The 115,343-nt window shown below is 54.8% G+C and carries 100 protein-coding genes and 3 pseudogenes (2 of these 103 only partly in view); 39 read left to right on the top strand and 64 right to left on the bottom strand.

Annotated elements, in window-relative coordinates:
* On the top strand, positions 1-578 hold the 3' portion of the coding sequence (gene mddA / locus GOV38_RS12330) for a methanethiol S-methyltransferase (RefSeq protein WP_171210103.1). The gene continues 181 nt to the left of window position 1, outside the view; 578 of the gene's 759 nt are visible here — the last part of the coding sequence; its start codon lies beyond the left edge, outside the window; the stop codon is at positions 576-578.
* Between the two features lie 252 nt (positions 579-830).
* Here mddA and GOV38_RS12325 read toward each other — a convergent pair.
* The 6 genes and pseudogenes from GOV38_RS12325 to GOV38_RS12300 form a co-directional block, all read right to left on the bottom strand.
* Positions 831-1,535 (bottom strand): annotated as a pseudogene (locus GOV38_RS12325) (IS6 family transposase).
* 327 nt (positions 1,536-1,862) lie between these two features.
* The gene (locus GOV38_RS12320; RefSeq protein WP_371808544.1) at positions 1,863-2,867 is read right to left on the bottom strand and encodes a LacI family DNA-binding transcriptional regulator; all 1,005 of its coding nucleotides are present in this window, start codon (positions 2,865-2,867) and stop codon (positions 1,863-1,865) included.
* Positions 2,868-2,880: 13 nt separating this feature from the next.
* On the bottom strand, positions 2,881-3,213 hold the full coding sequence (locus tag GOV38_RS12315; RefSeq protein ID WP_171210105.1) for a hypothetical protein: 333 nt from the start codon (positions 3,211-3,213) through the stop codon (positions 2,881-2,883).
* Positions 3,210-4,097: an NAD(P)-dependent oxidoreductase gene (locus GOV38_RS12310; RefSeq protein ID WP_171210106.1), complete on the bottom strand. Its 888-nt coding sequence runs from the start codon at positions 4,095-4,097 to the stop codon at positions 3,210-3,212. The genes GOV38_RS12315 and GOV38_RS12310 overlap by 4 nt, the downstream gene beginning before the upstream one ends.
* Positions 4,094-4,594: a gluconokinase gene (locus GOV38_RS12305; protein ID WP_171210107.1), complete on the bottom strand. Its 501-nt coding sequence runs from the start codon at positions 4,592-4,594 to the stop codon at positions 4,094-4,096. Before GOV38_RS12305 ends, GOV38_RS12310 begins: the two co-directional genes overlap by 4 nt.
* Positions 4,594-5,376, bottom strand: coding sequence for an SDR family oxidoreductase (locus GOV38_RS12300; protein ID WP_171128416.1), 783 nt, complete (start codon positions 5,374-5,376; stop codon positions 4,594-4,596). The genes GOV38_RS12305 and GOV38_RS12300 overlap by 1 nt, the downstream gene beginning before the upstream one ends.
* A 79-nt stretch (positions 5,377-5,455) precedes the next feature.
* Between GOV38_RS12300 and GOV38_RS12295 the strand changes: the two genes are divergently transcribed.
* On the top strand, positions 5,456-6,403 hold the full coding sequence (locus GOV38_RS12295; protein WP_171210108.1) for a 2-hydroxyacid dehydrogenase: 948 nt from the start codon (positions 5,456-5,458) through the stop codon (positions 6,401-6,403).
* A 20-nt stretch (positions 6,404-6,423) separates the two neighbouring features.
* Complete coding sequence (locus GOV38_RS12290; protein WP_171210125.1) at positions 6,424-7,458, top strand: L-idonate 5-dehydrogenase; 1,035 nt, start codon at positions 6,424-6,426, stop codon at positions 7,456-7,458.
* A 15-nt stretch (positions 7,459-7,473) separates the two neighbouring features.
* Here the strand turns inward: GOV38_RS12290 and GOV38_RS12285 are convergent, their stop codons facing one another.
* Entirely contained in the window at positions 7,474-7,893 is a 420-nt protein-coding gene (locus tag GOV38_RS12285; protein WP_171097219.1) for a heme-binding protein, read from the bottom strand.
* A 68-nt stretch (positions 7,894-7,961) separates the two neighbouring features.
* Here GOV38_RS12285 and gndA point away from each other — a divergent pair, with 68 nt between their 5' ends.
* Positions 7,962-9,386 (top strand): NADP-dependent phosphogluconate dehydrogenase, encoded by a 1,425-nt coding sequence (gene gndA, locus GOV38_RS12280; protein WP_171210109.1) that lies wholly within the window; start codon positions 7,962-7,964, stop codon positions 9,384-9,386.
* 16 nt (positions 9,387-9,402) lie between these two features.
* Here the strand turns inward: gndA and GOV38_RS12275 are convergent, their stop codons facing one another.
* From GOV38_RS12275 to GOV38_RS12245, 8 genes are all read right to left on the bottom strand, one after another.
* The gene (locus GOV38_RS12275) at positions 9,403-10,326 is read right to left on the bottom strand and encodes an SMP-30/gluconolactonase/LRE family protein (RefSeq protein ID WP_171210110.1); all 924 of its coding nucleotides are present in this window, start codon (positions 10,324-10,326) and stop codon (positions 9,403-9,405) included.
* Positions 10,327-10,418: 92 nt separating this feature from the next.
* On the bottom strand, positions 10,419-10,541 hold the full coding sequence (locus GOV38_RS22475; protein ID WP_256368660.1) for a hypothetical protein: 123 nt from the start codon (positions 10,539-10,541) through the stop codon (positions 10,419-10,421).
* 116 nt (positions 10,542-10,657) lie between these two features.
* On the bottom strand, positions 10,658-11,803 hold the full coding sequence (locus GOV38_RS12270; RefSeq protein WP_171210111.1) for a substrate-binding domain-containing protein: 1,146 nt from the start codon (positions 11,801-11,803) through the stop codon (positions 10,658-10,660).
* An 84-nt stretch (positions 11,804-11,887) separates the two neighbouring features.
* A complete protein-coding gene (locus GOV38_RS12265; RefSeq protein ID WP_254430655.1) occupies positions 11,888-13,018 on the bottom strand; it encodes an ABC transporter permease in 1,131 nt (376 codons plus the stop codon).
* The gene (locus GOV38_RS12260; RefSeq protein WP_171128404.1) at positions 13,018-13,773 is read right to left on the bottom strand and encodes an ATP-binding cassette domain-containing protein; all 756 of its coding nucleotides are present in this window, start codon (positions 13,771-13,773) and stop codon (positions 13,018-13,020) included. The genes GOV38_RS12265 and GOV38_RS12260 overlap by 1 nt, the downstream gene beginning before the upstream one ends.
* A gap of 151 nt (positions 13,774-13,924) precedes the next feature.
* Positions 13,925-14,962 carry a substrate-binding domain-containing protein gene (locus GOV38_RS12255; RefSeq protein WP_171210112.1) on the bottom strand — a complete coding sequence of 346 codons (1,038 nt, stop codon included), beginning with the start codon at positions 14,960-14,962 and terminating at the stop codon, positions 13,925-13,927.
* A gap of 56 nt (positions 14,963-15,018) precedes the next feature.
* Entirely contained in the window at positions 15,019-16,041 is a 1,023-nt protein-coding gene (locus tag GOV38_RS12250; RefSeq protein ID WP_171210113.1) for an ABC transporter permease, read from the bottom strand.
* On the bottom strand, positions 16,028-17,557 hold the full coding sequence (locus tag GOV38_RS12245) for a sugar ABC transporter ATP-binding protein (protein ID WP_171210114.1): 1,530 nt from the start codon (positions 17,555-17,557) through the stop codon (positions 16,028-16,030). Before GOV38_RS12245 ends, GOV38_RS12250 begins: the two co-directional genes overlap by 14 nt.
* Positions 17,558-17,676: 119 nt before the next feature.
* Here GOV38_RS12245 and GOV38_RS12240 point away from each other — a divergent pair, with 119 nt between their 5' ends.
* Positions 17,677-18,702 (top strand): LacI family DNA-binding transcriptional regulator, encoded by a 1,026-nt coding sequence (locus GOV38_RS12240; protein ID WP_171210115.1) that lies wholly within the window; start codon positions 17,677-17,679, stop codon positions 18,700-18,702.
* 188 nt (positions 18,703-18,890) lie between these two features.
* On the opposite strand, the pseudogene GOV38_RS22320 reads toward GOV38_RS12240, so the two are convergent.
* Positions 18,891-19,040 (bottom strand): annotated as a pseudogene (locus tag GOV38_RS22320) (IS6 family transposase); the annotation flags it as partial.
* A 301-nt stretch (positions 19,041-19,341) separates the two neighbouring features.
* Between GOV38_RS22320 and GOV38_RS12235 the strand changes: the two are divergent.
* The 5 genes from GOV38_RS12235 (at position 19,342) to GOV38_RS12215 (ending at position 26,985) form a co-directional block, all read left to right on the top strand.
* Positions 19,342-19,860: an aggregation factor core gene (locus GOV38_RS12235; RefSeq protein ID WP_171210116.1), complete on the top strand. Its 519-nt coding sequence runs from the start codon at positions 19,342-19,344 to the stop codon at positions 19,858-19,860.
* Positions 19,861-20,222: 362 nt separating this feature from the next.
* Positions 20,223-20,990: a hypothetical protein gene (locus GOV38_RS12230; protein ID WP_371808543.1), complete on the top strand. Its 768-nt coding sequence runs from the start codon at positions 20,223-20,225 to the stop codon at positions 20,988-20,990.
* Positions 20,991-21,564: 574 nt separating this feature from the next.
* Entirely contained in the window at positions 21,565-22,266 is a 702-nt protein-coding gene (locus GOV38_RS12225) for a TetR/AcrR family transcriptional regulator (RefSeq protein WP_171210117.1), read from the top strand.
* Between the two features lie 233 nt (positions 22,267-22,499).
* On the top strand, positions 22,500-24,128 hold the full coding sequence (locus GOV38_RS12220) for a murein L,D-transpeptidase (RefSeq protein ID WP_254430656.1): 1,629 nt from the start codon (positions 22,500-22,502) through the stop codon (positions 24,126-24,128).
* A gap of 112 nt (positions 24,129-24,240) precedes the next feature.
* On the top strand, positions 24,241-26,985 hold the full coding sequence (locus GOV38_RS12215; RefSeq protein WP_171210118.1) for an AsmA family protein: 2,745 nt from the start codon (positions 24,241-24,243) through the stop codon (positions 26,983-26,985).
* 11 nt (positions 26,986-26,996) lie between these two features.
* Here the strand turns inward: GOV38_RS12215 and GOV38_RS12210 are convergent, their stop codons facing one another.
* Positions 26,997-27,341, bottom strand: a complete 345-nt coding sequence (locus GOV38_RS12210; protein WP_254430657.1) for a hypothetical protein — start codon at positions 27,339-27,341, stop codon at positions 26,997-26,999.
* Between the two features lie 833 nt (positions 27,342-28,174).
* Between GOV38_RS12210 and GOV38_RS12205 the strand changes: the two genes are divergently transcribed.
* The 5 genes from GOV38_RS12205 to GOV38_RS12180 all read left to right on the top strand — a co-directional run bounded on the left by GOV38_RS12205 (position 28,175) and on the right by GOV38_RS12180 (position 32,271).
* Positions 28,175-28,366 carry a hypothetical protein gene (locus GOV38_RS12205; RefSeq protein ID WP_171097190.1) on the top strand — a complete coding sequence of 64 codons (192 nt, stop codon included), beginning with the start codon at positions 28,175-28,177 and terminating at the stop codon, positions 28,364-28,366.
* A 24-nt stretch (positions 28,367-28,390) separates the two neighbouring features.
* Positions 28,391-29,536: a TRAP transporter substrate-binding protein gene (locus GOV38_RS12200; protein WP_171097188.1), complete on the top strand. Its 1,146-nt coding sequence runs from the start codon at positions 28,391-28,393 to the stop codon at positions 29,534-29,536.
* Between the two features lie 114 nt (positions 29,537-29,650).
* On the top strand, positions 29,651-30,166 hold the full coding sequence (locus GOV38_RS12195) for a TRAP transporter small permease (protein ID WP_171097186.1): 516 nt from the start codon (positions 29,651-29,653) through the stop codon (positions 30,164-30,166).
* Positions 30,167-30,179: 13 nt separating this feature from the next.
* Positions 30,180-31,511 (top strand): TRAP transporter large permease, encoded by a 1,332-nt coding sequence (locus tag GOV38_RS12190; protein WP_171097184.1) that lies wholly within the window; start codon positions 30,180-30,182, stop codon positions 31,509-31,511.
* A gap of 352 nt (positions 31,512-31,863) precedes the next feature.
* Positions 31,864-32,271 (top strand): universal stress protein, encoded by a 408-nt coding sequence (locus tag GOV38_RS12180; protein WP_171210121.1) that lies wholly within the window; start codon positions 31,864-31,866, stop codon positions 32,269-32,271.
* A 99-nt stretch (positions 32,272-32,370) separates the two neighbouring features.
* On the opposite strand, the gene GOV38_RS12175 is transcribed toward GOV38_RS12180, so the two are convergent.
* The 19 genes from GOV38_RS12175 to GOV38_RS12085 all read right to left on the bottom strand — a co-directional run bounded on the left by GOV38_RS12175 (position 32,371) and on the right by GOV38_RS12085 (position 52,632).
* On the bottom strand, positions 32,371-33,015 hold the full coding sequence (locus tag GOV38_RS12175; RefSeq protein ID WP_254453171.1) for an IS6 family transposase: 645 nt from the start codon (positions 33,013-33,015) through the stop codon (positions 32,371-32,373).
* Positions 33,016-33,176: 161 nt separating this feature from the next.
* Positions 33,177-34,184 (bottom strand): LacI family DNA-binding transcriptional regulator, encoded by a 1,008-nt coding sequence (locus GOV38_RS12170; protein WP_171209638.1) that lies wholly within the window; start codon positions 34,182-34,184, stop codon positions 33,177-33,179.
* A 5-nt stretch (positions 34,185-34,189) separates the two neighbouring features.
* Entirely contained in the window at positions 34,190-35,359 is a 1,170-nt protein-coding gene (locus GOV38_RS12165) for a dihydrodipicolinate synthase family protein (protein WP_371808533.1), read from the bottom strand.
* 4 nt (positions 35,360-35,363) lie between these two features.
* Complete coding sequence (locus tag GOV38_RS12160) at positions 35,364-35,672, bottom strand: Dabb family protein (RefSeq protein ID WP_171209639.1); 309 nt, start codon at positions 35,670-35,672, stop codon at positions 35,364-35,366.
* Between the two features lie 2 nt (positions 35,673-35,674).
* Positions 35,675-37,261 (bottom strand): GMC family oxidoreductase, encoded by a 1,587-nt coding sequence (locus GOV38_RS12155; protein WP_171209640.1) that lies wholly within the window; start codon positions 37,259-37,261, stop codon positions 35,675-35,677.
* Positions 37,262-37,277: 16 nt separating this feature from the next.
* Positions 37,278-38,036: a 3-ketoacyl-ACP reductase gene (locus tag GOV38_RS12150; RefSeq protein WP_171209641.1), complete on the bottom strand. Its 759-nt coding sequence runs from the start codon at positions 38,034-38,036 to the stop codon at positions 37,278-37,280.
* Positions 38,033-39,523, bottom strand: a complete 1,491-nt coding sequence (locus GOV38_RS12145) for a GMC oxidoreductase (RefSeq protein ID WP_171209642.1) — start codon at positions 39,521-39,523, stop codon at positions 38,033-38,035. Before GOV38_RS12145 ends, GOV38_RS12150 begins: the two co-directional genes overlap by 4 nt.
* The gene (locus GOV38_RS12140) at positions 39,520-40,632 is read right to left on the bottom strand and encodes an ABC transporter ATP-binding protein (RefSeq protein ID WP_171209643.1); all 1,113 of its coding nucleotides are present in this window, start codon (positions 40,630-40,632) and stop codon (positions 39,520-39,522) included. The genes GOV38_RS12145 and GOV38_RS12140 overlap by 4 nt, the downstream gene beginning before the upstream one ends.
* Before the next feature lie 6 nt (positions 40,633-40,638).
* Positions 40,639-41,520 (bottom strand): carbohydrate ABC transporter permease, encoded by an 882-nt coding sequence (locus GOV38_RS12135; RefSeq protein WP_068340098.1) that lies wholly within the window; start codon positions 41,518-41,520, stop codon positions 40,639-40,641.
* Complete coding sequence (locus tag GOV38_RS12130; RefSeq protein ID WP_170376146.1) at positions 41,520-42,413, bottom strand: carbohydrate ABC transporter permease; 894 nt, start codon at positions 42,411-42,413, stop codon at positions 41,520-41,522. Before GOV38_RS12130 ends, GOV38_RS12135 begins: the two co-directional genes overlap by 1 nt.
* A gap of 101 nt (positions 42,414-42,514) precedes the next feature.
* Positions 42,515-43,765, bottom strand: a complete 1,251-nt coding sequence (locus tag GOV38_RS12125; protein ID WP_171128354.1) for an ABC transporter substrate-binding protein — start codon at positions 43,763-43,765, stop codon at positions 42,515-42,517.
* Between the two features lie 56 nt (positions 43,766-43,821).
* Positions 43,822-45,345, bottom strand: a complete 1,524-nt coding sequence (locus GOV38_RS12120) for an aldehyde dehydrogenase family protein (RefSeq protein ID WP_171209644.1) — start codon at positions 45,343-45,345, stop codon at positions 43,822-43,824.
* A gap of 4 nt (positions 45,346-45,349) precedes the next feature.
* A complete protein-coding gene (locus GOV38_RS12115) occupies positions 45,350-46,117 on the bottom strand; it encodes an enoyl-CoA hydratase/isomerase family protein (RefSeq protein WP_171209645.1) in 768 nt (255 codons plus the stop codon).
* A complete protein-coding gene (locus GOV38_RS12110; RefSeq protein WP_171209646.1) occupies positions 46,114-47,685 on the bottom strand; it encodes an acyl CoA:acetate/3-ketoacid CoA transferase in 1,572 nt (523 codons plus the stop codon). The genes GOV38_RS12115 and GOV38_RS12110 overlap by 4 nt, the downstream gene beginning before the upstream one ends.
* Complete coding sequence (locus tag GOV38_RS12105; RefSeq protein WP_171209647.1) at positions 47,685-48,686, bottom strand: Gfo/Idh/MocA family protein; 1,002 nt, start codon at positions 48,684-48,686, stop codon at positions 47,685-47,687. Before GOV38_RS12105 ends, GOV38_RS12110 begins: the two co-directional genes overlap by 1 nt.
* Positions 48,687-48,899: 213 nt before the next feature.
* The gene (locus GOV38_RS12100; protein ID WP_171209648.1) at positions 48,900-49,724 is read right to left on the bottom strand and encodes a TauD/TfdA family dioxygenase; all 825 of its coding nucleotides are present in this window, start codon (positions 49,722-49,724) and stop codon (positions 48,900-48,902) included.
* A gap of 43 nt (positions 49,725-49,767) precedes the next feature.
* Positions 49,768-50,175, bottom strand: a complete 408-nt coding sequence (locus GOV38_RS12095) for a VOC family protein (RefSeq protein WP_371808534.1) — start codon at positions 50,173-50,175, stop codon at positions 49,768-49,770.
* A gap of 629 nt (positions 50,176-50,804) precedes the next feature.
* Positions 50,805-51,782: a serine hydrolase gene (locus GOV38_RS12090; protein WP_171209649.1), complete on the bottom strand. Its 978-nt coding sequence runs from the start codon at positions 51,780-51,782 to the stop codon at positions 50,805-50,807.
* Positions 51,783-52,404: 622 nt separating this feature from the next.
* Entirely contained in the window at positions 52,405-52,632 is a 228-nt protein-coding gene (locus GOV38_RS12085) for a hypothetical protein (RefSeq protein ID WP_171209650.1), read from the bottom strand.
* Positions 52,633-52,926: 294 nt separating this feature from the next.
* Between GOV38_RS12085 and GOV38_RS12080 the strand changes: the two genes are divergently transcribed.
* Positions 52,927-54,093 carry a phytanoyl-CoA dioxygenase family protein gene (locus GOV38_RS12080; RefSeq protein WP_171209651.1) on the top strand — a complete coding sequence of 389 codons (1,167 nt, stop codon included), beginning with the start codon at positions 52,927-52,929 and terminating at the stop codon, positions 54,091-54,093.
* 103 nt (positions 54,094-54,196) lie between these two features.
* Complete coding sequence (locus tag GOV38_RS12075; protein WP_171209652.1) at positions 54,197-55,027, top strand: class I SAM-dependent methyltransferase; 831 nt, start codon at positions 54,197-54,199, stop codon at positions 55,025-55,027.
* A gap of 65 nt (positions 55,028-55,092) precedes the next feature.
* Here GOV38_RS12075 and GOV38_RS12070 read toward each other — a convergent pair whose 3' ends face one another.
* The 11 genes from GOV38_RS12070 to GOV38_RS12020 all read right to left on the bottom strand — a co-directional run bounded on the left by GOV38_RS12070 (position 55,093) and on the right by GOV38_RS12020 (position 66,682).
* Positions 55,093-56,520, bottom strand: coding sequence for an adenylate/guanylate cyclase domain-containing protein (locus tag GOV38_RS12070; RefSeq protein ID WP_171209653.1), 1,428 nt, complete (start codon positions 56,518-56,520; stop codon positions 55,093-55,095).
* A 21-nt stretch (positions 56,521-56,541) separates the two neighbouring features.
* Positions 56,542-56,838 carry an antibiotic biosynthesis monooxygenase gene (locus GOV38_RS12065; protein WP_171209654.1) on the bottom strand — a complete coding sequence of 99 codons (297 nt, stop codon included), beginning with the start codon at positions 56,836-56,838 and terminating at the stop codon, positions 56,542-56,544.
* Positions 56,839-57,171: 333 nt separating this feature from the next.
* Positions 57,172-57,840: a hypothetical protein gene (locus GOV38_RS12060; protein WP_171209655.1), complete on the bottom strand. Its 669-nt coding sequence runs from the start codon at positions 57,838-57,840 to the stop codon at positions 57,172-57,174.
* 3 nt (positions 57,841-57,843) lie between these two features.
* Complete coding sequence (locus GOV38_RS12055) at positions 57,844-59,244, bottom strand: selenium-binding protein SBP56-related protein (protein ID WP_171097136.1); 1,401 nt, start codon at positions 59,242-59,244, stop codon at positions 57,844-57,846.
* 332 nt (positions 59,245-59,576) lie between these two features.
* Entirely contained in the window at positions 59,577-60,959 is a 1,383-nt protein-coding gene (locus GOV38_RS12050; protein ID WP_171209656.1) for an FGGY-family carbohydrate kinase, read from the bottom strand.
* Positions 60,956-61,270, bottom strand: coding sequence for an L-rhamnose mutarotase (gene rhaM / locus GOV38_RS12045; protein ID WP_174838841.1), 315 nt, complete (start codon positions 61,268-61,270; stop codon positions 60,956-60,958). Before rhaM ends, GOV38_RS12050 begins: the two co-directional genes overlap by 4 nt.
* Entirely contained in the window at positions 61,270-62,253 is a 984-nt protein-coding gene (locus GOV38_RS12040) for an ABC transporter permease (RefSeq protein WP_171128329.1), read from the bottom strand. Before GOV38_RS12040 ends, rhaM begins: the two co-directional genes overlap by 1 nt.
* Complete coding sequence (locus GOV38_RS12035) at positions 62,250-63,233, bottom strand: ABC transporter permease (protein WP_171209658.1); 984 nt, start codon at positions 63,231-63,233, stop codon at positions 62,250-62,252. Before GOV38_RS12035 ends, GOV38_RS12040 begins: the two co-directional genes overlap by 4 nt.
* A gap of 11 nt (positions 63,234-63,244) precedes the next feature.
* Positions 63,245-64,777 (bottom strand): sugar ABC transporter ATP-binding protein, encoded by a 1,533-nt coding sequence (locus tag GOV38_RS12030; RefSeq protein WP_171209659.1) that lies wholly within the window; start codon positions 64,775-64,777, stop codon positions 63,245-63,247.
* Between the two features lie 67 nt (positions 64,778-64,844).
* Positions 64,845-65,843 carry a rhamnose ABC transporter substrate-binding protein gene (rhaS, locus tag GOV38_RS12025; protein WP_171128324.1) on the bottom strand — a complete coding sequence of 333 codons (999 nt, stop codon included), beginning with the start codon at positions 65,841-65,843 and terminating at the stop codon, positions 64,845-64,847.
* A gap of 38 nt (positions 65,844-65,881) precedes the next feature.
* Entirely contained in the window at positions 65,882-66,682 is an 801-nt protein-coding gene (locus GOV38_RS12020) for a DeoR/GlpR family DNA-binding transcription regulator (RefSeq protein ID WP_171097124.1), read from the bottom strand.
* A 187-nt stretch (positions 66,683-66,869) separates the two neighbouring features.
* On the opposite strand from GOV38_RS12020, the gene GOV38_RS12015 reads away from it, so the two are divergent.
* Both GOV38_RS12015 and GOV38_RS12010 read left to right on the top strand, forming a co-directional pair.
* On the top strand, positions 66,870-68,972 hold the full coding sequence (locus tag GOV38_RS12015; RefSeq protein WP_171209848.1) for a bifunctional rhamnulose-1-phosphate aldolase/short-chain dehydrogenase: 2,103 nt from the start codon (positions 66,870-66,872) through the stop codon (positions 68,970-68,972).
* 12 nt (positions 68,973-68,984) lie between these two features.
* Complete coding sequence (locus GOV38_RS12010) at positions 68,985-70,223, top strand: L-rhamnose isomerase (RefSeq protein WP_171209660.1); 1,239 nt, start codon at positions 68,985-68,987, stop codon at positions 70,221-70,223.
* Positions 70,224-70,705: 482 nt separating this feature from the next.
* Here GOV38_RS12010 and GOV38_RS22315 read toward each other — a convergent pair whose 3' ends face one another.
* The 5 genes and pseudogenes from GOV38_RS22315 to GOV38_RS22580 all read right to left on the bottom strand — a co-directional run.
* Positions 70,706-71,062 carry an outer membrane protein gene (locus GOV38_RS22315; protein WP_254430611.1) on the bottom strand — a complete coding sequence of 119 codons (357 nt, stop codon included), beginning with the start codon at positions 71,060-71,062 and terminating at the stop codon, positions 70,706-70,708.
* Positions 71,063-71,190: 128 nt separating this feature from the next.
* Positions 71,191-71,457, bottom strand: a complete 267-nt coding sequence (locus GOV38_RS22310; protein WP_254430612.1) for a hypothetical protein — start codon at positions 71,455-71,457, stop codon at positions 71,191-71,193.
* 70 nt (positions 71,458-71,527) lie between these two features.
* Positions 71,528-72,772 (bottom strand): DUF3179 domain-containing (seleno)protein, encoded by a 1,245-nt coding sequence (locus GOV38_RS12000; protein ID WP_171209661.1) that lies wholly within the window; start codon positions 72,770-72,772, stop codon positions 71,528-71,530.
* A gap of 60 nt (positions 72,773-72,832) precedes the next feature.
* The gene (locus GOV38_RS11995) at positions 72,833-74,500 is read right to left on the bottom strand and encodes a sulfatase-like hydrolase/transferase (RefSeq protein WP_171209662.1); all 1,668 of its coding nucleotides are present in this window, start codon (positions 74,498-74,500) and stop codon (positions 72,833-72,835) included.
* A gap of 377 nt (positions 74,501-74,877) precedes the next feature.
* Positions 74,878-74,964, bottom strand: a pseudogene (locus GOV38_RS22580) (IS6 family transposase); the annotation flags it as partial.
* Between the two features lie 267 nt (positions 74,965-75,231).
* On the opposite strand from GOV38_RS22580, the gene GOV38_RS11990 reads away from it, so the two are divergent.
* The 4 genes from GOV38_RS11990 (at position 75,232) to GOV38_RS11975 (ending at position 79,281) form a co-directional block, all read left to right on the top strand.
* Positions 75,232-76,107, top strand: a complete 876-nt coding sequence (locus tag GOV38_RS11990; RefSeq protein WP_171209663.1) for a hypothetical protein — start codon at positions 75,232-75,234, stop codon at positions 76,105-76,107.
* 264 nt (positions 76,108-76,371) lie between these two features.
* A complete protein-coding gene (locus tag GOV38_RS11985) occupies positions 76,372-76,806 on the top strand; it encodes a GFA family protein (RefSeq protein ID WP_171209664.1) in 435 nt (144 codons plus the stop codon).
* 513 nt (positions 76,807-77,319) lie between these two features.
* Positions 77,320-78,339, top strand: a complete 1,020-nt coding sequence (locus tag GOV38_RS11980; RefSeq protein ID WP_171209665.1) for a carbohydrate kinase family protein — start codon at positions 77,320-77,322, stop codon at positions 78,337-78,339.
* A 306-nt stretch (positions 78,340-78,645) separates the two neighbouring features.
* A complete protein-coding gene (locus GOV38_RS11975) occupies positions 78,646-79,281 on the top strand; it encodes a YgjV family protein (protein WP_171209666.1) in 636 nt (211 codons plus the stop codon).
* A 267-nt stretch (positions 79,282-79,548) separates the two neighbouring features.
* Here the strand turns inward: GOV38_RS11975 and GOV38_RS11970 are convergent, their stop codons facing one another.
* On the bottom strand, positions 79,549-80,784 hold the full coding sequence (locus tag GOV38_RS11970) for a metallophosphoesterase (RefSeq protein ID WP_171209667.1): 1,236 nt from the start codon (positions 80,782-80,784) through the stop codon (positions 79,549-79,551).
* Between the two features lie 158 nt (positions 80,785-80,942).
* Positions 80,943-83,585, bottom strand: a complete 2,643-nt coding sequence (locus GOV38_RS11965) for an AsmA family protein (RefSeq protein ID WP_171209668.1) — start codon at positions 83,583-83,585, stop codon at positions 80,943-80,945.
* A gap of 496 nt (positions 83,586-84,081) precedes the next feature.
* Here GOV38_RS11965 and GOV38_RS22300 point away from each other — a divergent pair, with 496 nt between their 5' ends.
* The 6 genes from GOV38_RS22300 (at position 84,082) to GOV38_RS11940 (ending at position 90,961) form a co-directional block, all read left to right on the top strand.
* Positions 84,082-84,237: a DUF5993 family protein gene (locus GOV38_RS22300; RefSeq protein ID WP_254445635.1), complete on the top strand. Its 156-nt coding sequence runs from the start codon at positions 84,082-84,084 to the stop codon at positions 84,235-84,237.
* Between the two features lie 9 nt (positions 84,238-84,246).
* Entirely contained in the window at positions 84,247-84,828 is a 582-nt protein-coding gene (locus GOV38_RS11960; RefSeq protein WP_171128307.1) for a disulfide bond formation protein B, read from the top strand.
* Between the two features lie 76 nt (positions 84,829-84,904).
* Positions 84,905-86,230: an amidase gene (locus tag GOV38_RS11955; RefSeq protein WP_171209669.1), complete on the top strand. Its 1,326-nt coding sequence runs from the start codon at positions 84,905-84,907 to the stop codon at positions 86,228-86,230.
* A 132-nt stretch (positions 86,231-86,362) separates the two neighbouring features.
* Positions 86,363-87,433 carry a serine hydrolase gene (locus GOV38_RS11950; RefSeq protein ID WP_171209670.1) on the top strand — a complete coding sequence of 357 codons (1,071 nt, stop codon included), beginning with the start codon at positions 86,363-86,365 and terminating at the stop codon, positions 87,431-87,433.
* A gap of 566 nt (positions 87,434-87,999) precedes the next feature.
* Positions 88,000-89,052: a TRAP transporter substrate-binding protein gene (locus GOV38_RS11945; protein ID WP_171209671.1), complete on the top strand. Its 1,053-nt coding sequence runs from the start codon at positions 88,000-88,002 to the stop codon at positions 89,050-89,052.
* Positions 89,053-89,668: 616 nt separating this feature from the next.
* Complete coding sequence (locus GOV38_RS11940) at positions 89,669-90,961, top strand: MFS transporter (RefSeq protein ID WP_171209672.1); 1,293 nt, start codon at positions 89,669-89,671, stop codon at positions 90,959-90,961.
* A gap of 330 nt (positions 90,962-91,291) precedes the next feature.
* Here the strand turns inward: GOV38_RS11940 and GOV38_RS11935 are convergent, their stop codons facing one another.
* The gene (locus GOV38_RS11935) at positions 91,292-92,329 is read right to left on the bottom strand and encodes a lipase family protein (protein ID WP_171209673.1); all 1,038 of its coding nucleotides are present in this window, start codon (positions 92,327-92,329) and stop codon (positions 91,292-91,294) included.
* 590 nt (positions 92,330-92,919) lie between these two features.
* Between GOV38_RS11935 and GOV38_RS11930 the strand changes: the two genes are divergently transcribed.
* The 4 genes from GOV38_RS11930 to GOV38_RS11915 are packed head-to-tail and all read left to right on the top strand — an operon-like array spanning position 92,920 to position 98,120.
* Positions 92,920-95,106 carry an adenylate/guanylate cyclase domain-containing protein gene (locus tag GOV38_RS11930; protein ID WP_171209674.1) on the top strand — a complete coding sequence of 729 codons (2,187 nt, stop codon included), beginning with the start codon at positions 92,920-92,922 and terminating at the stop codon, positions 95,104-95,106.
* Positions 95,099-95,806 carry a methyltransferase gene (locus tag GOV38_RS11925; protein WP_171209675.1) on the top strand — a complete coding sequence of 236 codons (708 nt, stop codon included), beginning with the start codon at positions 95,099-95,101 and terminating at the stop codon, positions 95,804-95,806. The genes GOV38_RS11930 and GOV38_RS11925 overlap by 8 nt, the downstream gene beginning before the upstream one ends.
* The gene (locus tag GOV38_RS11920; protein WP_171209676.1) at positions 95,803-97,479 is read left to right on the top strand and encodes a transporter substrate-binding domain-containing protein; all 1,677 of its coding nucleotides are present in this window, start codon (positions 95,803-95,805) and stop codon (positions 97,477-97,479) included. Before GOV38_RS11925 ends, GOV38_RS11920 begins: the two co-directional genes overlap by 4 nt.
* Positions 97,476-98,120, top strand: a complete 645-nt coding sequence (locus GOV38_RS11915) for a hypothetical protein (protein WP_171209677.1) — start codon at positions 97,476-97,478, stop codon at positions 98,118-98,120. The genes GOV38_RS11920 and GOV38_RS11915 overlap by 4 nt, the downstream gene beginning before the upstream one ends.
* Before the next feature lie 483 nt (positions 98,121-98,603).
* Here the strand turns inward: GOV38_RS11915 and GOV38_RS11910 are convergent, their stop codons facing one another.
* Both GOV38_RS11910 and GOV38_RS11905 read right to left on the bottom strand, forming a co-directional pair.
* Positions 98,604-99,059 (bottom strand): hypothetical protein, encoded by a 456-nt coding sequence (locus GOV38_RS11910; protein ID WP_171209678.1) that lies wholly within the window; start codon positions 99,057-99,059, stop codon positions 98,604-98,606.
* A 90-nt stretch (positions 99,060-99,149) separates the two neighbouring features.
* Positions 99,150-100,232 carry a hypothetical protein gene (locus GOV38_RS11905; protein WP_171209679.1) on the bottom strand — a complete coding sequence of 361 codons (1,083 nt, stop codon included), beginning with the start codon at positions 100,230-100,232 and terminating at the stop codon, positions 99,150-99,152.
* 354 nt (positions 100,233-100,586) lie between these two features.
* On the opposite strand from GOV38_RS11905, the gene GOV38_RS11900 reads away from it, so the two are divergent.
* Positions 100,587-102,128 carry an ankyrin repeat domain-containing protein gene (locus GOV38_RS11900; RefSeq protein WP_171209680.1) on the top strand — a complete coding sequence of 514 codons (1,542 nt, stop codon included), beginning with the start codon at positions 100,587-100,589 and terminating at the stop codon, positions 102,126-102,128.
* 48 nt (positions 102,129-102,176) lie between these two features.
* Here GOV38_RS11900 and GOV38_RS11895 read toward each other — a convergent pair whose 3' ends face one another.
* Entirely contained in the window at positions 102,177-102,632 is a 456-nt protein-coding gene (locus tag GOV38_RS11895; protein WP_254430613.1) for a GNAT family N-acetyltransferase, read from the bottom strand.
* A gap of 759 nt (positions 102,633-103,391) precedes the next feature.
* Between GOV38_RS11895 and GOV38_RS11890 the strand changes: the two genes are divergently transcribed.
* Genes GOV38_RS11890 through GOV38_RS11880 form a run of 3 tightly spaced genes read left to right on the top strand, consistent with a single transcriptional unit; the run spans position 103,392 to position 106,416 of the window.
* Positions 103,392-104,351, top strand: a complete 960-nt coding sequence (locus GOV38_RS11890; protein WP_254430614.1) for an HlyD family secretion protein — start codon at positions 103,392-103,394, stop codon at positions 104,349-104,351.
* On the top strand, positions 104,348-105,274 hold the full coding sequence (locus GOV38_RS11885; protein WP_171209682.1) for an ABC transporter ATP-binding protein: 927 nt from the start codon (positions 104,348-104,350) through the stop codon (positions 105,272-105,274). The genes GOV38_RS11890 and GOV38_RS11885 overlap by 4 nt, the downstream gene beginning before the upstream one ends.
* Entirely contained in the window at positions 105,271-106,416 is a 1,146-nt protein-coding gene (locus tag GOV38_RS11880) for an ABC transporter permease (protein WP_171209684.1), read from the top strand. Before GOV38_RS11885 ends, GOV38_RS11880 begins: the two co-directional genes overlap by 4 nt.
* A 220-nt stretch (positions 106,417-106,636) precedes the next feature.
* On the opposite strand, the gene GOV38_RS11875 is transcribed toward GOV38_RS11880, so the two are convergent.
* The 6 genes from GOV38_RS11875 to GOV38_RS11850 form a co-directional block, all read right to left on the bottom strand.
* Positions 106,637-107,941: an adenylate/guanylate cyclase domain-containing protein gene (locus tag GOV38_RS11875; RefSeq protein ID WP_171209685.1), complete on the bottom strand. Its 1,305-nt coding sequence runs from the start codon at positions 107,939-107,941 to the stop codon at positions 106,637-106,639.
* 460 nt (positions 107,942-108,401) lie between these two features.
* Entirely contained in the window at positions 108,402-109,109 is a 708-nt protein-coding gene (locus GOV38_RS11870; protein WP_171209686.1) for an IS6 family transposase, read from the bottom strand.
* A gap of 92 nt (positions 109,110-109,201) precedes the next feature.
* Positions 109,202-110,179 carry a 2-dehydropantoate 2-reductase gene (locus tag GOV38_RS11865; protein ID WP_171209687.1) on the bottom strand — a complete coding sequence of 326 codons (978 nt, stop codon included), beginning with the start codon at positions 110,177-110,179 and terminating at the stop codon, positions 109,202-109,204.
* A gap of 4 nt (positions 110,180-110,183) precedes the next feature.
* Positions 110,184-111,719, bottom strand: coding sequence for an acyl--CoA ligase (locus GOV38_RS11860; RefSeq protein ID WP_171209688.1), 1,536 nt, complete (start codon positions 111,717-111,719; stop codon positions 110,184-110,186).
* Between the two features lie 60 nt (positions 111,720-111,779).
* Complete coding sequence (locus tag GOV38_RS11855; protein WP_171209689.1) at positions 111,780-112,463, bottom strand: fumarylacetoacetate hydrolase family protein; 684 nt, start codon at positions 112,461-112,463, stop codon at positions 111,780-111,782.
* Between the two features lie 194 nt (positions 112,464-112,657).
* The gene (locus tag GOV38_RS11850) at positions 112,658-113,338 is read right to left on the bottom strand and encodes a FadR/GntR family transcriptional regulator (protein ID WP_171209690.1); all 681 of its coding nucleotides are present in this window, start codon (positions 113,336-113,338) and stop codon (positions 112,658-112,660) included.
* Between the two features lie 141 nt (positions 113,339-113,479).
* Between GOV38_RS11850 and GOV38_RS11845 the strand changes: the two genes are divergently transcribed.
* A complete protein-coding gene (locus tag GOV38_RS11845; protein WP_171209691.1) occupies positions 113,480-114,394 on the top strand; it encodes a fumarylacetoacetate hydrolase family protein in 915 nt (304 codons plus the stop codon).
* Positions 114,395-114,452: 58 nt separating this feature from the next.
* Positions 114,453-115,343, top strand: the 5' portion of a protein-coding gene (locus GOV38_RS11840) for an ABC transporter substrate-binding protein (RefSeq protein WP_171209692.1). It continues 138 nt past the right edge of the window; the window shows 891 of its 1,029 coding nt (coding positions 1-891); its start codon is at positions 114,453-114,455; its stop codon lies off the right edge, out of view.

Here is a 115,343-nt window from a genome sequence, read left to right as displayed (position 1 = left end):
TTTTTCACAGCCTCATGGCGCGACAGGCGTTCAAATCCTGGTGGACGCGGATCGTTCCTGCCGATGCAGAACGCAGCACATATGTGTTGCAATCGGCCCTGTTTCTGATCCTGGCCATGTGGCAGTGGCGCCCGTTGCCCGAAACGATCTGGATCGTTGATGGCGCTTTGGCTTGGCTGACCTATGGCATCTGTGCACTTGGTGTCTTTCTGGTTTTGCTTTCGACCTTTCTGATCGATCATTTCGAGTTGTTTGGCCTGCGGCAGATTTGGACCGCGAACAGATCGCAACCTATGCCCAAACCACATTTCAGAACGCCCGGGCTTTATCGTTTCGTGCGTCACCCGATGCAGTTTGGTGTCATTCTAGTCTTGTTCGGCACTCCACACATGACCGTTGGTCACGCGCTCTTTGCCGGGCTGATGTCGGTTTACGTGATGATCGGCCTATGGTTCGAAGAAAGGTCTCTGGAACGCGAGTTTGGCGATACGTATCGCGCGTACCAGGCGATGGTTCCCATGCTGATCCCGCGCCTGAAGCCCTTGCGTTCGAGTGATCTGGAAACGCAACACGGCTGAGCCTTCCCGGACTCCTGATCGTTCTGTCGGAACACCGGGAGTCCTTTCATTGGCAACTCACCACTATGCAAGCCAATTGCGCTACTTTCCCGTCGTCAAAGACACGTTGCATCTAGATTTGGCAATCAAGGGTACATAGTTGTTTCGCGACAAGATAGATGAGTACCTTCGTTCTGAAGAATTTAAAGGGCTCAGAGAAGGTGCTGTCAGACAAACTCGAACGAGTCTCAGCCAGGCCGGTAGCCCTGCCCTTTATGCCACACCGAGTTCGCGCCACTTGGCGAGAGCGGCGCTGCGGGTTAGCTTGAGGATCTCTCGTTTGGCTAGCGATCTTTCCTGATTGAACTGGTAGTAGACGGAGGAACGGACGGCGGCGAATTTCTGTAAACTTCGCATGCGTCTGAAACACTGCATCGCGCGTTCTCGTCGCCGGAACGGAGGTGCGGGTTCTCAACGCGGTTATTGAGCTATCTGCCCTTCTGCTGTTTTTCGGTAGTTCCAAGCTCTCTAAGAACCGCCCGACACGATGCGAAGCGATCTGAGACAACGGTTTTCGCTTTACCGTGCCGTTTCGTCAATTTCTTAAAAAATTTCAGTGCTACAGCTTGGTTTCGGCGTTTGGCAACAACGGCTTCCACCACCTCGCTTTTATGATCTCCGGCATGACAAAGATAGTGCCGCTTACCGTTCACCTTCACAATGACTTCGTCAAAATGCCACTTCCATTTTGAGCGTGCAGGCAATTGCTCGACTCGCTTTTTTTGATCTCCGAGACAAACATCGGGTCGAAACGGTTCCACAAATATCGGACGGAATGTGGCTCACCTCAATCCACCGTTCGTGCAATAAGCCTTCCACATTTCGAAGCGAAAGCGGAAAACGGATATACAGCATCATGGCGAGACGGATGATCTCGGGACTGGTTTTGAAATACTCGAAGGCGGCAGGTTTGGTCATTCCCAGTCGCTACGCAACACCCCTGCCCTGCTCAAATAAAATTAGTCTGACAAGTCCCATTCCTGCATTGCTTCGGCAGCGAAGCCCAGTCTTATGTCTGTCTGGATGTATTCCGGAAAACTGGGCCTCAGGAGCAGCGGATAGATCGCTTCTAGGACATCTTCTGCTTCAATCTTTGTCCGGCCGGTTACAGCCGACGCCTGCTACCTGAACTCTTCAGAACCGTCAGCATCTTGTAGCTCCGCCCCCCTACTGAGCTTAGCAAGCTTTCGACGGATGCTGCAGACACTGGGGCTGCATCCGCTGCGCTCGGTTTACCGCTTGCACCTAACCAGTCGTCTTGCGCACCAACAGTCGCGGAGTCAGCGTTTCGATAACCGCGTCTTGCGCGCTTATTCCCGACAGGATCTCGCTTGCACATCTGCCTGTCAGTGTTCCGATCTCTTGCGCGCCCACATCCAGCGTTGTGATACTTGGTCGGCTGATGCGCGAAATCTCGAAATTGCCAAACCCGGTCACCGCGATATCCCCTGGGATTGTCAGGCCGAGGCATTCGAGCGCCATCATGGCACCAAAAGCAACCGGGTCGGACACACAGACAAGCGCATCAAGCCCTCGAATTCGGTCGATTTCGCGCATGACCAGTTCCAAGCCAGAAGACATGGTCGCAGGCGCGGGTCCGATCTGAAGGTCAAGCACCTCGGGCAGACCAAGCTTGCGCGCCGCTTTGATCGTGCCCAGACGGCGCTCGTGGCCCCGTGCGTCGGTGTCCGCTGACGCGCCAACAAAACCCAATCGCTGACGCCCGCTCTGCGCCAGATGGTCAACAATCAACCCCATCGCGTCCGAGTTGGAAAACCCGATCACATGTCCAATCGGCGCCTCGGGGATGTCCCAGATTTCAAAGACCGGGATCGAGGCTGATTCCAAAAGCCTTCGCGTGGTATCGGTATGGGTGCCACCGGTCAGGATCATCGCATCAGGTCGACGCGCCAGCAGTTGACGCACCATCTGTTCTTCCCGGACCACATCGTAATTGGTGATCCCAAGCAGCAATTGCAGATCGGTTTCGGCCAGAGATTCGGTCAGTGCTTTGTGGGTCGTCGCGAAATTCGCGTTGTTGATCGACGGCAGTGTCAGCGCCAGAAACCCGCTGCGCTGTGCCCGAAAGGCCTGCGCCGTAGTATCATAGACATAACCAAGCTTGTCGGCCACATCCTGAACCATTTGGCGGGTCTTGGCATTGACCGAGCCATCGGATTTTAGCGCACGCGAGACCGTCATCGGAGAAACGCCCGCCTCTTTTGCGATATCCCGCATTGTAACGCGCACGCTCAATGAAACCTCACTCGTTATAAGCGTTCAGTTCGGTGACATGATGGTGGATCTTCCCCACAAAGAATTCGGACACGATGTCACCGGTAACATCCTTTGACTGATAACGGGCTGGAGATTCAAGGGCTTCTTCCATCGTTTTCTGATCAGGATAGGATATCGCAAGGATCAAAGGAAACTCGGGCGCGCCCGCGTCGCGATCTTCGCCGAACATCACGCGCACGCCCAGATTGCCAGTGAACTGTGTCCAAAGCGGAACAAGCCGGTCCTGCACCGCTTGCCGAAAGGCTGCGGTCTGGCCGTCCTTCACGGACCCCTCAAAAAGAGCAAAGCGCGTGATCATTCCGGTATCTCCTGTTTTGCACCGCTGAAAAATTCCATCACCGCGGCCTGATCCTCTCCTCCCAGACCGGCAGCGGTCAGCATCCGGTGGATTTCGGTGCAGAGCGCCGTCATTGGCATCGATGTACCCGTATGCCGCACAAGATCGTTCACCATGTTCAGGTCTTTGACCATGTTGTCGATCCGCCCCGTGCGACGGTAATCTTTGGTGGCAAAGCGTGGCATATACTCCTGCAACAGCGCACTGTCCGCACGCCCGCCCTTGAGGGCCACGGGGATCTTGGTTGCGTCAACGCCCGCGTCCAGTGCAAGCTGCGTCGCCTCAGCAACGGCAAGAAATCCCAGCCCACAAAGCACCTGGTTGATCATCTTGGTGGTCTGCCCCGCCCCAGGACCGCCCATATGGGTCATATTGGCGGCAACATCCGACAGGATTGCCATCGCGCGGTCCACATGATCGGACGCACCGCCCAGCATCAAGGTCAGCTCTCCGATCAACGCCTTTGGGGCGCCGCCGGACAGAGGACTGTCCACCCATCCCAACCCTTGCTCATCGGCCATATTGGCAAATTTGCGCGTCGCTTCGGGGTCGATGGACGACATATCGATAATCAAAGCGCCGGTATCCGCGCCTTCCGCGATCCCGTCTTTGCCAAAGGCCGCCAGACCCACGATCTTTGAGGCATTCAGGCTGGTGATCGTGGCAGCCGCACCGCTGGCGGCCTCGGCAGCGCTTGCCGCAGCCGTTGCGCCTTTCTCGACCAATGCGGCGACCTTATCCGGGTCGAGGTCAAAAACCGCAAGCTGATTGCCCGCCTCCAAAAGCCGAGTGCCGATGGCACCTCCCATGGCTCCGGCACCAACCAGGGCCAGTTTCCGTGTCATATCAATGTCTCCCTAATGTAGGATTCTGATTGCCCCACCACCGCTGGGAACGGGCGGGCAATACTGATCCGCGTACCAAGCTCACCTGCGGCCAGCCCTTCCAGCGCGTCAAACTGGCTTTGCAGCAAAGACGGCGGCATGAAATGCCCCGCCCGCGCACTGACCCGCGCCAGCATCACTCGTTCGGCCGCATCCAGGTGCAGAAACCGGACCGGTTCGGCCACGCGTGCGCGGATAATGTCGCGATAGGATCGTCTAAGCGCAGAGCACCCGACAACAACCGGGCCCGGTGTCTGTGCAAGCACGTCCCCGACCTGTTCCAGCCAGGGCGCGCGATCGGCATCGTCCAACGCCTGGCCACTTGCCATTTTGTCGATATTGGCTTGTGGATGCAGGTCGTCACCGTCGACAAACGTCATATCACAGGTGATCGACAACGCACGGCCAATGGATGATTTTCCGCATCCAGAGACCCCCATCAGAACATAACAACGCATCACAGCGACGCCGTAATGCCGCCATCCACAAACAGCGTATGGCCATTGACAAAGCTCGACGCCTCCGACGCCAAAAAGACCGCCGCGCCCACAAGTTCCTCGACCTTGCCCCAGCGTCCGGCAGGGGTGCGGTTTTCCAACCAGGCGCTGAACTCGGGGTCGCTGACCAATGCCGCGTTGAGCGGGGTGTCAAAATAGCCCGGCGCAATGGCGTTGCACTGCAACCCGTGTTTTGCCCAGTCGGTAGCCATCCCCTTGGTCAGGTTCGCAACCGCACCTTTGGTGGCTGTATAGGGGGCGATGCCCGGGCGGGCCAAGGCCGTCTGGACGCTGGCGATATTGATGATCTTGCCCGCTTTGCGCCCAATCATGTGCCGTGCACAGGCCTGCCCAACGTGAAACACGCTGGCGACATTGGTCTGCAACAACCGGTCAAACGCGTCTGCCGGAAAGTCCTCCAGCGGGGTGCGGTGCTGCATACCGGCATTGTTGATCAGGATGTCGATGGCACCCTGATCGGCCTCGAACCCGTCAATGGCTGCGCGCACCGCATCATGATCGGTGGCGTCAAATGCAAGCGTGGCAGCCCCTTCGATCTGCTCAGCCGCAGCGCTCAGCTTGGACAGATCACGCCCATTCAGGACAATCTGCGCCCCCGCGCGCGCCAAACCCTGCGCCAAGGCAAAGCCGATCCCCTGCGACGATCCGGTGATCAGCGCGCGCTTTCCCGCGAGTGAAAATAAGTTTGTATCAGGCACCCTGACCTCTCCTTCCTTGCGCATATGGAATGCGCCTTGTCAGATCATTTTGTTACCGATAACATGATACCGGTACCATAGTTTGTCAATACAGGATTCTCAAATGGCCAAACCCGTAATTCTGCAAGTCGGACCCTACCCGGATTGGGATCAAAACCCAATCGATACTGTCTTTGACGCAAAACGCCTGTTCGAAGCGCCAGACAAGGCCGCGTTCCTGGCCCAGCATGGCCCAAATGTGCGCGCCATCGCGACCCGGGGCGAGTTGGGCGCGGATGCCGACATGATTGCGGCCTGCCCACAGCTGGAGCTGATCAGCGTCTATGGCGTGGGCTATGACGCAGTTGATCTGGACGCGGCCAAAGCCCGGAACATCCGCGTCACAAATACGCCGGATGTTCTGACCCAGGATGTGGCCGACCTGGGTGTGGCGATGATGCTGTGTCAGTCGCGCGGGATGATCGGGGCCGAGGCCTGGGTGCGCGACGGGGATTGGGCAAAACAGGGGCTCTACCCGCTCAAACGTCGGGTGTTCGGGCGCAAGGCCGGTATCCTTGGGCTGGGGCGGATCGGGTTCGAAGTGGGCAAACGGCTGGCTGGTTTCGACATGGACATCGCTTACAGCGACATCGCGGCCAAGGACTATGCCCCCGATTGGACATTTGTGCCCGACCCGGTTGAACTGGCGCGGCACAGCGACTTCCTCTTTGTCTCCCTGGCCGCCTCTGCCCAAACACGCCATATCGTCGGCGCAGATGTGATCGACGCCGTGGGGCCCGACGGCATGATCATCAATATCAGCCGCGCCTCGAATATTGATGAGGATGCTCTGATCACCGCTCTGTCAGAGGGCCGTCTCGGCTCTGCCGCTTTGGACGTGTTTGAAGGCGAGCCCGCGCTTGATCCCCGTTTTCTTGATCTGCCCAATGTGTTGTTGCAACCCCACCACGCCAGCGGCACTATCGAGACACGCAAGGCCATGGGGCAACTCTTGCGCGACAACCTGACGGCTCATTTCGCGGGCCAACCCCTTCCCACCCCGGTTATCTGAGGTCGAAAATGCCTGACATGATGAAAGCCATCGTTGCCCATGCGGCCAAAGATCTGCGCATCGAAACGCGCGAAATCCCAAAGCCCGGCCCGGGCGAGGTTCTGATCCGAATGGCGCGCGGCGGCATTTGCGGGTCGGACCTGCACTATTACAATCACGGAGGTTTTGGCACGGTCCGCCTGAAAGAGCCGATGATCCTGGGCCATGAGGTTTCGGGCACGGTGCAGGCTTTGGGCCCCGATGTTACAGGGCTCGCCGCCGGAGATCTGGTCGCTGTATCGCCGTCGCGCCCATGCTATGACTGCACATATTGCCTGGACGGGGCTCATAACCACTGCTTGAAAATGCGCTTTTACGGCTCGGCCATGCCCTTCCCGCATATTCAGGGCGCATTTTGCGAATATATCGTTGCCGATGCCCGTCAATGCGCCGTCGCCACCGGCCTGACAGCGGGTGAAGCGGCGATGGCTGAACCGCTTTCCGTGGTGCTGCACGCGGCCAGACGCGCCGGTGACCTTATGGGCAAAAAGGTTCTGATCACGGGATGCGGGCCAATCGGCCAGCTTGCGGTTCTTGTGGCCCGCGCCGGCGGGGCCGCTCGGATCGTGGCCACCGACATGACCGGATTCACGCTGGACATGGCCAAAGCGGTGGGCGCTGACATCGTGCACAACATCGCAACCGACCCAAACGCGCTCGAGGCCTATGCCGCTGACAAAGGCTATTTTGACCTGCTGTTTGAATGCTCGGGCGTCGCCGCAGCGCTTGCTGGCGCGGTTCCGGTCCTGCGACCGGGCGGTGTGATAATGCAGCTTGGGCTGGGCGGCGACATGTCCTTGCCTGTTCAGGCCATGACCGCCAAAGAGCTTGAGTTGCGCGGATCCTTCCGGTTTCACGCCGAGTTCTTCACCGCCGTTGAACTGATGCAAAACAAACGACTGGATGTGACGCCCCTGATCACCCAGGCCCTGCCCCTGGACGAGGCCATCGCCGCGTTCGATCTCGCCTCTGACCGAACAAAAGCCATCAAGGCGCAAATCGCCTTCGATTCCTGATTGGCCTGCGCCAGTTCAGATATCCGCACCCACAGCGCGCAGCGCGGCACAGGCAACATCGTTGTCCTGATCCGGGCTGCCCGACCCAACACCGATGCCACCTACCAAGACGCCCCCCATGCGGATCGGAAGCCCTCCGCCTAGACCGGTCACAGCGCCCTGAGTCGCCGCTGCGATATGTGGCCGGACCGCTTCGGGGATCGCATCCGAAGGCAATCCGATGGACGCCGCCGTCCGGGCCTTGGCCCGCGCGCTCAGGCGGCTGAGATACTTGGCATCGGTCATGCGAATCTCACCCAGCGTCTCACCGCTGGCATCGACGACGATGATACATTGCGGTTGCCCGATCTCCTCAGCCCGTGCGATAGCAGCGCCCAGCATTTTCATCACCGCGAAATGGCTTAGTTTCAGAGTTTCAACCGTCAGAGCATCCATACCGCTTTTCCTTTTCTATCGACAATGGTACCGGTATCACAGCTCACGCAACCAAGGAAAGAACACAGATGACAGCGCATGCCGATTTCGGACTGATTGGGTTAGGAACAATGGGGGCGATGCTGTCGCTAAACATGGCCGACAACGGGTTCCGCATCGCGGTCCACAATCGCACCACCTCGCGCATCGCAACCTTCATGGACGAGGCCGGAGAACTGGCCAGCAGGTTTGTGCCCTGTGACACACTTGAGGCTTTTGTCGCCGCGCTCAAACCGCCGCGCAACATCATCCTGATGGTGCCGGCTGGCGCGCCCGTGGATGACCAGATTGAAGCGCTGCGGCCCCTGCTGGACTCGAATGACCTTATCATTGACGCGGGCAACGCAAATTTCCACGACACCGTGCGCCGTGCCAACAAGGCGGAACAAGACGGGCTGCCGTTTCTGGGCATCGGTGTATCCGGTGGGGCTGAGGGCGCGCGTTTTGGCCCGGCAATCATGGGCGGTGGCCTCAAGGCGGCCTGGGACCGGGTCGCGCCCATGCTTTCGGCCATTGCAGCGCAATACCAGGGACAGCCCTGTGCCACCTGGATGGGCCAGGACGGCGCCGGGCATTTCGTGAAGACCGTCCATAACGGGATCGAGTATGCCGATATGCAGCTGATCGCCGAAACCTATGGGATTATGCGCGATGGGCTAAACCTGTCCTCCAGCGCCTGTGCCGAGATTTTCACCGCCTGGAACGAAGGTGCGCTGCAAAGCTATCTGATCGAAATCTCTGGCAAGGTTGCAAACTCTGTCGATCCCGCCACCGCGCAACCGATGCTGGATGTGATCCTGGACAGCGCAGGGCAAAAAGGCACCGGTCGCTGGACCGTGATCGAGGCACAGATGCTCGGCGCTCCGGTCACGGTAATCGAAGCTGCGGTTGCGGCACGCAATCTGTCGGCTGGTAAACCCCTGCGCCAACAAGGAGAACGCCTGTTCACCCCCGCCGAGCGCAGCTTGCCGACAGACACCACGCTGAATACGGATGATCTGCGTGATGCGCTGACTGCAGGGAAGATTCTATGCTATGCGCAAGGCTTTGATCTGCTTGAAAAGGCAAGCGATGACCGCGGCTGGAACCTGCCAATGCCCGACATCGCCAAAACCTGGCGCGAAGGCTGCATAATTCGGTCATCCATGCTGAACGACATGGCAACCGCGCTTGAAGCAAAGCCCGCCAACCTGATCTTTGCGCCCTATTTTGCCGATCTTGTCAGTCGCACCCTGCCCGCGCTGCGCAAGGTGGTGGTGACCGCCGCCGGGGTGGCCATTCCGGTGCCTGCAATGGCCGCTGCGCTCAGCTATTTCGACACGATCACCCAGTCACGCGGAACAGCCAACATGATCCAGGGTCAGCGTGACTTTTTCGGCGCACACGGGTTTCAGCGGACCGACCAAGAGGGAACGGATTTCCATGGGCCTTGGTTGAATCAACACCTTAAATGAGGCGCTTGGCGCCTCATCAAACTGGCGAAACACCATTCACGTTCAGGTAAACCGAATAAAGCGATGTGGTTCCGCAAATGAACAGCCGGTTCAGCTTTGCGCCACCAAAACAGACATTCCCGACCATTTCGGGGATCTTGACCTTGCCGATTAGCTGACCCTCGGGGCTTAGGCAGTGCACCCCGTCAGCGGCCGAACTCCAAATCCGGCCGTCAGTGTCCACACGGAACCCGTCGAACAGGCCTACGGTGCATTCGGCAAATACCTCACCGCCTGAGAGCGTACCATCCGCGTTCACCGAGTGGCGACGAATGTGCCTGGGGCCACCTTCATCGTGGGTCACACCTGTGTCGGCAATATAGAGGCTGCTTTCGTCCGGCGAAAAGGCAAGCCCGTTGGGTTTGAGATAATCGTCAGCAACACGCGCGATTTCCCCCTCGGGCGACACGCGATAAACATGGCACCCGTCCTGTTCAGGCTCTGCGCGGTCGCCCTCGTAATCCATCAGGATCCCATAAGAGGGATCGGTGAACCAGACCGAGCCATCGGATTTCACCACAACATCATTGGGTGAGTTCAGACGCCGCCCCTCAAACTGGTCGGCAATCACGGTGATCGACCCGTCATGTTCGGTGCGCGTGACGCGGCGGGTCAGATGCTCGCAGGTGACAAGGCGCCCCTGCCTGTCGACGGTCTGGCCGTTCGAATTGTTTGAAGGTTGCCGGAACACCGAAACCGACCCATCCGTTTCATCCCAGCGCAAAATGCGATTGTTGGGAATATCGGACCACAAAAGATAACGACCCGCCGCATGCCATACCGGCCCTTCTGACCAGCGCGCACCGGTGCATAGGCGCTCGACCCGGACGTGACCGACAAAGCAGGCCTCAAACGCCGGATCGATCACTTCGAACCCGGTTCCTTCGATAACACCAAACATTCAGTCTTCCTTCTCGTCCATTAAGGTGTTGCCGTAGCTAGGCTCGCCCCAACTGATTGATTTAGATGATTTCCCGGGCTGTTCGGGCCAGGCTACCAGATGGCCTGATTTGTCTTGTTGGCCCAGCGGCAAGGTTGCGACAGGATACCGGCGATGATCGACCCGGCACGAAGAGACCGACCAGGATCTGCGGCAGACAATCTTCGTTCTGTCATCGTGGCTTCTTCATTGCTTCCAGTCCGGTTGCGAGCGGACAATTTACTGCACCCATCCCGCTCAGATCACGCCATCAGACTTAACCTGAAGGGAGGGGTGCTTCTGTTACACGAACTCAGCGTTCCAACGCGCCAATTCCTGAAAAGCGGAACGCTTCTTGTTGCAGCGCGTCAAGTTCCTCTGCCGACATCTGGTCATGAGCGACCGTAATCCGCCCGAGGAAGACAAGCGGCAACTCGCTTGCGCGATCCTCAAGATCCGCTTTGATCGCCTCGGCTGTCGCAGCGCCGACATCATCGCCCATGCGCATCGGTGTGGCGTCCAGCTCTCCGCGTCGGATCGCATCCAGCTCAAGCCCCGTGCCACCCCAACCGGTCGAGAAGATGTCTTTCTCTTTCCCTTGCGACAGTTGCGCCTCTACGCTGCCCATTGCCATCGCTGTGTTGGCGTTGTGGATGATAGTGGCCTCGGGATAGGCCTGCATAATAAGCGATGTGCCTTCGAACCCGCCTTCTCGCTGATACTCGCCATAATGCTCGTAAACGGTGGTCCAACCGGCTTTGTCTTCCACGCAGGCTTTGAAGTCACCCGAGCGTTGATTGTCAGTAATGCCCGGAATGCCACGGTTCATGGCCATGGTTACACCTTCTCCCAAGCGGTCAATCATGTAATCGCACATGGTCAGTGCGCCCGCAGCCGACGAGAAGTCGAACCACACATCGGGCTGGTTCGCTAGATCCTTCAGCGGTGTGTGGAATGCCCAGACAAAGGTGCTAAAACCATCATTGCCCGCCAGCTTGTCGATATTGTCCGCCTGAATTTCCAGCTCGGAGGGCCCGAAGATCACATAGTCATACAGGTCCGCATCCTGTTCGACCTGGTTTGCGTAGGTCGACTGCAGCGAGTGTTCGATCTGACGTGACGCGAATTCGGTGGTCTCATAGGCGATGCCCAACTGATCCAGACGTTTGGTCAGCGCCAGATAGTTGCGCGCCCAAAAGTCCGACGTATCCGCCGAGGGATAGATCAGCGCGATTTGAATTGGGTTTTCCAGCGTACCGCTGAACGGCACCGCCTCGGAACCGACAACCGCTTGTAAGGCTTCCAGCTTGCCGTCCGCATTCACCTCATCCGGCACCCAATAGTTGCGCTCGGCGATATCTGGCAGCTCTTTCAGCGGCAGCTTACCATGGCCGTCCGCGCTTGCCGCGGCAGACCATGCTACGCTTGTCATCAACGATACAGTGGTTAAAAGTCTCATGATGGTTCCTCCCTTTGCATGAGAGCGGAGCCTAAGCCGGGCTCGGGGCTGCACCCCCGACCCGGCAACCCCGCATGATGCCGGTTAGCCGCTTGGTGCAGCCGATCCGGAAAACAGCGCCCCAATCGCCAACAGAGCGATCAGAATACCGATAAGAGCTGCAGAAAAACGCAGCATTTTCTGACCTTCAGGGGTTTGAAGACCGGCCAGCCAGCCCCCTGCCCCATCGCGGTCTTTCTTTTGCATCCAGGCATACAGCGCCACAGAGCTGACGATCACAACGCCCGAAGCCACAGATTGCCAAAAGAACTCGATCCGAAGTGTGACCAATGCGTTGATCATCATGCTGAGCAGAAGAACACCCGCGAATGAGCCGAGCATAGACGCCCGGCCCCCGAACAGTGATGTGCCGCCTACAACCACAGCCGCAATCACATGCAGGTTGAAATATGGCGCAGATGTCGCCTGAATGGCGTTCAGCTTGCCTGTCAGCATAACACCCGCCAATGCAGCACAAGCCCCGCACAAAACATAGGCGTAAACCTTGTGACGGTTGACTGAAATGCCCGTCAGCTCTGCCGCTTCGGGGTTCGACCCTATTGCGATGGTGTAACGTCCGAAATAGGTGCGCTTGAGCACAATATAGCCCCCGACCATGGTCGCAATTCCCAGAACAACCGGAATCGGAATAAAGCCGGGGATCTGGCCGCGCCCGATCTCGGTCAGGAAATCGGGGAACCGGGCCAGCACCAGCCCCTTGGCAATCACCAGAGCAAACCCGCGATAGACCAGATCCATCGCCAGTGTCCCGATCAAGTCGGGCACATTGAAACGGGTGATGATCAAGCCGTTGATCAAGCCCATGATCGCACCCAAAGCAATCGCAATCGGAACCGCGATATAGACGCTGAACCCGTATTGCTTGATCAGAAAGGCCATAAGGATGCTGGACAAGGCAGCGATCGAGCCGATGGACAGATCAATGCCGCGCTGCGTGATGACAAAGGTCATCGCCATTGCCATGGGCATATATAGGGCTGCATCAAGCAGTATGAGGTTCAGGTTCGTTGCCCGGAAATACCGCGCAGGTTCGGCAATACCCATGAACATAAGGATTGCCAAAATCATCACCATCGGGCCGATGATCGCAATATAGGGCTCCAAACGCTCGGTGAACGGTCGAGAGTCTGACATATGTGTATCTGTCTGAGCCATCAGGCTGCCTCCTCAGCGCCGACGATCATGCCCAGCACTTCCTGTGTATTGCTTTCACTGGTTTTTACGACGCCAACCCGCCGCCCGCGCCGCTGAACATGCACTCGATCGGAAACCTGAAACACGTCATCCAGCGAGTGGCTAATAAGGATAACGGCGATGCCTTGGGCTTTGACCGTTTCGATCAGTTTCAAAGTTCGGGCCGTTTCCTGCGGGCCCAGAGCCGCAGTCGGCTCATCCATCACAAGCACACGCAGGTCGTCATGATAGACCGCGCGCGCAATCGCCACCGCCTGACGCTGACCACCCGATAGGCTTTCGGTGGGCGCATCCATGGATTTGAGCCGCACGCCCAACCGTTCCATTAACACCCTCTCGGTTTCCGAGCGCATGCGCTTGTTGTCCAGAAACGTGATCCCTGCGACTTTGCGGGTCAGCTCATTGCCCAGGAACATGTTTGCAGCAGGATCAAGGTGATCGGCCAATGCCAACGTTTGATAAACCGCATCGATCCCCATCGCAGTGGCCTCGGCATGGCTGGAAAACCGTACCGGCTTATCATCAAGAAAGATATCTCCCTCGGTGGGTTGATAAACACCGGTCAGAACCTTGATTAGCGTTGATTTGCCAGCACCGTTGTCCCCGACGATGGCAAGCACTTCCCCGGCATAGGCGTCCAGATCAACATTGCTCAGCGCTGTCACGCCGCCAAATCGCTTGGTTATCCCGCGCATCTTTATAAGTGGCTCAGCCATAAGAAAGATACCCCTTCTGAAGGCGGTCGCCATCTGTCGGCCACCACCGGTTTCACCTGGCCAGAAGCCGCGTTTGCGCTGGCTGACCGTGTTTCTATGTGTATTGGTTCAAACCGGCCCCGATCCGCAGACCGAGACCGGGGGGGAGAAGCTAGTTGCCCCAGATCGCCTTGTAGGCTTCGCGATAGGGCGTATCGGGATCAAACGCATTGCCCTCGATCTTGTCCAATCCGGCCTTGGTCACCAGCGCAGGCGAGGTAACATAACCTGAACACGCCTCGCCCTGGATCGCGCGGTTCAGCTCATCCACCAGTTGCCAACCCTGCAGGTTCAGCGGCTCGGCCACAGTGATCGTCTGGTAATTGTCCGACCGGATCCGCTGGAACGAGGCCTCAGATCCGTCCCCCGCAGACCCCGCTTGCGGCCCGCTGGCGCTGTCGATCCCCGCCGATGCCAGCGCCGGGCCCATGAAGTCAAAATAGAGATCGTTGATCGCCAGCGCATGGGTCCAGCTGTCGCCGTATTTCTGCAACAGTGATGTGGTCAGCGGCCCCATCCGAGATGAAGTATCAGCAATGGGCGTGTCCACATATTCCAGCACCTTGCCGCCGCCAGCTTCGATCACCTCTTGCAACCGGTCCGCCTTGTCGATGGCAATCTGATAGGTCGAGTCGGTAAAGATCACCACACCGATATCGGTCCCGCCATCCTCAAGCGCCCATTCGGCGGCCACTTCGGACACGGTCATCGCGTCGGTCGACACGTTGGCAAAGATCCCGCCGGGCGCGTCGCAGCCGATCACGGGTCCAGAATGCCAGGCGACCATCGGAATGTTGGCACCGGTCACACCTTCCAGCGCGGCCTGCTGCTCGACAGCGTCAAAACCGTTGATGATGATCCCGTCGGGTTGCAGTGCCAACGCCTGACCGATTGCCGCCGTCCGCCCCTGGATCGAGCCCGCTCCATCCAGAACACGAACCTCCCAGCCAATAGCGGCTGCGGCTTCCTCAACACCGCTGGTGACCCCTAGGATACCGCCGTTTTTCAGATCACCCGCAAGCACCACGATCGATTTGCCATCAGCCGCCGCAGGGCCGGTTGTCGGACCATCCCAGGGAACTTCGGCAAGGCTGGTCCCCGCCAACATCGTGCTGGCCAACAGACCCGCCATGAATGTTCTTTTTTGCATCAGATTTCCTCCCTTTGCATAGATGTCGCCCACACCCCAAGGTGCGGCGGTTTGCTTCAGCGCTTGGCTGCACCCTTTCTGCGCTGTGCGTATCCTGCGATGCCGATGGCGATCAGCAGGGTAACCCCGTTGAAAAGCGGCTCGACCCAGAAAGAGCCGCCAAATTGTTGAATACCGGAAATGCCCACGGCCAGAATGGCGACCCCGACAACCGTGCCCCAAACATTTACCCGACCGGGTTTGATCGTGGTGGAGCCAAGGAAGGCACCGACAAGGGCGGGCAATAGAAACTCCAACCCGACCGAGGCCTGACCGATCCGCAGTTTTGACGCCAGGATCACACCGGCCAGCGCCGTCATCGTGCCCGATGCCATGAACGCGCCGATAACATATTTGCGGGTCGGAATGCCGTTCAGCTGCGCTGCACGCTGGTTTGCACCAATGGCATAGAGATAGCGGCCCACCGGCGTGTATTCGAGCACGATCCACAGCACCAATGTGATGGCCAGCAGATAAAACCCGGTAATCGGAAGCCCGAAGACAAAGGTTGTCGATAGATCATAGAACCCTTCGGGCAGTGCGCCCACCATCTGCCGTCCGCCGGTATGCCATAGCGCCAGCGCATAGAGAACGGTGCCGGTGCCCAGCGTGGCGATGAAACTGTCGATCTTGGCAACTTCGACCAGCATGCCGTTCAAAAACCCGGTAAAGGCCCCTAGAACCAGAACAATCGCAACCGCGATGGGCCAGGGCAGACCAAGCATGGTCTGCAAGCTGATGGCCAGGATGTGCCACAAAACGATGCCGTAGCCCACAGTCAAATCGATGCGCCCCGCCGCCATCGGGATCATCGCCCCCAGCGACAGCAAAGCAATGATCGCTTTGTCCGAAATAATCGCCCGCAGGTTCAGCATCGTCGGAAACGTGTTCGGCAAAAGCACCGAAAAGAGGCCAATCAGGAAGACAGTCAATAGGACCAGACCGTAAACCGGTAGAAACCGCATCACCCGTTTGCCAAAACTCAAACCTTTCAGTTCGGCCTTTGTGGGTTCCAAAGCGCTGCTTTCAAGCGACTGCATGCGAGATATCCTTTCCTTGCCCGGCGTTGCTCGCCGATGCGGATTGAATGAGGTTTTCCGTCGATAGCCGGGTGCCACTCAGCTCTTCGACAATCTTGCCCTGGCTGAACACAATGGCACGGTGGCAGATCGTGGCGATCTCTTCGAAATCGGTCGAGACGACCAGAATGCCCACCCCCTGCCCTAACGCCTTGTTCAAAAGCGCATAGATTTCCGCCTTGGCCCCCACATCTACTCCAGCGGTCGGGTCTTCGCAGATCAACAGCTTGCGTTGGGTAGCCAACCAGCGCCCGATCACCACCTTTTGCTGGTTTCCGCCCGACAAGGCTTCGATGGCCAGCGTCGGATCATTGGGCGACAGGCCCAGTTCAGCACCAATGGCTTCAGCCTGTTCAGCCTCGCGCGCCGGGGTCATGAAACTCAGCAATCGGCGCCCCAACCCGTCAGGGTTCAGAAATGTGTTTTCCCGGATGCTCAGGCTCATCGCCACGGATTCTTCGGTTCGGTCCTTGGCCACCAGACCTATTCCGGCCTGCATGGCCGTTTTCGGCGATGTAAGATCCGGTACCTCACCGGCCAGCAGAACCTGCCCGTCATGCGGCTCGACCCCGAACAGTGCGCGCGAAACCGCCTCGTGCCCGGCCCCGCGCAAACCGACAAGGCCAACGATCTCGCCTTGCCGAAGCTCGAAGTTCAGCGCGGTGACATCACCGGCCGAGAAATCCGTCAGCGACAGGATGACATCGCCCGGCGGGGTCTCGGACTTAACAGTGGCCCGCGTTTTGCGACCCACGATCTTCAGCACCAGCTCTTCCGGTGTCGTGTGTTCGATACTTCGGATCCCAACCATTTCGCCGTCTCGCAAAACGGCCACACGGTCGGCGATCTTAAAAATCTCGTCCAGGCGATGGCTGACATAGATCATCCCCACGCCTTTCTCCCGCAAAGGCCGGATTGCCGCGAAAAGCCGCTCTACCTCGTCCGCAGGCAACGACGCGGTCGGTTCATCCAGAACCAGAAACTCGCTGTCCACGGCCAATGCCCGCGCAATCGCCACCAGCGACTTTTCGGTCCGCGAAAGATCCTCAACCCGGGTCGTGGGATCAAAATCACAATCTACCCGCGCCAGCGCATTTCGCGCGAACCGCTCAACATCCTTCCACTGGATCAGGCCCGACTGTTTCTTGAAGCCAAGCGCCAGCGCAATGTTCTCGGCAACCGTCATCCACTCGATCAAACCAAGATCCTGGTGGATGAAAGCCACTTTCTGACGTTCACCAAATCCGGCAGGCCGATGATCATAGGGTTGACCGTCAATCAGAACACGGCCCGAGTCCGGTTTGTGGATACCACCCAGAACTTTGATTAGTGTCGACTTGCCTGCCCCGTTCTCGCCCAGAAGCGCAACAATCTCTCCGCGCTCGACGGCCAGCGACACGTCGCGCAGCGCATATGTCCCACCGAAATGCTTATCGATGCTGTCAAACAACAGACCACTATGACGCTGCTTGTTCATTTGTCCTCCCCACGACACGGCATTTGCTTTTCGACAGCGTTACCCGTAACGTTCCGATAGTGTTCGAGGAAAACTCCGCGCAGTCAAGAAAAAAGTTACCGGTAACGTAATTTGCGAAAATGACAGAAAAACCAAGCAAAACCAACAAGGTAAGCCTAGCCAAAGTGGCCGAGGCGGCGGGCGTTTCAAAAATGACCGCCAGCCGAGTCATACGGGGTGAAGGGGGCTATTCGGAAAAAACCCGCGACAAAGTGATGGCCCAGGTGGACGCTCTGGGCTACTTGCCGAATCGGCTTGCGACCGTTTTCGCCGGGGATCGTTCCTCGACTTTTGTAGGCGTCTCGATACCGGATCTGGGCAACGAGGTCTTTGCTCAGGTGCTTGAAGGCATCGACCAGAAACTGGGGTCACACGGCTATCAAACCGTCCTGGGGCTGACACAACATACGCTGGCTGAAGAAGAGAAATGGATCGAAACGGTCCTGTCCTGGCAACCCGCCGGGCTTATTCTGACAGGCCGGTCTCATTTGCCCCGCGCAACCGAGATGTTGCGCAACGCAGGAATTCCGATCGTTGAAATATGGGACCTGAATTCCAGTCCCCTAGACATCAGCGTCGGGCTTGCGCATTTCGACAGCGGCTTCGAAATGGGGCGCCACTTGATCGGGCTGGGATACCGAAACTTTGGCTATGTCGGCACGTCGCATGATACAGCGAATGCGGCGTCCAGGCGTCTGGACGGGTTCACCAAAGCGATAACCGACGGGGGCGGAACTCTCACCCGGCAATTCTGTCTGCATGACACGGCCAGCTTCTACCCAGGGTACTACGGTACCGAACAGTTGATCGCCACCGGGGCCATTGTCGAATGCGTCTTCTATCAAAATGACTCGATGGCGTTTGGCGGCATGCAGTATTGTGATCGAATTGGCCTGTCTGTCCCCCAAGATATTGGCATTGCCGGCTGGGGTGACATGCCGATTTCATCTGTGCTGAAAGCCAGACTGACGTCCATCCACGTCCCACACCTTCGGATCGGCCAGGCCGCCGCACAAGCGCTGGTTGCTCGGCTGAACGGAGAAGCGGTGAAGCCTTGCATCGACGTGGGTTTTCACCTCGTCCCTGGGCGGACTGTGCGATCTTAGGTGTTGCTCTCTCCTAGAGAAACACAACCAAGTTGGATACCTAACATTCCAGTTTGTTTTGCCGCGTGGGTCGATGTGCATTCGAAACCACTGCAGAGGCGGTCTTTACATAGGTCTGTGACGGGTGCTGTCAGACGAATTCGAACCAGTCTCAGTTCGCCGTAGAAACCGCGAACCGGTCCAGAACAAAGCTGACGCCACTCGGCGAAGGCGGCGGCCAGGGTCAGCTTGAAGGAGTTTCGGCTAGTGAGCGATCTTTCCCGGTTGAATTGGTTGTAGACGGACGAATGAACGGTGGCGAATTTCTGCAAACTTCGCATGCGCCTCAAACCTTCCATTACGCAATCAACCTATTCTGTCCCATGGATGCTGATGGCAGACAATTGTCACCAATCTGGCCCGATGGTCTCGAGTATTCAGGGATCGATTTTTTCGCCTGGATGCTGAAAGTAAGGTTGTCGAACACTTTGATATTCTTCAGGAAGTTCCGGCAAAACGCGCGAATGACAATGGCATGTTTTAACCTAACCGTTCTGACGACAACAAAGGAACTTTGAAATCTCTCATCGGCTGAGCCACGATGATGAAAGGGCACAAGTCTGATCCAAGAAACCCGCCGAACCATATCTATCAAGAACCTTGTATCTAGGAGAAACGTATGCTCCCGAAGTGTATTCTCGTGGCGACCCTCGGACTTTTGCAACCACCTCGCTTAAAGCCGGCGTTCAAATTCGTTTTTTGGCAGGCGCGACCAAGGACCGATTTGTTTTGACAAACGTCGGAACGTGCGAATTAGCAGCATCGACCCTCAAAATTGACTTGTCGCTATCTGCCGGACGCCTGATCTTCGACGTTACCGAAAAAGGCGTGGGTGTGGAGGTCTTTCAACCGCTCGAATTCGTAGAGGGTGCTGAAGCTCTGCTTCATTTTCCATCGGTTGTGGACGCGCAGAGTACAATTGAGCTGGAGATTGCGTCCCTCACCGCCGGGGACAGGCTAGCTTGTACCATCGATGTAGATGACACAATCGGGCAACGCGAAATCACTGTAACAGGATCGGAGATCGAAGGCGCCACAGTATCATATTCTGATGCGGATGAAACCAGTACTGCGACTTTCTCATCCGAAGCACTTGTCAACGTGACAACGAAGGACTGATGAAGGCTGTCTCACAAGGTCGAATTGGTTCATACGCATAACTTACATCAAGCTTCGAATTTGGTAACACCAACGCAGAGGAACACTCAACGCCGGCAATCATGACGCGACAAACTCTTCAATAGTTGTGTTGCGATGCGGTGCCCCGGGTCTCGCTGCGATGCAAGAAACTGCTCCAGTTCTTCACCTTGGATTGCATCGCTGGAGAATTAGAACTCACGTGACGTGGCGCTGTTTTCTGACGTTCTGCGTCTCTTTTTACCGGAAGTGTGATGACCTCTGTTTTGAGGAGATATATCGTTCTTTGTATTGACGCGTCACGACACCGCCCCACTTTTCTAACTCAGCTAGGAGCATCCTGAGTGTTTGTGAGGACCACCGCTTTATTGATTTTTGCTGTGTCGACCCCGGCCACGGCATTGCAGCTTCGCGAAACAGGGCGCTATGAGCTCGATCAACCCGCAAGTCTTGACTACGATCCGACGTTTTGTGGGTTGTGGATTGCGAACGAGGGCCCCGAGGCCATTCTCGTTACATTGCAGGGTGATGAGTTGCGCCGCATATCCAGTGATCTCTTCCGCATCAAAGCAATTGCTGTTGAAGGGGATCATTTGTTGCTGGGCGATGGTCTCGGAAGTCTTCAACGTGTTACAAAGGAAGGAATGCCGCTCGGAGCACCTTTCAAACTGGACGGCGGTTTCGCAGATACGGAGGGGATCGCGATCAATGCCAAGGGGCAGATCGTGACCGTTGAGGATGACCCGGAACGGTTGTCCTGGTTCACTTCAGAGGGTGCTTTGACGGCGAGGTTGGATACCATGAAGCTCTCTCCCCCCTTAAGCGAGGCACAGGGCATCGCGATTGACGCACGCACCGGTCACATGTTGATTGTTGATGACTGGGAAGGGTCAAACAGCCTGTATGAGTTCACAGCAGATGGCCAATTGCTCGCCCAGCAAAGTCTGTTGGAATTCGGTACCGACCCGGAAGGCATCGCCATCAGACCGGGGTCTAACCAATTGTTCGTGGCATTCGACGGCGGCGCAAAGATTGTGACATTTGACTACACTCCCACCTTGCCTGAAGGATTCCCGCCGCCTCCCCCGGGCGGAGATTGCATGATGTTTTAACAATTTGGCTAAGCTTTCTGGTTGGCTCTGGTTTTTCCTAATCCCGTTCGTTGTCCAAAGCTTCGCGTATGAGCGTCAGATTTGGCAGGGAATTTCTAAATGGGCCCGACCCGAGTTCGGACAAAACTGGAGCCAGAGCTTCCGACATCCGCTCGTTACACGCTTTCAAAAACTCCGCGCCTTGTGGCGTAGACCGGGCGATTTTCGAACGCTTGTCACTAGAGTTGACTTCAAGGGTAACTCGCCCCAGCCGAGGTTGTCGACCATCATCAATACGACATTGGGTTGCTCAGTGGTCTGGGCCACAGATGAGCCGCCCCAAAGGACACAAGCTGCCACCGACATAAGGATTGGTTTGAGTGGACTTCTCATTTGGGTGCTCCCGTCTTGGTCCGAGTATTCGTGAAACGACCTTGCCCATAGGTCATCGACTCACGCATGTGTCATTAGGACTATCGTCCTAATCTTGGCGGGCGGAGCGATTTGTGTCAACGTTGCGTTACGACCACTGTGAGAACCGGCATACGCCTATGTTGATATTCTTCACCTGTAAGACGCAAAGTGAACTGGAACGATGGACAAGAAGATCGAAAGCTTCATTCCCGAAAGGGTGACACACCTGCTACAGGATCTGGTCATCCAGCGCCCGGTCGCAAAAGAAACCCGTGGTCTTTCCAGTGGTGACAGCACCAAGCGGCGGATACTTGATGCGGCCTTTGCGCTCTTCATCGGCACCCGAGCAGAAGACTACACGATGCGCAATCTGGCGAATGCCTTGGATATGCGCGTCGGCAATCTGACGTATCACTATAAGACCAAGTCAGAACTCCTCGACAGCCTCGTTCGCGATCAGCTTGCGAACTATGCTGACGACATCCTGACGTGTCTGCAGATGAGCGAAACAACACCGCAAGCTGCGCTCGAACGGGTGGTAACGCTCCTTGTTCAGGACTTGCGCCAACCAGAGATTGCATTCTTCCCGCAACTCTGGGCGCGTTCATTGCATGACGATGCTGCGGCCGAGCTGATGGACAAAATCCACGAGCTGGAGCGACAGGTGATTGCAGGGCTGATAGGAGCCACCCGTCCCGACTGGCCGCAAGACGGCTGCGAGTCACTGGCCCTTCACGTCACTGCGGCAATTGAGGGGCTTACCTTGTTTATCGGGCGAAACAAGAAATCACATGGCATCTATGCAGCGCCCGAACAGGAAATTGCCCGCGTACTGCGAGTTGTGCTGGGAACAACGCGCCGTCCGAGCCAGCGCGAAATTTGAGATTTAAATTGACCGGCTGCTCTGGGCTCAAAGCGGCCGCTCGCAGAGTTTGGGCGAATTTCTGCTGTGCGGACAGAACAGCCATTGGCCCGCTTTCACCGGAGGACCGCACACAAGCGAAGGAGACATTTGCGAGCAAAACTCTGAGAACAATAAATTACGATTTGATTATACAAAATGCTGAAGTATCCTTTGTTGAAGTAACCACATATAGATTGGCTGTTTAGGAGGGGATGGTGAAAGTTCTTAGATCGGCGGTTGCAACAGCAATGATTGCAACGCTGATAACATGCCCTAATTTGGGCGCAGCAGACCAAGTCTCGGAGCAGATAAAAGCGCTGCTACGGTCAAATACGAATGCGAGTAATACACTTTCAAACAACAAGAGTTTGGACGCAGAAATCCTTCTACCTCGTTTCTATGCGGACAGAGAATTTAAGCCAGCCTGGACCAGTTCTGAATTGGTTGACGAGCTTTTTGAGGAGTTGGATGGAGCCATTGATCAGGGCTTTACGCCGAGGGACTTCAAACTAAAAGAGCTTCGATCCGCATTCAAAGCCTCACAGGGAGGCGATGCCTCCAGTCGAGCTTTTTTCGATATTCTGGCGACTGACGCGGCCGTAAAACTCGTACACCATCTGGTGTTTGGAAAAGTCGATCCAAATGCGCTAGACGACGATTGGAATTTCTCAAAACCAGTAATTCAACAAGACCCTTCCGTTGTATTGAGCCAATATCTTCAAGGCGAAGGTTTCAGTGCTTTAATTGAACGCATCGATATCGACAACGGGCAATACACGATGCTCGTTGATGCATTGCGCAAATATAGAGCTATCGCATCAAAGGGAGGCTGGAACACCGTTCCCGAAGAAACGGTTCTGAAGCCGGAAATGGTGGATCCTGCCGTCGCCGAACTGCGCAAAAGGCTAGCGACAGAAGGCTACGATGGAGCAAATGAATTTCCAGAAATCAGCCAAAACGGAATAAATCCAGCTTGGGTTTATGACGATTACTTGGTGCAACAGGTAAAAACCTTTCAAAATCGTCACGGCTTGGAGGCAGATGGCGTCGTTGGTGGTAAGACCTTCGCGTCTCTCAACAAACCTGTCGAAGATCGCATAGATAAATTGCGGCTCAGCCTGGAGCGAGGCCGCTGGCTCATGCGCGAAATCGACGAAGAGTTCGTGCTGGTAAACATTGCAGGCGCCCGTACTTACTTGGTCGCGTCCGATGGGACGCTTTGGACCACTCGGTCGATCACAGGATCAGCCTACAGAAAAACCCCAGTGTTCCGAGATGAAATTGAATATATGGAATTCAATCCGACTTGGACTGTTCCCGCTTCGATTTTTCGGAAGGATAAGCTTTCGCGCATCCGCAAGGATCCAGACTATCTGGCGCGCAACAATTACGTAGTTCGGAACAAAGACGGGCAGACGATTCCTGCCAACGCTGTGAACTGGGGAGCAAAGAACCCCGGCGTCACTTTGGTTCAGCAGCCGGGCCCAGACAATGCGCTAGGTTTAGTCAAGTTCATGTTTCCAAATAAATACGCGGTGTACTTGCATGATACCAACGACCGCAGCCTTTTCGACCGAAATGAACGGAACCTCAGTTCCGGCTGCGTTCGCCTTGAGTATCCGTTCGAATTTGCCAGCCTTTTGATGGAGGGAGAGCCGGACTGGAGTCGGCAAAAAATGCAATCTATTCTGGATAGCGGGAAGACAACGCGAGTTGACCTACCCGAGCCCATGCCGGTCCTTTTGACCTATTGGACTGCATGGGTCGAAGATGGGGCCGTTCATTTCCGTGAGGACCCATACGAACGAGACGCTCGAGTACTTGCAGCTTTGGACCGATGAACACGTCATCCTAAAAGAGATGCGCAATTCCAAGCGTGCTAAATTGCTAGTAGGGTTGGTGACTTCTTATTGGCGGAAATTCGAAGCAGTGTGAGCAGCAATAGGAGAGCACATGAGGGTTTGGCTCGCAAAAATAGTTGGGCTTGTTGCACTTCTCGCGTTCGCGGCAATCGCCTTTGTTTGGTTGTTGCTCGCTGCTCCCATGTTCTCGGACATGCGGCGCGATCTTTTAGAAAGAATTCTTTCGGAACAAATTGGTCGACCACTTCTTGTCAACGATGATGTAAGCGTCGCGCTTGGCCGCACGAGTTACATCTACGTCGGTGGTGTGGTCATCCCGAGCCTGACAATGCCGGACTCAGCTCTTGTGGAATTGAACCTGCTGGAACTGGAGCTGGATATTGCCGCTTTGGCCAACAGGCGCCTGCACTTTGACAATCTCGTCGTGGAAGGCCTCCAAGCAAATCTTCTGACGACCGAAGACGGCATCACAAGCTGGCGAAAAGGCGAGCCAACACCCAAGCCAACTTCAGAGGAAACAGTTTCAGCGGATGATCAAAAAGAGGTTGCGAGCGCTGATGGTTCCGATGAGACCGACACAGAAAGCAGTGGAATCCTGAACTTCTTGAGCGACAAGAACGTCAGTTTCAAGTCAATCGGGCTAAACATCGACGACAAGGTCTCGGGCTTCTCATTTGTGTTTGACCTTCAGTCCCTCGTGCTCGAACAAGTAGATAATGGACAAAGAACACAGGTCTCTGGTTCCGGCTCCGTCAACGGTCAGGTTTTCGAAATCGAAGGCGACTACCCCCGTGACGCACCATTTACGACACGCGCCAGTTTTGGCGAAATGACCGTAAGCTACGATGGCGAGCCCTTCTCAGCAGACGAAGGGGGCGGTTATCGCGCAGTCTTGGAGATGGACACCGGTGAATTCGGTGATTTTCTGGACGTCGTTGGGCTGGAACGTGTTCTGGAAGGCAATGGTCAGCTGCAAGCAGAACTCGTGTCTCGGGACGCTCTGAAGATTGAGGCGTTTACAACAGCTGTAAGCCTGGAGGATGGGCAAAAACTCGAAGCTGAAGGTTCAATAGATGACCTCTACAACGCTCAGGGCGTCGATCTGCTTTTTAATGTGCGGCTTCATCCCGAAGGACGGCCGCCGCCAGCAGCGAAAAGTGTCCAGGAACTGAAATTTACCGGCTTTGAAATGCACATGGTCGGATCCCTGGCTTCCTTCGAATTCGAGAAGTTGCTGTTCCAGACTAATGCGTTTGACCAGGGGTTAGACGTAATCGGTCCAGCCTCTATCGAAAGCATTCGCCGCATGCCAGACGGCCGGCTCGCCATGCTGGGTATCGCGTTGCAAGCCGGGCCAATTGAAGAGCCTGTCCTGAAAGCCGAAGGTGAAATCCTCGATCTGCTTCAGCTTCGGGACGTAACATTCGATGGCGTGGTGAACGGGCCCGCCAAGTTGGTTTTGTCCAACCTTGATGAAGACTATGTTGACCAGTTCGGGGGCATCAAGGCCGATTTCAACATATCCAATGCGGGCGGGCCGGTTTCACTCAACAGGTTTAACGCGACTACTTACGACACCTATCTCTGGGCGCTCGATCTCGCACTATCTGTCAACGAGCTAAAAGGTCTGGCCGGTCTCGATTTCGACGTGGAACTGGATGTCGACGACAGTGCCCAGTTTCTGACCGCGCTCAAATTGCAACCTGTCGGAATTGGCGCACTGGCTATCGATGCTGAAACCTCTAGGCAGGGTGAAGACTTTGATGCCGCAATCCAGTTCAAAGCCGGGTCTTCGCATCTTCTTGCAGCTTTGGATGCGCGGTTTCCCGAAGGAGCATCCGTCGTCCGTGGCAACATTACGAGCGAGAGGCTCGATCTCAACGACCTGAAGAACCTCACCTCCGTACTGGACCAATTGAAAAGCCTGGTAGGCGAGACCTCGCAAGAACCTGAAGCAGAAGTTCAGCCTTTGGTTCTGCCGAAGGAGACAAATGTCCAGCCCTTGGTGTTGCCAAAGGATAAAGGGAAACCTGCCGATCTTCTGGATGTGCAGCGCGTGCTACGTGAAGCTAACGTCGAGGTACAGATCGAATTCAATGAGATTGTGGGCCAGCAAGGCGTAACATCCGTTTCAAGCCAATTGTCCGCAAAAGACGGAACCGTGGATTTCGGCCCCCTTCAGATGGCTTACGGTGGCGGAAACTTCAGCCTTCGGGCGGTCATGGACCTGGTTGATTCACCTGATTGGCTTTCGTTGTCGGGATCGACCTCAGGATGGGAGTTCGGTGAGATCCTTGATGAATTGGGAATTGGTATCGATGCCGATGGACGTTTGAGCGGTGAATTCAACGTTTCTGGCAGTACCGCCTCGGGCAAGGACTTCATCAACTCGATGCGCGGCAAAGCGTCTTTGTCGATGTCGCAGGGCTACATCAGTACCAGCCTATTGGAACTTGCGGGGCTGGGTATCTTCCCGTGGCTGTTTTCAGAAGAGTTCCGACAAGGTTACACCGACATCACTTGCGTGGTCGCTCCGGTTGAAATTCAAGCTGGTCGGGTGAGCTCGAACTCCATCGTCATTGAAACGGGATCGGTTCAGTTGGTTGCAAAGGGCCAAGTGGATTGGCTGAACGATACGATAGCAATAAGAGCGGAGCCGCGGCGCGTTGGCAAACCCCTGTCCCGAAGCGCTTGGCCCTTTGATGTTACGGGCCAGCTTACGTCACCGAAGTTCAAGCTGGATGTGGGCGGGTCGAGAAGCAAGGCCCCGGAAGGCGCTGATGCCATGCCTGTCGACAGGCAACCTTGTGTGCCGGACGTCAATCAATTGCAATAATTGGACGCTACCTAGTTCTTTAGTGGTTCCGGTTGTTCGGCCTGACACGTCAGAACGGCCTTAATGGCTTTGGCAGACCCACTGAGATCGAGTTCAACTTCGGCCCCACTTTCACCAATAACCGTAACACTCTGGCGTTTTCCAAACTCGGTTACAAACGCCGGGTTGTCGAAAAAGGCGTAGCCACCGGGTACGCCATTCTTGAAGACACCAACCGCCTCGCCTTCGAATTGCGCATCACCAAAATCGAACTGTACGATCCCGGTCACCCCGTCCTCGATTTGAACCCAGGCCGGATTAAAAGCAGCAAAAAAGCCGCCGGCCTGATTGGGTGCTGCGCCAATTTCAACGGTCATGCCATTTTCAAAAAGCTTCCACGCGAGACAGCCGTTTCCCTTTTCGGGATCTATCAGGATTGTCCAGTCCCCGGATTCACCCCACCGTTCCATACCGGCGGCATGAAGTAAGCTTGCAAAAAACAAGGCCAATGTTGTCAGCACATACCTGTACATTTTTAACCCCAGATTAGTTTTGAAGGTTTACCCATCCTACCAATCAAGGAAGATCAATCAAACGATACAGAAGAAGCGTAATCAGGACACAAGTTGTTCGAGCGCAACCGTAAAATCTGCTTCCTGCTCATAGCCGTATACGCTGCTATTGGTGGGAATGCCTGGTTTGAGCAATCTGCTGCACGAGATCGTCCCGCGACTAAAAGGAGACCTGGATGACCGATAAACCCACAGAAAACCTTCCTTCCGACCCCGCTAAGCACAGTTCGGCGAGACCAGTTCCGGAGCCTATAACTGAGACGCTGCGAAAACTCATGGCGCGCCGCACCTGAGCAACAGGTGTGCAGATCCAAAAGCAGTTGGCTGGCAGCGGCATACGATACGCGCGGCGATCCCGCGCCTGCGGTCGTCGGGCGCACCTGTTGAGCATAACAGGTCGAGCATCCTCAGATGACATTCGCTTCAACCGCATCGTTAAAGAAGTTTCTATTGTCCGCACGCGGTCGTTCCTGACATTCGACACAGTTCCATAAAGATCAGCTTTACTGCCTTCGGTCTGCGCACGTTACCTGTGTCGCCCTCTCCATATGCCGCCAGCAGAATGTAAGCGCTTGCATGGCGCGGTGTAAGCGCTTACATTGCTAAGAATCGCCTGAACGAGGCGACGGGGAGAACAAATGCCGTATTTGATCGCACTGGCTCTGGTGACGCTGTTTACCGTTAATGTCGTGATAGGCGCGATAGGAGACGCGCCCATCGTAGGCACGGTGACCGAGATGGTGATCCTTTTCGCGGCAGCGATTTCGTTTTCCGTTGGCATCCTGCGTAGCGAAGCGCGGGCAAAGTCAAATCAATCAACAACAGACTGAACCTATCTAAAGGGAGGATGTATTTTGGATAGCGAAGATAAGGAGTTGGTGTCAGCTGAGCGCCGAAATTTCTTGAAGCTGGCGGGATCCGGCGGGTTTACAGCCGCGTTGGTGGCGGGTGCAGCGGGCGTGCTTTGGTCAGACCAAGCGGCAGCACAAACCGCTGCCGAAGAGAGAGACCGAGAGCGGGCAGCGGAACACGTGATGACTTTGGCAACGGCATACGTCATCGGGGCCTCGCGTTCGTACCCGATCATGCAGTTGAACTTGAAAGAAAACATCCAGAACATGACCAATGGAAAGGTCTATGTGCGGCTGGCGCCCGGCGGCCAGCTGGGTGCAGGTGGTGCCCTGGCTCAAGCGGTTCAGGGTGGCACGATTCAAGCTGCGCAGCACTCGGTGTCTAATTTCGCACCGTTTGCGCCGGTCACAGACCTGATTAACCTGCCCTATTTTTGCGGCTCGAACCAGCGGTTCACTAACCTGACCTCGTCAGATGCGTGGAAAGCAGAAGTCGACCCGAAGATCGCTGCTTCCGGTTTCAAAGCGCTCTTTTACATTGTGATCGACCCGCGTGTTGTTGCTGTACGTAAAGGCGGTAGCGCGATCATAACCCCAGGCGACATGGCTGGAGTCAAGTTCCGTGTGCCAGGCTCAGCGATGCTGCAGCAATACTACGGCCTCGTAGGCGCAAATCCCACTCCGGTTGCTTGGGGTGAAACACCTTCTGCAATCCGACAAGGTGTGGCTGATGCGCTTGATCCCTCAGTCGGGGCGCTCAATGTTTTCGGCTTCGCCGAAATCCTCAGCCACGTGACATTCACGCAAGCTGTGCCGGACAGCCAAGTCTACTCTATCAACCTCGAATGGTTCAACGGTCTACCAACTGACGTCCAAGAAGGCATCGAGTTTGCGGGTGAAGTGACCCAGCACCAGAACCTCGCCACCGTGCCAGGCTCACGCTCTTACGCGATGGCCGAGCTGATCAAGAATGGCGTCGAGTTCCACTCGCTGTCCGAAGATCAACTAGCCGAATGGCAAGAAGCAGGTGGCTATCAGCGCAGCGAATGGGACGGGTTTAAGACCGATCTCGCGGGCTCGATGGATACCTTCGCCAAGCTAGAAGAGGCTGCGGGCACCCGAGGCCGCTTCTACGTTCACGACGCCTAGTACAACCACGGGACCTGCGTCGCCCTGGTGCAGGTCCTATCCCGCTTTTTCCAAACAGACCGACCGCGGTGTTTCCAGACATCACGCAAGCGCGCGTCGAGGTAGGAGAGTCGCATGTCAGACATCTACAAAGCTATAGACAAGAACGGCGAACGATGGATGCTATTGGTATTCTACGTGATGCTCGTGGGAACCATGTTCATCGAAGTTGTCCGGCGTGAGGTGTTTTCATATTCCTCAATCTGGGGTGAAGAGATGGTTCGCTATTCATTCATCTACCTGGCATGGATTGGGGCGGCTGCGGCGGTCAAAGAACGCGGACACATCCGTATAGACGTCCTGATGCACTACGTTCCCGGCACAATGAAAACGCTGCTCTACATTTTTGGTGACATCGTCATGTTCATCGTGGCTTTGGTGGCCATCTACTGGTCCTTTGAAACCGTTCACGTTTCTTGGAAGTTTGGCTCGGTGACACATGGCTTGCGGATTTCCCAGGTGTGGTTCCTCATGGCTGTGCCCTTTGGTTTTGCTTTGGTGATCTTACGGTTGGTGCAAAGCTTCCTACGCGATGTTTCAGACCTTCGAAACGGGCGTCCCGTTTACGAAGGCGACAAGCTGTTTGATTGAGTGAGACAAAGCGATGCTATTTGGAACACCCCAACAAGTTGAACTGATCCTTGGATGGGACTTCTACGGCCCGGTCCTCCTATTTATCTTCCTGGTAGCAATGGCCGTGCCGGTCTGGGCTGCTATTGGCGCTGCAACGATCTTGATGCTCGTTTGGTCAGGTGCGTTGCCACTAAGTTTGATGGGCGAAAAGCTTTTCTCGGGCATAGATGCGTTTGCGCTGACCGCTGTGCCGCTATTTATCCTTACAGGTGATGTACTTGTTCGCACTGGGCTCAGTCGAAAGTTTCTCGACGTGGCAGAGGCTCTAACATGCTGGGCCAAGGGTGGCTTTGGCTCTGCCACGGTGCTCGTTTGTGGCATGTTTGCCGCGATTTCGGGCTCTGACGCCGCAGGTGCCGCGGCCGTAGGCCGGATGACAATCGATCGGCTGGTGGAATCTGGCTATCCGCGCGCTTATGCTTGCGCACTCGTCGCGGCCGGGGCATGTACTGGCATTCTGATCCCGCCTTCGATTGCATATATTATTATTGGCCTCGTCCTTGGTATCGCTGTTTCGACGCTCTTCTTGGCGGCGGTCATCCCAGGCCTACTGATCCTTCTATCGATTCTCGTGACAAACATCGTGATGAATCGTCTCAATTTGTGGGAAGGCGGGGGCATTATGACGGCCGCTGAATGGCGCGCAAATCTGTGGAAGACCGTGAAATCAGGCTGGTACGCCTTTCTCGTTCCCGGCATCATCTTTTTCGGTATATTCTCAGGTCGCCTAACCCCTACGGAAGCGGGCGCTGTCGCGGTGGTCACCACAATTGTGATTGGCTTCATTATTGGAACGCTCAAGTTCTCGGACTTTCCCGCGATGCTTGTCAGTTCCGCCAAGGTCAACGGTGTGATCTTGCCGATCATCGCGTTCTCGATCCCACTGGCTGAAGCTCTTGCTATTATCGGAGTACCGCAAGGTTTTGTCGGCGCTCTGACGTCTATGACCTCTAATGAGTACTTACTCATTGGCATCATGGTTCTGATCCTCGTGGCCGCCGGCTGCGTGATGGAGACGACGCCGAATATCGTGATCCTTGCACCGATCCTCTTCCCACTAGCGCAAGAGATCGAGATGAACGATATCCAGTTTTGCATTATGATGATCACAGCGCTTGGTGTTGGGTTTATCACACCTCCGCTTGGGCTAAACCTCTTCGTGGTATCCGGTATAACCGGCGAGTCGATCCTAAAGATCGCCTATCGCGCCATCCCGTTTGTCTTCTTCATGCTAATCGTTACGCTGATGATCGCATACATCCCCGCGTTCTCGACTTCACTGCTTCCCGACGTTTACCAATAGGACAATAGCTAGGTGACGCGCGACTTTCTCAGTAGGACCACACTGTTCGCACATAGTGTCGCAACCTACGTCAACGAAATCGTCCAGAGGACGCTCTATGTCGTTGAAGGCGGCGGCTATACCAAAGAGCTTGAATGCGCGGCCAAGCGCATCCTCTTTGGGCGCGCTAACGTCGAAATGCTCGCAAGCCCATCGGAAAACTTAGTCCTAACCGATAGCAAAGTCGCCCCGATGTTTGCTGCAACCGACCGAGCGATCAGGCCACGCACTGCCCTAGCTGGCGCGTCTGCCGTGTGACAGATAATTTGACCAATGTGACCTATGTCCAGCCCTGACTTTGAGAGAAACAGCTATGCCGAAATCAATTCTCATACCCGTCGCCATTGATCACGAAGCGATGGTAAGCGCCAAGATCGCCACTGCGCAAAGTATGCTCGAGGAAGAGGGGACGATCACGTTGCTCACCGTGCTCGAACAAATTCCTGGTTTTGCTGCAGAATTCGTCACAGTTAAGACCGAAAACCACCTGACAACGAAGATAATGAATAAACTCGAAAACCTTGCCGTCGGTGAAGATAACATCGAGTGCAAGGTGACGACTGGAAAACCTGGGATGCGCATCGCGGAAATTGCGGCCGAGATCGGCGCCGATCTCATTATCGTTGGGGCTCATCACCCCTCAGCGGTCAACTACTTCATGGGGTCCACCGCCTCACGTGTAGCGCGTCGTGCGCCGTGTTCTGTGCTAATTCAGCGATAAATGGAGGGTTGGATTTGCGGCACAGAAAGGAATGAATGCTCGTCGGGGTGCTGTCAGACAAATTCGAGCCAGTCTAAGCTTGCCGCGGAAACCGTGAACCTATCCGGAACAAAGCTGACGCCACTCGCTAAGAGCAACGGCGCGGGCTAGCTTGAAAGTGTCGCGACTGGCTAGCGATCTTTCCTGGTTGCAGTGGTTATAGACCGAGGAATGGACGGATGCGAATTTCTGTAGACTTCGCATGCGTCTAAAACACTGCATTGCGCGTTCTCTTCGTCGGAATGGCAGGTGCGAGTTCTCGACGCGGTTGTTTAGGCACCTGCCCGTCTGTTGTTTTTCAAGCACGCCCATTTCTCTGAGCGCAGCCTTGTAGGAAGCGAAACGATCTCTGACGATTGCTTCGGCACAACCGTGCCGCTTCATCAATTTCTTTCGGAATTTCAGTGCTGCAGCTTTGTTTCGGCGTTTACTGACAACGGCTTCCAACATCTCGCCCTCATGATCGACGGCCCGCCAGAGGTAGTGTCTCTTGCCATTCACCTTCACAAAAACCTCGTCCAAGTGCCACGTCCATTTGGAGAAGGCGCGCAGCTGTTGAACACGCTTTCTTCTAATCTCAGCAGCAAAAATCGGGCCAAACCTGTTCCACCAATATCGGACAGTTTCGTGGCTCACGTCGATGCCTCGCGCATGCAACAGATCTTCGACATTCCGAAGCGAGAGCGGGAAACGGATGTACAGCATCACCGCAAGGCGAATGATCTCGGGGCTGGTTTTGAAATACTTGAAAGAGGTAGAATTGGTTATGTGCAAAACCTACGCAACCGCCCTGCCCGCTCAAGCAAAGTTCTTTTGACAAGACCCTTCTGACAAGACCTCTCGACAAAGGCTGGTATAGTCTTTTGCTACACCGTGTCTTTCGTAGTTTCCCTCAATACCAAGCGCGTTGAAGTCCGCGTGTGTTGTGCTGGCGTGGCACCATCCTGCAACCACAGCAAAACAGTGTCCGCAACTTGTTCGCCAAATTCAGAGACGCCGCAGTGTACGGTAGACAAAGCTGGCCAGCATTCTGATGCTTCCTTGATGTCGTCGAAACCGACTATCTGAAACTCTGTGCCAATCTTAACCTGAGCTTCATGGCAGGCATTAATCATCCCAAAAGCAACAAGATCATTGAAACAAACCGCGGCATCACACGCCGGTTGCTCCTTGAAGAGGCTGACTGTTGCCTTATGTCCGAATGATCGGCTGGATTCCCCCGTTTTAACAATAGGCTGCAAGTGGTTGTCTTTCATTGCACTAATATAGCCGGACAGTCTTTCCTGAGTGACTTCAGCACCATCCAGACCACCGATGAAGGCTATGTTCCGCGCGCCCGTTTCGATCAGATACTGCGTTGCCGCGCGCCCACCCTCTGCGTAATCAGGTGCGATAAAGGGAAATCTGCCTGTTTCGCTTTCAACCTGTCGCAAGACTTGCATCAACGGAATGTCAGCTCGCTCTACCGCGGAGAGGGTGTTTGTTACATCGCCATAAGCAGGCGATAGGATCAAAGCAGAAACACCGTGTTCAAGCATCGCGCTCACCACCTGATCCTGAAGTTCGGGGTCTTCGTTTGTGTTCGCCAATACGACCGCATAGCCTCGGAACGCCAGCGCCATCTGCAACGAAGTTGCAAACTCGGTGAAAAACGGGTTGGTCAGGTCGTTTATCACCAAACCTATTAGCGCCGTCCCCGTAGATCGCAGATTTGCCGCCGATCGGTTATAGACATACCCGATCTCTTTCATCGCGGATTGGACGAGCTTGCGTGTCTCCGGCTTTACGTGCGGACTGCCCCGCAACACAAGGCTTACCGTCGACTTGGAAACGCCCGCCGAGTTGGCGACATCTATGATCGTGGGTTTTCGCATTCAGGCTATTGTTCAACTCCATGCAAGCTGAGAAGCGTGGTCATCCGTGCTTTAGCCAGTTCAGGGTCTGAGAGTAAACCGGCTTGATCCGCCAATCTGAACACTTGCGCGTAGTGGCAGATGTCACGGCTGGATTGGAACCCACCCGGCATGATGAAATGGGACTGGGCTCCGTTAAGCCATGCCAGATAGGCAATCCCGGCTTTGTAGAACCGCGTCGGAGCCTTAAAAATCTCTCGACTGAGGGGAATTGTCGGTGCGAACAGCGCGTTGTAGCGATCCATGTCGCCCATAGCCAACGCCTCAAGCGCTTGGCTGGCGGCGGGGGCGATAGCTGCGAAAATGCCGAGCAGAGCGTGGGAAAAATGCTTTCTATCCCCGGCAATAAGATCAGCGTAGTTGAAATCGTCACCAGTGTAGAGGCGCACGCCGTCCGGCAACCGCGCGCGGAAGTATTCTTCGTGTGCCTGATCCAGCAAGGATATTTTTATCCCATCAACCTTGGCGGGATTTTCGTTAATCAGGGACAGTACAAAGTCGCTGGCCGCGTCGATATCCGTGCTACCCCAATAGCCCGTCAATGCAGGATCGAACATATCGCCCAGCCAGTGCAGGATAACAGGCTCCGCAGCCCCATCGATCAGCGCGCGGTATACATCATGGTAGGTGTCCGGACCTGCCTTGATCGATGGGAAGGCGCGTGACGCCATGAGGATCAATTGCCCTCCGGCGGCTTCGATCGCCTCGGCCTGTTGCTCGTAGGCTGACAGGATTTCACCTGCTGTGTTCAACGCGCTTAGAGGCAGGTGATCAGTCCCTGCCCCACAAGCCACCCGAGGCGACAACGGATGTGCCTGCGCAGCCTTCATTGTGCGCTGGATCAGCTCCAGCGCGGTCTCCCAATCGACGCCCATACCCCGTTGTGCGGTATCCATGGCTTCGGCCAGACCCAGCCCCTGATCCCAGAGTCCCTGACGAAATCGCAGGGTCGCTTCCCAATCAACTGCGGGACGCCCATCCCAGGGATTACGTTCCGCCATCGGGTCTGAAACCACATGAGCTGCCGCAAAGGCCGTGCGCGTCAGAGGCACCTGCGGCTTGCGCGGTACTAACGGCGTTCCGGTCAGCGCATAGGGTTCCGGCTGCCCCTCAGGATTCGGCAAAATCAATTTCACTGTCTCAAACCTCCAAATCCAGAACCAGAATGCCGTCGATGCCACCCACGGCGTTCTCGACCAGTTGCGCGCCCAGCGCCTTGTGCGTTTCGTTGTTCTGATAGGTCTCCAGCGCGGCCCAATCGTCGAAGTCAATCATGAAACCATGCATGTATCCGCGTTCGATCTGCTCGGGGCTCTCACTGCGGCCACCGGTAAACCCGCTGGCCCCGGGAAGGGCCTTGGAAACGTCCTCAAGACCTTTGTAGATGGCTCCGATTGTCTCCTCGGTCACGCCGGCGCGGAATTTGGTCAGTACGATATGGCGGATCATTTTTAGAAACCCTGATCTTGTTTGATCATGTCGGAAGCTTTTTCCCCGATCATGATAGTAGGTGCATTGGTGTTCGATGAATTGACCGTCGGCATAATCGACGCATCCGCGACGCGAAGCCCTTCGATCCCATTGAACCGCAGGCGCGGGTCCAGAACGGCTTCGGCATCGCTGCCCATACGACAGGTACCTGCGCAGTGGTGTGATGTTTTGGAGTGTACACAGATAAAATCGAAATACTGCTGCTCGGTCCGCACGTCCGGGCCCGGCAAACGTTCTGCCAAGATGTACGGTTTCAGCGCATCCTGAGCGAGGATGTTCTGCACCAGCTTCAGGCCCCGAATGGACATCTCGCGGTCGTAGGGATCCGCCAGATAGTTGGGATCTATAAGCGGCATCATCGCGGGGTCCGAGCTTTGCAACCGGACGGTTCCGCGTGATCTGGGTCGCAGAAAACAGGCGTTCAGTGTAACGCCACCGTTGGGCATCGCCTCGACCCCTGCCTCAATGCCGGTACCAAGCCCCAGATGCATCTGAAGATCCGGCGAACGCGCGTCCGGGTCTGCGTACCAGAACCCACCCGTTTCGAACAGGCTGGACGCCACCGGTCCCTTGCGAGTGAAAAGGTATTGCAGGCCTGCAAAAGCTGAAAGGTGCAGCTTAGCGAAACGGTCGTAGGTGTGCGGGCCGGTCACTTCGCAGATGGAATACAAATCCAGATGGTCTTGCAAATTCGCGCCCACCTGCGGCTGATGAAAAACCGCGTCGATGCCAAGGCTGTCCAAATGATCCGCCGGGCCAATTCCCGACAGTTGCAACAAGCGCGGCGAACCGATGGCACCTGAGGACAGAATGACCTCTTTCGCGGCTGAGATCTTGTCCCCGTTTATCATCTCGACACCAGTCGCCCTGCCCTTATCCACCATAATGCGGCGCACCTGAGCGCCAGTGCGCACGGTCAGGTTCGGGCGGCTGCGGTTCGGCGCGATAAACGCCATCGCAGCAGAGGATCGTCGCGCATTGCGCTGGGTCAGCTGATAGTACCCCGCTCCATCTTGTTTGGCCCCATTCACATCGCGTGTTTCAGGAATCCCCACTTCCCCAGCGGCCTTGATGTAGGCATCGCAGATTGGCAAAGGGGCTGCGGGCATGGACACGCCCAGCGGTCCGCCCTTGCCGTGAAATTCGTCGTCGTAGGTGTCGTTGTCTTCAGACTTTTTGAAATAGGGCAGCACGTCGGCATAACTCCACCCCTCGCACCCCATCTGTCTCCAGTCATCGTAATCCTGAGCTGCACCCCGCGTATAGATTTGCGCATTAATTGCAGACCCTCCGCCGATCACTTTGGCCTGGGTGTAGTTGAACACCTTGTTCTGCATGTGCTTTTGCGGAACCGTGGACCAGCCCCAGCTGCCGATACCCTTGGTCATCTTCGCGAACCCAGCTGGCAGGTGAAAGAGCGGGTTACGGTCGGTGGAGCCAGCCTCTAGCAACAGCACACGCGCCGACGGTTCTTCGGAAAGACGCGCAGCGATCACCGAGCCTGCCGAACCGCCACCAATGACAATGAAATCATATCCTTCAGACATTCTTGTGTGCCCTGACCTACAGACGTGAAATCGACAAGCCGCCATCCACCGGGATGGCGGCGCCGTTCGCAAAGTGCATGTGCCCCTGAACCAGTGGGACAACAACGGACCCAATATCCTCGGGCTCACCCCAGCGTGCCGCGGGAACAAGACCGCCCTCGATACGGTCGGTATACTTGTCGCGCACGCCCGCCGTCATCTCGGTCGCGATGATGCCCGGTCGCAGCTCAAAGACACCGATGCCTTCGGCGGCCAAGCGTACTGCGAACAACTGAGCCATCATCGCTGCGGCCGCCTTGGACACGCAGTACTCGGCGCGTTCGATCGATACCATTGTCGCGCTAACAGAGGTGACAAAGGTGATCGAACGATAGGTATCTTGCGGCTGCGCCAACATGCGCCGGGCCACCTCTTGCGCCAGAAAAAACGCGCCACGCAGGTTGATGTTCTGCACGAAATCCCAATTCTCGGGCTTCAGGTCCAGCATGTCACCACGCACTGGCGCTCCTACGCCAGCGTTGTTTATAAACGCCGTGATCGGGCCCAAATCGGCTTCGATCTGATCCAGTAGCTCTGGAACGTGATCAATGTCGGATACGTCGTGCTGCACATAAATTGCGCTTGGGCCAAGCTCTGCCAAAGCCGCCTCCACGACCGGTTTGTAGGGCGCCGCGCGAGAGGCTATTGCGACCTTGTACCCCGCGGCGATCAAGGCGCGCGCCACCCCGAGTCCAATGCCCTGTTGTCCTCCGGTCACCAATGCTGTTCCGGTCATGCGGCGAACTCCGTTTCAATAATGTGACGACCTGCCCGGAGTGCGAGTGCGGCTATAGTGAGAGCCGGATTCACTGACGCAGATGTCGGAAGAACTGACGCGTCGACGATGAACAGGTTCTTGTGGTCGTGGCTGCGGCAGAACGTGTCGACGACACTGCTTGCCGGGTCATTGCCCATTCGCGCTGTGCCGCATTGATGCGACGGAGTGCGCCGATCAAATGGTCGCGACAATACAATAGGAAACCCGGCCTGCTTAAGATGCGCTTTTAGCCGCGCAACCAGGGCCTCGTGCGCAGCCCAATTCGAGCGTTTCCAATCCAGCTTGATCTGGTCACCTTCGACCGTCACCCGGCTTTCTGGGTTCGGCAGATCCTCGGACATAGCGTAGAAATCAAAACTGCGATTTGCGATCAGTGCTGCAATTGGACCAGGAAGATGGGTTTGCGACGCAAGGATCGGCCCAGTGATCTTTCCCAACATCTGAATGTTGCCCAAAGGCAAGCCACCCTGTCCGTCGCTGTTGTAATAGTCGTTGAACATCAATGTCTTTTGATAGACCGCCCTGTTTCGGCGCAGCGGATGAAGGGCCAGCACCGCCGAACAATTGTGGTTCATGAAGTTCCGTCCGACCTGATCGGACCGATTGGCAAGACCGGTTGGACAATTGTCGTTCGCGGACTGCAGCAACAGTACCGAGGACTGTACCGCACCTGCTGCAAGCACGATGAGCGGCGCACGCAGGGTACCGTGGCCATCAACTTCGACACTTGTGACACAACCAAGGGCATCAGCCTTCAATTTTCGGACACGCGCGTCAGTTAACAGCTCGACATTCCCATGCTTCAATGCCTCGGCGAGGGCACAGGTTTCGGCGTCCATTTTGCCGCCGCATGTATTGGGAAACGCATCCCAAGTTGTTTGCCCAGCCCGCAACCAGGTTTCGATATCCACGCCCAAAGGCACTGAGGATGGCGTCAGGCCTGCGTGGCTTAGCCGGTTTCTCAGGTCTGCAATATCAACCTCATCCGGCACAGGTGGGTGCGGGTAACCCCTACTGTGCGGCGGTTCGGTGGGGTCCTCTTTGGTGGTCCCACGTGCGTCGTAAAGCTGTTCCGCGGTGGTGTAATCCGCCTCCAGCTGTTCATAGGGCATGGGCCAGCCGTGCGAGTAGCCACCCATATGCTGACGCGGCTCAAAATCCTCTTTCCGATAGCGTATCAAAGCTGCACCGTAGAACTTGGAATTTCCACCAACGCAGTAGTAGTTTCCGGGGTTGAAAGGTTTGCCCGCTCCGTCCAGCCATGTTTCATCGGGGCGAAAGTGCCCTTTGGCAAAGATCGCTTTTGGGTCTCGATCCTGAGGTGAGAGCTGCAACCGCTTTCCTCGTTCAAGGATCAAGATGCGACGACCGGACGGAGCCAACGCCGCAGCCAGCGTTGCCCCCCCGATACCCGACCCAATGATTATGACGTCAGCTCGATTCATGGAAGGATCCGCTTCTCGCTTTCGGGATCAAAAGCCACAGCCTTTTCCATGTTCACTGCAAAGTTGAAATCCTGACCCGGTGCCACTTCGGCATCCGAACGCATACGCGCGATCACATCTCGCCCGCCCAATTGCATCGAGACGAACGTGTCAGATCCAGCGGGCTCCGTCACCACGATACGGTTGGCCATCTGCGCGATGTTCGACGACTTTCGATCCGCACCATCCAAATCGGTGATAGTCTCAGGGCGGATTCCCAACAAGATCTCGCGTCCGTCCCATGCGGCCAAGTTGTCTTGGCTGAACGGAAGTTGCGCCATAGATCCGTCGTGAACGGCGACCTCTGCATGAGGGCGGCCATTCAAAACCGTAACCTTGGCCGGTACCACGTTCATCGCAGGAGAGCCCATGAATGTTGCAACGAAAATATTCGCAGGCGTGTCATAGATTTCCTGCGGCGTACCCAGCTGTTGGACGTAACCGCCGTTCATCACGGCGATCCGGCTTGAAAGCGTCATCGCCTCGATCTGGTCATGCGTCACATAGACGATGGTGGTCCCGAGATTTTGATGCAGCTTCTTGATCTCGGTTCGCATGTCGACGCGAAGCTTGGCATCGAGATTCGAGAGCGGTTCATCGAACAGAAAGACATCAGGGTTCCGTACCAACGCGCGACCCATTGCAACCCGCTGGCGCTGACCGCCCGACAACTGACCGGGCTTACGATCCAGCAGCTGCTCGATCTGCAAGAGCTTGGCAACTTCTTGCATCGCTTTTTCGCGTTCAGGCTTGGGCACACCATGCATCTCAAGACCGAAAGTGATGTTCTGCCCGACTGTCATATTGGGATACAAAGCATAGCTTTGGAAAACCATGGCAATGTTGCGGTTGGACGGGTGCACCCCGTTCATCACCTGATCCTTGATGCGGATTTCGCCGCTGGTGATCTCTTCCAGCCCCGCGATCATGTTCAGCAGAGTGGATTTGCCACAGCCCGAGGGGCCGACCAGAACCAGGAACTCTCCTTCCTGCACCGAGATGTCGACCTTGTGCAGAACCTCGACCGCCCCGTAGGATTTGGTCGCGTTGTCTATGTCTAGAAAACCCATGAGGTCTTATCCTTTCACCGAACCCGCCATCAGGCCGCGGACGAAGTATCGACCGGCCACGATGTAGACGAGCAGAGTTGGCATGGCCGCCAGAATGGCGCCTGCAAAATGAACGTTGTATTCCTTCACACCGGTTGATGACTGCACCAGATTGTTCAGTGCCACCGTCATCGGTTGGCTGTTGGCATCGGCAAAGGACGCGCCGAACAGAAAGTCATTCCAGATGTTGGTGAACTGCCAGATGATCGAAACCACCGCGATCGGCCCGGAACTGGGCAAAAGAATGCGCCAGAAAATCTGGAAGAAACCTGCGCCATCAATCTGCGCCGCGCGGATCAGCTCGGTCGGGAACACAGCGTAGTAGTTGCGGAAGTACAGCGTGGTAAAGCCAATCCCGTAGACAACGTGGACAAGTGCAAGACCCCAGGTGGTGCCTGCCAGCCCGATTATGCCCAACATCCGTGCCATCGGGATAAGAACAATCTGGAACGGGATGAAGCAGGCGAACAGCATCAGTCCGAATAAGATGGTGTCGTACTTGAAGCGCCATTTGGTCAGCACATAGCCGTTCAACGCCCCAAGAATGGTCGAGACGATCACCGCCGGAACCACCATCTTGATCGAGTTCCAGAAGTAGGGCTTCAACCCTGTCGGATCGACGCCGATCTGCGCCGAAGACCACGCCTTGAGCCACGGCTCAATCGTGAACACCTGCGGCAGGTTCATCATGCCGCCGCCGGTGATTTCTTCCAACGGCTTCACCGAGTTCACCAGCATGACATAGAGCGGCAGCAGGTAGAACAGACCGAACAGAAGCAGCACCAGATAGATCAACGTGCGCGTAACGCGGCCCGTTCGGATTGCGGTATCCTGAGTAGCTTGAGACATCAGCGTTTCTCCCGCAATTCGGCGTAAAGATACGGGATCATGATCGCGGCAATGGTCATCAGCATGATCGTGGCCGACGCCGCACCGATCCCCATCTGGTTTCGCGTGAACGTGTAAGAATACATGAAGGTCGCGGGTAGTTCTGTGGCGCGACCGGGGCCACCCCCGGTCAGGGCGATGACAAGGTCAAAGGTCTTGATCGCCAGGTGGCTGAGGATCACGAAGGCCGACAAGAAGGCTGGTCGGAGTTGCGGGATAATGATCCGGCGATAGAGGTTCCAGTTCGACGCGCCGTCCATCTGCGCAGCCCGCAGAATTTCATTGTCGATCCCACGCAGGCCAGCCAGAAACATTGCCATCACAAAGCCGCTCGTCTGCCAGACGGCTGCTAGAACAACTGTGTAGATGGCGTAATCACGGTTCTTTATCCAATCGAACTCGAAGCTGGTCCAGCCCCATGTGTGCATCACGTTTTCCAACCCAATGCCAGGGTCAAGGAACCACTTCCAGGCTGTACCGGTGACGATGAAGCTCAGAGCCATCGGATAGAGGTAGATGGGACGCAGCAGCCCTTCCCCCCGGATTTTCTGATCAAGGAAGATCGCCAGACCCAGGCCGATACAGGTGCAGATCACGATGTATAGGCTCGCGAAAATCCCCATATTGATCAACGAGGTTTCCCAATGGCTCAGCCGCCACAGTTTGTCATAGTTTTCCCATCCGACCCATCCAAAGGACGGCAGGATGCGACTATCGGTGAATGACAGGTAGACCGAAAACAGAATGAACCCGTAGACAAAGACCAGCATCATCGCCAGCGACGGTGACAGGACCAGCTTGGGTATCCAGTTCTGAAGGCGTGTCTTAAAATCCGCGTCGGCTGAAGCAGCCATGGCGCGCCCTCCTCGTTCGAGTCGTGTTAGATCGGAGCTTTTGCGCCCGTTTGGTGACAGGGCGGCCAGACCGCCGCCCCATCGGGAGGATCACTTGTGGATCACTTGGCGATCGAAACGGCGTCAACCAGTTCGGTCACGGCATCTTCGCTGCCGTACTCGCCGTTAAAGTGGGCAGTCACCACGTCATAGACTGCGTTCTTGACTGACGCGGGCGCGGCATGTCCGTGTGCCATCGAGCCGAACAGGTTGCCTGACGAAGCCGCGGCGGCCAAATCTTTCATGCCCTGCTGACCACACGCATCCAGATCGCTGCCATCCACATCGGTACGAGCCGGGACAGAGCCCTTCACCTTGTTAAAGGCAATCTGGAAGGATGGCGAAAGGATCGCACTGGCAAGTGCAGCTTGCTCGGCCGATACCGTACCGCCCTGATCAAACATCATGAACTGGTCAGCGTTGAAGGTGACCTGATCCTGAGTACCCGGGAAGCGGAAGCACAAAAAGTCTTCGCCCGGCACTTTGCCCGCGTTCAGGAATTCGCCTTTGGCCCAATCACCCATCATCTGGAAACCGGCTTCGCCGTTGATGACCATCGCTGTCGCCAGGTTCCAGTCACGACCCGAGAAGTTCTCATCCACGTTGTCGCGGATAAAGGCCATGCGGTCGAACGCTTCTTTCATCGCGTCGCCACCCAGCGTTTCCTCGTCCAAGTCGATGAAGGCCGCTTTGTAGCCGTCAGGCCCCAGGGTCGACATCGCGACAGCATCGAACACGGTCGCGTCCTGCCATGCCTGACCACCATGCGCGATCGGAGTGACACCAGCAGCTTTCAACGCCTCAACTGCGGCGACGAATTCGTCCCAGTTGGTGGGCTGTGCAATGCCGTTGGCGTCCAGCACCGCCTTGTTAGCCCAGACCCAATTGGTCGAATGCACGTTCACAGGGGCCGAGACCCATTTGCCGTCATGCTTGGCGAAGGCTTTCAGCGCATCTGGGACGACGTCATCCCAACCTTCCTGGGCTGCCACTTCATTCAGATCAGCCAGCGCACCCTGATCGGCCCAGTCCAGAATGTCAAAGCCCAGAGCCTGAACGGCTGTTGGTGCGTTGCCTGCGGTGACGCGTGCGCGCAGAACGGTCATCGCCTGCTCGCCACCGCCACCTGCAACAGGCATGTCGGTCCAGCCGATGCCCTGTCCGGACAGGTCGTCCTTGAGAACGTTCAATGCTGCAGCCTCACCGCCAGAAGTCCACCAGTGCAGAACTTCCACGTCTTCAGCGTGCGCAAGGCTGGTCGTGCACAGTAGACCTGCCACAAACAGCGATTTTGTCTTCAAAAATTTACGCATTCTCGTTTCCTCCCTTAATGCGTTATTCTCATTCGGGACCAATCTGGTTCCCGGTCTTAGTCTTGCGGAACCCATGGCGCCCGGCTGTTGCCGACGCGCATGACCACTGATTTCACTTCGAAGAATTCCTCGAACCCATATCGTCCGATTTCCCGCCCCTGCCCGGATTGTTTGACCCCACCGAAAGCGACCTCGGGGAACCCGTCCATCCAGGTATTGGTCCAGACCGTCCCCGCTTCTGCTCGGCGGGCAAACTCTAGGCAGGTGTGAACGTTTTCGCTCCAGACCCCTGCCGACAGACCGTATGCGCTATCATTGGTCAGCGCGACGGCTTCGTCCAGTGTATTGAACGTCAGAACGGATAGGACGGGACCAAACACTTCGTCCCGCGCAATCGGCATCTCAGGCTGAACGTTCGTAACAATGGTAGGCTGATAGAACTGATCGCCCAGCCCTTCGACCTGCAGCGGCGCACCACCCAAGGCGATGGTGGCACCCGACGCCTGCGCCTGTTTGACGTATGCGTCGATTTTCGAGTTATGCTCGGGGGTGACAATCGCGCCAACTTGCGTCGTTGGATCCAGAGGATCGCCGAACTTGACCTTACGCGACAGGGCAACGACACGTTCGCGGAATTCATCGGCAATGTCTTCGTGTACAATGATGCGACTGCAGGAGTTGCAGCACTGGCCGACGTTGAAATAGACGCCGAACACAACAGCATCGGCGGCTGCGTCCAAATCTGCGTCTGGGAAAATGACTTGTGGGTTCTTGCCCCCGAGCTCCAGCGCAACTTTCTTGAGCGTGTCCGACGCAACAGCGCTGATCGTCTTGCCCACTGCGGTAGAGCCGGTAAAGCTGACCATATCCACACTGTCGTGGCTGGACATCAAACTGCCAACTGGAACGCCATAGCCCAACACCATGTTGCAGGCACCTGCAGGCAATCCGGCCTCAATGAGCAGCTCGCCGAGCATCAGGGTCGTCGATGGTGTTATCTCAGACGGCTTCACAACAACGGTGCAACCAGCCGCCAACGCGAAGGGCAGCTTCTGACTGAGAATCCAGAAGGGGAAGTTCCACGGCGTAATGATGGACACGACACCGACGGGTTCCTTCAGCACGACACCCATCATGTCTGCGCCAAGAGTGTTGTGGCTATCGCCGTGTGTACTGCGTGCCAATGAGGCCGCATAACGCCAAAGGTCTGCTGCACCGCCGACCTCGCCCTTGGATTGGCTGATCGGCTTACCGCTTTCCAGCGTTTCGATCAGTGCGATCCGGTCGACATTCTGCTCAATCAGTTCGGCAACCTTCAGCAAAACGGTGGCCCGTTCTTTGCCTGATGCCCGGCTCCAATCACCGCTGTCGAACACCTTGCGCGCCGCCTGGATCGCGGCCTCGGCTTCAGCCTCGCCACCCAAGGCCGAACGGCTGACGATGTGCCCGTGCGAGGGCGAGCGCCGTTCAAACGTCTCACCCGACGCGCTATTCTGCCACCTACCATAGATGAGATGCCGACCTTCGAACAACGGCGGCAACTCGAACGCGATAGCAGGGTTGATGGTGATATCTTTCATATTGTCAAAGGCCCGAAAATGTGGGGTTACGTTTTTCCATGAACGCGGCAACGCCTTCTTCGCGGTCCGCTGAGGCGGCAACCGCTGCGCTACCAAGGGCTTCGACCACGGCATGAGTGTCTTCACCGACCGCTGCATGGATCATGTTTTTTGAGATTTCGGTGGCGCGAGGCGAAAGGTCGCTAAGTTCGGTGGTGATCTCAAGCGCGCACGCCAGAACGTCGTCGGTCACCTCGGTCGCATAGCCCAAGGCGACTGCGCGGTCAGCACCAATACGGCGCCCAAAGAGTGCCATCTCTTTCACCACAGCTTCGGGGATCAGCCGGGTCAACCGCTGTGTCCCGGACCAGCCGGGTACAATCCCGACCCGAGCTTCAGGCAAAGCCAGCGTGGACCGCGGGGTCATCAGGCGCAGATCGCAGCAACTGGCCAGCTCTAGCCCGCCGCCGAACGCATGACCGTTGATCGCAGCAATTGTTGGCTTGCCGATCCGCGCCAGGCGGTCAAAGATGCGATGTCCATCACGGACCCAATGGCGCGCGAATTCGGCGGGGCTCAGATCACCCCAAGCGCCAATATCGGCCCCACAACAGAACGCTTTTTCACCCGCGCCGGTCAGAACAAGCGCACGAATAGACACGTCACGCTCGACCTCTGTCAGGCCAGCTTCCAGCGCGTGCAGCATATCTACAGTTAGCGCATTGAGCTTGGCCTCGTTGTCCAAAGTCAGGACGGCGGTTGCACCCTCGATATGAATGCGCAGTTTGCTCAAAGTGTCATCCCCATCGGGCCAACTGTGAATAGCGAGTTGGGCATCTGAACCGCGTTTGCCGCGACTTTGACGCGACCGCCTGAAGCTTCGACAATGTCGCGCTGTGCCTCAATGCCGGGCATGATTTCCGTCGCCACCAGCCCCTGATCCGTCAGGCGAATAACGCAACGCTCGGTTACATAGAGCACATCCTGACCGGTTTCCCGGGCACGGCGGCCCGAGAATGTGACATGTTCGACCTGGTCCACCATCTTGGTGAATTTTCCGGGGGCATTCACACGGATGCCATCATCCACCAGATCAATCTTGGCGCCAGCTTCGAACCAACCCGAGAACACGATCTTTTTGGCCCGCGCGGTGATATCGACAAAACCGCCGCATCCTGCAGTTAGATAGGGCTTCTTACCAAGTTTGGAGACGTTCACATTGCCTTCGACATCTACCTCGAGGAACGAGAGGAACGACATATCGAACCCGCCGCCCTGGAAATAGATGAATTGCTGCGGTGACGGCACATAGGCATGCGCGTTGGATGCACAACCAAAGGCAAAGCCGGTTAGTGGGACACCACCGACAGCCCCCTGTTCAATCGCCCACGTCACCGCCTGAGGATGGCCCTCTTCCAACAAAACACGCGGGACCATTGCGCTGATGCCAAAGCCCAAGTTGGCGCTCATGCCGCTGCGCAGTTCTTGGGCAGCCCGTCGCGCGATGATCTTCTCGACACCATGTTCGGCCAGCGAAAAACTGTCCCAAGGGCGCATAATCTGGCCTGAGATTGCAGGGTCATAGGGCGTCTCTGTCGTTTGCATCTGCTCTGGGTCTTCAACGATCAGATCGATCAGATGTCCTGGCACACGCACGTCATGGGGGCGCAAGCTTCCGGCGACAGTCACACGTTGAACCTGAGCGATCACGAGTCCACCGTGGTTGCGTGTGCAAATCGCTTGCTCCAATCCACCCAGATAGGCACCTTCATGTTCATAGGTCAGGTTGCCAAACTCATCCGCCGAGGTTGCGCGCAAAACGCACACGTTCGGATTGATGTTTGGGAAGTGCAACCAGGTCTGACCGTCGAATTCCTTTCGGTTAACAATTGGAGCCGCCGCACCACGCGCGTTCATCGCGCATCCTTCACGAACCGGATCCACGAAAGTCTCAAGCCCAACCTGCGTCAGAACACCGGGTCGATGCGCTGCGGCTTCGCGATGCATATCGAACAGAATTCCAGACGGCACGTTGTAAGCGGCCACTCGATCTTCGACGATCATCTTCCAGATTTCCGGCATCTCGAGGCTAGAGGGGCCCGAAGGGTATGATCCGGCGAGAACGCGGCTTAGCAGTCCATCTTGGGCCAGATAATCCATGCCCTTCACGCCATACATATCCCCTGCAGCAATAGGGTGCAGCGTTGTAATGTTGCGCGGATGCCCTTCAGTGCGAAACCGCTCTCCCAGCGCCTTTAGAACAAGATCAGGACAACCCAGAGCCGAAGACGATGACACAGAGACGACCGCATTGTCCGGGATGCGAGAAACGGCCTCGGAAACAGAAACCAGTTTGGTCATCAGAAACCACCATAATCTACATTGATACGCCGACCCGAGGCTGCGGCTTCTCGCACACAAAGCGCCACGGACAACGATTTCACGCCATCGGGCCCGTCAGCCGCCGGGCGACCTTCGCCGGTGGTCGCGGCGACAAATTCTGATACGCCCTGAACGTATAGCGAATGATCCGAAAACGGGATCTCTTCGCTTCCGGCTTCAGTCACCAGTTTGATCGACCCAACCGGGCGCTGCGTCATGACGCCATCTGCAAAAATCGAACCCTTGGTTCCGTGAACTTGAAGGTCCGACCCGGCAAACGGGTGCGTAAAACTTTCATGTGTGATGACCATTGCGCCCGAGGGCATCGTCCAGACAGACATGCAGGAGTCTTCGACCCCCTGCCCCATCCCAGAGCTGGCCATTTGCGCGACAACAGTAACCGGGTCCTCGTTCAACAGGAAACGCGTCACATCCGCGTCATGAACAACGATGTCAGGGATCACGCCACCGCCAGCATCGGCTGAGTTGATACGCCACCCCTGTAAGTTCTCGGGCAAATGCACCGCGTGATGGATTCGTAGCGAGAGAACGTTTCCGACGCGCCCGGCTGCAATTAGATCACGAATTGCGCGATGGCTGCCAGAGCAACGCAGGTGATGATTGGTTCCAAATGTCACGCCAGCCGTGTCAGCCGCACGCACCATTTCGATAGCTTCCGCTTGCGTCATCCCAAGTGGCTTTTCACACAGTACATGCTTACCAGCCGAAATGGCTGCCATTGCCTGACCGTGGTGTTTCTCATTGGTTGAGGAAATGTAGACCGCTTTAACGCCATCGTCAGACAGCGCCGCGTTCAGGTCTGTGGTTGCATTGGGAATTCCGTGCTCATCAGCCCATGTTTGCACCCGGTCAGGGGAATTGCTCACGACCCAGGTCACGTCGTTGCCTGCCTGCTGACGCACCGCGTCCAACATATATTGCGAAGCTATCGTGCTCGCTCCGACAAATGCCCAGTTCATCTGAATTCCTCAAATTTGGAACGTTCCAAAATGTGTAGTGGAACGTTCCAATTTTGGCAAGAAAAAACTCTAAGCGCTCCTTAAAGACAAGAAAACATGGCTAAAAAGCGCGACGTTCGATGCCTCGTTCAATACTATCACAGGGAATCTAAGAGATTCACAGCGTGACTGCACTATGACTGAGTCGCGGAAATTCGCCGCGCGCCATTTACATCAATGCGTCAGAGCGACCCCTTCCACGGTCACCCTGTGCATAAGACGTCGAAACCCATGGTAGTCGTTGATCGCCTTGTGCCACGTCGCTCTGTTGTCCCAAATGGCGATATCCCCTTCCTGCCAACGCAGACGACATTGGAATTCAGGCTGCTTGCAGTGATCGTAAATCATACCCAGCACCGCAGCAGACTCATCCGCGCTCAAGCCTTTGATTTCGGTCGTGAACACGGGATTGACGAACAACCCTCGCCTACCGCTGAGAGGATGCGTGATGACAACGGGGTGCAAAGCGTCTTGCGTGGCAGCTTCGGCGTTACCCAAACGGCCGCTTTTTGCGGCTTCTGTGTCCATGATGCTGGCGCCAAAGACATGGCGAGAGGAATGCACCGCCCACAAACCATCTAAGAAACCACGCATCGTGGGCGATAAAGCTTCGTAGGCAGCAGCCATCGACACAAACAACGTGTCGCCACCCTGGGGCGGAACCTCTAGGGCGTGCAGGATCGAGCCCATAGCAGGCTCCTGATCATAAGAGTGGTCAGTATGCCACCCCTCTCCCACAGCTTCTTGCTGATCCTTATCTTTCAACACTATGGCAATCTCTGGCTGGCCGTCCACCGCTTTGAAAAATCGGTTCACGTTGATTGGGCCGAACCTTCTCGCAAAGGTCAGATGCTCTTGCGGGCTAACACTTTGACCCCTCAGTGCGATAACGGAATACTCTGCGAAGGCTGACTTTATTGCGTCGAATTGATCTTCACGCCGGATGTCCACCCCGAAGATTTCCGCACCCAAACCACCGGTAAGAGGTTTTACTTCCATGCGCCTTCCTCCCTGCTTCGCTCAGCCTAAAAGACGAGACATATCACTTCAAAGCAATCGCCTTTGCTTCATACAACTCCAATGGAAGATCGTCCGGGTCGCGGAAGAAAGTGAACCGATGGCCAGTATATTCATCGACACGGATGTCTTCGACTAGGACACCTTTCTGTTCCAGACTGTCTTTCAGCTCATCGATATCATCCACAACAAATGCAAGATGCCGCAGACCTCGTGCTTCGGGGCGAGACGTGCGTTTGGGCGGGTTGGGAAAGGAAAACAGTTCAATCTGAGAACCGTCTGGCAACGCCAAATCCAGCTTCCAAGATTGCCGCTCACCCCTGAAATTCTCAGCAATAATCCTCAAACCAAGTGTCTCTGAATAAAACGCCTTGGACCGTTCATAGTCCGAACAAATAACTGCAGCATGGTGGATTGCTTTCAGATTGGTCACGAGCCTATATCCTTATTTAATCAATTAGATAAGCCGAACTCTTGAGGTATTTCTTCGCTTCATTTTCGAAACTGATCGAGAAAACCAAGAGCCGTTTGGCCAAATTTGGCAACCGAACAATACAGGAAAACAGAGTAGTATTCATCAAGCGTCTGCTGGCTCAACGTCGTTGTTTTAGGCAACTCGTGCCGGTGGCAGCTCGCGATTCGAGACACACCTTCAATACCAAGTTTCATGAGCTCTGAATTGAGCGCTAATGCCGCCAAACTAGGCTGTCTACGAACTCGTTTGAAACGCCTACCAACTCGTTTGAAACGAATGAGTGTTGTTCTAAAGACAAATTCGAAGCGGTCTCAGTTGCGCCAATTGGGAATGTCCCCAATGCCGCGCACGGATCGCGCCACTCTAGCAAGCCAAATCTGAACGGGATCTTTGACCGACATGACTTGACCGGCAAAGCAAGACTTTGGAAACATAGTAGAGCTGGCCACCGCCTCTTTCACCTTTCAAAAGAGATATTTAATCGGCGCTCCAGTTGCTCCACCGCCCCACGGAAGACGGAGGCTTTTTGAAAGTTCAGCGCCGTCCAGGCCAAGCATGACCAACCCTAAGCAGTGTTTATGAATCGTCTAGGTAGCATTCAAAATCGGACCATCTAACAATCTGACCAATTCTCCAAAATAGCCTCCAGAACGCGCGGGACGCGTAGGATCAGAAGTAATTGCGACAGCAAGGTTTCGCTCAGGATGGGCCGCTATGATTTGGCCTCCGTACCCACGCGCCAAAGCATAGCCTGAAGGGGTCAGAAACCAGCCATAGCCGTAGTCCAATCCAGAGAAAGGCGAACGGCCGTGTGGCTTGGTCGAAGCCATGACCCAACGCTCAGGAACGATTTGCGTGTTGGCAAAAGCCCCGCGGTCCCGAAGCAACACCGCGATCTTCAACATCGACCTCGGCGTAATCGCCATCTCGTTCCCACCCAAGTAGTAGCCCTGTGGATCCCTTGTCCAAGCAGGTATCTCGATACCAAGCGGCGCACCTAGCCTTTCGCGCGTCAGTCTCAATAGGCTTTGTCCGGTTGCTACGGTCAATGCAGCGCCAAGCACATGGGTCGATCCAGTAGAATAGAGCATCCGCTGTCCGGGCTCAGCGACCATCGGTCGTGTCAACGCGTCTGCGATCCAGTTGGGAGAGTTGATCCATTCTCCGTAGTTGCTGCCCGAAGTTCTTTCGAGCCCTGCGCGCAGCGTCACCAGATCCTCCATCGTAATGCTTTCGGAACCGGGTGTCGCATTAGCGGGCAAAAGCCGTGGAGCGACCTCCTGCAAGGTGGATTCTACAGATGGGATTTCCTGCCGGTCAATCGCTGTACCCAACAACAAAGCCACGATGCTTTTCGAACAAGACTTAATATTGGCCAGCCTATCCAGGCCTGCACCCTGTTGGGCCTGCGCGAAAATGACATCGTCGCCGCGTTGAATTTGGAGTGAATGCAACTGCGGAAGACCGCTGATTGCATCATTCAGCGCCACCGTTCGTCCCCGCGCTACATACGGAGCACAAATTGCGGCTGCGGTAACCAACAGGAGCTTTCGACGTGTGATCATGGCCTTCATTTGGAAGCAAATCTCGGATTGTCCAGACACTTAATCAACATCCCAAGATTTATTGTCCAAGATGTCAGAAAGCCTCCGCAACCGAAAAGTGGGATTTGAGGCAATAGGAGGCTTCGTTCGTACAATTGACCAGCATCCTTGCGATTGCGAATTATGTTAGACTGACCCCGAGGGCATTCTGGCAGAGAATCTCCCGTTGCCAACGAATTCACTCCGTCTCGCATTCTCGGTCATAACAATCGCCATGTCAGTGGGCGCCCTACCAGACCGCGCCAATGCGATAACGCAAGAAGTTCCAGCGTGGCTACAAAAGTACGTCGGTACGGCTGAGGGGCAAATCGCACCAATCGTATTGGAAAGGGCACGAGTGATTTACATCAAGAAACTACGCCGAGGCGAAGTCAGGAACCCTTGCTACCTTGCCAAGGACGCAACCCGCCCCAGTACTGCAAGTAACGGCATTCCGGGTAAGCGTATTTGTGTCATCTGCGAGTCACAAAAGTCCTTCCAAGCGGTTTCCTCCGGCTACGGCAATGGCAGAAAACTCCAGCGCGCCAATTTTTCGAATGGCCGACAATGCGCGAAGAACTTCAGCAATTCAGAGAGCTCTAAACTAACCGCCGGAGGCGCACATCTGACGTCTGAAACCCGCACGTCCTTTAAAGGTTACCACAGTCATTCCGGCAAAGCACAGCCGTTCTAACGCACGTATCTTTTGTTTGATGGTGAAGGCACGCTCGTTGAACTCATCCCAGACTGGTCGATCCCGGACCTCGGCACCTACGCCGTCTGGCTTGACACCAGCCGCCGCGTCTCTCTCACCCGGCTGTTGGTCGACCATGTCGGCGGCACAACTTAGAGGCGCCCCAAAAAGCCGCGGCCCATACCTGCCGTTCGTCGCATTTTGGTGTTTCTACAGTCGCAGCCCGCTCAACGGACATTCGCCGCGCCGGCAAAGTCGACGACATGCCGAACTCACCAAAGCGGACTTTGCTGCCCTCCGTTCCTCCTGATCATTGCCCGCTTACTGCGCCACAACAGCTACGCGAGCTTGGCGGACATATCCGGATAAATGGTTGAGCCTCTTAGCATCACGTGTCATCGTTCCTCTTCCGAGCGATTTGGGAGGATCGGGATGGACGTAAAAAACATGAAAGCCGCGCGACGGCTTGCGGTTTGGCTGGATGAGAGCGTAGGCGATTTGGCCGCGTTTCGGGACGAAATTGAGGTCGAGACGCAACGTGCAGATTGGCCCTTCGCCGTGGACGTCATGTCGAACATTCCGGTCTATGACGGGGCCAAGGTGCGCACCGAGGCAGAGGCGCCGCTGGACTTGATGGCGGAATGGAACGCTGTCTTCGATCAGGGTCCGGGCGTTATCGTGATCAAGGGCGGGATGGAGGACCTGTCCGTCGTGGACGCAGCAACAGCGATTTTCGAACAAATCATCGAAACAGAAAGCGCCACAGGCTCGGGCGGTGGAGATCACTTTGCCAAGCCGGGCGCAAATGATCGAGTATGGAATGCGGCGGAAAAGCATTGCCGGGCGGCGCCCGAGAATTTTGCTGCCTACTATTCGAGTGACGCAATTGCTTTGGCTTCGCGTGCATGGTTGGGGCGCGGGTATCAGCTGACGGCGCAAGTCAATCGGGTGAACCCGGGTGGAGCGGCGCAGACAGCGCATCGTGATTATCATCTGGGCTTCATGAACCCCGAGCAATTGGCGACTTATCCGGTGCAGGCCCACAGGATGTCACCCTGTTTGACGCTGCAGGGGGCAATTGCCCATTGCGATATGCCACTGGAAAGCGGGCCGACGATGTTGCTCCCCTATTCGCAGCGTTATCAGGCGGGTTATGTGGCGTTTCATCGACCTGAGTTTCAGACTTATTTCGCGGAGCATCATGTGCAGGTGCCGCTTGAGAAAGGCGACGTCGTATTTTTCAACCCAGCCGTGATGCACGGCGCGGGGACGAACCGGTCAACCGATATTCAGCGGATGGCGAACCTATTGCAGGTCGGTTCAGCATTTGGGCGGTCGATCGAAAGCGTGGATCGCTCAGCCATGTCCCTGGCGCTCTACCCGGTGTTGCAGAGCATGTCAGGGCGGATGGTTGCCAATGTGATCGCAGCCTCCGCCGAGGGCTATGCCTTTCCAACAAACCTTGATCGCGATCCTCCGGTGGATGGTCTAATCCCACTCAGCCAAGCCGAAATGATGGCGGCGGCGTTAGAGGGAGGAAGATCATTGAAGGAATGGCAAACCGAGGTGGCCGCAATGAACACGCGGCGTCAGGCCTAGTTGCTGGCCTATCGAGCGTCCGATGGGTGTCTTCTTTGCGGACGAAGCTGACAATCGGGATCAATACCTGTACTCTATGGCGATCGATTAGGGAGGCAGCCAAATGACCAATCCCAATGAAGTCGCACACCACTACCATTCTGGACATTTGCTCAAGAGGATATCCGATGGTTGTTCAAGGCTGGACTTGACCCCTCCGATTTCCCACGACCATTTGGCCCCAGTTGACGAGTTTCACATTGGCGGGCGTCTCGCGACCGAACCGTTTGTGAAGTCTCTCGACCTTTCAGCAAAAAGCCGGGTTGTTGATTTTGGATGCGGTCTCGGAGGGCCGGCACGCTATGTCGCGGCAGCCACCGGGGCGCATGTAACGGGCGTCGATCTTACCGCTGAGTTTGTGGAGACCGGACGCGCACTCACTGAATGGACAGGCTTGTCAGATCGGGTTCACATCATCGAAGGCAGCGTGCTCGACTTGCCGCTAGAAGCAAAGTCAATGGACGCGGCTTACATGATCCACGTGGGTATGAACATCGCGGACAAAGTTGGTATCGCCCGCGAGGCAAAGAGAGTGCTGAAACCAGGGGGGATTTTCGCGATTTATGATGTGATGCAAGTCGGCGAGGGGCAGATGGACTATCCGGCGCCATGGGCGTCGTCGTCAGATCAAAGCGCACTTGCTCCACCGGAGACGTATGAGACGGCTTTGAATTCCGTTGGTTTCGAGGTGAGCGAACGGATCGACCGTACAGCATTCGCGAAGCAGTTCTTTGCCGATCTGGCGTCTGCGCAAAGCCGTTCAGATGGCCCTCCACCGTTAGGCCTTCATCTTATCATGGGCGAAAACACCGCGCTCAAGGTTCAACATATGGTCAGAAATATCGAACGTGGATTAATTGCCCCAATTGAAATCCACGCGCGCCTTCCAGTTTAGACTAGCGCCCGTTCTTTGCTTTTGTCGTCTGCTCCAAGGTTTCTGAACGCCAACCGTTTTGTCGTTTAGTCGCCCAAATCGGAAATAATGGACCTTAGCCGACGGATTGCTTGGGAGCTTATGCGGTCTTGGTCCACGGTAAGTGAGTAGCCCTCGTCCTCTTCGTGAATTATGCGGCTCTCACGCGGATCAGCAGCGTAGATCGCTGTCGCCGCGTAAGTGCGGACGGGATTTTTGAATCCTTTCACGTGAACTGGCTCGCGCTCCTCAACGGCGAGCCAATCTTTCACCAATGAATAGGTTTCCGCTGCGAGCAAGATACCTCCCGGATCGCACTCACCCTCAAGCCGTGCAGCAAGATTCACTTCTCGACCAATCGCTGTGTAATCCATTCGATCATCTGAACCGAAATTGCCAATTGTGCAGTAACCGGTGTTGATGCCTATGCGAGCGAGAAATGGTCGATCGATCAAGCCTTTGCGTTGCCACCCCGTTTGCAAATCATTCAGGCGAACTTGCATGTCGATCGCCATCTGAACGCAAGCGGAAGCATCTTCCTTGGCCCCGAGGCTTTCGGGTTCACCAAAGAACAGCATCATCGCGTCGCCAATAAACTTATCGAAGTATGCGCCGTGCTTCATCGCGATCTTGGACATTGCCGAAAGATACTCGTTTAACAAAGAGGTCAGTTCCTCTGCTTCGAGCTGATCTGTAATTTCGGAAAAATCCGCGATGTCGGAAAAGAAGATCGTGAGCTTGCGACGTCGGCTCTCGATGGCCGCTTGCTGGTTGCCAGCTATTATTGACTTATAAAGTTGCGGCGGCATGTACTTGGCAAGCTGTTCGGAGACGTTTTCCAAGGTCTCATTCGCTTCTCGCATTTGGTTCAGCAAATGCAGATTATCCAGCGCGATGTTTGCCTGTGCCGCAAACGTCTTTAGAATATCGAACTGCTCCTTTTGCAGTTTACCAATTGAATGCCTTAACACGGCGAGAGCTCCGACGGTTTGTCCTCCTTGTGAAATTGGAACCATTGTGACTGCCCGAAACCCTGAGGCGAGGAAGTTTCCGGCACCCATGCGAAACTGATCTTGGGCTGTTGCGACATCCGGTAAATCAATCGCCTCACCAGCCAATATGACGTGGCCATGAATGGTTTCCGGGTGAAGTGGAGCCGGAAAGCGACCCCGCCAAGCCTCAACACCAGCAGGCTCTGGTCCAGAAATTGCGCCCAATACCAGTGTTTCACCTTCCCGCAATCCGATACTGACTGTGGATTTTGGAAACAGCATTTGACCCGCTTCAACAATGGAGTTGAAAACCGGTTGGGGATCTCTAATCGAGCTGTTTACCACGTCCAGAATTTTGGCCGTCGCCACTTGTCGATCCAGCGCTTCCTTCAGCTGGATTTCCAAAGCCTCTAACGCGTCAGCTGTTTTGTTGGGCGGATCGGGCACGACGTCCGGTTGCGATGTTCTCTGACCCTTTGACATGTCGATCATCCTTTTGGGTGATCAACTATCAACCAGATCGTAATGCTTGATGGATCGAGACTCGACGAGCTCCGCTTCTGCTGGATCAATGTGCGGGCTTTGGTAGTCTTCTCCCACGAAGGCCCTAAGGGCCTCCAAGCTCTCCCATACCATGACAAAACTGAATTCTCGTGGGGACTCCTCTCTCGGCCCCCCCGGAAGAACGCGCACGATCCCCGGAGTACTATTCATTAGGGGAATAGCAGTTTCATGAAAAAAGCTGCCAAACTCAGCCTCTTTTCCGGGACGTGTTGTCACCTGAAAGATACGCATAATCATACACAATCCTCCCAAAGGTCCGGTTCTTGGATGAATGCATGCCTCGGAAGTTCATACTAGCACACTTGGTTGGGACTGTCTGCTGCGGGCTCGCTGCCGCCTTCGGATGCCGCTCAGCAAACACCCGCCAGCGATCCGTTTCACCGTCGCACACGGCCCTTTGCCGCCATCGGCCAAGAACCTTCATCGCTGCATTGCGGCCCGCCAAAGCTGTCATTCGCCGCTACTGCAAACTCGGGGCTTTTGCGAACTCACAGTCAGCGTACGAAGCTGCCGTTCTCTGCGATACGAAGCAAACTGCGGTTCTGCGGTTTATCCGGCCCGGCATTAGTGTTAGCCAGCAGAATGAACAAATAGAAGCGAAATTGATCCCACAAGGATCAAACTCAGCGCCCAAACGACGTCCAGGTTGAACCACCCTTTTGAGAGAAATCTCAGACCCAGCCAATGATAAACACCGAACGCAAGAATACCGCCTGAGGCTGTCATGGCCAAGGTGTGGGCTAAAGCGACACCAAAAGCGATTTTGACGTTTCCGGTCATCAGATCAGCGGCCGCTGCATGGCCAGCGTCAATGGCTATTGTACGACAGATGCCCAGATAGATAGGAACCAACATCAGCCCTGCTCCGTGCGCCATCGCTGCCAGAAACGACCATAGCGCAAGTCGCGACGGTGGTACCCGAGCAAGGATCCGCGGGTGACGCCGGTTGAACAACAGATAGACACCTAGTCCGATTACGAGGCAGGCCGCGAAGATTTGAATCTCACGCTGCCATTCGGCCAGAAACAACAGGGCGGTAAAGGGAAACAGAATGGCACCCATCGCCACCAGATGCCCGACCGCCAAAGCGATCAACGCCTTGAACAGGCTGTTGCGCTGCTTGTCCATCAGCGCCGCGGACACGGCCAGGGGCCAACCCATACCGGGATTGACCCCGTGATAAATGCCCGAGGCGACAACAGCCCACCACAGGGCTGTCGCCGTGTTTAAACCTTCCACGCGTCAGACAGACGGGTAGCAAAAGCTGTCGGTTGAGCAATCTCCGCCTTCCAAGCGGATCTGGTGGCTGCGATAGCCTTTGGGGAACTCGACATAGAAATCCTTGTCCAGTTCCAGACCACCGTTTTCCCCGACATTGGCCATGACCATTTGTCCGCCCTCGTCATCAGGATAGAACTGATCATCCCACGTCGAATACAGCGAGTTGGTCCAGTAGACCCGCTTGCCGTCCCGGCTGATCTCAACCATCTGGGGGCCGTAGACAAAATCCTTGCCGTTTGGATGTTTCGCCCCGCGCGCAATCCCGCCAAGCTCAACCTTGCCGGTCAGCTTGGGATTCATCGGGTCGGACACATCATACTGGTGCATTTCACCCTGACCCCAACAGGCGACGTAGAGGTACTTGTCGTCCAGACTCAGGTCAATATCGGTGACCAATGGGGGTACGGCTTCAAAACCCTGCAACAGAGGCGGAAGATTCTCGGCCTTCTCGGGTCGCGGATCAATTGTGATCGTCTTTTTCGCCTCGAAGGTTCCGTCATCCTTCTGCCACCACGTGAAAATTGCGCCCTGGAGGTTTGTTGTGTCCACGACAACGCCGCAAAAACCATAATCCTTTGCTGGATCATGCGCAGGTCTTATTTCCAAAGCCATCTGATGGTTTTCACCCAGATCTATGGTTTGGACGTTGCGACGCTCACGCAGGTTCCAGAAATGGATCTTGTGACCGTATTTGTTGGACAGCAGATCCTCGGCCACGATGCCATTTTCAAACTGCGGCGGCAGCCCCCATTCAGAACTTACCATGTAGTCTCGCGGCAGGTTCCACCAGAAATCATAGTGCTTGTCCTGTTCACCCCGATCCATCTCGTAGCGGCCAAGGATATCAAAGGTCTCGCAATCCATGATGAAGATACCCGGAGGGCCATCTGTGCCGTCGGCACCTCCGCCGCCGAGTGTCGAAACATAAATTCCTTCAGGACCGCAGTGGATGGTATGCGGACGGGAATAGCCCGTTTTTGCGAACACCTCTTCGGGTTCGATAATCTTGTGAATTTTTGCCTTCAACGGTTCCTTCACGTCTATCACGTAGATGCGCGAGGACCGGATACCCGGTACGATCAGATATCTGCGTTCCAGAAAGGCATGCCCTGTCAGGGGCGAAAGTGCAGAAGAGCACGCGTTCCAGCCAAAGTGATGAAACTCATCACCCTTGTTGGGCATGATGAGCTGATGAACGATCTGGCCGTAAGTCTTCGATTTCGGGTCAACATCTACAACGGCCAGGCCATCCGGCTGTGAGCCGTCGGGACTGAGCATCAATGTAAAAGCGAGCGTTTCCGCAGGTGCCTCCATAGCAAGTTTTGGAGTTGCGTGAAAAGTCGGGTCAGGTCTTAGATTCATAGCTGGCTCCTCCCAGGCCGCGGACGACAGATCTAAATCAAGTTTTTTCCGATTTCGTCCAGAACTGAGAATGCCACATATTCAAGATTCGCGAAAACGGGCCAAACTCAGGCACTTGAATTTACCCTTTTGAATCGGCCCTTCTAATGGCTGAAATGGGCTCAAGGCAGTCATCTGACTCAATTAGTCAGATGACGGCTTGGGAACGGATCGTGATCATTGTTGGTGGTCATCTCGAGAATTTTCGCCTTAATGTCTGCATTGAACGCAGAGCGGTCATCGGGCGAAAAAACGCGGATGACCGCTTCGAGCCCGAAGCGGGCGACGCTCAGTCAGGCTTTGGCAAGGCCGCGGGTCCACGCGGCCGCGTAACTCAAAAGGGCCTCGCTCATCTGCTTGTCAGGAACTGGAACTGCGGGCATTTGGTGTCGTAGAGGATTATCCAGCGCCGCGAGAAGGGCTGCCCCTTGGCTTGTCCCCGTTGCGCTTGCTGTAGGAATGATTGGCGAATGCGAGACCGTTCCTAGCATCAAGAGGTATGCTGAATTCCGTGCGAACGGTCCTTCAACGATCACGGGTCCTTCATGACCAATGAGTTCGAGGCAATACGACGTGACCATGGCAAGATAAAAGCCGACGGCAGCACTTCGCTGCCCCGACCCCAGTTGTGGCTCGTCACCTACCCATACTGATTGAGCCCCTGCGAACGGACCTGTCTCAGACACCACAGCTGGCAAAAGCATGCTCCCGCGGCTCAACACTTGAAGCATATCAGCTTCGGTAGCTTGAGCGGTAGCGCCGCCGAGAGCAATGTCGTGTTCTCGCCCCCCCATGAAGCGGGCGGAAGGCACGGCATCACCGAAAGCGTTTACGTTGACCAGCGTGTCGAGGGCCGGGTCCAAAGTCACCGGTCTCGCGCCGACTGCCATGGCAATCACCCAAGTGCCGGTCGAGACAACGCTGAATGGGGGCTCTTGAGCGATGAGATGCGAGAGAAGAGAGGCGTTCGAGTCATGGATGCCGCAATAGACAGCTGTGTCCGCCGGGAGACCGGTAAGTTGCGCGAGCTCCGCAGTAACACTGCCGAGGACATCGCTGGGTTTGCGTGGCGGCGCGATCTTGTTTTCGATACCCAGTCTGGCTGGCAGAGATGAGAACTGGCCTTTGTAGGGATTCCACAGGTCCGTATGGCAGCCCAGCGACGTGACATCAGTAGCGAAGACGCCGGTTAGTCTGTGCGCCCAGAACTGAGGATAGGTCACGACGTGAGAGACGCGCTCCTTTAGCAGTGGATCGCGTGCAAACTGCCAATGAAGCTGCGCCCCCAGATTCAGACCCATTTTCAGACGGGGTGACCCTGTTTCTGAAAAAGGCGGCCTGATCGCGTCATAAGCCCTCGCGCATTCGTCCGGACCTGTGTGCTCGTAGTCGAGAATTGGCGCCGCAAGCGATCCATCCGCAGCGATCAAAGCGCCCGCTGCGCCGTGTGTCGTGATCGTGATGGCTTCGATCCCTAAATCCGCATGGAAGGACGCAAGTCCATCCAATAGGAATTGCCAATGGCCTTCGACGTCGAAGTGAGGATATGGCCGGCCCGGTAGGACGGCATTTGGCCTGGTGACGACGGCAACTTCGGACAGGTCTGAACGCCGCACGAGCGCCAGTTTGGCATTCGTCTTACCGATATCGATAACCGCGACGTGTCCGCCGGTCATGACATGTGAAAAACGTTTGAGAGCGGAACAGTGACCGGCTCATTGTCATCATGTGTTTCCATGATATCGGCCATGTGCGCCCACCACTTCTTCATGATGTCTTGGGACGGAAGATCGTCCATTCCGTGATCGTCTGCGCGCCAGAGAACGCCAAAAAGGATATTCGTCGCTTCGTCGAGGTGAATGGAATAGTCCGAGACCCCCGCCTCTTTCAGAAGGGTCACAAGCTCTGGCCATATCTCGTCATGGCGCTTCTTGTACTCGGCCTTCATCCCTGGATTGAGGTGCATCTTGAACGCATATTTCTCCATCACGCTCTCCACTTTTCCCAAAGGCGCGGCAATGCGATGACCCCGATCAGGAGGAGTCCGATCACAATAGACATCACGATGCCTGGCACGTTGAGCAGGCCAAGACCGAAGGTGACCAGCCCCATTACGAAAGCCGCGATCACGACACCCGGGATCGATCCGGATCCGCCAAGGATGCTGACCCCACCCAGTACCACCATCGTCACGATCTCTAGTTCCCAACCGAACGCAATGGATGGGCGGGTCGAGGCCAGTCGCGAGGTCAGACAGATGGCAGCAATACCGGACATGAGCCCGGTCAACAGGAACAGGATGAATTTCACACGGGCGACGCGAATGCCTGAGAACTCTGCGCCGATCGCGTTGTTTCCTATGGCATAGACCGCCCGACCGAAGTTCGTTTTGTGAAGAATGACAAAGTATAGGAGGGCGATGATGGCGAAGAGAACGAACTCAAACGAGATCACCCAGAACACGTAGCCCTGTCCGAAGAACGAGAAATCCGACGGGTAACCTCGATAGGCCTGATCACCGAGAACGATGTAACTGATCCCTCGGAAGAGGCTCATCGTGCCAATGGTCACCACGATGGATGGCAGTCCCATCTTTGTGACAAGAAAGCCGTTGAAAGCCCCGCAGATCAGCCCGACACCGAGACCGATCAGTACCAACCCCGGCGTGCCCACGCCAACCTGCACCGCAGCGCCCATGGCCGTCGACGCCAGCGCAATTATCGAGGCCACGGAAAGGTCGATCTCGCCGGCAATGATCAAAAGCGCCATCGCGAAAGCGATCATCGCTTTTTCCGTGAAGTTGAACGTCATATCGCTCAGGTTCCACGCGTTCAGGAAGTAAGGCGATGTAAAGCTGTTGACGATGAAAATGCCCACTGCCACGGCCAGCAGAAGTGTCTCCCAGCTTTTCAAGCGCCGTTCCAAAGGCGACTCCAGGCGATCCGGTATGAAACGGGCGGTGTTGGTCATGTCGCATGCTCCGCGCTCTTGAGGATGATCCGGCCCTTCTCACGGTTCGCCTGTGCATTCAGGGCGACGGCGATGATGATCGCGCCTCCGGAAATTGCGAGTTGCCAGAAAGGAGAGATGTTCACGACCGGCAACGCGTTGCTGATGATACCGAGGAACAACGCACCGAGCATTGCTCCGACAACCGTACCGATACCTCCCATTATGGCGACTCCGCCAATGACACAGGCCGCAACGACGCTGAGTTCGAACCCTCCGGCGAGATCGACAAATGCGACCGCGAAGCGAGACACCCAGAGGTATCCGGTCAAACCCGCCAGCGCGCCCGAAATGGTGAAGGCCCAGAACTGGGTACGACCGACATCTATCCCGGCGTAAGTAGCCGCGTGCGGGTTGCCCCCGGCGGCATAGAACGCCCGGCCAAGGGTGGTCCGGGACATTACGATGGAGAAGAAAATGACTGCGGCGATGGCGATCCAGCTCATCAGCGGCAGACCAAGAAGTTCTGCCCGGGGGAAAGCCTTGAACGGATCGCTAAACTCGTGCGCGTTGATCCACTTGCCCTCGGACAAGAGGAAGATCGTGCCACGAAATATTGTCATCGTCCCAAGGGTGACAACGATCGGGGGAATCTCGAGCTTCCAGACGAGGACACCATTTACCATTCCAAGCAGTGCGCCGAACCCAACCGCGACGGAGATGATTATCGGCACAGGCAGCCCCGGCATGGCGACGTTGATCATTGAAACGACCATCCCCGTCAGGGCGAGGTTTGCCGCGACGCTCAGGTCGATACAGCGCGTCAGGATCACGATCATCTGGCCGATGGCCAACAGGATCAGCGGCGCGGTATCGTTGAAAACATTGGCCAGGTTCGATGGCGTAATGAACGCGGGGAAGCGCGTGGCGATGATCGCGAGAAGAAGCGCGATTGCGCCGGTCAGCAGCACTTCGCGGGACATGAGGATTTGCTTCGGCATCGTTCGCACCTTTAGATTCCGGCCGCGTGCCGCACGAGTGTTTCCGGGGCCATGTCGTCGCCCGAAAGTTCCGCCGCAATCCGGCCCTCGCGCATGACGATGACGCGATCAGACATGCCTAGAACCTCGGGAATTTCAGAGCTGACCATGATAACCGCCAACCCTTGAGCGGCCAGTTCCGCCATGAACTCGTGCACCGCGGCCTTGGACCCGATGTCGATGCCCTTGGTTGGTTCATCCAAGATGATGACCTTGGGCTGGGTCGCGAGCCATTTGGCAATGACAACCTTTTGCTGGTTGCCACCGGACAGATTACCCACGTCGGTATCCAGCGAGGCTGCACGCAGGTCGATCCGTTCAGTGTATTCCCGCGCAAGCTTGAACTCTTCCGCCAACTTCAGAAAACCATTCTTGGAAGTACGGCCAAGCGATGGGAGCGTGACGTTCTGAAAAATCGGAAGCGCTGCAATGGCGCCCTGTCGTCCCCGATCTTCTGGCACATAGACAATGCCCTTACCAACCGCGTCGGCAGGGGAGCGGATGATTTCGCGCTCGCCGTCGATGGTTACTTCACCGGCCGAGGGACGGGTTATGCCAAAGAGCGATTGCATGAGCTCTGAACGCCCCGCGCCCACAAGACCATAAAAGCCCAAAATCTCTCCGCGGCGCAGAGTGAAACTGATGTCCGCGAACTCGGTGGGGTGTTCATAGCCTTCGACCACGAGAATCTCGTCACCGGTATTGTGCTCCCGGTTGGGAAAAATCTGGCTGACGTCCCGGCCCACCATCATCTTGACGAGCTCGGCCTCGGTCACATCGGCGATCGCGCCGTTCCCGACGAGCGCACCGTCCCGGAAAACCGTGTAACTGTCGGCGATACGGAATATTTCATCGAACTTGTGGCTGATAAAGAGAATGGCTTTGCCCTGAGTTTTCAGTTCTTCGACCAGCTCATAAAGCTCTTCGATTTCTTTCTGGCTAAGCGCGGCAGTCGGCTCGTCCATGATCACCACACGTGCGTCGATCGATAGCGCACGGGCAATTGCCACAAGGTGCTTGTTCGCGATGCCAAGGTCTTTGAGTTTCGTTCTGGGATCGATGTTGGCGCCGATGCCTTCAAGAATTTCGCGGGCCCTGTCCATCATCACAGAGGTATCGATTAAGCCGAAGCGCCCTCGCGGTGCGTGGCCGAGAAACACGTTCTCTGCCACCGACAATTCGTCGAAGAGGACCGTTTCCTGATGGATTGCGGTGACACCAGCGTCGCCAGCGTCCTGTGCCGTCGGAAACCGAATGGGCGATCCATCGATTTCGATTTGGCCGCCGTTCGGCTGATAGATACCGGTCAGGATCTTGACGACGGTGGACTTTCCGGCGCCATTCTCTCCAACTAATGCCGTGACCTTACCCGGGAACAGTTCGAGCGAAACCTCAGACAAAGCAGTGACGCCCGGAAACGTCTTTGTCACTCCGTTCAGCGCAAGTACCGGCATATCGTTTTCAGCGCTGGCGGGCTCGGACTTTTTCTCTGCTTTCATCAACATCAGGGTCAGCTGCCATTTCGGAGGAATGTCGGCGCAGCGGTCATGCTGCGCCGATCAACTTCGACGATCAGAAAATGTCTTTGAACTGATCGATATTGGACGCGTCGTAGGTGAACGGATCCGACATCGCGGCGGCGTTCGTGTCATCGAGCGTGACAGAACCCATACGACCCGTCGGGATTTCCGCGCCCGGTTCAGCCGTCGCGGTACCCGCGGCAAGTGCGTGCGCGATCATCGTTGCCGAATAGCCGAGGTCGATCGGGTTCCAGATGGCGAAGCTCTCCGTCGCACCAGACTCGACGCAGCCCGCCATCTCGGACGGCAAGCCAAGTCCGGTGACGTTGATCTCTCCGATCTTGCCGGCGTCAGATACGGCCTGGCACGACGCAAGAATACCGACCGTGGTTGGCGCGATGATAGCTTTGAGATCCGGATAGGATGCCATAAGGCCCTGTGCTTCACGATAGGACTTGTCCGACAGGTCATCGCCGTAAACCGTGGCGACCAGCTCGATCCCCTCGTAGTTCGGGAGCACCTCTTCCGCAGCTGCAATCCAGGCGTTCTGGTTTGTCGCGGTTGCCGATGCCGACAGGATAGCCACCTGGCCACCATCGGGCATGTGGTCCGCGGCAAGCTTGATGATTGTGTTTCCGATCAGCGGGGTCGAAGACGGGTTCAGGTGCATCATCCGACCTTCTTCGTTGACGCCCGAGTCCCACGAGATAACCGTGATGCCGCGCTGCATAGCCCGCTGGAGCGCGGGGGAGACAGCATCTGGATCATTGGCGGAGATCGCGATGGCGTCGACACCTTGGGCGATCAGCGAGTTGATGACCTCAATCTGGCCTTCAGCGGTGGTGTCGGTCGGCCCGGTATAGATGATCTCGACGTTGCCGAGCTCAGCCGCCGCTTCCTCAGCACCTTCAGCGGCTGCTTCAAAAAAGCCAATACCCAGTGCTTTAACCACGAGCGCGATACGCATGTCGTCTTGTGCGTGCACAGCACTTCCGGCCAGCATTGCGGCCGCTATCGCGGTGCCGCCAAACAGTCTTCTGGTAATGCTCATGGATAATCCTCCCCGTCGAGCGATAGTGAATGGTTCGCTTAAGTCGAACCGGTTTCGGCCGCGGCATTCCCTTCCGCCACGATCAGTTTGATTTCAGCGGCTTCCAGCATCGCAGCAGCACGATCCGAGATCCCCGCATCGGTGATGACAGTGTCAATTCGATCCAGCGGACAGAGCACGAGGCTGGAGCGAGCGTCGAACTTGCTACTGTCGACCAGAACGATCAGTTCGTCCGCTTGCCCCATCAATTTTTCCTCGGCCTGGATGAGCAACGGATCGCCCTCCATCAGACCCATTGGGCCAATGCCCTGAGCACCCATGAACATGCGACGCGCATAGAAGTTGCGTGTGACGTCATTTTCAAACGGGGAAAGAATGATGTTTTGCTCGCGGTAAATCGCGCCACCTGGCAGCATAACCGTGTTCTTCGAGTGCTTGAGCAGGTGCTCGGCAATCGGAAACGAGTTGGTGAAGACCTGCATCCGCCTGTTGGCCAGCGGGTGCACCATCTGGAAAGTCGTGGTACCCCCGTTGATGATGATCGGGTCGCCATCTTCGCAGAGTTCTGCCGCAGCCCGTGCGATCGCCTGCTTTTCGTCTATGCGTATTGTTTCGTTCACGGCAAACGTCCGCCCCGCGAGACCGACGAATTGTGGTGGTGCAATTGCTTCGGCACCCCCGCGAACACGGCGCAGCTTTTTCTGCATATGAAGCGTAGCAATGTCGCGACGAATGGTGGCCTCGGACGCGCCGGTTAGCCCGCAAAGATCGACAACGCTGGCGAATGGGCGATCCTGAACCGCCGACAAAATAACAGTATGACGCTCAGTTTCGTGCAATTTTCGCCTCCCTTGGTACTCCACGATGTCCAGATTCGCATCATCTGTCAATCATTTTCAATCATATTCAATCATTCTGCATTGCAGCATGATCGTTTGTGATCGTTTATGATTGACAAAACAACGCATCTCGCTCACCCTCATCGACAACGCACATCCGAAGTTTGGACGCAGCCGGGAGGGCCAGATGTTGAAGACCTTAGAGAAACAACCACTTGAGAACCTCTGGGACGACCGTGCAGCAGCAACGATGAGCGAGTCGGAAAAGCTTCTCTATCGCTCCAATCTCTTGGGCTCGGACAAGCGTATCACCAACTACGGCGGCGGCAACACGTCGGCGAAGGTGATGGAGCAGGACCCGTTGTCTGGTGATGATGTCGAAGTCCTCTGGGTCAAAGGCTCGGGCGGTGACATTGGTTCCATCAAGATGGACGGGTTCGCGACACTTTACATGGATAAGCTGGTCGCGTTGAAAGGTCTCTACCGCGGCGTCGAGTTCGAAGACGAGATGGTCGGATACCTCCCGCACTGCACGTTCAGGCTTAACCCGCGCGCAGCCTCAATCGATACACCGCTCCACGCTTATGTCCCGCAGAAGCACGTCGACCACCTGCACCCGGATGCGATCATTGCCATCGCCGCTTCGAAGAACTCAAAAGAACTGACGCAAGAGATATTTGGCGACGAGATCGGCTGGCTACCATGGAAAAAACCGGGCTATGAACTCGGGCTCTGGCTGGAAGACTTTTGCAAGAAGAACCCAGATGCCAAGGGCGTGGTGCTTGAATCGCATGGACTTTTCACTTGGGCGGATGACGCCAAGGCGTGTTACGAGCTTTCTCTCGCGATCATTCAGAAAGCCATGGATTGGTTCGAGGCCCAAACAGATGGTGTCGCAGCTTTCGGCGGAGCGGTTCACGAAAGCCTTGCGCCAGCAGACCGCCGAGCCGTAGCCGCGCGCCTGATGCCCGCGATCCGCGGAATGGTTTCAGGCAAACAGCACATGGTTGGCCATTTCGATGACAGCGAAACCGTCCTCGAATTCGTGAACGCCAAGAATATGCGACCGCATGCTGCGCTCGGCACGTCGTGCCCCGACCACTTCCTTCGGACTAAAATTCGTCCGCTTGTCGTGGACTTTAACCCGGCAGAGAACAATGTGGACACCGTTCTTGAAGGCCTGCCATCTCAGGTCGCCGCCTATCGAGACGACTACACCGCCTACTACGAACGCTGCAAACACGACGACAGCCCGGCGATCCGAGATCCGAATGCGGTCGTCTACCTCGTTCCCGGCGTCGGTATGATCACCTTTGCCAAAGACAAGGCCACTGCGCGCATTTCGGGGGAGTTTTATGTCAATGCCATCAACGTGATGCGCGGCGCGTCTTCTGTCAGTGAATACGTCGGCCTGCCCGAACAGGAAGCCTTCGATATCGAGTACTGGCTGCTCGAAGAAGCCAAGCTACAGCGTATGCCCAAACCGAAATCGCTTGCCGGACGCATTGCGCTCGTCACCGGCGGAGCCGGCGGCATTGGTGCGGCTACTGCAGAACGCTACCTGTCCGAGGGGGCCTGTGTCGTCCTGGCCGATATCGACGCGGACGCCCTCGGGTCTGTCGAAGAGAACCTGAAATCCCGCTACTCCGATGATGTCGTTCGCAGCGTCCGGATGGACGTTACCGATGAGAACGCCGTTTTCGCGGCCTTCGCCGAGGCAGCCGTCGAGTTTGGCGGCATCGATATCCTCGTCTCGAACGCTGGTATCGCTTCGTCTGCCCCGGTCGAAGATACTTCGCTCGCGCTTTGGAACAAGAACATGGAAATCCTGTCCACGGGCTATTTCCTTGTCAGTCGCGAGGCGTTCAAGGTTCTGCGGACTCAGGGTATTGGCGGCTCGATCGTCTTCATCGCTTCGAAGAACGGGCTCGCAGCCAGCCCGAATGCGTCAGCCTATTGCACCGCTAAGGCTTCCGAAATCCATCTGGCGCGCTGTCTTGCGCTTGAAGGCGCTGAGGCCAGCATCCGTGTCAACGTCGTCAACCCTGACGCCGTCCTTCGTGGGTCGCGCATCTGGGAGGGGGAGTGGCTCGACCAACGCGCGTCGACCTACGGCACCGACAAGGGCGGTCTGGAAGAGATGTATCGCCAGCGTTCAATGCTAAAACGCTCGGTCCTGCCTGAGGACATCGCCGAAGCGGCCTATTTCTTTGCCTCGGACAAGTCCGCGAAATCAACTGGCAATATTGTTAATGTCGACGCCGGCAACGTTCAGGCCTTTACGCGCTAGGAGAAGAATCTTATGACCTACGAAAGCGCGAAGGCCGTTTTTGCCGATTGGGGCGTCGATACTGAAGCAGCGCTTGACCGGCTTGCAACGATCCCGATCTCAATGCATTGCTGGCAAGGTGACGACGTGGTGGGGTTCGAAACCCGTAGCGGCACCTCTGGAGGTGGTATCCAGGCGACAGGCAACCACCCGGGCCGCGCCCGAACACCGGATGAACTCCGCGCTGACCTCGAATTTGCTTACGGTCAAATCCCTGGCACACACAGGCTCAACCTGCACTCCATTTACCTCGACACGGACGAAACGCCCGACCGCGACGAAATCGAATACCACCACTTCGCATCTTGGGTCGATTGGGCCAAGGATCAGGGCATTGGTCTCGATTTTAATCCGACTTTCTTCGCGCATGAGAAAGCAGACGACAATCTCACCCTAAGCCACCCTGACAAAGGTATCCGCGACTTCTGGATCGAGCATGGCCGTCGCACGCGCAACATCGCGGCGAAAATGGGTGAAGAGCTTGGCTCGTCGGCGGTCAACAACATCTGGGTACCCGACGGCTACAAAGACATCCCTGTAGACCGTATGGCAGCGCGCGCGCGCCTCGAGTCATCGCTCGACGCCATGTGCGATGAGAAACAAGAGCCAGCAAAGATGGTCGACGCGGTCGAAAGCAAGCTCTTCGGGATCGGGGTCGAGGCCTGTACAGTCGGCAGCCACGAATTCTACCTGGGTTACGCGATCCGCAAAGGCACGCTTCTCTGCCTCGACATGGGGCATTTCCATCCCACCGAGAACATTGCGGACAAACTCAGTGCGGTCGCCCTCTCGCTTGATGAAATCCTCCTTCACGTCTCGCGCCCCATGCGTTGGGACAGCGATCATGTGATCCTGCTGAATGATGACATTCAAGCGATGGCGAACGAACTTGTGTTTGCCAACCTACTCGAGCGGACACGCATCGGGCTCGACTTCTTTGACGCCACGATTAGCCGAACGGCCGCTTGGGTGATCGGGACACGGAACATGCAGAAAGCCTTGCTGCGTTCACTGCTCATGCCGCAGGCTGAGCTCAAAGACGCGGAAGCAGCGCTGAATTTTTCAAAGCGTCTTATTTTCACCGAAGAGCTCAAAGACCTGCCTTATGGAATGGTCTGGCAGGAATTCTGCGAAAGGCACGACGCGCCTTACGGCCTGGCCCTTTCAGGCTCGTTGGAGACCTATCAGGCGAGCGTGAGCGGACGCGGATAAGTTGTATCTGTGCCCAGGGGCAGATTCGTCCGCATCGCCGGCGTTGATGGCGACCGCAGCATCGGTCGCTATGGGCTCGAACCAGAGACCGGAGGCGGTGCAGGATACTGAGTGAGAGGCGATCATCGGTCCCCCACTCACGGCCCATAACTGACATCCACCCGCCCTTTGAATACCGCGGTAGCAGCCCGCGTTGTCGACATTCGCTGTAGTTGCGAAAGCTAGCCTAGGTAAATTCTTAATCCGCGGTCGAAAGTGGCGTCGCTACCTTAGTCTTGTCTTAGTTCATTGCTATACTTCTAGGGCTACAACAAACTCCAAACAGCTATCGAAGCCGGGAGGCAAGATCTGGTTCCAGACACGAAAACAAATTCGAGGACACATGCGAATTCGTTGCTCTAAACCTTTTTACGGTAGAAACGCGCCAATAAAACGACGTTCGTAATATCACAACCTTGTCTCGGGTTTGCCAGCAAAGAATTCTAGAACCGATAAGTCGCGCCTAGCACAGGCCCCGACTGGTCAAATGAAAAATCGTTACCGTCGAACCCATGGTCAAATGAGATATAGCGATAACCGCCGCGGATTAACCACCTGTCGTTGATTGCGTAATCTGCCGTCAGCAGAACCTGCCAGGTTTCACTGCCACTGCGGAAGCCTCCGTAGTCGACAAAACCGGAGCCCGACCATTTATCCGAGAACTGAACGCGTGCTCTGGCACCGATGACAGGGTCGGTCCAGCTGTTGTCAGCCGTTGTCGTGCGCCCCGGTAACGAGCCGGGTGGAAGGGTGAACTCCGTTTCGGTGCTGAACCACCGGAAGCCTCCGGCAATGTCCACGGTGATGGTTGGCGCTTCATAGGCTCGATAGCCGAAATAACCACTCAGGTATTGTGTGGTAAATGATGTCTCGAGACCCGAACTGACAGGGCCAGGGGAATTGTTGCTGAATGACAGATCTGTGTAGTTTAATCAGCCAGTATCAGCCAACGGCCGTTGGTGGCCGAGAAGGTTCCCATAAAGGCGAAATCGAGGTTCTCCAATGCATCAGAAAAGCTGAGTGTACCGTCCAGAGTGCCCGATGGTGTGCTCAGTGCTGTTTCCGTTTCAGGCATGAATAGGTAGATTGTGGCCTCATAGGACCAATCGGTTTGCTGTGCCGAAGCCGCGGTGGCCACAGATGTGGATAAAGCTGCTCCGCAAGCGCAGTTTTTCACCCATTTTGGTGAAATCATTCTGCTCCTCCCGTCGAACATACAAGTTTGTACAATTGTTAGAAATATTGTGGCTGATTGGTCATAAGTCTCATTCTGCAGCGCTCTCGGTTGCCGTCGAAGCGTTGCCGACACGATTAATATCTGTGGTCGGGAAGAACTCGGACCAGACGTGCCAGAACACGCCTGCGCGCAGGGTTTCGACACGTTTAAGCTGACCCTGATCTGAATGGCCCCAGAAATCGCAATGGGTCACAGGTTGACCGGAGTCGTTATACCAAACGCCCAGGCTTTCATATATCGGATCCAGGCTAATCACGACATCCTGTCCTCCGACATTGGCATTTACGATCCACTTGTTCTCGACGATAAAATCATCGGTCCAGCAGGCCGCATCTTTTCCGATCGTCACTCCCCAGACGTAGGTTTTGTTCGGCAACCGGTGGTCTGAGCGATCCATGTTGTCCATCACGGGCGCGTCTTCCTGATGTTGGCGCCCGATACCCCAGCCAAAAGTGATCTCGGTCATCATGTCCAGTAGGCGCAGCAAGGGGTTCGGGGATGGCTTGTTCAGAAACACCTCACCTGCGGGATAGGCTTTCTGAAACCCGCGGAACGTCATTCGAAAGGTGGGCCAAGGCTTCATTTTCGCTTCGGGCCGAAGAGGGCAAGCAGGACCGTCAGGGTTGGGATCGCGGTCCGCCTCGCGGAAACCGTAGATATGCTGGATCGGCTCGCCCGTGTCGTTGTCGCGCAGGATCAGGTTGTTACCGTGCTGGGCCAAAACCTCGAGGTTCAGCCGTTGCCCGTCTATTCGCGGCGTGTAGCCCTGTCCCAGATTGGCCATTGCGCAATAGGTCATGACCACATCCTCACCTCCCAGCCCATCTGCATCGCCCGCCAGGTGAGGGCGCATGATCTGCGCATCCGGGTGTGCGCGCGCATGACCATTGTGTTCGATGACGATGACCGGTGCAGTTGGTCCGACATGTTTCCGGGCCTCCTCAATGGGAAAATACCGGGCGTCATTAAGCTGGTTCCTTAGCCCCAAATGCACCCAAACGTAGGGAAACCCATAAAGAAAAAGGATAAGCACCGCCGCTACAAGCCAAAGCCAGAAAGGGCTGCCCCCCAAAAGGAAGTGCGCGAGTGTTGCTGCTGCAAAAGCGCCAAGTCCGATGCCGAGCAGGCGGTATTCGTTGCGGATAAAGCGCACCATATTCTCGCGCTTTACTTTAAGCAGCATTTGAGAGACGTCACCCAGATCGCGAAAATAGACGAACCCAATGCCGAGAGACACAATCAATCCAAGTGCGAATATTATGCTACCAATCATGCTGTTACCCTCGACTTTGGTTAACACAGTCCTTCACAGGTTCATTCCGAAGGATCAGGCTTACTTCTGTGGCGACGCGCGCTTGATCATGAAAGCTTCAACGGCTTGCTGTGTCTCAGGACGAATGTTCTCAATCCCTTCATAAGGTATGCCGTAGGCGGGCGGAGTATCGGGGTATTTCTCTTTCCGCGCCTTGTGGCGGCCCAGTATCCGTACGAATTCCTGTCCGCCCCAAGATCCGACTTCGGTTGAGACCGAGTATTCTTCGCGGGTGTCGCGGTAAAGATCGAAGAATTTTGCTAAAATTGCGCTCTCACCTGGTCCCGGCAGTTTGAGCTTGAGCTGATCCTTAACGATCGCCTCGGGTTTCGCGACCGAATAAATGATCACGTGATCGCGTCGCGCCTTCGATTCATCTGCAAACAGTAGCGCCGCTGACTGATCGACACCATCGACCAGACGGTCCCTGGGAATGAATTCATCCGCCCCTGCAAATCGCGAGAGCGTGGTGTAGAGGTCTGAGACGTGAATGATGCTGTTTAGCAGCCCGTCGGCTTCAATCATGCCCGGCCAGCGGATGAAGGCATCGACGCGCACGCCACCTTCGGTCGTGTCGCCTTTACCACCCGCGTAAATCAGTGGGGTAAACCCGGATTGCGGCGCGTATTTGGTGAAATGCCCATTGTCGCCCATGACCACAACGATGGTGTTGTCGCTGAGCCCTAGATCATCCATTCGGGTGAACAGATCGCCCAGCCACTGATCCAAAAGCTGCATCTTGTCGACATACAGACCACCATTCGCGCTTTCCGGCCCTTCACGGCCGGCGCGGGTATTGTCCAGCGGGATCATAGGCCAGTATTGTAAAAAGAATGGCGCGTCACTACTCGCAAGCCGCTCCAGCTCATTCAGCGTTTTGTCCTGAAAGGCCTGATTCATCTCATCGTATTTGGCAGCGTTCCAGCGCTCTCCGGATTCCATGCGGATTTCGCGGATCGGCCCACCGGTTTCGCCCTCGATGACGGTCATCATCGCCGAGGCATCCGGTCGGAACCAGCCATCCAGCGTGTATTTGTCGTCATAATCACGAATCGCGACCGAGACCTGTTCCTTGATCGCATCATCGTTAAAAATGGTCAGCTGGCCCTGCTGATGAATGGCGTGCTGAGCGTAATCAAAACCCTGATTCATCGCCCAACTTTCGGAAATGTCGCCCATGTGCCACTTACCAACGTGGCTGGTTGCATATCCTGCCTGTTTCAAGACTTCGGCCAGTGTCACTTCACTACCCGGCAATCCAAAGCCAGCGATATCTACCGTTGTGTCACCCATTCCCATACGCACAGGCAAGCGGCCGGTCATTTGCGCCACACGCGTTGGTGTGCAGGACGGTTCGGTATACATCCGAACCATACGCAGCGCTTCGTCCGAAAAGTCATTGATGTTCGGAGTGTCGTACCCACGGACCGCGTTAAGCTCGGGTATGCCCATGTCGCCAAAGCCCATATCATCTATCAGCACGCTGACTATGTTTGGGGGCTGCCCATTGTTACCGTCACGAAAGGCGGCCAAAGCTTCATCAACAGCGGTATCATCCTGCGCCCATTGTTCTGCGCGTTGTGCTTGCAATATGTAATACTCTGCATCGTGTCGAATTGGGTCGTCTTGTGCCTGCAGCGATGGTGCCACCAGGCTTGCACACAAAAACAAAAGCCATTGTAGTTTCATTCCTTCTCCCCCGAGATTGAAGCTGAGCTTCGGTGCTTAAACTTTGATGTGTTGGCAACTTATAACACCATAACATCATAACATCCGAATGTTTGTTTTTTTTGGCGGTGCTGTCAGACGAATTCGAACCAGTCTCAGTTTGCCGCGGAAACCACGAACCTATCCGGAACAAAGTTGACGCCAATCTGCGAGAGTGGCGGTGCGTGTCTGCTTGAAGGTGTCTCGAATGGCTAGTGAACCTTCGTGGTTGAAGTGGTTGTAGACGGAGGAACGGACGGCGGTGAATTTCTGTAAACTTCGCATGCGCCAGAAACGCTGCATCGCGCGTTCGCGTCGATGCCTCGCTCATGCAACAGATCTTCGACATTCCAAAGCTAGAGCGGGAAGCGGAGGTGCAACATCACCGCGAGGCGGATGATCTCGGGGCTGGTTTTGAAATACTTGAATGGCGATTGTTTAATCATACGCGAAGGCTACGAGAGCACCCTGCCCCGCTCAAGCAAAGTTCTGCTGACAAGACCCATCAGTAATTCAACCTGCCGTAACTTCGAGACAATGCCTTTGGGCTTCGGTCTCTTGTCTTTCATCCTTAGTCCTCCGTTTCCTGAACACAACGGAGGACTCGCTCAGTTGAGAAGGCTCATTGGTGTTGAAGACTGGCTTGAAACTTATATGTGAGACGGGCAGTTGTGAATTGAAGCAAACATGGTTTTGCGACAACGGAGCATGCGGTGACCAACAGAACGGACTTGCTGGAGGAAGGCCTGGCTGCATCTTCGATGAGCCTGCGTGATCAGGTCAAAACCTGGGAAAACTACACGGACGAAAAGGCCGATGTAGCCAAAAACATGATGCTTGGCGTGAAATCTATTTTGCGCGGAACGCCAGCGGATTATGGGTTTCGGTCGCTTTCAATTGGATCAAGCGAAGAACCGCAGCTAAAATTGCTGCACGCGTTATCTGATGGTGGTCTATGGCTTTACGACAAGGACCCAGCGGCATTGCGAGCGGTCAATTGCGTCGTGGAACGCCATATGCTCGAGGACATCCACCTTGAAGTAGGAGACTACCTGACCGACTTTAGAACGGATGAGTCAGCACAAGAGACAGTGATTAAGAAGCTCGGTGGCCAGCGGTTCGATTTGATCACCCTCCACCATTCTTTGTACTACTCTGAGCCCGCGTACTGGCCAGAGTTGGTGAACAAGCTGGGAACCCATGTCCTGCGCGAGCCGGGGATGATGCACATGGTTCTGATGTCGTCGTCGACAGGGCGTCCGCACACGACAACTTGGCTGTACAACCATTTTGCAAACAAGTTTCTAGGGCATTCGAATTCTCAGAATCTTCTTGAGCTGCCCGCACAGATGCAATCAATGTCGCAGGTTTTGCGCTTCTCCGCACATACCAGCGCAACAAGATTTCGGCCCAACAGTTTTCGGGAAATGATGGCGGTTGTCTGGATGATCATGCTTTTTCCAGACGTGCACAATTTTGATTTGGACCAGCGAACCGAAATCACCGAGTTTGTACTAGACGAGTTTTGGCTGCCCCGTCGCGATATTATTCAAATTCAAGATTACCTTACTGCTGTCAAAACGGCTTAGGTCAAGAAGCGTTTGCTGTCTGTTAGCCTGCAAAGCAACCAATGTTACGAGCAAAACAAGACTTACTCGCCGCTTAGGTCGAACCCTATTGGATATTCCGTCCTCAGTGAAAAACTGAGAAGCAATCAGCGATCCCTGTGAGCAAGAAACAAGAGGTCAGATTTCGATTGCAGTGTCGTAAACCACTTAAAACATGTCCCTCTTGGTCGCGTTTCTGACTAAAGCTGGTGAGAACTTTAAGAAGCTAGACCTAAGGCTCAGCATATGACGACTAGAGGATTTTGCTTTTGCAAGCGCACGCGCTGGGAATTCGCGGGTAAGCCCACTTGGGCTTGTTACTGCCACTGCGATGATTGCCGCCGAAACTGTTCAGCGCCGGTAGTTGCATGGTTGGGCGTTCCGCTGGTAGCCTTTAGCTGGACCGGAGACGACCCAAAGACATTTGAAAGCTCCAAGGGTGTCTTTCGCCACTTCTGCAAAGCGTGCGGATCGCCTATGGGTTTTGAGGCCGAGCATTATCCCGGTGGCATGCATCTTTATGCGCCATCGATGGAGTGCCCCGAGCAATTCAATCCAACCTTTCATGTCAACTACCAGAGCAAGCTGCCCTGGCTAAAGTTACATGATGATCTTCCGAAATTCGACAGTACGTTGTTGCACACTCCCAACGATCCAGCTGGCTACAAACTTAGTTCGTGAGCTGTGTTTGGTAGTTGCCGCGTACCAAGGATCGCGGCGCTCAAAGTTTGGAGAGACCTCCAAGGCAGACCTGGCAACAATTCCAATGTGTTCGATCAACGAGCTGGCGTCTGTTGCCTCAATTTGAAAACCAGACACCAAGAAATGTGCCGAAAAGGATGCCCTTGGTCTTCGGTATGAACAGCTGCATCGAGAGCATCTGCAAGCTGCTGATCGGTGACGAAAGACTGGCCTTGCTCGATCCGTTTGCGTCACCCAGTACAGTTTTCAGCTTTGTGTCAGCAATGTCAAAACAAATACCAGTAATTGGAGATCGGATAATCAACGGGTTAAACCGTACAACCGTGGCTTTCGCGTTGAGTAGGTTTTGCCTAAACTCACCTTGATGACAGTGGAGAACCAATACATTGCAAGAATGACCCAGAAAAAACAGCCAGACTTAAAATCCACTGCCCCAAACCGAAGCTGAACACACAGCGATGCATTTCGCCATCAAAACAAAGGGGAAATCAGATGCAAGAGTTACATCGCAGCGGATTGGTCGCAGCTGGGAACTTCATTGTTGATCATGTCAAAATCGTCGATGAATACCCGAACCAAGATCAACTGGCACTGGTACAATCGCAATCCCAGTTCAACGGAGGCGGTCCTTATAATTTACTCCGTGACCTTGTGGCTTTGGGCGCTGAATTCCCCCTGCATGCAGAGGGCCTGTTGGGAAATGACAGCGACGGAACTTGGATAATCGATGACTGCAAACGCCATGGCATAGACACAAGCGGGCTTAGAATATCCGCTGATCATGGCACGTCGTGGACGGATGTCATGTCGGTCCAATCCACGGGAAGGCGAACCTTCTTTCACTACCCGGGCGCCAACAACGAATTCGACTTAAAAATTTCCGACGTTCTGGGGTTTGATTCCAAGATTTTCTACCTTGGCTATTTGACCATGCTTGAAGCTTTGGATGCATTTGACGCGAATGGGAGAACGCAGGCAAGTAAAGTACTGGAACGCGCCAGCGATGCAGGTATAACGACGGTGGCTGATCTGGTCAGTCGCAAGCACCCGCAGTTTCGTGAAATCATCGCCAGTTCAGCGCCGCACTTGGATTACTTGATCCTCAACGAGATCGAAGCCAGTTGGCTCACGGGACGTAGAGTTGATGAAACGTCGACGGGGCTTCCCGAAATGCAGCGCGCCGCCCAAGAAATACTAAAGCTTGGGGTTCGCAGAGCCGTTGTGCTTCATTCAGAATTTGGGGCGGTCTGCGCAGGTCATGATGGGCTTAATTACTCACAACCTGCCATTTGTTTACCTCATTCGATAATTCAATCGAAGCTGGGTGCTGGTGACGCGTTTGCTGCAGGGTTTCTTATGGGGTTGCATGGTGTGCATCACTTGCAGGAATCCCTAGAATATGCCGTTAGCGCCGCAGCTGCCTGCATTACTTCGCCTTCCGCCTCGGATGGTATTCGTCCATTGCCTGAATGTCTGGATTTGGCAGCAAAGTATGGATTCTATGCGCCTTAGGGTTGGCGGATTGCAACGAGCCGATGCTTGAGTGGCGCCAGAGATTGAAAGGTGCTCAAAGTAGACCACGTCTCGACAAAGACGATGATTTCAATGTTTTTCGTGATCAAGCTGCTCCAAGCTTGGTACTTGCGTATTTTTCAATTCAGCGGGCCCCAGGGAGGTTTTTCCTTTACAGATCAGGTCGCTGTACGTTCTCTTTAGATTGATGGTCAGAGAAGCTCGGCTGGGTATGTTTCTTCAGACACTGCCCTCGAAAGGACTTACGAAACCGAATTCGCAAGAAGAAAGAAGGGATAGCATTTATTGATTTCGATCTCATACATTCTGGCGCAATTCCTTGGTGCGATTGCTTTCGGGTTTCAAGTTTTTTCTGCCAGATCTAAAGAGCGAAACAAACTCACTCTATTTCTAGGGTTTTCAAATATTTTCTGGGTAGCGCACTACGTGGCACTGGGCGTACCTCTTGCTGCGATAATTGCCGCACTGATCGCCGTACAGCTGATTGTTTCGAGTGTTGTGAATCAGAAATATCGAAACCCAATTATCGTTTTCTTCATTCTACTCTATTGGATCGCTGCCTATGTCACCTTTGAGAACCCTCTTCATCTTCTACCTGCGGTTGGGGCGTCCGCAGTTTCGATTTCGTTTTTGTTGAGTCGATCTCTTACGCAATTGCTTCCTGCAGTTGGCACGTCAGTGCTTTCTTTAACTCTCTTAAGCCGTGACTCTGCGATGGCTGTAAGAATTGGTGCGATGACTTCTTTTTCCATGTGGATGATGCATGGCTTTGTGACCGGATCACTCGTCGAGATCGCTGCAAATGGAATCCCTCTTGCGACAGCGTTCTATGGTTTGCTTGCCTATGATATCGGCATGAAACTTCCGTCATGGATACGAATTACCCGAAGCGGTAAAATACTGCCGGATGAGGATAATTGATTTACCGTTTGCGCCGAGCAAAAAGTCTTTTATGCCGATGAGTAACCTCTGCGAACTGTTAGCCACTTAAGCTAAACCTAAGACCCAATTCGCAGCGCTAGCGAACATGATCCGAATGCAGCAATTCTCCACCACTAAGGCTCTCGGCTTTCAACTATTCGCCAAGATAGAAGGATAAGTGTATCCAGTAAGACGCTTAATCTCGCCGTCCCATAAGTCCCCAACGCATCGATAAATGGAGCCATTCTAGTCACATTCGGCTTTCCATCATTCGCAAGAAAGCATTCGGCCCACAAGTCGACATCGATTCTGGGTTCTTCCTTTCGCATCAATCGACTCCATCGACCAGCTACCCTCTGCTTCCAAGATTAACATTAAGAAACCGAAATCGTTATTGCTGACCACCACACTTGCCAGGCTGCCAGCAACTTCAACATTGGTAGCAATATCGGTGGGCATAGGATCGAGCTGCGTTCCTCCGTTACCGCTTATCCCCTGCACTGGACCGTCCAGTAAATCGATAGCCTGAAACGCATGGATGTGGCCTGACAAAACAAGGTTGACCGTCTCAGGGATGAATTTGCCAAACGCTGCCCGCTGAGTGTCGTCACCATCAATTAGTTCCCCGAACGCATGCATGTTTACCCAAAGTGGTCTATGCGTGAGAAACCAAGCTTCGCTACGGATTTTTTCAAACAGGTCTTTGGCCATGAGTCGGTAGATGTCTAACAGGTCTGTGCTGCTTTGCGGTGCCGGGCCAGCCGAGGAGTCAAACGAAATTAGATCGAGACCATTCAAGGTTGCAATCCAAGGCAGGGTTACAGCGGGACAATCCGTAGGAACGGGCCCTACATCAAAATACCGAAACCACCCCTTGTCGCCGCGTCCACAGTTTTCGTGATTGCCCCTCAGGAGGACAAACGGGACGCTTCTGAACAAACTCTCCGCCGGGTTCAGCCAATCTACGGACCAGGATTTGAAAGTATCACCAAATGGAGATCCGCCGCATTTTTCTGCGTCCGTACATTCCGATGCTCGATAGACGTAGTCACCGACATGGATAACCAGATCCGGCGATCTGGTTGCGATTTCTTCCAGTATGGATTTCAGAGGCCAAGCAGTTGGATCCTTGCAGTTTTGTACTCTGGTGCCGCGAATTCGGCACCCAGTATCCCCGATCACGGCAATTCGTCGTACGTTTGGCTTGAGCGTTGGCAGCAGGTTTCCTTCGAGCTTTATTTTCTGAGCCAGTTTTGGCGCGTGGAATTCGCACACCAGATGAGGAAACTGGTCCTGTGGCATCGCGCGCTTCTTCATCGCAACAGTCTGGCCATCGATCTGCAACAAAGGGCAGTTAGGCAAGGCAGAGATTGATCTCACAATTATTTTTTCGTCAGGTCCGAGTTGGACCCATTGATGCAATACGTCGGCTTTGGAAGACGAAATTGTAAAACACAGCCATACCCATGCCACGAAAACGAATGAAGCGTTTCTGGTCAACATGCTGGCCCCTTTCCGGAAAATGAAACAAGCTTATTTGAGCGTAGAGGCGGCTCAGGTTTCAATGAATATCTGCACTCACAAGAGCGTTTTGCCGAGACACGAATTTTCCTGAGAGACCGCCTGGATCGAAGCGAATTCGATACGGAAAACTCAATCTACTATCTTAGTTGACTAATATCCGGGACGCAGGACTTTCGGTTTTCGGGTAACTCCGTAGCTCCATCCTTGCGTTGTTGGAATATGTTATGATGAAGCAGCTTTATTTTGGGATGCGTCAGCGAACCCACGACTTCGAATGGCCAGGCACTCCGCGACAAGGGCTTGCCGAGCTTTCGGGCCTCGGCCTGAATTGAAATCGTGTTCTTTATCCAATCCAGATCGCCATGGGCGACAAGCTGTACCTTTTTGGTTTCCGCAACAAACGAACTGAAAGACACGTCGCCAGCAGTGATTTTGATAGGGGCGGCCAGGCATGTGATCTTACTATAGCCTTTTCTGAGCTCTTCGGAAATCAGCCATGGAAAAATGCCAAGCCCGGACAACTCGAGAAGGCTGGTTGATATTCCTCCATTGGACATCAGGATCAAAGCAGACCCTTTCATTGAGTTGACATAGGCCTCGATCGAGCGCCTGTTTCCGGTAAACGCGAAACTGCCATGAAGGCGCCCTTCTGCAGAGTATTTGGTGTTGAGTTCGCTGAAGAGGGTTGCCAGATTCCAGTCTTTTATTGTGCCTTGAAGTGAAAGCAACTGCGGGCTCTTCGCCATATTCATTTTTGCTGTGGCCGAGAAACGGCCGCCATCATAGGCGACATCGACAGGGCCCAACTGGGCGAGGCCATTGCTTGCGCTCAATTGACTGGACAAACTGGTTATCATCTGTTCGCCCGCGATTTTCTTGATCTCGATGGACAGATCGACATCCTGATCGAGCAGAAAATCTTCGGCTTCGATCAAGTCAGTCACCTTCCCCTTCGAACCGCTGTGCTTTTGCCCCGTTGTCCCGGGTTGACGAAAGCTTGCTTCAATCCGTGAAGCAACAACAACCGCGTCTTTGATATCCTGCAATGCGATACTTTCGCTGGAGACCTTTCCTTTCGTCACCGGACGCGCGCCAGCGGTGGATGTTTCCAAATTGGCGCTCAGCTTCGAATTGCCGGGTGTCACCGCGATTGTACTCGAAAAATCCTCTTGCTTACCCTGCGCGGACAGGTTGACCTTTAAGGGCCCGGCTTTGACTGTTTTCTGGCCGATAGCGGCAAGAAACTGGGCGCTGTCATCGATCTCCAGGTCGAGATCAAAGGACAGGTCTTCAAAGTCATTTACGTTCCCAAGCTTGGCCTGGGTTTTCAGCTGCCATATTTTGGTATCGACCGTCTGCGCATCGAATTGGTTGAGACTGAGAAACCCCTGCAGGTCATCCGCAGAAAAGCTGCCTTCGACGCTGCCAAGCGATTTTGTGTCTATCATGCTCTGCTCTTGAAAGAACAGTGATGCCGGTATCGACATCGTCCCGCTAAAGTCGATCTCTTTCAGGCGCAACAGGTCTTTGATATTGCCTTTGGCGGTCAGGTATGGACGATCCTGCGGCCCCGCCTGCAATGTGATGTCTTCCAGCATCAGGTTCCCATTGTCAGCGCGAAACACGCGGCCAAAGCGAACCGGACCGATCTGTTTGAGCTCATTGTCAAACGCATTTGTCGTCAGTGTCAGATCCTGAAACTCCAGCGCGTTTTCCGTACCGACGATCTGAGTTGAAAGGTTTGTGAGCTTTAGATCCTTTATATCCGTGGCCGTTTCAGGTGGATTGCCCTGCGGATAGAAGCGTCCATCAATTGCAAGATCGACACCCTCAAATCCGATCAGATCTTCGACCGAGCCTTTCGCTGTTAACAACTGACCACCTGCAAGGTTCAAAGCCGTGCTGAAATCCGAGATTTTCAGCTTCGGGTGCTGGCTTTTAATGTCGGCCGTCAGATTTGCCTGACCTTCCAAATCACGGTCGAGACGAAGAAGTTCGAGTAGATCGCCAATTTCGCCAGTGTCTAAAGTCAGCTTGCCTTCGAAGCCGCCACCGTTCTGTGTGGTGATGGGAGTTCCATTGAAATCAAGGGTCATCTCACCAAAATTCGCATGTGTGGTGAATGCTTGGCCGCGAGGATAGTCACCTTCGATCTGAAAGCTCTGCCCGTTCACAGTGCCCTGGCTTGTGACTGTAGCACCCGCATCATCGCCCAGTTGATCCAAGTACAGATTTGCCAATTCGAAATCGAATTCGAAACCAGTTGTCTCGTTGTTCACCTTCAGAGCAACGGATGTGAACGTCACGGTTTTGTCGCTCAGAAAATCCAGGATGCCATCCGTGTTGTCTTTAATATCTAACGCTGTGGCACTGACCTCAGGCCGATTGTCCGCAACCCAACTTTGCTTCCCATCTGTGTCGGTCAGCAATCGAACATTGAGGCCATCGATGATCAGGTTGTCGATATCGATTTGGCCTGAAATCAGCGCAGGCAGGTTTAATTCCAGCTCCAGAACGTTTAGAGCGGCCAGGTTCACATTTTCTATGGTCTCGCTGGGCACCTCCACTTTGGTTGCATGGATGTAGCTGGTTGCCCCAAGTATGATGCTGACTTCACCTTCAATCAAAACCGTCTGTCCGATCTGTTCCGAGAGCATCCTCTCCAAAATCGGAGTTCGAAGCCCGGAGAAAACGGGCAGAGCTAAAGCTGACCAGAGAAGCAAGAGAATGAGAACGAGGAACAAAGCGGCTCGCACTGTTACCCGCAAAATGCCCGTCATATGATCTCACCACGTTTACCGTACATCGCCAACGTTCTCGAAAACTTCTGTAATAGAGAGGGTACCCAACAGCTTTGCGTGAAGAAACTAAATTGAGCCGCGTTTGATATCGATTTATCTCAAGCTAGCTCGCCGCCAAAACAATACGAAGTACAGCAATAACCGAAAAGCAATCATCCTGGGGAACAGGTTTAACGTCCGCTTCGAGCCCAAATCTTCCATATGTTCCGCGATGAATAGGTCGAAGCGATGTGCCTAAAACCAAAATTTGGCACTGAAAAGACCAGCACATAGGAGACATTTACAACTCAACTCTAACGCCGCTGGCATAGGCCGTATTGCTGACAGTCGCTGCGATTACACGATGAACGTGTCGTCAGCAGCCGAAAAAGCTCTGCCCATGAAATGATCGCTAGGGGCTTGATTAATAAACCTGAACCGGTTCAGCTTGGGAGATTGGTCACCACGGATATATTCGATCCGTAAGGAGCATCCCATGATTGCATTGCTATTTGCACTTTTTGCCAGCTCAATGACGCTTGCGTATTTAAAACTCGTAAGGTTCTCATACGCCGTTTTTGTACTGACATTATTGATGAGCGCATATTGGCTGAAATTTCATGCCACGACCGCCCTTTCCATCCAGCTGTGAGAGTTGCCGATGTCACCTGAATTCGCTCGAAATCTGAACGCGCTTGGTGTCCTCGCGGTTTGCCTTGTGTTGATTCTGGCCTTTTATTTTCAACTCGTATTGTACGAACTGCCCTGCCCGCTGTGTCTGCTTCAACGCGTAGGCTTTGTGGCGGTCGGATTTGGTCTGGGTTTGAATCTGTTATGGGGGACCCGGGCAAGAAACTATGGAATAGTCCTGGTGGCTGCGATCTTTGGCATCAGCGTTTCAATACGGCAGATTCTGTTGCACATCGTTCCTGGGACGGGTCACTACGGCTCGCCCGTGTTCGGCCTGCATTTTTATACTTGGGCCGGGATCGCCTTTGGTTTGGTGATCCTTGGGACCGCAATAATGCTCGTCTTTGAGAAGCAGTACGATCTTGCATCCGACGTCAGAGCGACGGAGAGATTTGGCGGGAGCCCGTTGGCCAAGACCGCGTTTTTTCTGATCTTAGGCTTGGCGATCGTCAACGCCGGTTCAGCGCTGTTAGAATGTGGGCCGGGAATTTGCGACGATCCGCCGACAGATTACAAGCTGTTGGATGACCTTGAAAACACGACCGATTCATAAGCGAGCGAAAAGCGCCTGGACCAAAAAGCATTTGCCATTTGGCTGCATAGAATATCATCAATGATCTGAGAAACCCATGTCCGCCTCCACCAGCAATCAGCTTGACAATGCCCTGGATGCCCTAGCGCGCAGTGAGGACAAAGTACACGCGTTCAGACATCTGATGGTTTCTGGCGCTCAGGCCGGCGAGGCCGGTGCCCATGTAAACACGCAAAAGCACCGGATCAAGGGATGGCCCTTTGCTGTCAAAGAGGTTTTTGATGTGGCGGGTGTTGTGACATCTGGGGGCTCGAAAGCGTACAAAGATCGTGTGCCTTCAAAAGACGCAACAGCCATCGAACGGCTTCGCGCAGCGGGCGGGATATTGGTCGGAACGCAAATCGCGCATGAATTGACCTGCGGACTGGATCAGCCACCAACACGCAATCCATGGAATGTTTCCTGCTACCCAGGTGGATCGAGCGCAGGCGCCGGTGTTTCGGTTGCTGTCGGATCCGCCCGCTTTGCACTCGGGACCGATGCTGCAGGATCCGTTCGCATTCCGGCGGCCATGACAGGAACAACGGGGTTGAAGCCAACTTGGGGCCTGATCAGCTCGCATGGGGTGATGCGTCAGGCATCTGCGCCGTCGATCGATCATGTTGGTATCATCGCCAGATCCGCTGCAGATCTAAGCCAGATTCTGCCAATTCTTGCAGGTCCAGATCCCTGGGACAAAGCAACTTTGCAGAACCAACCGGCGCATCGCGATAGGTACCCTACCACATCCAAGATCGCCGTTCTGGGAGAGGCTACATTTGAGGCGGTTGCCCAAATTTGCGACCTCGACCCAGAAGTCAAAGCCGCATTTTCTGACGCCGTTGCTGTTTTCAACCAAATTGGCATCGAGCTGATCGAAATTGACATTCCCACACTTCGATTGGCTGTCGACGCAACCGTCACGTTCTTTTCCGCAGAGTTGGCCTGCGCCAATGCTCGCACCTTAAACCAACGACGAGACGACTTTGCGCCAGCCGTCGCGGAGATGATCGATAGCGGGCTTGGAATTCCTAAAGACCAATTGCGAAACGCGGTACAAATTCGGTCTCAATTGCGACGGGAACTAGCCATCACACTCCGGAAAGCAAATGTGCAGGCCTTGCTGACACCAACGACACCGCGCCCCGCAATGCCTCTGGCGGATTTTGACCCAACGCAAGAACTTGCGAGTCTGGTACCCTTTACATGCGGATTTAATCTCACCGGCAACCCTGCGTTAAGCCTGCCTTGCGGCCAGACCCAAAATGGCCTGCCGATTGGGCTGCAGATGGTGGGTCACCATTACGAGGAGACGTCTCTACTGGAGCTTGCTCAAAAGTTTCAAGAGCTTACCCATTGGCACAAGTTGCGTCCGCCTGTCTGACACCAGGGTGTATTGTGATCACTGTCCATTCGCGCCACTTGGGATCGGTCGCAACAATACAGCTGTCCACGCTATCAAAATGTTCGTCTCAAGCTGATTGAAATCGGCGTTTTCCAAGTGCAGCGTTACCAGATGTTCAAGATTTGGAAGTCCAAGGTTCTGCTTTTCGCCGTTGTTAGTACAATTCTACCCGCGGGAGTAAGCGCTCAGAAACGCGATCCAAGCGAACTATTCGAAAATGCGGCTCAGGCAAATCCGCAGTTCGCGCTCGGGGTTGCATATGTCGTCGGGCAAAATAAGCCAAAGGTTAAGACCTCGGGACCCACCACCTTTCGCGGTTCAACGGCTGTCGCTGATGACGCCCCCTGGCATATTGGGTCCATTGGCAAATCCTTTACATCTACGTTGGTGATGCGATTGGTTGACAAGGGTATGGTGGACCTCGATACCCCGATCGACCAATACCTGCCGTCCCACAAAGATAGCATGCACCCAGAATGGAGGTCGTTGAATCTTCGGCAGCTTCTCAGTCACACTGCAGGTCTGCCCGCAAACCCACCAAACAAGGTTATGCGAAAGACATTCAACAACAAACCTTCCGCTGGTCGGTATGCGGCCCTATCGGCTATGTGGAGTGAACCACTGAAGCGGAGCGGCGAGTTTTCCTACTCAAACGTCGGGTATGTTCTTACGGGTTTTGTGGTCGAAGAGGTTACCAAAAGCACTTGGGAGGAGCTCATTCAGACCGAAATTGGTATGCCTTTCGGCCTAAGATCATTGGGTTTTGGTGCGCCAGTACCGCAAGACGCCGCGACAGGGCACAAATCAATTTTGGGGATTCCAATGCCTGTCCCACCTCAAAATCCGTTGTCAGACAATCCACGTTGGATGGGGCCGGCGGGAACACTGCATTTGAACTTGAGGGACCTTATGAAGTGGGGACAGTTGCACCTTCAAGCATGTGCCGGTCATCGGAACGACTTTTTAGAGCTTACAAGTTGTCAGACCATGCGAACGCCGGTATCGACAGGCTACGGCCTCGGATGGGTTATCCAAACGACCGAATCTAAGCCCACAGCTGTTTGGCACAATGGATCAAACACAATGTGGTATGCAGTTCTATACATGGTGCCAGAAGACGAATTAGTGATTGCCGCGGCGACCAACACTTATTCTCCCGAGCGAGTGGATGAGTTAGTATAAAAGCTTGTGTCAGCTCTCACCCCAAACCCCGAATAGTTTTGCGGATGCGATAGATGTCGCGGATGTTTGCAGACCCTCGTAAATGGTCAAATCTGCCGATAACTGATTGGTCAAAATGTGGTGCTTACAGCCCACTTTTTGGGTCATTCGCGGAGCTTGGGAAAGCAGCCCTGTGCAAACTTGCGACATGTGGACAAAGCAGCGTTTTCGTATTGACCGTATACATGTAAGTTCGCGGACAATGGAGCCATCTTTGATCCACATTTCGAAAGCAATCTGCACGTCGACAAAAAGTCGCGGAACAATCTGATCAAGAGTGATCATGCAACTATGAAGCGGCTGCTTGGGTATTGTGAGTGCATTCAAAGCATTTTTATCACCCAAAGCGGCACTGAGCTGGATCGAGACGGCAAAGACAATCAAACGCGGTCACACCTAAGACAGAAATCCTGGCATCCGCGGCAAGATCCAGCTCATCGACCAGCTTTTCGAAATAGCATGATCCAATGCACCGCATCGACAATCGCGCACCCTAAAACGCTAACCCATTAGACCCGGAGGACAACATGACAAAGATGACCAAACTGGCCCTAGCTACCTTACCCTTTGTGGCCATGAGCGGGCCAAGCCTGGCTCAGGATGTCACGATCACCCTGCAATCGGCTTTTCCGACCAGCCTTCCGGTCGTCAACACGATCCGGCAGTTCGAAGCAGATGTCGAGGCAGCCTCCGGCGGGACGATCCAGATCGAGCTGCGGGAACCTGGCGCGATTGTCCCACCCCTCGACATTCAACAGGCGGTTTCTGACGGCAAGATCGAAGCGGGCTATACCGCTGCGGCCTACCTTCATGGGTCCTTGCCCGTTGCGTCGTTTTTCACGTCGATGCCGTTCGGGCCGCCAGCGCTCGATTATATGGCCTGGTTCTACGAAGGCGGCGGGCTCGAACTCAATCAGCGCATGTATGACGATGCAGGCTTTGACCTCGTGACAATGCCAGTAACCTTCACCGGTATGGAATCGGGCGGCTGGTTCAATACAGCGATCGAAGGGACTGACGATTTTGCCGGGCTCAAGCTGCGCTGGACGGGTTTGGCCTCAGAAGTGCTGGCAAGCTTGGGTGCGGATACCGTGCTGATCGCAGGCGGCGAGATCTTTTCATCGCTTGAAAGTGGTGCCATCGATGGGACCGAGTTCAGCTTTCCCCAGGTGGATCTTGCGCTGGATTTTCCACAAGTGGCTTCTTTCTACTATTTCCCCGGCTGGCACCAACCCTCGACGATGATTGAGTTGGTCATCAACCGCGACGTTTGGGACGGACTGACAGACAGCCAGCGCAAGATCATCGACATGGCGGCCAGATCCAACGCGATGCGTTCAGTCCTGCAGATGGAATACTCACAAGCCGCCGCCGTCGCGCAAATGGAAGAACAGGGCGTGGAAGTCCGCCTTTACACCCCTGAGACCCTAGACAGCCTCTGGGAACCCTGGGACGTGCTTGTCTCCGAGATGGCTGCGGCTGACCCCTTTGTGGCAGAGGTCTGGGACAGTTTGCAGGCCGCGCAAACGCAAGAAGACGCCTGGGACGCGTTAACCGAAATACCTATGCAACGCCCATGATCGGCCATCTCAGTGCGGCCCTTGGGCCGTTGCACCCCAGGGGCTGAGATGAGCCTCTTGCACAACATGGGTCGGGCTGCAAAGGGCTCGAAGCCGACAAGCGATCGTGTGGCGCTATGCTCGGTTTCGAGCAATTCCGAACGTCGAATATTGCTGTCTCGGCACTATGACCCTGTGTTGGATACTGTTGGACGGAAACCGCCCGGACTCGTCGTCGACAGCGGTTGTATAGCACACGAAACGGTCACTCGAACAGAAGATGTCAACAGTTGGTTTTTCCGACAAATTTACTGAGACTGCGCGATGCCCCAATGACCGTAATGCTTCGACGAAACACTTATACCGGACCCTAAAACAACCTAATTAAGCTCTGCGGTCACAGCCCGCTTTCAAGGCTTACCCGCCAAGCCACATAGCCGCCTCGCGCGAATCTCCGCAGACCTCCTACCAAAACCATCGTAGGCGTTCGGTTAACGTCCGTTTCAGCCAGAATCCGCGCGTTTTGGAGGCGTTTTCAGCTCCAACTGCTTTGCAACCTCACCAAGCCGTTGAACAAATTGAGTATCTGCGTGAACGTTGTTAAAACTCGGAACCGCAGGGCAGTGTGTGAATATCAATGAGCAAACCGAAATTACCACCCCAACCCAAATCGGTTGACGGTCGCAATTATCAGTTGATTTTCTGGTCCGGAGCGCTGTCGACCATTGGCAACCAGTTGGTCAACCCGCGGCTGGTTTTGCCGTTTTTGTATCTCGCGCTTGGGGCTCCCACTTTCATAGCAGGTCTCTTGCTGCCTTTCGTCACCGGTGCGCGCCTGATCGCTGAAATCTTCGTCTCACCCTTCATAAACCGTGTGACCCGCGCAAAACTGGCAGTCTATATACCGAACATCCTAACAGGAACGGTTCTCGCGATACTTGCGTTGTTTGCGACGACGCTGCCGCAACTCATGGTGATTTTGCTGTTCCTAGTAACTGCTATCGTCATGGGGCTATGTCAGGGTATCACCAGCCTTGGCACCAGTCAGATCTACGGCGTTTCCGTCCCAGATGCCAAGCGCAACCGGATGGTTTTTGCCCAGGCTACCATTTCCGGGATTCTCGCGATCATAGTTGTCTGGGTCACCAAGGACCTTTTGGTCTCGGACCAGCCGATGCAGCGCCATATCGTGGTAATGTGGTGCGGTGTGATTGCCATGTTTGCTGCAGGGATCAGCTTCGCCGGTGTCAAGATTTTCGAAGAACGAACCATAGCACCACAGCCCGCCAAGAAGTCAAAACCGATGGCCGAATTGAAAACCGGGTTTAAGACTGGCATGGCTTACCCGTGGTACAGGAAATTCCTAACCGCGCGGCTTATCTTTGTATCAGTCGAGCTGGCCATGCCTTTCTATACGATCCATGCCGCTACTTACCACGTCGGTACAAAACACTCGCTCAGCTACTTTGTTATTGCGGCAAGCGCTGGTGTGGTGATTGGGTCCATTGCATGGGGTTGGCTCAGCGGTCGGGTCACAGTTAAACCGGTGATGTGGCTTGGATGCTTAATCTCGACCCTGTCGGCATTGTTGGCACTTGGGTTTACAATGATGGGCTATGCACAGAATGTTTGGCTGTACGCATTGGTCATCCTACTGCTTTCTCTGGGCGGCAACGGCGTGATCTACGGCCGATACTTGTATGTAATCGAAATGACAAACGAGAAAGAGCGCCCTTATCTCGTGGCTCTCGGTGACGTCATCGCCGGTCTTGTGGGTATTGCATTTGCCGCAATCCTGGGCGCGGTGGCGCATCTTCAGGATCCAATCACACCAATCTTCGTGCTGGCGGCGCTCAATCTGATCGCGATGTTTTATGCGTTCCGTCTACCCCCAACCAAGCAAGCGACGAGCAGCGGCGGTCAAAGCTGACTCGTATGAAAATGGTTCCTCAATCCTCTGCGAATGGGAAAGTCTCCCGCAGGTTTCGACCTACGATCTATTGCTGAATAGTCTGCGACGAAACTATGCTTACCTCTAATTGCATACACTCTATCACGACGCACAAACACTGAGAAAACAGCACCGTTATCGATTGGTCAGTCATAGTTTGACATTGGCGAAACGCACTGGGAAAAACTCAGCGTGATGAGGTAGTTGGAGTAATCGTAGTCCTAGTGATTCCCCCATTTCGAAGTCTAACGCGCTCTTACTTAAAGCAGCCAAAAATTTGCAGGCTGCGATGCGTAAGATCAGGCGCACTCAGCCGTCATTCCCGGCCTTACGCGCCGCAGTTTTTATCATTCGAAGGTAACTCGAGACGCTGGAATGTGCGGATGCGACTGCCTCGTATTCCTTAGCCTCAAGGGCCGTTGCAATTGCGGTTAGTGAAGCTCGGACGGCTTCGATCCCGTATGAAACAGACCCCTGTGAGTCCGTAATCACGACGACGTCACCCACAGCGGTATAACCTTTACCCGTCAGATCATGCGCAAGCCGCGCAAGAACGTCCCAACCAACGCGTTCCAAAACCCCAGATGGTTTGAGCGCTGCCCAAATGTCTGCGCGATCCCACCGGGCCAGATACGGAACGGCATCGCGGATAACTTGGATTCTGTGCGTTACATCAGTTAATCCGCTAGCCGCGTAGGCACGCGCAAACGCACTGTTGCCAGCCACAGGCGGCGCGAAGGCGTAGACCACAATTGGAAGGTCGGGCCATTTTTCCCTGACGAGCGACGCGACAAGAAAGGCCATTGCACCTCCTTTGCTATGCCCAGTAATCACCAACCCACCCGAGAGTGAAGCGACACGCGGTGCGAGCTTACGTTCGATCCAAGGCCAGAGACGCATAGCGGCGGTCGCAAATCCGGTTTCGGCTTCATCAGTCCCTTGATTGCCGACAGACCAAGGTTCAGGTTTGGCTTCGGCATCCTGTAGCCAATCTCTGATCCACCCGACACAATCGTTTCGAACCAAATTGGGTGATAGTGTTCCACGCAATGCAAGGACGGCGCGATCTCGTGATAGTGCTCCGACGAGTGCGGCGTCTATGTCATCGGCACCACTGGCTTCAAAATCAGGCGTATAAGTTTCGCTAAGCGCTCGGAATCCAACGGCATCCTGAAAAACGGGCATCACATCGTAAACCAAGGCTTCATCACCGTCGCCGCGCGTTTCGCTGCGCAAGATTGATGCTTGTTCGCTAGGCACAGTGGTCACACGGCGGATTTGGTATGCACAGATACAAGCGTTCATCGCGGCCAATGCTTCGGGCCAGGAAAGTGAGGTGCTAGTCATGAAAACATCAAAACTGCGTTGCAGCGCCCATACAACAGTTTTTGGGCGGTTTAGCTGGACGGGCAAAATTCTACCTAAGCAACAAAGATTTTGATTTCTTTGGTCCGCCAGAACCTGGTTCGCAGGCAGCGGTTCTCACGCAAAATGGCGTTGTTCGGGCAACAGCGTCGGATCATGTCCCGAACAAATTCCAAAACCTCGACAGAGCCGTCTCAAAGGATCAAGCAATCAACCACTCAAGAGCAACCGATAGGGCGGATATCGGTTAGTGTGGTAAACGAAACCTAAACGGATCAACTCTAGCCCGCGTTCAAGCAAGCATTACTGTCGGTTGCCTCTCCCAAGACAGGATTCACTGGAACGGGATTCGTTTGGAAAAAACTGGGCCCGAAACATAGCTGGGATACGAGGCACGTGTGAAATAAGGCAAGAATGATCTAACGATAAAGGAGCATGTGTTAGCTCATCACAGGCGCTTAATCTTTGTGCGATTGGTAACTGAGCGACTGCCTACTACCTAACATTTAAGTTGGAACCTTTGGAAAATAGGTGTGTTATGATCAGTTGAAGTATTACCGGGGTTTGGCTTTATGCAAAACACACAGGAAAGCCAGACAGACGTCGCGCCCCTAAACGGGTCGAATGTAGCCAGGCGACGCTTTTCGGTTCCGCTCAAGGCTACAATTATTGTGGTGTTCTTTTTAACAACAGTTCCGGTTCTGTTAGCGACAATTCAGATCAACTACCAATCGAGTGAGCGTGTACTCAGGAATCACGCTGCGGACATTGTCGAAAGGTTCCGCAACGAAACAATCCGACAGATAAACTCAGAGTTCCAAGCATTGAAATCTCTCGTCGCGACGGCGGCAGAGCTTGGTCGGCAAGCCCCAGATCTATTCACCGACAGCAGAGCGCTAGTCTATCTTTTCGAGATGTTGGGCTACAGTGAAACGTTGTTGAACATCTATGTCGGAACAAACGACGGCGGATTTCGTCAAGCGCGACGCATTCATGATCATGACGCATCCTTCCACGGAGCCAAGCCTCCCGAAGACGCGGTCTATGCATATCGCTTGATCGAACCGGACATGGGGCCGCCAATTCTCGATAGGTATATCTTTCTTGATAATGAACAGTCTGTTCTTGGCGACGTCGGGATAGACAGCGGTTATGATCCTCGCAGTCGATCTTGGTATTTACAGGCAGAAGAGGCAGGCGACGCTATTATCACAGATCCAGAGCTCTTCTGGGCATTTGGACTTGTAGGATTTACTGTCGCCGAACCTTACTCTGTCGACGGTAGTTTACTGGGCGTCGTCGCCGCAGATGTGACACTGGATCGCTTTTCGCAGTACCTGGCTGAGAACCCTGTCAGCGACAATAGCGTAAGCTATATGCTGGACGACAAAGGGCTGGTTCTGGCGGCTTCAGACGGCATGACCCAATTCGGCGGTGGCAACAACCAAGTGGCTTTGACTCATGTCGCAGATGCCGAGAATCGAATTGCGGCCACGGCATATAGCCAGAGCCACGAATCCGAGGGGGCAGAAGTATACGACTTTTCTTATGACGGACAGGATTTCATCGTCTCGCTATCCTCGTTCCACGAAAACCTGGGCAAGCCCTGGCGATTAATGGTGGTTACACCACTTGACGATTTTACGGCTGAATTTCACGCGAGCAACCGCAAGATGCTGATCATTGGGCTGGCCGCCGTAGCGATCCAACTAACTGTAATCACGATTATTGCAGGCCTCGTCGCCTCCCCTCTCCAACGGCTCGCGCGCAAGGTCGAGCGGATACAATCGCTAGATAGCGCTTCGGACATCCCGATAGTTCGCTCACGCGTGAGAGAAATTGCGATTCTCTCATCTGCAATTGAGACCTTAGATACGGCTGTCCAGGCTTTTGCTCGCTTTGTTCCAGTTGAGTTGGTTCGGCAGTTGCTAAAGTCAGATCAAAAGCTTGAACTGGGCGGGCAGAGTCGGTTCCTGTCGATCTTGTTCTGCGACGTAGAAGCGTTTTCGACCTTAGCCGAGCGAATTGCAGCGCGGGATCTTCTTAGTCGCGTTTCTTCGCTATTGGGGATGTTCAACCGTCGCGTTCTTGAGGAAAAGGGCACAATCGACAAGTTTGTCGGCGACGGTGTCATGGCCTTTTGGGGGGCGCCGTCACCTCTGGATGAACATGCTTTTCATGCCTGCGTTGCCGCATTGGCTGTTCAAAATGATCTGGAGCGTCTGAACCAGGATTGGCGCAAATCCGACGAGCCCGAAATGCGGCTTAGGGTCGGCATTCATTCCGACGTGGTTTTGGTCGGTAACGTCGGCTCACGAGAAAGGATGAGCTACACTGTGTTGGGCGATGGGGTAAACATCGCGGCTCGGCTTGAAGATTGTAACAAAATTTATGGAACACAAATATGCATCAGCCATGACACCTTTCGCGAAGCCGGTGATCGTTTGTGCGTGCGTCCGATCGACGAGTTGCAGGTAAAAGGACGACGCTCTCTTGTCACAATTTACGAACTTTTAGGAGCACATGGTGCGGGTGACCAGTTTGAGCCATCAGAGAGCACCCTGGAGATAGCTCGGCTTAGTCGGCGCGCGTTTGATGCTTTGGTCGCAAAAGATCACAACACTGCTCTCAAAGCCTATCGCGAAGTCCTAGAAAGGCGACCCGATGATCCGGTGGCCAGCTTGCATGTGAAGCGGTTGGAGGCGGGTGAAATCGACCCGCCCTCGCGCGCTTGGGTACGAGAAATCAACGATGTGTAGCACATACGGTGCGTCGACGACTGATCCGTTTCGTCCCAGCGATTACTCAGCCGCGTTGGTGCGATGTCTTCAAGATGAAAACAATAGTTTGGTCGGGGCTCGTGTACTTGATGTGGGCTGCGGAAGCGGAGTTTTACTCGCTGCAGCAGGCGCAAAGGGTGCGGCACAACTAACAGGTGTTGATATTGAGCCCGACGCGGTCGCGTCGACCATCGCATTGCTAGAAAGCGAGGGGACTGCGGCGGTATACGACATTCACCAAGGTCAGCTCTTTGACCCTTTGGGTAATCGGAAGTTCGATCTGGTGCTGGCTAACCTTCCTCACTTTCCAATGGATCAAGCCACTGTTGCAGGACGCTTAGCGACTTGGAGCGCTGGCGGCCTTAGCGGCCGAAGACTGCTAGATCAATTCCTTGAAGGCTTGCTCCCGCATCTTGCGCCACGTGGCCGCGCGCTGATCGTGCACAATGCATTCATCGGCCTTGGCGAGACCCGAGACAAAGCTGCTGCGCTGGGGTTCACAGTTCGCCTACTCAACTCCTTTCTGGTTCCCCTACCCCAAACCAAGTTGGATGTTATGAATCGAGTTATTCTGAAGCGGGAAACCGGGAATTCGATCTTTCGGTTCGGGGACCACACTTTCGGCGAAGTGGCCGTATTGTCGCTCGCTCGATCTGGCGCTGGAGAGGAACTTTCATGAAGGTTGCAACAGCAATTGTTTTGGCCGTCTTTATACTGACCTCGGCCTTGGTAGTTGCACCTGTTAGCGCCCAAACTCCAGATGAAGCCCTCGAAATACTACTGACCGAGGCGCGAGCCAAGTTGCCCACAGCCTGCGACGATCCGACGGCTGATCGTCTTGTCCGGATACTTTGTTCTGGCCGTATGCGCACGGGGATAAGAGGGCATTATCCGCTTTTTGCTACACGCAATGCAGATCGATCCGACAGGATCGGCTACGACACAGATGTGGCCCGAGCAATAGCTGCCCGGCTCGGCGTAGAGCCTGAGTGGGTACATGTTCGCGCGGCAACACGGATATCAACCCTTGCTGAAGACGGCGCCGACGTTGTGATTGCGACCATGGGGCACAATACGCGCCGGGACAGTCAGGCAAAGTTCATCCGCCCCCACTATTATCAATCAGAAACAATCATAGTAGGCCCGCTCGAAACAGATGTTTCGGCTTGGTCCGATATCTCTGGCCAGCGTGTCTGCACCACAATTGGTAACTACGCGAATGCTCATCTGGTCACAGAAGGCGTTCGCTTAATGCTGTTCGAAGATGCCAGCCGCCTGCCAGAGGCGCTGACGGAACAAGTTTGTCGGTTGGTCGCACATGATGACAGTTTCCTGGCCTCATACCTTGCGGAACCCTCCTTTGGTGATCGGTTCGAGCCCAAATTCGGTTTTGACCCTGTGCCCTGGGGAATAGCAGTTGCTCAATCCGACAGCGACGATCTGGCTCGGGCATTGGAACTCATAAGTCAAATAATGCATCGCGACGGTGAATTCCTCGAACTCGCGCGCGAGAACGGAATTTTCACACAATTCCTGGAAGAACAACGGGGTCTCTGGCAGTCATCGGGATGCGCAACGATTGCTGCGTTACAAGACCCCTCATGTGTTCTGCCTGCCCTCGACGCAACTCCACCCCCAACCGCGTTTGCTGATACAGTCAAATCGGCAAGCAGTTGGATGGAAGACAAGCTTGGGTTTTCCCCGACATTGCCAATGCTGACAAGCCAACCGGCTTTTGAAATCTTTACCGCTGGCGTCGTCAATTCTTTTGTCCTTGTAATTGGGTCGTTGACCGCAACGCTGGGCTTTGCCTTGATCGTCGGTCTTCTGGCTGCATTTCCAAATCGTCTGGCGCGCTTTCTGGCCTGGAGCGTGATCTCGGTGATCCAGTCTTCGCCGGTCATCCTGACGCTGGTGGTAGTCGCCGCCGTAGCGAACGCCACCTTCACCTATTCTCCCGCAGTGGCTCTGGGGTCGGCGATCATCGCACTTGGCCTGATGAATGGCTGTAACGCGGGTCAAGCGATTGGCGAAGCCGCATACAGTCTGCGCCGAGACGGACGTCATGTTGGGCGTTTTAGCCTATCGCTCTATCGCGAGGCTGTACGGCGGTCTCTGACGCAGATTCTTTCATTTTTGGTGAACGCAGCCAAAGGCACACCCATTGCCAGTTTCACTGGGGCACCCGAGCTTCTGAGTGCCCTCACCGACATAACATCTTTCGCGGCTGGCCGCGCTACCACCTACACGCTGGTCTTACTGTTCTATATTACCGTTGTGATTTGCGTCGTCTGGGTATGTGAAGTCATGCGCAAAAGACTTGATGTGCGTTGGCAGGAGGCCGGATCATGACCGAGCTGATTAATCTGCTCAATTCGGATTATCCAAGCGAATTGCTTACTGGCATGGTGGTCAACTTCCAGATCGCGCTGATCGCCCTGGCGTTTGGGCTGGCATTAGGTGTTCCGTGCGTGCTGATCTTGTTCACGGGGCGCTTTTGGACGCATGCGATCAATCCGCTCGTCGGTTTGATGCGCGCAGCCCCAACGTTTGTCGTCATGTTCTTTCTATTAAACACTGTTCCACGGCAATTTCAGGTCTTGGGAGCCAACGTCTCGCTTTCGCCCGAGCTGATCGTCGCATTGTCACTGGTACCGTATGTTGCGGCCTATGTGGTTGATAACGGCAAGACCGCCATAATCGAACTGCGCAAAGGCTCGCATGAAGCAGCGCTACTGCTCATACCTAATTTGATACGCGCCTTCGTCGTTCTGGTGATGTCCTCCAGCGCTGGCGTGGCAATAGGCGTTAATGAAGGTATCGCAGTCGTTCTGCGTGAGGCTGAAAGATACTCAACCCTTGGTGATCAGATGTTGGTTTTTATGATCGGCGTATTTGCTTTTGGCGTCGTGTTTCAGCTCGGCTTCGCCTGTGTCCGCATTGGGATACATCTGTTTTCAAACGCCAAATCAAGTAAAACACGTTCGACATGAGACGTTTTTTATAATTTGTAATTCTTCTACCCACTATTACGTCAACGATGCGGCTTTGTGCCCATTGCGAACCTATCCACGATTTTCTTGTCCGTCCGATGGGCCGATATCTCCGTGTAGTCTTTACCAGCGTCGTGCTCAGCACACGCCGCACGGTCAGCAACATCGTGAACCGCCCAGAAGATTTCTTTAAAATGAACGTAATTTATACGTCAGCACCAATGGAACAGTTTGGTACGCAATTGGAGGCGACAGTATCGACTTAGCAGCCTACGCCAGGGTGCTTTCGGGCGAATTCGAACTCGATTCTAATAGGCAAGTGAAACTGTCCTTTGTCCCGCGCCCAATTCGTGCCACTCGGCAAGATGCCACCTGTGGCGGAATGCAAAAAAAACGCGGACAGGTTGCTGCCTGTTTTATCTGTGCATCAATAGCCAGCAGCTGGCTTTTCTTCTGACCGCCCTCGCCGTTTGAAGACTTTGGCTAGCCCAAACACTCGATATCAAACGCTGCAGCGCGCTTGGCGTCTTTCTCGAAAAAGCTCACCTGACCGCTTGCACCTTTGAAAACGCCGGTGCCACCGACAACTGCCAATTGGGTTTCGAAATGGGGTACGGTGTCGGGGTTAGTCGGGCTGGGGTAGGAACCAGAGTAGATCAGTTGGTTGCCGTCGATGGTCAGGTAAGCGTTTACTATGAGCTGAGTTTCACCCTGCCCCGAACCAGGTGCAATCAGCGTTGTGACGTTCTGCATGCCGATCATCTGGTCGTTTTCACTGAAAACTGTGACATGCCCTACCGCAACATCTCCGATACTGTTACCACCTGACGTAATTTTAAGGTCTTCCAAATAAACAGTAAATTTGCCGCATTCCGGAACGCTATCCGCAAACGCCGGAAGGGCTAGGGCAAGAAGAAGAATGAAGACAACAAAACGCATTTTGACTCTCCCCGGAAAAAAGGCTGAGCGAAATTGCTAGACAGGTGCTGCAAAAAGGCAAGCTTGAAACACATTCGCCTCTCTGTTCGCTTATTGTTTTCTAAGCTCAATCGTCAACAACCAGATTTCAAACGCGTATTTGCCTGCCCCGTTTTTGATAAGCGCTTCAAAGCGGTCGTAGAACTCGTTGAGATTAGCTTTGGTCGTTTGGTCGGTTTCGCCGCGCAACAAGGATTGCCTGAACGTGGACTCGGTAAAGGCACGAACAAAGCCCTTATAGCTGTTGGCGTAGTCTTGAGGCGCTTTGATTTGGTCTGCAAAGATATCATCCGGGTTGTGCTGAGCCGGGACAACCTCCGCTCTTTCGATCGAAAAGCCATCTGCCAAGTCCTTGTTGCGTTGAAATGGCTCAAGCGCCTCTTCACTGGACATAAACCAGATTGGCATAAGGAAGTCACGAAGCGCATGCTCAGATATCAACCCGTCGTTCACCATCGTTTCGGCGACGTGGTACATCGCGCGATAGGTATGCCTGCCAGAGCTGCAAATTCCATTGACCTCGCCCGCATCTGGAATAGCCCCCAACGTCGAGACCATAAGCCTGCCACCACGACGCAACTCTCGAAGTCGCAAGGTTAGGAAAGTTTCCCAGTCTCGTTGCGCTTGTTTTTTGAGCTCCAGACGAGCTTCTCCCTGAAGGTCTGCGAACCAGAGTGTACCTTTTGAAGAGATGCTGGGCTGTAAGCTGAGCCAATGGTTCGCACCGAACGAAGTTCCAACGTCAATGGACGACGCTGGTGCAGCCATTGAGAAAAAACTACCCACACTTGCAACTGGGCGAACATTGGAAGAGAGAGTGATGTAACCGTCCTGGCCAGCAGCGCATTCGAATAGGGTATTCCAATCGTTTTCCGCCTGATCGACATGGTGAACATAGATGGTGCATCCAGGGTAGCGGTCAGCAAAAGACTTTACGGCAGGCTTGATTGACAAAACCGCGTTCGATCCGGTGCCACAGCCATAGTCAGCAATGTGTATTTCATCTGATGCGGCCAGAACCTTATCGGCCATCTCCCGAACATAGTCCGCGCGAGATTGAATAGAGTGCTTCTGCGGGAGGGAATTTCCTGCATAGTCAATCATTCCCTCAGTTGAGCTGCTCCTATCGTTCATTCGATCCTCCCGCGCACAGTTGGATTGGCAGCTAGAGCCGATAGTATACATTGAATGTTGCGCAAAATCGATGAATTGACTGGCCCAAAAGTCGGTAGCAAGTCGCCAACCGAAAAGCCGCGATCGCTGCCCAATCGGTAGCCATCTAATGCGAACATTAATTGCCCAAATTGCCCTCTGGTCCGCTACTGACTTGCGGGAAATTCCCGCAAGCGCTACGCTAAACTGAGGTCGTTCCGAGGCGACCCCCTGGTCCGCGGAAAGCTGTCATCGGCACCTCGAACAGAATGTGTGAAAACCACATCGGTTTCTCAGCCCGGATTAGCGGACCGTCGGGCATTGGAGGGAAGACCGATGACCAAATCACTCGATCAACTGCGCCGTGATGCCAAGGCTTTAGGCAAAGCTCTGACAGAAGGCGACAAAGGTGCCATGCTTCGCGTCCATGGCATAGTAGCGCCCCCCGCAAACGGTGCCTACAAACACGCGGATTGTCTGCATGTCATCGCGCGCGAGACGGGATACGCTTCTTGGCCAGCATTGAAACTTGCCGTTGAAACACAAGGTATGGATCGCGCACAGAAACAGGGACGGCTGCGTTGGGCGCTCTACAACGGCTCAATAGAGACGATCCAGCATCTGCTTGCGGATGAGCCGGACCTTGCCGAGGGTCAGGTGCCTTTGCTCGTTGCTCTTTATGACGTGACTGCGATGCGCAAGATCCTTGCGCAGGATCCCGGTGCTGCGACACGCGAATACCCGCCGCGGAGACCTATGTGCCATCTGGCGTTTTCAAGATATCTGGGGATGAAACCTGAGAAAGAACCCGAGATGCTTGCTATGGCGGAATTGCTTGTCGAACACGGGGCAGATGTGAATGACAGTTTCGCCTTCGACCCCGAAGCAGATCACCGCTTGTCCGCGCTTTACGGTGCCATCGGCCATGCAGACAACATGCCTTTGGCCAGATGGCTGTTGGAGCATGGGGCAAATCCCGACGACGATGAATCCCTCTACCATTCCACGGAACTGGCCCATACCGACGGTCTTCGTATGTTGCTGGCGCACGGGGCAAATCCGAAGGGAACAAATGCATTGCCGAGGGCGATTGACTTCAACAGCACCGATGCTGTTCGGCTGTTGCTGAAACACGGTGCTGATCCCAATGAAGGCATCAACCCTCATCCGTCGGGTGAACCTTCCTTGGTGATCCCTGCCTTGCATCAAGCGGCCCGACGTTTGGCTTCGGGCGAAATCGCTCGGCTCTTGTTGGATCATGGCGCAAACCCAAATGCTGTTAGCCGCGGCCACTCTCCCTATGCTTTTGCCCGTATTTTCGGAAACAGGGGTGTCGCGACGGTTCTGGAACATGCACGTGCATCCACGCAGTTGACGTTGATTGAAGAGCAACTGGCGCGGGCAGCGGACGGAATATCAAAGGAGGATGACCAGATTGACATGAATGCCCTGTCGCAAGAGATGAAGTTTCTTCTTTGCCGCCTCGTCTGGCGCGAAGGAACCCTGCCTCACATGCAACGTCTAGTCGAAATTGGCTTTGAGCCAAATCTGCCGGATGAGATGGGTATGCCGCCCCTGCACCTTGCTGGTTGGGAAGGAATGCCCAACGTCATGTCATATTTTCTGGGCCAGAACCCGGACCTGAACCACACAAACGCCTACGGAGGGACCTTGCTCTCAACGATCGTTCACGGGTCCGAAAATTGCCCGCAAAGGGCACATCGCCATCACATCGATTGTGCGCGTCTGGCGCTGGAGAACGGCGTAGCGCTTCCTCGAAACGCCTCACAATTCGCAACCGTTCCCGAGATGTCCTCCTTTCTGGCTGATTGGGTGGAAGCGCATCCCCTGCAAGTCACGGAACATGGAGTCGTTTAAAGCGAGAAATGTTTGTGCCAGATGTACAGGCTGGCGCAGCAAGATTGTCTAAAGGCCGACCTTCATGGGCAGGATCGGCCCCCAGGGCGTTTGCCGCGCTTCACCAAAGACAGAGAATCCCGCCTTATGATAGGCCGCGATCGCACGCGCATTGTCCGGGTGCGGATCTGTTGCGACAACCGGGACTCCTGCGGAAAACACCCGTTTAAGATGCTCAGAGATAAAGGCCGGGCCGTGCCCGCGCCCGATCATATCTGGCTCACCAATAAACTGGTCGATGCCCCGAGATCCCGGCGGAAGGGAATAGAAAGGGTGATCCTCCCAACCGTGAACAGTGTAATCCTGGATATATGCAAACGGGCGTTCTGCAAGCGAAACGATCCATCGTCGGACTCGTGCGTCTTCCAGTTCTTTGTTCGTGCTTGGTTCATTGGAATCCCACCATTCGCGAACATGCGGGTGCGATTGCCATTCCGAGATCATAGCAAGATCAGCCGACGTCATCTTGCGAAACGCATATCGGTTAGGGATAAGCATGGCCAAGGGTAGCAAAGAGGGGGCAGATGTTTAAGAGCATCTGACGACCCCTTGGCACGTGGCGATATGCCTTTTTTGGGATCAATGGTTTGTTTTGGCGTTGCTCGGCCCATTGCTGCCGTTCATCCTTGAAGACCATCGCTACGGTGCGGCCTGTCAGAGACGTTCGCTGCGGATGCAAAATCGATACGCGGGCGAACGTGGAGCGTGCGGACTTTTCTGCCGCTAACCCATATCGTTTGGTGCAGTGCATCTTCCATTCGAAAATCTGATTTGAGACTTCCTCCTGAACGAGATGGAAGTAGAAACGAACAATTTTGAAAATATCGACCGGGTATCGCGTGGCAAAAAGTCCTGATGCCCTGTAAATATCTATCCAACTATACAACAATAACGGAGAAGATAGTGGCCTTCGCAGCGCGGGACCCCGATGCTGATATTTTACGCGTCGCTCCGGAGGAGCCATTGGGGCAAAAAGGTGACATGGTACCGCCGGACCATTCGCAATTTCGAAGTGGTTGATAGCGGGAAAGATACTTATTTCCTGCAGGGAGATAATCTCCATCTGATCGGAGAAATACTGAAGGAGTGGCTGACGCGCCTGCCCCCTTTTACCTCTCCTGCTATCTGTAGTTGCTGAACCGTATACATAAATCAGATTTCCTGATTGTATACTTTGACTGTTATCCAACGCGCTCGAAGACCAATCACCGGAGGGAAGCCCTGTTGAATCTGACTATCTCCACACCTTTTATTCTGGCGGCTGCACTGCCCGTTTTTCTCGACCGGTGCTCTGGTTCCGATACCAGCGTCGCTTTGGGCGTATTGGCGCGCGACCGGGTGGCCTTGACCGCGACCGCCAGCGAAATCGTCGTTGATCTACCAATTGCCGAAGGCGCTGTGGTCAAGGTTGGCGACACGCTGGTTCAGCTCGACCCCACACTGCAAAGCGCAAAGCTGGCACTGGCGCAGGCTGAACTGGAAAAGGCGCGGGCCACGTTTCTGAAGTTGCAGGTGGGGCCACGCGAGGAAGAGATTGCAATTGCCAAAGCCAAAGTCGCAGGCGCTGTTGCACGTCTTGCCGATGCCGAGGCCATCTATGACCGAAACGCCAGACTCGTCAAGAAGTCGGTCGTGACTGAGGCTCAGGTGGAAAATGATCTGGCCGTACGCGATTCCGCGCGGGCTGAACTGGCCAGCGCTCAGGAATCGCTGAAAGAGCTGCAGAACGGCACCAGGCCCGAAGACCTGGCAGTTGCCGAAGCCAACGTACGGGCCGCCGAAGCGTCGGTTTCCGCGCAGCAAACTGTTCTGGACAACTTGACGGTTATCGCCACCCGAGATGGCGTGCTGGATTCCCTGCCGTGGAATTTGGGTGAACGAGTAACCTCCGGCAGCCCGGTGGCCGTGATCGTAACGGGCCAAGCTCCCTATGCGCGTGTCTACGTTCCTGAGCCACATCGCGTCAATCTGAGACCCGGCGAAACGCTGGAAGTGCGCGTAGACGGGCTGGCCGATCCGTTGGACGGCGTGATCCGCTGGATCAGCGACAACGCGTCCTTCACCCCCTATTACGGTTTGAACCAGGATGACCGAACACGGCTTGTCTATTTGGCCGAGATAGACCTACCCACCGCATCCCCAGACTTGCCCGCCGGAGTGCCCGTGCAGGTCCCCATGCCATGAAGGATATCGTCGTCTCGACGAAAGGTCTGACCCGGCAGTTCGGAGAAAATACTGCCGTTAACAATCTGGATCTCGAAATCCGAACAGGCCAGATTTACGGGTTTCTTGGTCCCAATGGCTGCGGCAAGACCACGACCATGCGCATGCTGACTGGGCTGCTGACACCCAGTAGCGGGGCGATCTCGGTTTTGGGTCAATCGATGCCCGAAGCGGCTGAGCCGCTGAAGAACGAGATCGGGTATATGACGCAGATCTTTTCGTATTACCGCGACTTGACAGTACTGGAGAACCTTCGGTTCGCGGCGGAAATATATGGCATTCCAGTGAAGTCGGCCAAGGACCGGATTGAAGAGCTACTGCACACCTATGACCTGACAACAAACACTGATCAGCTCAGCGGCAGCATGAGCGGCGGGCAACGACAGAAGCTGGCTCTTGCAGCCACCGTCATACACCGACCAAAACTGTTATTTCTAGATGAACCGACCTCGGCCGTTGACCCTGAAACCCGTCGCACGTTCTGGGAACAGCTGTTTGATCTTGTGGATCAGGGCGCGACAATGATCGTGTCGACCCATTTCATGGACGAGGCCGAGCGCTGTCACCGGCTGGCCATCCTGCAACACGGGGTGAAAAAGTCAGATGGATCTCCGCGTCAGTTGATGGATGATTTGCAAGCCAATGTTGTCGAGGTTGAAGGACCTGACCTGAGAAAGGTGAAACACCTATTGGACGGCCAGCCTAAAATCCTATCAACCGCGCAAGTCGGGTCACGGCTGCGTGTGCTTGTTGACAAATCCGAGCCACAGCCAGCGGATATGCTGCGCACAAAGCTAAGTGCATATCCCGACCTGTCCCTGACACCGCAACGACCGAACCTCGAGGACGTCTTTGTCAGCGCCACACGGGGGCCAGAACAATGATCTCGCCACGCCGCACCGTTGCTGTGCTGAAAAAAGAGCTGCTGCAACTTCGGCGGGACCGGATGACATTTGCTATGGTGATCATGATACCTCTGATCCAGCTGCTGTTATTTGGTTATGCCATCAACACCAACTTACGCCACGTCCCTGTCGCTCTGGTAGATGAATCCAGAACCGAGCTGTCGCGCACGCTGGCGCAGATCGTTCAGGCCACACAGGTCGTGACAATCACTGAAGAGCTGACCACCCCTCAAGAGGCGGAGCGCGCAATCACTGAGTCCCGAGTGCGTGCCGCACTGATCATACCTCCGGATGTCAGCCAACGCCTTGCTCGCAGCTCGTCTGTTGGGCTGGGCCTACCAAACGCAACCAACCAGACCAGCAGCCGACCGGTTGCCCACTGGATCGTCGATGGCTCAGACACGATGGTCTCCAGCGCAATCAAATCCTTGCGCATGATGCCTTTGACAGAACTACTGAAACAACCACCAAACCGGCAGGTGCCTACCTTCGAGGTGACGCTTTACTTCAACCCGGAGCAGCGGTCCGCGGTCAATATCGTGCCGGGTCTTGTCGGTGTGATCCTGACCATGACGATGATCCTGTTCACTTCAGCCGCCATTGTTCGCGAACGCGAGCGGGGCAATATGGAGATGCTGATCAACACGCCAATTCAGTCGATCGAACTGATGATCGGCAAGATCATCCCCTACATCTTTCTGGGCTTGATACAGGTCGTAATAATCCTCGGCCTAGGGCATGTTCTTTTCGATGTACCGATAAACGGCGGGTTGGGCACTTTGCTTGTGGTGACCTTGTTGTTCATCATCGCAAGCCTGTCGCTTGGGCTGGTGATTTCCACGCTTGCGCAGAACCAATTGCAGTCGATGCAGATGACTATCTTTGTCCTGTTGCCCTCGATCTTGATGTCGGGCTTCATGTTCCCCTTCGACGGTATGCCACAACCCGTCCAGATGATTGCTCAGGTCCTGCCGGCAACCCATTTCATGGACATGATCCGCGGCGTGGTCCTGCGCGACGCGTCGCTATACGAGTTACGTTGGGGAATTCTCTGGATGATCGGATTCGCAGCATTCGGGTTGCTGGTGGCGACTCTAAGATTCAAGAAACGGTTGGGTTGAAGACGGTAAGGCCGGAATACTGAGAGAATAGAGTTCGTTACGATCTGTACCCAGACTTTGCACAGTCCGCCTCCTGTGCAGAGCGGACACTCAGTGAAATCCACCCAATGTCTGCTCTTCAAATGCTGAATCCGCTGACCAATTTGTTGCCATCCGCCGTACAGCAAGTGCGGAATGAGCGGTACGTGGTTTGAATTCAGACGGACGAACGGACAACGGCCTATAGGCCAAAGACATCGATTTCCTCTTTCCGTCCGCGCAGTTTGATCCGACCTTGTTCAATCAAATTGTCAATGAAACCGGATTCTTCTCCTTTGGTTTCTTTTCGTGCGACTTCAACGAGCTCACTACTTGCCAAACCACAGCAGCCGATGTTTCGCGTCGCGCTTTCCAGCCGACTAGCGACATTCACTGTGTCGCCCAGAACAGCAAACTCAAGGCGTTGCCTTGTTCCAATGTTTCCGATTACGACCGGACCATAGTGCGCGCCGATTGCGAGCTTGAGATCGCCCCCCTCAAGCTTGCTCTTGGTCTTTTTCCAACGCTCAAATTCGTTAACCATCTCAATCATTGCCTGCAATGCGTTTGACGCATCACTGTCCGTTGGCTCGGGTGTCCCGAACGTAGCCATTAGACCGTCTCCAATGAACTTGTCCAATGTTCCGTTGTGGCGGAACACGATGTTTGCGAGTATTCCGTGCACTTCGCGCAATATGCCAATCGTTTCTACAGGTTCGCGTTCTTCCGACCAGGTTGTAAATGCAACCAAATCTGCAAAAAGAACTGCCGCGCTGTGCTCCTTCGGGCGCCAAAATGGATCTGAGCGTTCCGCGAGAAACTGCGCTGTCTTCTTCGGGAAGTATCGCCCGAGATTCTCTTTCTCCCTCGCAAGACTCGCCTGCCTGACCGCGATATTTCTCGATCTTTTGACTGCCAAAGCAAGCAGACCCGATGCTATGAGGAAAACCACAATTTCCTGTATTCGAACATCAATGTCTATGAATGTCGGCTGGGCTGCCATAGATAAAGCGTCTTCCAAATTAGCGTTGTTGATCTCCGGCGAAACGGTGTCGGGAAGGTTGAAAAGAAATCCGACGCCGATTGCCCAAGTGAGCGATCCGCAAACACCACCCCACAAAACCAATCGCGGCTGATAAACGTAGGCCAGTCCCGAGAGTAAAACGAAAAAGTAAATGAAGGGGCCAAAGCGAAATGCAAACTGCGGTGGATAATCAAACGGAACCAGAGGGTTTGGGAACAACAACGTGAACGTAAGTAATGAGAAATCTGCAAAAACAAACGCGTATTGATGCCATGGTTTTCCCCACGACGAACTTGCAACCAACCAAGGGGCCCAACCCAGAAGCGCAAAGATCAACAACAATGCAACCGTGAAGATGGGTGCAGGCCAAGGCGACAAAAAGGTCACAAGAACTGCTATGAAAAACAGAGCTATCGAACGCCCAATAGCGGCTGTCCGTTGAGATGCCAGCTCCTCTGATCTAAGAGGGGTCAACTCCTGCAAATACCCATCCTTCAATAATAGTCGGCATCCGAGAAACATTACTAGCGGATCATTCTACTGAGCATTCTAAACCGTCAACTCTATAGCACAAAACACGATTCTTTTTGGTTTAAGAACGCTGAAGCGGACGTTTGTCGCCAGCACGGAATCCGGAACTATGGGCTCAAAGCAGACGTTCGCTGCCCTCGGTGTCGACGGCTGCTACGCGGGACGAAGCCGCCAACCATCACGTATCCGCCGCCGGATTTTGAGATCTCGGTTTGCGCATCCAGGCCAAGCAACCGAGCGCGCAAGCCCCTCGATTTGACGACCCTGTATTTTTTTCTGATAGACAGCGCGCCCTTTCCCAAAAAATAGGAGGACCTGCAGATGTGGGTAGCATTCTCGACGCCCGAGGGTTCGGGCTTGGTGCTGTCAGACGAATTCGAACCAGTCTCAGTGTGCCGCCAAATCCGCGAACTTATCCGGAACAAAGTTGACGCCACTCGCTAAGAGCGGCGGAGCGTGTCAGCTTGAAGGTGTCCCGGCTGGCTAACGATCTTTCCTGGTTGAAGTGGTTGTAGACGGAGGAATGGACGGCCGCGAATTTCTGCAAACTTCGCATGCGCCTGAAACGCTGCATCGCGCGTTCGCGTCGTCGGAACGGCAGGTGCGAGTTCTCAACCCGGTTATTGAGCCACCTGCCCGTCTGCTGTTTTTCGAGAGCACCAAGCTCTCTGAGAGCAGCCCGATACGACGCGAAGCGATCCGTGACGACGTTTTCTACTTTACCATGTCGCTTCATCAATTTCTTTAGGAATTTCAGTGCTGCAGCTTTGTTTCGGCGTTTGGTGACAACGGCTTCCAGTACCTCGCCCTCACGATCGACGGCCCGCCAGAGATAATGCCGCTTGCCATTTACCCTCACGAAAACCTCGTCCAAGTGCCACTTCCATTTCGAGAATGCGCGCAGCTGCTGAACACGCTTCCGTCTGATCTCAGCAGCAAACATCGGGCCAAACCTGTTCCACCAATATCGGACAGTTTCGTGGCTCACGTCGATGCCTCGCTCGTGCAGCAGATCTTCGACATTCCGAAGCGAGAGAGGGAAACGGATGTACAGCATCACCGCAAGGCGGATGACCTCGGGACTGGTTTTGAAGTACTTAAAAGAGGCAGGTCTGGTCATGGGCAAAAGCTACGAAAGCCTCCTGCCCGCCTCAAGACAAGTTCTTCTGACAAGACCCTTCTGACAAGACCCTGGCAAGCTCCCAAAGGAAATCAATAAAGGCCCGAGACCTTTGCCCTTAGTTTTATCAGTGATGCTACGGTGTCGATTGTGGGTGTCGCGATCCCGGTGAGTTGCCCCAGTTCTTGCACAGACGTGACCAAGGCATCAATTTCCATAGGTCGATGTAACTCCAAGTCCTGCCACATAGAGGTCTTGTGTGATCCGACAGCCGCTCCGCCATCAATGCGCTTTTCAACATCAATCGGAAACCTAACCCCAAGTTTTTCAGCGATTTCCTGAGCCTCAAGCATCATTCCGCGTGCCACAGCACGTGTATCCGGATCAGTGCACAAGACATCAAGTGTTGCGTAGGTAAGGGCGGAAATCGGGTTGAACGACAGATTACCCCATAGTTTCAGCCAAATTTCGTCACGAATTCTTGGCCTTACGGGCGCACGCAACCCAGCGCCGGATAGAGCCGCCGACAACTTGGCAGCGCGGTCTGATTTAGAACCATCTGGCTCGCCCAACGAAAAACGATTGCCTTCGACATGTTTGATAGTTCCCGGAGTAACGACTTCTGCGGCTGGGTAGACGACACATCCAAGCACCCGATCCGGCCCGAAACCGTTCCATTGGACGTTACTCGGATCCACAGACGCCAACTTCGTCCCCTCAAAGGGACCATCCAGCTTGTGGAAGTACCACCAAGGTACCCCGTTCACTCCACTCACCAGTGTTGTCTCGTTCTCAATCAGTGGCTGCATTGTGTCCACGACCGCAGGTACTGAATGCGCTTTTAGTGTGATGAACACATAATCTTGCGGGCCGAGATCAGCGGCATTGTCTGAGGCGCGAATTGGCACGTTGATCGGATCCCGCCCATCCTCAAGCAGAGTCAGCCCTTTTTCTTGAATTGCCGCCAGATGGGGGCCACGCGCAACGACACTGACGTCAACGTCAGTCTGAGCGAGTTTCGCGGCGACGTAACCTCCGATGGCTCCGGCGCCAAAGATACAAACTTTCATGTGTCTAAGCCTTTGCCAGTCCCAATTTTACGGCAAGCCCGATCCTTTGTATCTTACCAGTCGCGCCTTTTGGAATCTCTTCGAGAATGACCACTGAAGCCGGAATCTTGAATTTTGCGAGCCGCGCGCCAACGTAATCTCGGACTTCCTGACCTGCAATCACCGCGCCTTCTGAGAGCACCACCGCCGCCGCTATGTCTTCTCCCAATTTTTCGTGCGGAACGGCAAAACAGACTGCCTGAGCTACTTTCGGGTGGCTCAGAAGCACGGCATCGACTTCAAGGGGGCTGATTTTTTCTCCACCGCGATTGATTAGCTCTTTGAGGCGTCCGGTCAGTCGCAGATAATTTTCTTCGTCGAATGACCCTTGATCACCGGTGCGAAACCAGAGCTTTCCATCCGCCTCAAAGAAACTATCTGCGTTTGCCTGCGGATTGCTTTCGTATCCCGGGGTCACATTTGCACCGCTGATGACGATTTCTCCGATGTCTCGGGAAGCGACTAATACATTTTCTGCTTCGTCTGCAATTCTTACCTCTGGGCCCGCTGCTACTCCGACAGATCCGGGCTTTTGCTTTTGTGGAGGAAGCGGATTGCAGCACATTTGATGAGTGGCCTCAGTCATGCCGTAGGCTTCGATGACGGGAGCTTCAAATGTGGCCACCAGCTCTTCCATGACTGGCGCAGGCAACGAGGCGGAAGAAGACCGAAGGAAGCGCAATCGTGACTGCTCGATAATTGATTGGTTTCGCGCCGCTCGTGCGAGAATAGCTTGGTGCATTGTCGGAACCGCCGTGTACCAAGTCGGATCAACCTCAGCGACCTGCGAAAAAAAACTAAGAGCGTTGAACCCAGAGGTACAACTGATTTGCGAACCAGTGCTTAAAGACGCAGCTACGGCCGCGATCAGCCCATGGATATGAAACAGCGGCATGATGCTTAGACAACGATCATCGATCGTCAGATTCAAAGACGAAGCCACATTTCGCGCGGATGCGCATATATTAGCCTGCGTCAGGGGAACGATCTTGGGACGCGAAGTTGTTCCCGACGTGTGGAGTATTAGGGCGACATCATCTTCAACCGGAGTGGATGTGTCAGCCTTGCCAATTGGGTCGCCAGACAAAATGGAAAATTGCCCAGCTGGGTGTGAATTATCGTAAGACGCCCTCAAGATGGCGATGCCAAGGTCCCTCGCCGCCATTACGGCAGGACCTTTTTCGTTCTCGGCTACAAGCAGCGCCTTGGCATTCAGGTCTTTGAGGTAAAAGACGTATTCTTCGAAAGTGTAAGCCGGGTTCAAAGGTGCTGTCGTCGCCACCTGGGCGACGGAAATGAAAGCCGTCGCCATCTCTGGGCCGTTGGGCAACACAATCGCCACTCGGTCGCCGCGACCTATTCCGATTTGATGCAAGTCCATTTTGATCTTCGCGCAAAGCTCGCGCAATCCAAGGTAGTTCAACCAAGGTCGGCCAGGAGCGCCAATGGCATCTGCGGAGTCTGCGTGGTGTGCGATCAATTCAGCGACTAAATAGGACATTCGTTTTCCGGCTATACAAACATCGGTTACTTTCGCAGAGTGAGGCCGTCACAGCACCTATTAAGTTACGCGAACGTTCAGGCTACCCAGCTTGTCAACGGCCAAGACCATAACATCCCCTTGGTCGACGGGGCCAACACCAGAGGGCGTTCCTGAAAGGATGACGTCACCGGCGGCAAGCTCGAAGTAATCGCTCAGGTAAGAGATCATCTCCGGGACTTTCCAGATCATCTGGTTCAAGTCCCCTTCCTGCCGAATTTCACCGTTCACCGTCAACGTAATCGGACCCCTGTCCAGATGCCCGACTTCTGACACCTTGTGAATTGGTCCACACGGAGCTGAGCGTTCAAACGCCTTTCCAATTTCCCAAGGGCGGCCCATTTTTTTCATCTGCCCTTGTAGGTCGCGACGGGTCATATCAAGCGAAAGACCGTAGCCAAAGACATGTTCCAGTGCTTCGTCTACCGAAATATTAGTACCGCCAGACTTGAGCGCGACATACATTTCAGCTTCGTGGTGCACATCGGAACTATGCGGAGGGTATGGGAATTCCCCCGACGGATCTAAATTATTTGGGTTCTTTTGAAAGAAGAACGGAGGTTCCCGGTTCGGGTCGTGGCCCATTTCAATCGCATGCGCCGCATAGTTTCGCCCGATGCAGTAAACACGACGAACCGGGAACATGCCGCCCCCCGCTACGGGTATTACGTGCACCTGCGGCGCGGGAATGACATGGTCGGACATCGCTTTCCTCCTGAGCGTTTGACAGCCAAAGATCGGATTTTCAAACGGTCAGATACCTTCCGATCGATGCCACGCCACATTCAAACGGACGCGGCGGCTTACCAAGTCATCGCCAAAATTCAGGCTGTTTTGCAAGACCAACGGCTACAATCTGCCCCGACCATTTCCCGAATTGGTTGAGCGCCAGCGCTACTTCAGCTGTCGGACTGGATGCTCGTAGGCAGCACCCGCGAATAAACCGATTTCAGGTGATCCACCATGGCACTGGCCGCAAGCTCACAGTCGCCCTTTGCTATGGCAGACACGATCACATCATGTTCGCTAAAGCTGGAATAGTTTTCTGCGGGCTTTAAAGTTTCGCGTGGCTGCCCCCAAACAATAGATCTTCTGACCGAATTCAAAGTCTCAAAGAAGTATAGAAAGAGCTGGTTTCGAGTAGAGCGGGCTATCGCGTAGTGCAAATTGTTGTCCCAGGCTTCGTAAGTGCGCCAATCCTGTGCCGTGCGACATTTGTCTGCGCAAAGCCTCATTTGCTCACGGTCCGAACGAGTGGAATGGAGCGCCGCCAGACGGCTAAGTTGCGGTTCGATCGTAAACCGCACCGACACAACCTGTTCAGGTTTAATCTGATTGCCCAAATAAGTTACGTCGGTGAGGTTGAGAACCGGCCTGGAACCGACAAACGTTCCCCGCCCCACATGACGCCAAATCAGTCCCTGTGCCTCAAGTTCTGCCAAGGCTCTGCGCAACTGATTGCGGGTTGTCCCAAGTTTTGAACACAGGTCACGTTCAGGCGGAAGCCTGTCATTATGCCTGTATCCGGCATTGTTAATCAGGTCGCGTACGCGCTGCGCGAGTTCGTCTGGTGCGTTCATGCCTCCACCCAATTTGGTGATTGGTTGATTGATTGAAACGCCAAGTCGGAAAAAACTCAAGGGTAAGAGGAAAGCAAAAATCGAGTCGCCGGACGAGATCCGTGCCCACAGTTTGACATCAGCACGAGGGAGGAGTGCCGAGTGCGGTTAGCAACTGTTTCCGTAGAGGGCCACGCCGTTTGTGTGGCAATACTTAGCGATGGCAGCAAGTTGGACATTCTGCGCGCAGCCCACATGCATGGCGAGTCGCTGGACGCCGGTTCAATGCAGCAGTTGATCGCAGGTGGTCAAGCTACGCTTGGAATTTTGAAAACCCTCAGCTCATCGGCTGAAGCAGGTAATCTAAAGGACGCACTGGTCCCGGATGACGCGCCGTTTTTGGCGCCAATTCCTGCTCCGCGTAAGAACGTGTTCTGTGTGGGGCGCAATTATGCTGAACACATCGCCGAGGGCGAACGGGCACAAAACCAAAAAATTGGTGTAACAGAGCATCCGGTGTTCTTTACAAAACCGCCGACCTCGATTGTGGCGCCAGAGGCAGACATTCTGATATTCCCCTCGGTCTCACATGCCATTGACTATGAAGTTGAACTGGCAGTTGTGATTGGAAAACCGGGGCGAAACATAGCCAAGGCTGACGCATACGACCATGTATACGGCTATACGATCCTCAATGACATCACCGCACGCGACATTCAACGCCGACATGGTGGGCAGTATTTCAAAGGCAAAGGTTTAGATGGGTCTTGCCCATTGGGCCCCTTCATAGTGACCGCTGATACAATCAGTGATCCGCACGCTCTATCAATCGGATTAACAGTCAACGGCGAACAGCGCCAAAACGGATCGACGTCGGACATGATTTTCGACATTCCAACGCTGATCGCATCCCTTTCAGAAGGTATGACCCTGGAACCTGGCGACGTAATCGCGACCGGCACACCGTCTGGTGTCGGATACGCCATGGACCCACCGCAGTTCCTGAAAGACGGGGACACTGTGGTTTGTGAAATTTCAGAAATCGGCACGCTCAGGAATACCGTGCGCGTCGTTTAAGTGGCTCCTGCATAGCTGAATCTGCGGGTTGCCAACCATGCAAGGGAGGAAGACTAAAATGATGAACAGAAGGACTTTCACAGCGTCCTTGCTTTCGGCGGTTCCGGTAGCAGGAGCACTAGGAACACAGGGCTTTGCGCAGGACTTGCGTAAAATTACCTTCGTGCAGCCAAGCCCTTCGGCAATCAATTCATTTCCGGTTTTTGTCGCCATCGGCGAAGGTTATTTCGCTGACGAAGGGTTGGATGTGACCGTCGAGGCGATCAACGGCTCAGGAGCCGTGCTTCAAGCATTGTCCGCCGGACAGGCTCACTTCGGTCGCCCCGGTCCTGGCCCCTTAATTGCCGCACGGTCGCGGGATGTAGATGCCGTACACATCTACAACGTTGCGGCACGCAGCAACTTTGGCATAGCCGTGCCAGAAGACTCTGACATCCAAAGTGTTGAAGATCTTCGAGGTAAAGTTATCGGAACAGGTACGGCCGATGGCGCAGAAGTCGGCTTTGCGCGTAACGTGATGACCGGAGCAGGCATGAAAGAGGGTGAAGACTTTACCTTCCTTACCGTCGGCGACGGTGGCCCGGCGACCGCGGCTTTCCTAAACGGCGAAATCGACGCTTACTCTGCTTCGACGGCTGACACGGCAATTCTGAACCAGCGCGGAATGGCGGTGCGTGACATCACGCCTGCGGAGTTCGGGCGTTTCTTCGGTAACGGCATCGCCACAATGGCTGACACAATCGCCAACGACCGTGAATTGGTCGAAGCTTGGAGCCGCGCGTTCGCACGTGGTCATGCATTTGCACTGGATGATGCCAACCGTGAAGCTGTTTTGAAGCATTTGGCGGATGGCAACCCGCAGGAAGGCGAGGACAAGGAGTTCCAGTCAGCACTGTTCGATGCCGTACGCTCGAAAACTATCGCGGCGGATCCGAGCAATGGCCTGGGA

It is taken from the genome of Ruegeria sp. HKCCA5839, assembly GCF_013035585.1.
Lineage (GTDB): Bacteria > Pseudomonadota > Alphaproteobacteria > Rhodobacterales > Rhodobacteraceae > Ruegeria.
This window is presented reverse-complemented; position numbering and strand designations above follow the sequence as displayed.

Excerpts from the sequence above, each read along its gene's own strand:
- GOV38_RS12240 (WP_171210115.1), top strand. The coding sequence starts at position 17,677 with ATGACAGAAAAACCAAGCAAAACCAACAAGGTAAGCCTAGCCAAAGTG.
- rhaS (WP_171128324.1), bottom strand. The coding sequence starts at position 65,843 with ATGAGCATTACCAGAAGACTGTTTGGCGGCACCGCGATAGCGGCCGCA.
- GOV38_RS12180 (WP_171210121.1), top strand. The coding sequence starts at position 31,864 with ATGCCGAAATCAATTCTCATACCCGTCGCCATTGATCACGAAGCGATG.
- GOV38_RS11865 (WP_171209687.1), bottom strand. The coding sequence starts at position 110,179 with ATGAAAGTTTGTATCTTTGGCGCCGGAGCCATCGGAGGTTACGTCGCC.
- GOV38_RS12040 (WP_171128329.1), bottom strand. The coding sequence starts at position 62,253 with ATGACCAACACCGCCCGTTTCATACCGGATCGCCTGGAGTCGCCTTTG.
- GOV38_RS11980 (WP_171209665.1), top strand. The coding sequence starts at position 77,320 with ATGCAAGAGTTACATCGCAGCGGATTGGTCGCAGCTGGGAACTTCATT.
- GOV38_RS22300 (WP_254445635.1), top strand. The coding sequence starts at position 84,082 with ATGATTGCATTGCTATTTGCACTTTTTGCCAGCTCAATGACGCTTGCG.
- GOV38_RS11920 (WP_171209676.1), top strand. The coding sequence starts at position 95,803 with ATGAAGGTTGCAACAGCAATTGTTTTGGCCGTCTTTATACTGACCTCG.
- GOV38_RS12150 (WP_171209641.1), bottom strand. The coding sequence starts at position 38,036 with ATGACCGGAACAGCATTGGTGACCGGAGGACAACAGGGCATTGGACTC.
- GOV38_RS11995 (WP_171209662.1), bottom strand. The coding sequence starts at position 74,500 with ATGAAACTACAATGGCTTTTGTTTTTGTGTGCAAGCCTGGTGGCACCA.
- GOV38_RS12090 (WP_171209649.1), bottom strand. The coding sequence starts at position 51,782 with ATGATCACACGTCGAAAGCTCCTGTTGGTTACCGCAGCCGCAATTTGT.
- GOV38_RS11900 (WP_171209680.1), top strand. The coding sequence starts at position 100,587 with ATGACCAAATCACTCGATCAACTGCGCCGTGATGCCAAGGCTTTAGGC.
- GOV38_RS11860 (WP_171209688.1), bottom strand. The coding sequence starts at position 111,719 with ATGTCCTATTTAGTCGCTGAATTGATCGCACACCACGCAGACTCCGCA.
- GOV38_RS12135 (WP_068340098.1), bottom strand. The coding sequence starts at position 41,520 with ATGTCTCAAGCTACTCAGGATACCGCAATCCGAACGGGCCGCGTTACG.
- GOV38_RS12110 (WP_171209646.1), bottom strand. The coding sequence starts at position 47,685 with ATGACCAAACTGGTTTCTGTTTCCGAGGCCGTTTCTCGCATCCCGGAC.
- GOV38_RS12065 (WP_171209654.1), bottom strand. The coding sequence starts at position 56,838 with ATGATTATGCGTATCTTTCAGGTGACAACACGTCCCGGAAAAGAGGCT.
- GOV38_RS12220 (WP_254430656.1), top strand. The coding sequence starts at position 22,500 with ATGGTGAAAGTTCTTAGATCGGCGGTTGCAACAGCAATGATTGCAACG.
- GOV38_RS12000 (WP_171209661.1), bottom strand. The coding sequence starts at position 72,772 with ATGATTGGTAGCATAATATTCGCACTTGGATTGATTGTGTCTCTCGGC.
- GOV38_RS11960 (WP_171128307.1), top strand. The coding sequence starts at position 84,247 with ATGTCACCTGAATTCGCTCGAAATCTGAACGCGCTTGGTGTCCTCGCG.
- GOV38_RS12105 (WP_171209647.1), bottom strand. The coding sequence starts at position 48,686 with ATGAACTGGGCATTTGTCGGAGCGAGCACGATAGCTTCGCAATATATG.
- GOV38_RS12215 (WP_171210118.1), top strand. The coding sequence starts at position 24,241 with ATGAGGGTTTGGCTCGCAAAAATAGTTGGGCTTGTTGCACTTCTCGCG.
- GOV38_RS11880 (WP_171209684.1), top strand. The coding sequence starts at position 105,271 with ATGATCTCGCCACGCCGCACCGTTGCTGTGCTGAAAAAAGAGCTGCTG.
- GOV38_RS11955 (WP_171209669.1), top strand. The coding sequence starts at position 84,905 with ATGTCCGCCTCCACCAGCAATCAGCTTGACAATGCCCTGGATGCCCTA.
- GOV38_RS11850 (WP_171209690.1), bottom strand. The coding sequence starts at position 113,338 with ATGAACGCACCAGACGAACTCGCGCAGCGCGTACGCGACCTGATTAAC.
- GOV38_RS12145 (WP_171209642.1), bottom strand. The coding sequence starts at position 39,523 with ATGAATCGAGCTGACGTCATAATCATTGGGTCGGGTATCGGGGGGGCA.
- GOV38_RS11970 (WP_171209667.1), bottom strand. The coding sequence starts at position 80,784 with ATGTTGACCAGAAACGCTTCATTCGTTTTCGTGGCATGGGTATGGCTG.
- GOV38_RS12130 (WP_170376146.1), bottom strand. The coding sequence starts at position 42,413 with ATGGCTGCTTCAGCCGACGCGGATTTTAAGACACGCCTTCAGAACTGG.
- GOV38_RS11910 (WP_171209678.1), bottom strand. The coding sequence starts at position 99,059 with ATGCGTTTTGTTGTCTTCATTCTTCTTCTTGCCCTAGCCCTTCCGGCG.
- GOV38_RS12245 (WP_171210114.1), bottom strand. The coding sequence starts at position 17,557 with ATGAACAAGCAGCGTCATAGTGGTCTGTTGTTTGACAGCATCGATAAG.
- GOV38_RS12275 (WP_171210110.1), bottom strand. The coding sequence starts at position 10,326 with ATGTTTGGTGTTATCGAAGGAACCGGGTTCGAAGTGATCGATCCGGCG.
- GOV38_RS11945 (WP_171209671.1), top strand. The coding sequence starts at position 88,000 with ATGACAAAGATGACCAAACTGGCCCTAGCTACCTTACCCTTTGTGGCC.
- GOV38_RS12310 (WP_171210106.1), bottom strand. The coding sequence starts at position 4,097 with ATGACACGGAAACTGGCCCTGGTTGGTGCCGGAGCCATGGGAGGTGCC.
- GOV38_RS12315 (WP_171210105.1), bottom strand. The coding sequence starts at position 3,213 with ATGATCACGCGCTTTGCTCTTTTTGAGGGGTCCGTGAAGGACGGCCAG.
- GOV38_RS12140 (WP_171209643.1), bottom strand. The coding sequence starts at position 40,632 with ATGGGTTTTCTAGACATAGACAACGCGACCAAATCCTACGGGGCGGTC.
- GOV38_RS12010 (WP_171209660.1), top strand. The coding sequence starts at position 68,985 with ATGACCTACGAAAGCGCGAAGGCCGTTTTTGCCGATTGGGGCGTCGAT.
- GOV38_RS12250 (WP_171210113.1), bottom strand. The coding sequence starts at position 16,041 with ATGCAGTCGCTTGAAAGCAGCGCTTTGGAACCCACAAAGGCCGAACTG.
- GOV38_RS12210 (WP_254430657.1), bottom strand. The coding sequence starts at position 27,341 with ATGACCGTTGAAATTGGCGCAGCACCCAATCAGGCCGGCGGCTTTTTT.
- GOV38_RS12055 (WP_171097136.1), bottom strand. The coding sequence starts at position 59,244 with ATGAATCTAAGACCTGACCCGACTTTTCACGCAACTCCAAAACTTGCT.
- GOV38_RS11885 (WP_171209682.1), top strand. The coding sequence starts at position 104,348 with ATGAAGGATATCGTCGTCTCGACGAAAGGTCTGACCCGGCAGTTCGGA.
- GOV38_RS11870 (WP_171209686.1), bottom strand. The coding sequence starts at position 109,109 with ATGACCAGACCTGCCTCTTTTAAGTACTTCAAAACCAGTCCCGAGGTC.
- GOV38_RS11965 (WP_171209668.1), bottom strand. The coding sequence starts at position 83,585 with ATGACGGGCATTTTGCGGGTAACAGTGCGAGCCGCTTTGTTCCTCGTT.
- GOV38_RS11855 (WP_171209689.1), bottom strand. The coding sequence starts at position 112,463 with ATGTCCGACCATGTCATTCCCGCGCCGCAGGTGCACGTAATACCCGTA.
- GOV38_RS12050 (WP_171209656.1), bottom strand. The coding sequence starts at position 60,959 with ATGACCGGCGGACACGTCGCGGTTATCGATATCGGTAAGACGAATGCC.
- GOV38_RS12075 (WP_171209652.1), top strand. The coding sequence starts at position 54,197 with ATGACCAATCCCAATGAAGTCGCACACCACTACCATTCTGGACATTTG.
- GOV38_RS22475 (WP_256368660.1), bottom strand. The coding sequence starts at position 10,541 with ATGACAGAACGAAGATTGTCTGCCGCAGATCCTGGTCGGTCTCTTCGT.
- GOV38_RS11895 (WP_254430613.1), bottom strand. The coding sequence starts at position 102,632 with ATGACGTCGGCTGATCTTGCTATGATCTCGGAATGGCAATCGCACCCG.
- GOV38_RS11930 (WP_171209674.1), top strand. The coding sequence starts at position 92,920 with ATGCAAAACACACAGGAAAGCCAGACAGACGTCGCGCCCCTAAACGGG.
- GOV38_RS12015 (WP_171209848.1), top strand. The coding sequence starts at position 66,870 with ATGTTGAAGACCTTAGAGAAACAACCACTTGAGAACCTCTGGGACGAC.
- GOV38_RS12270 (WP_171210111.1), bottom strand. The coding sequence starts at position 11,803 with ATGAGACTTTTAACCACTGTATCGTTGATGACAAGCGTAGCATGGTCT.
- GOV38_RS12285 (WP_171097219.1), bottom strand. The coding sequence starts at position 7,893 with ATGGATGCTCTGACGGTTGAAACTCTGAAACTAAGCCATTTCGCGGTG.
- GOV38_RS12300 (WP_171128416.1), bottom strand. The coding sequence starts at position 5,376 with ATGCGCAAGGAAGGAGAGGTCAGGGTGCCTGATACAAACTTATTTTCA.
- GOV38_RS12070 (WP_171209653.1), bottom strand. The coding sequence starts at position 56,520 with ATGTCAAAGGGTCAGAGAACATCGCAACCGGACGTCGTGCCCGATCCG.
- GOV38_RS12190 (WP_171097184.1), top strand. The coding sequence starts at position 30,180 with ATGCTATTTGGAACACCCCAACAAGTTGAACTGATCCTTGGATGGGAC.
- GOV38_RS12080 (WP_171209651.1), top strand. The coding sequence starts at position 52,927 with ATGGACGTAAAAAACATGAAAGCCGCGCGACGGCTTGCGGTTTGGCTG.
- GOV38_RS11940 (WP_171209672.1), top strand. The coding sequence starts at position 89,669 with ATGAGCAAACCGAAATTACCACCCCAACCCAAATCGGTTGACGGTCGC.
- GOV38_RS12265 (WP_254430655.1), bottom strand. The coding sequence starts at position 13,018 with ATGGCTCAGACAGATACACATATGTCAGACTCTCGACCGTTCACCGAG.
- GOV38_RS12085 (WP_171209650.1), bottom strand. The coding sequence starts at position 52,632 with ATGGTCGACCAACAGCCGGGTGAGAGAGACGCGGCGGCTGGTGTCAAG.
- GOV38_RS12120 (WP_171209644.1), bottom strand. The coding sequence starts at position 45,345 with ATGAAAGATATCACCATCAACCCTGCTATCGCGTTCGAGTTGCCGCCG.
- GOV38_RS12160 (WP_171209639.1), bottom strand. The coding sequence starts at position 35,672 with ATGATCCGCCATATCGTACTGACCAAATTCCGCGCCGGCGTGACCGAG.
- GOV38_RS12225 (WP_171210117.1), top strand. The coding sequence starts at position 21,565 with ATGGACAAGAAGATCGAAAGCTTCATTCCCGAAAGGGTGACACACCTG.
- GOV38_RS12260 (WP_171128404.1), bottom strand. The coding sequence starts at position 13,773 with ATGGCTGAGCCACTTATAAAGATGCGCGGGATAACCAAGCGATTTGGC.
- GOV38_RS12205 (WP_171097190.1), top strand. The coding sequence starts at position 28,175 with ATGCCGTATTTGATCGCACTGGCTCTGGTGACGCTGTTTACCGTTAAT.
- GOV38_RS11925 (WP_171209675.1), top strand. The coding sequence starts at position 95,099 with ATGTGTAGCACATACGGTGCGTCGACGACTGATCCGTTTCGTCCCAGC.
- GOV38_RS12170 (WP_171209638.1), bottom strand. The coding sequence starts at position 34,184 with ATGCGAAAACCCACGATCATAGATGTCGCCAACTCGGCGGGCGTTTCC.
- GOV38_RS11915 (WP_171209677.1), top strand. The coding sequence starts at position 97,476 with ATGACCGAGCTGATTAATCTGCTCAATTCGGATTATCCAAGCGAATTG.
- rhaM (WP_174838841.1), bottom strand. The coding sequence starts at position 61,270 with ATGGAGAAATATGCGTTCAAGATGCACCTCAATCCAGGGATGAAGGCC.
- GOV38_RS12195 (WP_171097186.1), top strand. The coding sequence starts at position 29,651 with ATGTCAGACATCTACAAAGCTATAGACAAGAACGGCGAACGATGGATG.
- GOV38_RS11935 (WP_171209673.1), bottom strand. The coding sequence starts at position 92,329 with ATGACTAGCACCTCACTTTCCTGGCCCGAAGCATTGGCCGCGATGAAC.
- GOV38_RS12290 (WP_171210125.1), top strand. The coding sequence starts at position 6,424 with ATGAAAGCCATCGTTGCCCATGCGGCCAAAGATCTGCGCATCGAAACG.
- GOV38_RS12295 (WP_171210108.1), top strand. The coding sequence starts at position 5,456 with ATGGCCAAACCCGTAATTCTGCAAGTCGGACCCTACCCGGATTGGGAT.
- gndA (WP_171210109.1), top strand. The coding sequence starts at position 7,962 with ATGACAGCGCATGCCGATTTCGGACTGATTGGGTTAGGAACAATGGGG.
- GOV38_RS12100 (WP_171209648.1), bottom strand. The coding sequence starts at position 49,724 with ATGGAAGTAAAACCTCTTACCGGTGGTTTGGGTGCGGAAATCTTCGGG.
- GOV38_RS11985 (WP_171209664.1), top strand. The coding sequence starts at position 76,372 with ATGACGACTAGAGGATTTTGCTTTTGCAAGCGCACGCGCTGGGAATTC.
- GOV38_RS12125 (WP_171128354.1), bottom strand. The coding sequence starts at position 43,765 with ATGCGTAAATTTTTGAAGACAAAATCGCTGTTTGTGGCAGGTCTACTG.
- GOV38_RS22310 (WP_254430612.1), bottom strand. The coding sequence starts at position 71,457 with ATGATTTCACCAAAATGGGTGAAAAACTGCGCTTGCGGAGCAGCTTTA.
- GOV38_RS12035 (WP_171209658.1), bottom strand. The coding sequence starts at position 63,233 with ATGCCGAAGCAAATCCTCATGTCCCGCGAAGTGCTGCTGACCGGCGCA.
- GOV38_RS11905 (WP_171209679.1), bottom strand. The coding sequence starts at position 100,232 with ATGAACGATAGGAGCAGCTCAACTGAGGGAATGATTGACTATGCAGGA.
- GOV38_RS12030 (WP_171209659.1), bottom strand. The coding sequence starts at position 64,777 with ATGTTGATGAAAGCAGAGAAAAAGTCCGAGCCCGCCAGCGCTGAAAAC.
- GOV38_RS11950 (WP_171209670.1), top strand. The coding sequence starts at position 86,363 with ATGTTCAAGATTTGGAAGTCCAAGGTTCTGCTTTTCGCCGTTGTTAGT.
- GOV38_RS12255 (WP_171210112.1), bottom strand. The coding sequence starts at position 14,962 with ATGCAAAAAAGAACATTCATGGCGGGTCTGTTGGCCAGCACGATGTTG.
- GOV38_RS12175 (WP_254453171.1), bottom strand. The coding sequence starts at position 33,015 with ATGCTGTACATCCGTTTCCCGCTCTCGCTTCGGAATGTCGAAGATCTG.
- GOV38_RS12155 (WP_171209640.1), bottom strand. The coding sequence starts at position 37,261 with ATGTCTGAAGGATATGATTTCATTGTCATTGGTGGCGGTTCGGCAGGC.
- GOV38_RS12305 (WP_171210107.1), bottom strand. The coding sequence starts at position 4,594 with ATGCGTTGTTATGTTCTGATGGGGGTCTCTGGATGCGGAAAATCATCC.